The organism is Mycolicibacterium fallax (assembly GCF_010726955.1).
In the GTDB taxonomy this organism is placed as follows: domain Bacteria; phylum Actinomycetota; class Actinomycetes; order Mycobacteriales; family Mycobacteriaceae; genus Mycobacterium; species Mycobacterium fallax.
Map to the genome: position 1 here is coordinate 3474932 of NZ_AP022603.1, position 112405 is coordinate 3587336.

107 protein-coding genes, 2 tRNA genes and 7 pseudogenes (2 of these 116 cut by a window edge) are annotated in these 112405 nt (G+C 69.8%); 53 read left to right on the forward strand and 63 right to left on the reverse strand.

The genetic code is table 11. The annotated features are described in order from the left end of the window. A protein-coding gene (locus tag G6N10_RS16590; RefSeq protein ID WP_085099962.1) for a tyrosine-type recombinase/integrase crosses the window boundary here: on the forward strand, nt 1-112 show its end. Its footprint begins 1028 nt before the window's first position; 112 of the gene's 1140 nt are visible here — the last part of the coding sequence; its start codon lies off the left edge, out of view; it ends in the stop codon at nt 110-112. Nucleotides 113-141: 29 nt separating this feature from the next. Beyond that, the gene (locus G6N10_RS16595) at nt 142-1104 is read left to right on the forward strand and encodes a recombinase (protein WP_234810672.1); all 963 of its coding nucleotides are present in this window, start codon (nt 142-144) and stop codon (nt 1102-1104) included. A 36-nt stretch (nt 1105-1140) separates the two neighbouring features. Here the strand turns inward: G6N10_RS16595 and G6N10_RS16600 are convergent, their stop codons facing one another. The 3 genes from G6N10_RS16600 to G6N10_RS16610 form a co-directional block, all read right to left on the reverse strand. Further along, nucleotides 1141-1356, reverse strand: a complete 216-nt coding sequence (locus G6N10_RS16600) for a hypothetical protein (RefSeq protein ID WP_085099959.1) — start codon at nt 1354-1356, stop codon at nt 1141-1143. A gap of 50 nt (nt 1357-1406) precedes the next feature. Next, entirely contained in the window at nt 1407-1640 is a 234-nt protein-coding gene (locus G6N10_RS16605; RefSeq protein ID WP_085099954.1) for a hypothetical protein, read from the reverse strand. Nucleotides 1641-1741: 101 nt separating this feature from the next. Continuing rightward, nucleotides 1742-1827: transfer RNA gene (locus tag G6N10_RS16610), tRNA-Ser, on the reverse strand. Between the two features lie 331 nt (nt 1828-2158). Here G6N10_RS16610 and istA (G6N10_RS16615) point away from each other — a divergent pair. From istA (G6N10_RS16615) to G6N10_RS16630, 4 genes are read left to right on the forward strand one after another with little or no spacing between them, the layout of a single operon-like run. Then, the gene (gene istA / locus G6N10_RS16615; RefSeq protein WP_109750620.1) at nt 2159-3757 is read left to right on the forward strand and encodes an IS21 family transposase; all 1599 of its coding nucleotides are present in this window, start codon (nt 2159-2161) and stop codon (nt 3755-3757) included. Further along, on the forward strand, nt 3754-4542 hold the full coding sequence (istB, locus tag G6N10_RS16620; protein WP_085099947.1) for an IS21-like element helper ATPase IstB: 789 nt from the start codon (nt 3754-3756) through the stop codon (nt 4540-4542). The genes istA (G6N10_RS16615) and istB (G6N10_RS16620) overlap by 4 nt, the downstream gene beginning before the upstream one ends. 41 nt (nt 4543-4583) lie before the next feature. After that, nucleotides 4584-5162: a hypothetical protein gene (locus tag G6N10_RS16625; protein ID WP_085099944.1), complete on the forward strand. Its 579-nt coding sequence runs from the start codon at nt 4584-4586 to the stop codon at nt 5160-5162. Between the two features lie 58 nt (nt 5163-5220). Further along, a complete protein-coding gene (locus G6N10_RS16630; protein WP_234810671.1) occupies nt 5221-5505 on the forward strand; it encodes a DUF3024 domain-containing protein in 285 nt (94 codons plus the stop codon). Nucleotides 5506-6078: 573 nt separating this feature from the next. Here the strand turns inward: G6N10_RS16630 and G6N10_RS16635 are convergent. From G6N10_RS16635 to istA (G6N10_RS16645), 5 genes and pseudogenes are all read right to left on the reverse strand, one after another. Further along, on the reverse strand, nt 6079-7461 hold the full coding sequence (locus tag G6N10_RS16635; protein WP_133055185.1) for a hypothetical protein: 1383 nt from the start codon (nt 7459-7461) through the stop codon (nt 6079-6081). Nucleotides 7462-7583: 122 nt separating this feature from the next. Continuing rightward, entirely contained in the window at nt 7584-7712 is a 129-nt protein-coding gene (locus G6N10_RS20625) for a hypothetical protein (RefSeq protein WP_263993231.1), read from the reverse strand. Nucleotides 7713-7744: 32 nt separating this feature from the next. Next, nucleotides 7745-8356: an IS21-like element helper ATPase IstB gene (gene istB, locus G6N10_RS16640; protein WP_179962872.1), complete on the reverse strand. Its 612-nt coding sequence runs from the start codon at nt 8354-8356 to the stop codon at nt 7745-7747. After that, nucleotides 8350-8475 carry a hypothetical protein gene (locus G6N10_RS20630; protein ID WP_276509278.1) on the reverse strand — a complete coding sequence of 42 codons (126 nt, stop codon included), beginning with the start codon at nt 8473-8475 and terminating at the stop codon, nt 8350-8352. The genes istB (G6N10_RS16640) and G6N10_RS20630 overlap by 7 nt, the downstream gene beginning before the upstream one ends. Then, a pseudogene (gene istA / locus G6N10_RS16645) lies at nt 8472-9961 on the reverse strand (IS21 family transposase). Before istA (G6N10_RS16645) ends, G6N10_RS20630 begins: the two are co-directional and overlap by 4 nt. 211 nt (nt 9962-10172) lie before the next feature. On the opposite strand from istA (G6N10_RS16645), the gene G6N10_RS16650 reads away from it, so the two are divergent. From G6N10_RS16650 to G6N10_RS16660, 3 genes are read left to right on the forward strand one after another with little or no spacing between them, the layout of a single operon-like run. Further along, nucleotides 10173-10724 (forward strand): hypothetical protein, encoded by a 552-nt coding sequence (locus G6N10_RS16650; RefSeq protein WP_085100995.1) that lies wholly within the window; start codon nt 10173-10175, stop codon nt 10722-10724. 19 nt (nt 10725-10743) lie between these two features. After that, nucleotides 10744-12009, forward strand: a complete 1266-nt coding sequence (locus tag G6N10_RS16655) for a Wzz/FepE/Etk N-terminal domain-containing protein (protein ID WP_085100999.1) — start codon at nt 10744-10746, stop codon at nt 12007-12009. A gap of 34 nt (nt 12010-12043) precedes the next feature. Further along, nucleotides 12044-13516, forward strand: coding sequence for a glycoside hydrolase family 71 protein (locus G6N10_RS16660; protein WP_085101001.1), 1473 nt, complete (start codon nt 12044-12046; stop codon nt 13514-13516). Between the two features lie 16 nt (nt 13517-13532). Here G6N10_RS16660 and G6N10_RS16665 read toward each other — a convergent pair whose 3' ends face one another. Further along, nucleotides 13533-14393 (reverse strand): enoyl-CoA hydratase ChsH3, encoded by an 861-nt coding sequence (locus G6N10_RS16665; protein ID WP_085101004.1) that lies wholly within the window; start codon nt 14391-14393, stop codon nt 13533-13535. A gap of 5 nt (nt 14394-14398) precedes the next feature. After that, a complete protein-coding gene (kstD, locus tag G6N10_RS16670) occupies nt 14399-16081 on the reverse strand; it encodes a 3-oxosteroid 1-dehydrogenase (protein ID WP_085101146.1) in 1683 nt (560 codons plus the stop codon). A 72-nt stretch (nt 16082-16153) separates the two neighbouring features. On the opposite strand from kstD, the gene G6N10_RS16675 reads away from it, so the two are divergent. From G6N10_RS16675 to dmpG, 3 genes are read left to right on the forward strand one after another with little or no spacing between them, the layout of a single operon-like run. Then, nucleotides 16154-16939: a 2-keto-4-pentenoate hydratase gene (locus G6N10_RS16675; protein WP_085101007.1), complete on the forward strand. Its 786-nt coding sequence runs from the start codon at nt 16154-16156 to the stop codon at nt 16937-16939. A gap of 9 nt (nt 16940-16948) precedes the next feature. Further along, nucleotides 16949-17869, forward strand: coding sequence for an acetaldehyde dehydrogenase (acetylating) (locus G6N10_RS16680; protein WP_085101009.1), 921 nt, complete (start codon nt 16949-16951; stop codon nt 17867-17869). Then, complete coding sequence (gene dmpG, locus G6N10_RS16685; protein ID WP_085101012.1) at nt 17866-18927, forward strand: 4-hydroxy-2-oxovalerate aldolase; 1062 nt, start codon at nt 17866-17868, stop codon at nt 18925-18927. The genes G6N10_RS16680 and dmpG overlap by 4 nt, the downstream gene beginning before the upstream one ends. On the opposite strand, the gene G6N10_RS16690 is transcribed toward dmpG, so the two are convergent. After that, the gene (locus G6N10_RS16690) at nt 18917-19771 is read right to left on the reverse strand and encodes an alpha/beta fold hydrolase (protein ID WP_085101015.1); all 855 of its coding nucleotides are present in this window, start codon (nt 19769-19771) and stop codon (nt 18917-18919) included. The two genes, dmpG and G6N10_RS16690, sit on opposite strands and share 11 nt — an antisense overlap. A 136-nt stretch (nt 19772-19907) precedes the next feature. On the opposite strand from G6N10_RS16690, the gene G6N10_RS16695 reads away from it, so the two are divergent. Beyond that, nucleotides 19908-20417: a hemophore-related protein gene (locus G6N10_RS16695; protein WP_133055215.1), complete on the forward strand. Its 510-nt coding sequence runs from the start codon at nt 19908-19910 to the stop codon at nt 20415-20417. A gap of 6 nt (nt 20418-20423) precedes the next feature. On the opposite strand, the gene G6N10_RS16700 is transcribed toward G6N10_RS16695, so the two are convergent. Further along, a complete protein-coding gene (locus tag G6N10_RS16700) occupies nt 20424-21359 on the reverse strand; it encodes a helix-turn-helix domain-containing protein (protein WP_085101020.1) in 936 nt (311 codons plus the stop codon). 49 nt (nt 21360-21408) lie between these two features. On the opposite strand from G6N10_RS16700, the gene G6N10_RS16705 reads away from it, so the two are divergent. The 5 genes from G6N10_RS16705 (at nt 21409) to G6N10_RS16725 (ending at nt 25678) form a co-directional block, all read left to right on the forward strand. After that, on the forward strand, nt 21409-22536 hold the full coding sequence (locus tag G6N10_RS16705; RefSeq protein WP_085101023.1) for a hypothetical protein: 1128 nt from the start codon (nt 21409-21411) through the stop codon (nt 22534-22536). Nucleotides 22537-22539: 3 nt separating this feature from the next. After that, on the forward strand, nt 22540-23322 hold the full coding sequence (locus G6N10_RS16710) for an SDR family oxidoreductase (RefSeq protein ID WP_085101026.1): 783 nt from the start codon (nt 22540-22542) through the stop codon (nt 23320-23322). Continuing rightward, nucleotides 23319-24461, forward strand: coding sequence for a sulfotransferase family protein (locus G6N10_RS16715; protein ID WP_085101029.1), 1143 nt, complete (start codon nt 23319-23321; stop codon nt 24459-24461). Before G6N10_RS16710 ends, G6N10_RS16715 begins: the two co-directional genes overlap by 4 nt. Before the next feature lie 98 nt (nt 24462-24559). Next, complete coding sequence (locus tag G6N10_RS16720; RefSeq protein WP_085101032.1) at nt 24560-25147, forward strand: peroxiredoxin; 588 nt, start codon at nt 24560-24562, stop codon at nt 25145-25147. 3 nt (nt 25148-25150) lie between these two features. Beyond that, nucleotides 25151-25678: an alkylhydroperoxidase, AhpD family gene (locus tag G6N10_RS16725; protein WP_085101036.1), complete on the forward strand. Its 528-nt coding sequence runs from the start codon at nt 25151-25153 to the stop codon at nt 25676-25678. Between the two features lie 14 nt (nt 25679-25692). Here the strand turns inward: G6N10_RS16725 and G6N10_RS16730 are convergent, their stop codons facing one another. From G6N10_RS16730 to G6N10_RS16750, 5 genes are all read right to left on the reverse strand, one after another. Beyond that, complete coding sequence (locus G6N10_RS16730) at nt 25693-26154, reverse strand: hypothetical protein (RefSeq protein WP_085101041.1); 462 nt, start codon at nt 26152-26154, stop codon at nt 25693-25695. 2 nt (nt 26155-26156) lie between these two features. Next, nucleotides 26157-27296 (reverse strand): 3-ketosteroid-9-alpha-monooxygenase, oxygenase component, encoded by a 1140-nt coding sequence (locus G6N10_RS16735; protein WP_085101045.1) that lies wholly within the window; start codon nt 27294-27296, stop codon nt 26157-26159. 70 nt (nt 27297-27366) lie between these two features. After that, entirely contained in the window at nt 27367-28548 is a 1182-nt protein-coding gene (locus G6N10_RS16740; protein ID WP_085101049.1) for a thiolase family protein, read from the reverse strand. Next, nucleotides 28545-29606 carry a thiolase family protein gene (locus G6N10_RS16745; protein ID WP_085101054.1) on the reverse strand — a complete coding sequence of 354 codons (1062 nt, stop codon included), beginning with the start codon at nt 29604-29606 and terminating at the stop codon, nt 28545-28547. The genes G6N10_RS16740 and G6N10_RS16745 overlap by 4 nt, the downstream gene beginning before the upstream one ends. 13 nt (nt 29607-29619) lie before the next feature. Then, nucleotides 29620-30627, reverse strand: coding sequence for a Zn-ribbon domain-containing OB-fold protein (locus tag G6N10_RS16750; RefSeq protein WP_085101058.1), 1008 nt, complete (start codon nt 30625-30627; stop codon nt 29620-29622). A gap of 67 nt (nt 30628-30694) precedes the next feature. On the opposite strand from G6N10_RS16750, the gene G6N10_RS16755 reads away from it, so the two are divergent. From G6N10_RS16755 to G6N10_RS16765, 3 genes are read left to right on the forward strand one after another with little or no spacing between them, the layout of a single operon-like run. After that, nucleotides 30695-31726, forward strand: coding sequence for an LLM class F420-dependent oxidoreductase (locus tag G6N10_RS16755; RefSeq protein ID WP_085101062.1), 1032 nt, complete (start codon nt 30695-30697; stop codon nt 31724-31726). Nucleotides 31727-31769: 43 nt separating this feature from the next. Further along, nucleotides 31770-32480, forward strand: coding sequence for an acetoacetate decarboxylase family protein (locus G6N10_RS16760; RefSeq protein ID WP_085101067.1), 711 nt, complete (start codon nt 31770-31772; stop codon nt 32478-32480). Further along, nucleotides 32477-33685 carry a cytochrome P450 gene (locus tag G6N10_RS16765; RefSeq protein ID WP_085101070.1) on the forward strand — a complete coding sequence of 403 codons (1209 nt, stop codon included), beginning with the start codon at nt 32477-32479 and terminating at the stop codon, nt 33683-33685. The genes G6N10_RS16760 and G6N10_RS16765 overlap by 4 nt, the downstream gene beginning before the upstream one ends. Nucleotides 33686-33698: 13 nt before the next feature. On the opposite strand, the gene G6N10_RS16770 is transcribed toward G6N10_RS16765, so the two are convergent. Together G6N10_RS16770 and G6N10_RS16775 are read right to left on the reverse strand one after the other, a co-directional pair. Next, nucleotides 33699-34673: an NAD-dependent epimerase/dehydratase family protein gene (locus G6N10_RS16770; RefSeq protein ID WP_085101073.1), complete on the reverse strand. Its 975-nt coding sequence runs from the start codon at nt 34671-34673 to the stop codon at nt 33699-33701. Nucleotide 34674: 1 nt separating this feature from the next. Next, on the reverse strand, nt 34675-35472 hold the full coding sequence (locus G6N10_RS16775; RefSeq protein ID WP_085101076.1) for a crotonase/enoyl-CoA hydratase family protein: 798 nt from the start codon (nt 35470-35472) through the stop codon (nt 34675-34677). A 69-nt stretch (nt 35473-35541) separates the two neighbouring features. Between G6N10_RS16775 and G6N10_RS16780 the strand changes: the two genes are divergently transcribed. From G6N10_RS16780 to G6N10_RS16795, 4 genes are read left to right on the forward strand one after another with little or no spacing between them, the layout of a single operon-like run. Continuing rightward, nucleotides 35542-37179 (forward strand): medium/long-chain-fatty-acid--CoA/3-oxocholest-4-en-26-oate--CoA ligase, encoded by a 1638-nt coding sequence (locus G6N10_RS16780; RefSeq protein ID WP_085101079.1) that lies wholly within the window; start codon nt 35542-35544, stop codon nt 37177-37179. Further along, nucleotides 37179-38297, forward strand: a complete 1119-nt coding sequence (locus G6N10_RS16785) for an NAD(P)H-dependent flavin oxidoreductase (RefSeq protein WP_085101082.1) — start codon at nt 37179-37181, stop codon at nt 38295-38297. The genes G6N10_RS16780 and G6N10_RS16785 overlap by 1 nt, the downstream gene beginning before the upstream one ends. Before the next feature lie 43 nt (nt 38298-38340). Further along, complete coding sequence (locus G6N10_RS16790) at nt 38341-39897, forward strand: acetolactate synthase large subunit (protein ID WP_085101084.1); 1557 nt, start codon at nt 38341-38343, stop codon at nt 39895-39897. Nucleotides 39898-39936: 39 nt separating this feature from the next. Beyond that, nucleotides 39937-40860, forward strand: coding sequence for a dihydroorotate dehydrogenase-like protein (locus G6N10_RS16795; RefSeq protein ID WP_085101087.1), 924 nt, complete (start codon nt 39937-39939; stop codon nt 40858-40860). Here the strand turns inward: G6N10_RS16795 and G6N10_RS16800 are convergent. From G6N10_RS16800 to G6N10_RS16815, 4 genes are read right to left on the reverse strand one after another with little or no spacing between them, the layout of a single operon-like run. After that, nucleotides 40845-42407, reverse strand: coding sequence for an FAD-binding protein (locus tag G6N10_RS16800; protein ID WP_085101090.1), 1563 nt, complete (start codon nt 42405-42407; stop codon nt 40845-40847). The two genes, G6N10_RS16795 and G6N10_RS16800, sit on opposite strands and share 16 nt — an antisense overlap. 16 nt (nt 42408-42423) lie before the next feature. Continuing rightward, complete coding sequence (fadD17, locus tag G6N10_RS16805; protein ID WP_085101093.1) at nt 42424-43932, reverse strand: long-chain-fatty-acid--CoA ligase FadD17; 1509 nt, start codon at nt 43930-43932, stop codon at nt 42424-42426. Then, entirely contained in the window at nt 43929-44990 is a 1062-nt protein-coding gene (locus G6N10_RS16810) for an acyl-CoA dehydrogenase family protein (RefSeq protein WP_085101096.1), read from the reverse strand. The genes fadD17 and G6N10_RS16810 overlap by 4 nt, the downstream gene beginning before the upstream one ends. 21 nt (nt 44991-45011) lie before the next feature. Next, nucleotides 45012-46190 carry an acyl-CoA dehydrogenase family protein gene (locus G6N10_RS16815; protein WP_085101100.1) on the reverse strand — a complete coding sequence of 393 codons (1179 nt, stop codon included), beginning with the start codon at nt 46188-46190 and terminating at the stop codon, nt 45012-45014. A 130-nt stretch (nt 46191-46320) separates the two neighbouring features. Between G6N10_RS16815 and G6N10_RS16820 the strand changes: the two genes are divergently transcribed. The 12 genes from G6N10_RS16820 (at nt 46321) to G6N10_RS16875 (ending at nt 57986) form a co-directional block, all read left to right on the forward strand. After that, nucleotides 46321-46512 carry a ferredoxin gene (locus G6N10_RS16820; protein ID WP_085101103.1) on the forward strand — a complete coding sequence of 64 codons (192 nt, stop codon included), beginning with the start codon at nt 46321-46323 and terminating at the stop codon, nt 46510-46512. A 13-nt stretch (nt 46513-46525) separates the two neighbouring features. Beyond that, on the forward strand, nt 46526-47434 hold the full coding sequence (locus G6N10_RS16825; RefSeq protein WP_085101106.1) for a 3-oxoacyl-ACP reductase: 909 nt from the start codon (nt 46526-46528) through the stop codon (nt 47432-47434). 224 nt (nt 47435-47658) lie between these two features. Continuing rightward, on the forward strand, nt 47659-48420 hold the full coding sequence (locus G6N10_RS16830; RefSeq protein ID WP_085101109.1) for an MlaE family ABC transporter permease: 762 nt from the start codon (nt 47659-47661) through the stop codon (nt 48418-48420). After that, nucleotides 48420-49262 (forward strand): MlaE family ABC transporter permease, encoded by an 843-nt coding sequence (locus G6N10_RS16835; RefSeq protein ID WP_085101112.1) that lies wholly within the window; start codon nt 48420-48422, stop codon nt 49260-49262. Before G6N10_RS16830 ends, G6N10_RS16835 begins: the two co-directional genes overlap by 1 nt. A gap of 37 nt (nt 49263-49299) precedes the next feature. Continuing rightward, complete coding sequence (locus G6N10_RS16840; protein ID WP_234810710.1) at nt 49300-50487, forward strand: MCE family protein; 1188 nt, start codon at nt 49300-49302, stop codon at nt 50485-50487. Continuing rightward, complete coding sequence (locus tag G6N10_RS16845; RefSeq protein WP_085101118.1) at nt 50487-51527, forward strand: MCE family protein; 1041 nt, start codon at nt 50487-50489, stop codon at nt 51525-51527. Before G6N10_RS16840 ends, G6N10_RS16845 begins: the two co-directional genes overlap by 1 nt. Nucleotides 51528-51543: 16 nt before the next feature. Continuing rightward, nucleotides 51544-52575: an MCE family protein gene (locus G6N10_RS16850; protein WP_179962847.1), complete on the forward strand. Its 1032-nt coding sequence runs from the start codon at nt 51544-51546 to the stop codon at nt 52573-52575. Then, a complete protein-coding gene (locus G6N10_RS16855; RefSeq protein WP_085101122.1) occupies nt 52572-53918 on the forward strand; it encodes an MCE family protein in 1347 nt (448 codons plus the stop codon). Before G6N10_RS16850 ends, G6N10_RS16855 begins: the two co-directional genes overlap by 4 nt. Further along, the gene (locus tag G6N10_RS16860) at nt 53915-55093 is read left to right on the forward strand and encodes an MCE family protein (RefSeq protein ID WP_407663993.1); all 1179 of its coding nucleotides are present in this window, start codon (nt 53915-53917) and stop codon (nt 55091-55093) included. The genes G6N10_RS16855 and G6N10_RS16860 overlap by 4 nt, the downstream gene beginning before the upstream one ends. Next, entirely contained in the window at nt 55090-56790 is a 1701-nt protein-coding gene (locus tag G6N10_RS16865; RefSeq protein WP_085101125.1) for an MCE family protein, read from the forward strand. Before G6N10_RS16860 ends, G6N10_RS16865 begins: the two co-directional genes overlap by 4 nt. Next, the gene (locus G6N10_RS16870) at nt 56787-57491 is read left to right on the forward strand and encodes an Rv1363c family protein (RefSeq protein WP_085101128.1); all 705 of its coding nucleotides are present in this window, start codon (nt 56787-56789) and stop codon (nt 57489-57491) included. The genes G6N10_RS16865 and G6N10_RS16870 overlap by 4 nt, the downstream gene beginning before the upstream one ends. Beyond that, a complete protein-coding gene (locus G6N10_RS16875) occupies nt 57492-57986 on the forward strand; it encodes an Rv1363c family protein (RefSeq protein ID WP_085101131.1) in 495 nt (164 codons plus the stop codon). On the opposite strand, the gene G6N10_RS16880 is transcribed toward G6N10_RS16875, so the two are convergent. Together G6N10_RS16880 and G6N10_RS20070 are read right to left on the reverse strand one after the other, a co-directional pair. After that, nucleotides 57983-59422, reverse strand: a complete 1440-nt coding sequence (locus G6N10_RS16880; protein ID WP_109750659.1) for an alpha,alpha-trehalose-phosphate synthase (UDP-forming) — start codon at nt 59420-59422, stop codon at nt 57983-57985. The genes G6N10_RS16875 and G6N10_RS16880 overlap by 4 nt on opposite strands. Then, nucleotides 59423-59584, reverse strand: a complete 162-nt coding sequence (locus tag G6N10_RS20070) for a hypothetical protein (RefSeq protein WP_109750660.1) — start codon at nt 59582-59584, stop codon at nt 59423-59425. It lies immediately after the preceding gene. 78 nt (nt 59585-59662) lie between these two features. Between G6N10_RS20070 and G6N10_RS16885 the strand changes: the two genes are divergently transcribed. Further along, complete coding sequence (locus tag G6N10_RS16885) at nt 59663-60595, forward strand: enoyl-CoA hydratase (RefSeq protein WP_085101134.1); 933 nt, start codon at nt 59663-59665, stop codon at nt 60593-60595. Between the two features lie 4 nt (nt 60596-60599). Beyond that, nucleotides 60600-61085 (forward strand): hypothetical protein, encoded by a 486-nt coding sequence (locus G6N10_RS16890; protein ID WP_085101137.1) that lies wholly within the window; start codon nt 60600-60602, stop codon nt 61083-61085. Here the strand turns inward: G6N10_RS16890 and G6N10_RS16895 are convergent. The 16 genes from G6N10_RS16895 to G6N10_RS16975 all read right to left on the reverse strand — a co-directional run bounded on the left by G6N10_RS16895 (nt 61051) and on the right by G6N10_RS16975 (nt 75555). Continuing rightward, nucleotides 61051-61527 carry a hypothetical protein gene (locus tag G6N10_RS16895; protein WP_085101140.1) on the reverse strand — a complete coding sequence of 159 codons (477 nt, stop codon included), beginning with the start codon at nt 61525-61527 and terminating at the stop codon, nt 61051-61053. The two genes, G6N10_RS16890 and G6N10_RS16895, sit on opposite strands and share 35 nt — an antisense overlap. Continuing rightward, nucleotides 61514-62092 carry a hypothetical protein gene (locus G6N10_RS16900; protein ID WP_109750662.1) on the reverse strand — a complete coding sequence of 193 codons (579 nt, stop codon included), beginning with the start codon at nt 62090-62092 and terminating at the stop codon, nt 61514-61516. The genes G6N10_RS16895 and G6N10_RS16900 overlap by 14 nt, the downstream gene beginning before the upstream one ends. 36 nt (nt 62093-62128) lie before the next feature. Beyond that, nucleotides 62129-62707 carry a hypothetical protein gene (locus tag G6N10_RS16905; RefSeq protein ID WP_163742558.1) on the reverse strand — a complete coding sequence of 193 codons (579 nt, stop codon included), beginning with the start codon at nt 62705-62707 and terminating at the stop codon, nt 62129-62131. 23 nt (nt 62708-62730) lie between these two features. After that, a complete protein-coding gene (locus G6N10_RS16910) occupies nt 62731-63687 on the reverse strand; it encodes an MlaD family protein (protein ID WP_085092407.1) in 957 nt (318 codons plus the stop codon). After that, nucleotides 63684-64667, reverse strand: coding sequence for an MlaD family protein (locus G6N10_RS16915; protein ID WP_085092408.1), 984 nt, complete (start codon nt 64665-64667; stop codon nt 63684-63686). Before G6N10_RS16915 ends, G6N10_RS16910 begins: the two co-directional genes overlap by 4 nt. Further along, entirely contained in the window at nt 64664-65722 is a 1059-nt protein-coding gene (locus G6N10_RS16920) for an MlaD family protein (RefSeq protein WP_085092428.1), read from the reverse strand. The genes G6N10_RS16915 and G6N10_RS16920 overlap by 4 nt, the downstream gene beginning before the upstream one ends. 8 nt (nt 65723-65730) lie before the next feature. Next, nucleotides 65731-66699, reverse strand: coding sequence for an MlaD family protein (locus G6N10_RS16925; protein ID WP_308206059.1), 969 nt, complete (start codon nt 66697-66699; stop codon nt 65731-65733). After that, nucleotides 66687-67718, reverse strand: a complete 1032-nt coding sequence (locus G6N10_RS16930; protein ID WP_234810395.1) for an MlaD family protein — start codon at nt 67716-67718, stop codon at nt 66687-66689. Before G6N10_RS16930 ends, G6N10_RS16925 begins: the two co-directional genes overlap by 13 nt. Next, nucleotides 67715-68740: an MlaD family protein gene (locus tag G6N10_RS16935; protein WP_085092409.1), complete on the reverse strand. Its 1026-nt coding sequence runs from the start codon at nt 68738-68740 to the stop codon at nt 67715-67717. The genes G6N10_RS16930 and G6N10_RS16935 overlap by 4 nt, the downstream gene beginning before the upstream one ends. A 7-nt stretch (nt 68741-68747) precedes the next feature. Then, entirely contained in the window at nt 68748-69578 is an 831-nt protein-coding gene (locus G6N10_RS16940) for an MlaE family ABC transporter permease (RefSeq protein WP_085092429.1), read from the reverse strand. 11 nt (nt 69579-69589) lie between these two features. Further along, nucleotides 69590-70402 carry an ABC transporter permease gene (locus tag G6N10_RS16945; protein WP_085092410.1) on the reverse strand — a complete coding sequence of 271 codons (813 nt, stop codon included), beginning with the start codon at nt 70400-70402 and terminating at the stop codon, nt 69590-69592. 138 nt (nt 70403-70540) lie between these two features. Beyond that, nucleotides 70541-72109 (reverse strand): LCP family protein, encoded by a 1569-nt coding sequence (locus G6N10_RS16950; RefSeq protein ID WP_085092411.1) that lies wholly within the window; start codon nt 72107-72109, stop codon nt 70541-70543. Nucleotides 72110-72225: 116 nt separating this feature from the next. Then, complete coding sequence (locus G6N10_RS16955; RefSeq protein ID WP_109750350.1) at nt 72226-73128, reverse strand: universal stress protein; 903 nt, start codon at nt 73126-73128, stop codon at nt 72226-72228. Then, nucleotides 73125-74561 (reverse strand): amino acid permease, encoded by a 1437-nt coding sequence (locus tag G6N10_RS16960; protein ID WP_179962904.1) that lies wholly within the window; start codon nt 74559-74561, stop codon nt 73125-73127. Before G6N10_RS16960 ends, G6N10_RS16955 begins: the two co-directional genes overlap by 4 nt. A 103-nt stretch (nt 74562-74664) precedes the next feature. Continuing rightward, nucleotides 74665-74736 (reverse strand) — tRNA-Thr (locus G6N10_RS16970). Nucleotides 74737-74772: 36 nt separating this feature from the next. After that, nucleotides 74773-75555 carry a hypothetical protein gene (locus tag G6N10_RS16975; protein ID WP_085092413.1) on the reverse strand — a complete coding sequence of 261 codons (783 nt, stop codon included), beginning with the start codon at nt 75553-75555 and terminating at the stop codon, nt 74773-74775. Nucleotides 75556-75664: 109 nt separating this feature from the next. On the opposite strand from G6N10_RS16975, the gene G6N10_RS16980 reads away from it, so the two are divergent. Together G6N10_RS16980 and G6N10_RS16985 are read left to right on the forward strand one after the other, a co-directional pair. Then, nucleotides 75665-76408, forward strand: a complete 744-nt coding sequence (locus tag G6N10_RS16980; RefSeq protein WP_272937757.1) for a response regulator transcription factor — start codon at nt 75665-75667, stop codon at nt 76406-76408. 19 nt (nt 76409-76427) lie between these two features. Continuing rightward, nucleotides 76428-77894: a sensor histidine kinase gene (locus G6N10_RS16985; protein ID WP_109750353.1), complete on the forward strand. Its 1467-nt coding sequence runs from the start codon at nt 76428-76430 to the stop codon at nt 77892-77894. Here the strand turns inward: G6N10_RS16985 and G6N10_RS16990 are convergent. The 8 genes from G6N10_RS16990 to G6N10_RS17025 all read right to left on the reverse strand — a co-directional run bounded on the left by G6N10_RS16990 (nt 77858) and on the right by G6N10_RS17025 (nt 84317). After that, nucleotides 77858-78259: an HIT family protein gene (locus tag G6N10_RS16990; RefSeq protein WP_085092415.1), complete on the reverse strand. Its 402-nt coding sequence runs from the start codon at nt 78257-78259 to the stop codon at nt 77858-77860. The two genes, G6N10_RS16985 and G6N10_RS16990, sit on opposite strands and share 37 nt — an antisense overlap. Before the next feature lie 52 nt (nt 78260-78311). Further along, the gene (locus G6N10_RS16995; RefSeq protein ID WP_085092416.1) at nt 78312-79442 is read right to left on the reverse strand and encodes an NDMA-dependent alcohol dehydrogenase; all 1131 of its coding nucleotides are present in this window, start codon (nt 79440-79442) and stop codon (nt 78312-78314) included. A gap of 105 nt (nt 79443-79547) precedes the next feature. Further along, nucleotides 79548-80087: a nuclear transport factor 2-like protein gene (locus G6N10_RS17000; RefSeq protein WP_085092417.1), complete on the reverse strand. Its 540-nt coding sequence runs from the start codon at nt 80085-80087 to the stop codon at nt 79548-79550. Nucleotides 80088-80089: 2 nt separating this feature from the next. Next, nucleotides 80090-80299, reverse strand: coding sequence for a ferredoxin (locus tag G6N10_RS17005; RefSeq protein ID WP_085092418.1), 210 nt, complete (start codon nt 80297-80299; stop codon nt 80090-80092). Between the two features lie 13 nt (nt 80300-80312). Further along, nucleotides 80313-81677: a lanosterol 14-alpha demethylase gene (locus G6N10_RS17010; RefSeq protein ID WP_085092419.1), complete on the reverse strand. Its 1365-nt coding sequence runs from the start codon at nt 81675-81677 to the stop codon at nt 80313-80315. A 1-nt stretch (nt 81678) separates the two neighbouring features. Continuing rightward, entirely contained in the window at nt 81679-82494 is an 816-nt protein-coding gene (locus tag G6N10_RS17015; protein WP_085092420.1) for an SDR family oxidoreductase, read from the reverse strand. Nucleotides 82495-82509: 15 nt separating this feature from the next. Further along, a complete protein-coding gene (locus G6N10_RS17020; protein WP_085092421.1) occupies nt 82510-83721 on the reverse strand; it encodes a cytochrome P450 in 1212 nt (403 codons plus the stop codon). Continuing rightward, nucleotides 83718-84317: a TetR/AcrR family transcriptional regulator gene (locus tag G6N10_RS17025; RefSeq protein WP_085092422.1), complete on the reverse strand. Its 600-nt coding sequence runs from the start codon at nt 84315-84317 to the stop codon at nt 83718-83720. Before G6N10_RS17025 ends, G6N10_RS17020 begins: the two co-directional genes overlap by 4 nt. 200 nt (nt 84318-84517) lie before the next feature. Here G6N10_RS17025 and G6N10_RS17030 point away from each other — a divergent pair, with 200 nt between their 5' ends. From G6N10_RS17030 to G6N10_RS17045, 4 genes are read left to right on the forward strand one after another with little or no spacing between them, the layout of a single operon-like run. After that, nucleotides 84518-85987, forward strand: coding sequence for an aldehyde dehydrogenase (locus G6N10_RS17030; RefSeq protein ID WP_085092432.1), 1470 nt, complete (start codon nt 84518-84520; stop codon nt 85985-85987). 27 nt (nt 85988-86014) lie between these two features. Further along, the gene (locus tag G6N10_RS17035; RefSeq protein ID WP_085092423.1) at nt 86015-86767 is read left to right on the forward strand and encodes an SDR family oxidoreductase; all 753 of its coding nucleotides are present in this window, start codon (nt 86015-86017) and stop codon (nt 86765-86767) included. Beyond that, a complete protein-coding gene (locus G6N10_RS17040; RefSeq protein ID WP_085092424.1) occupies nt 86764-87621 on the forward strand; it encodes an NAD(P)-dependent oxidoreductase in 858 nt (285 codons plus the stop codon). The genes G6N10_RS17035 and G6N10_RS17040 overlap by 4 nt, the downstream gene beginning before the upstream one ends. A gap of 11 nt (nt 87622-87632) precedes the next feature. After that, nucleotides 87633-88076: a carboxymuconolactone decarboxylase family protein gene (locus tag G6N10_RS17045; RefSeq protein WP_085092425.1), complete on the forward strand. Its 444-nt coding sequence runs from the start codon at nt 87633-87635 to the stop codon at nt 88074-88076. 10 nt (nt 88077-88086) lie between these two features. On the opposite strand, the gene G6N10_RS17050 is transcribed toward G6N10_RS17045, so the two are convergent. Further along, complete coding sequence (locus G6N10_RS17050) at nt 88087-89829, reverse strand: HNH endonuclease signature motif containing protein (RefSeq protein ID WP_163742563.1); 1743 nt, start codon at nt 89827-89829, stop codon at nt 88087-88089. A gap of 212 nt (nt 89830-90041) precedes the next feature. Here G6N10_RS17050 and purD point away from each other — a divergent pair, with 212 nt between their 5' ends. From purD to G6N10_RS17065, 3 genes and pseudogenes are all read left to right on the forward strand, one after another. Next, a complete protein-coding gene (gene purD / locus G6N10_RS17055; RefSeq protein ID WP_085092526.1) occupies nt 90042-91310 on the forward strand; it encodes a phosphoribosylamine--glycine ligase in 1269 nt (422 codons plus the stop codon). A 66-nt stretch (nt 91311-91376) separates the two neighbouring features. Next, the gene (locus G6N10_RS17060) at nt 91377-91805 is read left to right on the forward strand and encodes a hypothetical protein (RefSeq protein WP_085092527.1); all 429 of its coding nucleotides are present in this window, start codon (nt 91377-91379) and stop codon (nt 91803-91805) included. 51 nt (nt 91806-91856) lie between these two features. After that, nucleotides 91857-93210, forward strand: a pseudogene (locus G6N10_RS17065) (HAMP domain-containing sensor histidine kinase). Here the strand turns inward: G6N10_RS17065 and G6N10_RS17070 are convergent. The 10 genes and pseudogenes from G6N10_RS17070 to G6N10_RS17115 all read right to left on the reverse strand — a co-directional run bounded on the left by G6N10_RS17070 (nt 93171) and on the right by G6N10_RS17115 (nt 103248). Then, a pseudogene (locus tag G6N10_RS17070) lies at nt 93171-93901 on the reverse strand (response regulator transcription factor). The pseudogenes G6N10_RS17065 and G6N10_RS17070 sit on opposite strands and share 40 nt — an antisense overlap. Before the next feature lie 40 nt (nt 93902-93941). After that, a pseudogene (locus G6N10_RS17075) lies at nt 93942-94428 on the reverse strand (IS3 family transposase); the annotation flags it as partial. A gap of 94 nt (nt 94429-94522) precedes the next feature. Beyond that, nucleotides 94523-95532: pseudogene (locus G6N10_RS17080) on the reverse strand (IS3 family transposase); the annotation flags it as partial. 26 nt (nt 95533-95558) lie between these two features. Further along, a complete protein-coding gene (locus tag G6N10_RS17085; protein ID WP_085100247.1) occupies nt 95559-96878 on the reverse strand; it encodes an IS256 family transposase in 1320 nt (439 codons plus the stop codon). A gap of 168 nt (nt 96879-97046) precedes the next feature. Continuing rightward, nucleotides 97047-98250 (reverse strand): IS3 family transposase gene (locus G6N10_RS17090; RefSeq protein WP_109750633.1). Its coding sequence is split into 2 segments (ribosomal slippage): nt 97047-97995 and nt 97994-98250, totalling 1206 coding nucleotides; the frame shifts between segments, so codons are not numbered across the junction. A gap of 262 nt (nt 98251-98512) precedes the next feature. Continuing rightward, nucleotides 98513-99831 (reverse strand): annotated as a pseudogene (locus G6N10_RS17095) (IS256 family transposase). 229 nt (nt 99832-100060) lie between these two features. Then, nucleotides 100061-100408: pseudogene (locus G6N10_RS17100) on the reverse strand (IS1634 family transposase); the annotation flags it as partial. Nucleotides 100409-100734: 326 nt separating this feature from the next. Next, entirely contained in the window at nt 100735-101478 is a 744-nt protein-coding gene (locus G6N10_RS17105) for an ESX secretion-associated protein EspG (RefSeq protein WP_133055179.1), read from the reverse strand. Nucleotides 101479-101536: 58 nt separating this feature from the next. Further along, entirely contained in the window at nt 101537-102046 is a 510-nt protein-coding gene (locus tag G6N10_RS17110) for a hypothetical protein (RefSeq protein WP_133055180.1), read from the reverse strand. Further along, the gene (locus tag G6N10_RS17115; RefSeq protein WP_133055181.1) at nt 102043-103248 is read right to left on the reverse strand and encodes a hypothetical protein; all 1206 of its coding nucleotides are present in this window, start codon (nt 103246-103248) and stop codon (nt 102043-102045) included. Before G6N10_RS17115 ends, G6N10_RS17110 begins: the two co-directional genes overlap by 4 nt. 549 nt (nt 103249-103797) lie before the next feature. Between G6N10_RS17115 and G6N10_RS17120 the strand changes: the two genes are divergently transcribed. Further along, nucleotides 103798-105123 (forward strand): flavin-containing monooxygenase, encoded by a 1326-nt coding sequence (locus tag G6N10_RS17120; RefSeq protein ID WP_085099878.1) that lies wholly within the window; start codon nt 103798-103800, stop codon nt 105121-105123. After that, nucleotides 105120-106007 carry an alpha/beta hydrolase gene (locus G6N10_RS17125; protein ID WP_085099545.1) on the forward strand — a complete coding sequence of 296 codons (888 nt, stop codon included), beginning with the start codon at nt 105120-105122 and terminating at the stop codon, nt 106005-106007. Before G6N10_RS17120 ends, G6N10_RS17125 begins: the two co-directional genes overlap by 4 nt. On the opposite strand, the gene G6N10_RS17130 is transcribed toward G6N10_RS17125, so the two are convergent. Genes G6N10_RS17130 through G6N10_RS17140 form a run of 3 tightly spaced genes read right to left on the reverse strand, consistent with a single transcriptional unit; the run spans nt 106004 to nt 109484 of the window. After that, the gene (locus G6N10_RS17130; RefSeq protein ID WP_085099548.1) at nt 106004-107449 is read right to left on the reverse strand and encodes a class I adenylate-forming enzyme family protein; all 1446 of its coding nucleotides are present in this window, start codon (nt 107447-107449) and stop codon (nt 106004-106006) included. The two genes, G6N10_RS17125 and G6N10_RS17130, sit on opposite strands and share 4 nt — an antisense overlap. A 4-nt stretch (nt 107450-107453) precedes the next feature. Then, nucleotides 107454-108275 carry a mycofactocin-coupled SDR family oxidoreductase gene (locus G6N10_RS17135; RefSeq protein WP_085099551.1) on the reverse strand — a complete coding sequence of 274 codons (822 nt, stop codon included), beginning with the start codon at nt 108273-108275 and terminating at the stop codon, nt 107454-107456. Nucleotides 108276-108278: 3 nt separating this feature from the next. After that, nucleotides 108279-109484 (reverse strand): acyl-CoA dehydrogenase family protein, encoded by a 1206-nt coding sequence (locus tag G6N10_RS17140; RefSeq protein WP_109750609.1) that lies wholly within the window; start codon nt 109482-109484, stop codon nt 108279-108281. 66 nt (nt 109485-109550) lie between these two features. Here G6N10_RS17140 and G6N10_RS17145 point away from each other — a divergent pair, with 66 nt between their 5' ends. The 3 genes in view from G6N10_RS17145 to G6N10_RS17155 are tightly spaced (at most 8 nt apart) and all read left to right on the forward strand, a layout consistent with a single transcriptional unit that may run on beyond the window. Further along, nucleotides 109551-110762: an acetyl-CoA C-acetyltransferase gene (locus G6N10_RS17145; RefSeq protein WP_085099881.1), complete on the forward strand. Its 1212-nt coding sequence runs from the start codon at nt 109551-109553 to the stop codon at nt 110760-110762. 8 nt (nt 110763-110770) lie between these two features. Continuing rightward, nucleotides 110771-111961, forward strand: a complete 1191-nt coding sequence (locus G6N10_RS17150) for an acyl-CoA dehydrogenase family protein (RefSeq protein WP_085099557.1) — start codon at nt 110771-110773, stop codon at nt 111959-111961. A gap of 4 nt (nt 111962-111965) precedes the next feature. After that, a protein-coding gene (locus tag G6N10_RS17155; protein WP_085099560.1) for a GntR family transcriptional regulator crosses the window boundary here: on the forward strand, nt 111966-112405 show its 5' portion. 235 nt of this gene lie beyond the right edge of the window; 440 of the gene's 675 nt are visible here — the first part of the coding sequence; the start codon lies at nt 111966-111968; its stop codon lies beyond the right edge, outside the window.

Sequence of the window (112405 nt, forward strand, 5' to 3'; positions counted from 1 at the left end):
TGCGCACGCGATCATGCGCCAAACCGCCCACCGAACCCCGGCCATGGTGGAGCGCTACGCCCGGGAAGAGGCGCCGTTGGTCGGCAACGCTGTCACGTCCCTGGGACTATGACGGCCCCCGCGGATTCACGCAGTCGCGCTGTGTGGCAGCTGTTCACCGACTGGTGCACGGCACTGGGTCACCGCGCGCTTCCAGCCGACCCGACGGTGCTGGCGCAATTCATCGCCGCCAACTACGCCGCGGAGGGAACCCAGCGGCGCCGGGTCGGCGTCGTCAACGCGGTTCACCGACGATCCGGGCATCCCGAGCCGGGACGAGCCGAGACTGTCCGACAGCTGATCGATGCCCGCCGCGGTGTGAAAGCAGAGATGCGTGGCGCTGCCGCCGCCGAGGTGATCAGCCGCCTACCTGAAATTGGTTGGCCTACCGCGCTGTTCGCCCGCCGTGACGCGATGCTTCTCGCGCTGGCGGCCGCCGCGGTTCCCCTGCAGGCCATCGCTGAACTACGTGCCGGTGATGTCCAGGCCGACATGCTCAGTGACTGCCTGGTCATCACAGCAAACGGGGTAACGTTCAGAACGCCGGCCAGTTTGGCGCAGGGGGATGTATCGCCGAGGAAGGTTCTCGCACAGTGGCTGCGGGTCCGTGGCATTCAGCACCACATCCCTAGCCCGCGCTGGCTGGCCGCCTACCTGCGGGGCGAACCGGTGCCTCCGGTCGGTGCGGTGCCCGATGAGCTGGCGATGCTGACGCCGATCGACCGCTGGGGAGCGACGCCGTGGCTGCCCACACCGCTGCGTCCGGCCTCGGTGTCGCACATCGTGAACTCACACCTCAACGGCTGGGCCAGACCGCACCCGGCGATCACCGGAACACCCGAACGTGACCCGATATCACCCGCACTGCCCGAGCCGCCAGCGGAGGCCGCACTACTTGATCCCGCCAGCTTCACACGTGGAGTGGCCGCCCGGCGCCGCGCGGCGGGGGTGCTTGGCGGTGTGACCGATGTGCTTGACGACGTCGAGAGTCGCGCTGACCGGATCCTCGGGGACCTACTACGTCTACTCGAGGACCCCGGCCTTTCGGAGCAGCGCCGAGGATGACGCCGAAGCCGGGGACGTGACACTGCGGGGCCGGCGCTAGTTGTCCTCGAGTATCCGCACGCCGTATCCGGTGTGGCTGGTGTCGGCGCAGCCGTATCCGGCCGCCGCGACGGCGCTGAGGATGTCCTGCTCCTCTTCGCCGAGCTTGCGGAGCTCGGTGATCGCGTGCTGTTCGGCGGCTTGCCGACTGGGGTGCGCCGACCGGCCGAAATACTCACCGTTGCTGATCTTCTGGAATTCACAGATGAACATGCAGCGGACGGTGACACGCACAGCGCCAGCCACCACTGCGTGGCGCGACCCTACCCGGACAGCTCCGCGCAGGTGCTGCGGTACTGCTCGCGCCAGTGTTTGCCGATCCGGTCGTCGAGCTCACCGCTATGTGGGCGCAGTCGGTTCCAGGCGGTGTTCGCGTCGTCCCACGCGACGCCATGAGACGCCAGCAGGTCTCGCGCGTCGAAGTTGGAATGTGCTGCACGGTCGGCTTCCTCACGGAAGCGGCGCAGTACGTGGTCGGAAAGCGGGTCGCGGCGCACAGATTGTCCTGTCGGGAGAGGGGCAGCGGTTTGGCTGCAACGAGAGTGCGGTCCGTCGCGTAAACCGGCTATGCGCGGCGCGCACAGTGTGTGATGCGGCGCGGAGACGGCGGGACTCGAACCCGCGGCCGACATGTGTCGACTACGCCTTAGCAAGGCGCTGCATTCGCCGCTCTGCCACGTCTCCAATGCTGTTGCGACACTGCGCAAGTAGTGCGGGGTAGGCCGCCGGGATCAGCGGTCAGCGACTTCGCGGCGGTTGCGCGCCAGCAACATCGTGGCGGCGTCGCTGACTCGCGAGGGAGTGGTGTGGCTGTGACAGCCTGATTTGGCCCCGGGTGGACGGTTGGGAATGGCTCCACCTGTGTGGTCGCGGTTGTGCCGTTGTGACGGTTTGATTTGGCCCCATCTTTACGACACTCCGCGTCGGTTATGACGACGTGAAGTGGCCCCACCTGACAGTGATCACGTGCGGTTCCGGATAGCCCGGATCGCTGGTGAGAGGTGGTGGCTGGAAAGTGAGGTCAAGGGTGGAGCAGTTCGCGGCGATCCGCCGGGATTATCGGGTTGAGGGTTTGTCGATCCGGGCGCTAGCCGATAAGTATCGGGTGCATCGACGCACGGTGCGCCAGGCGTTGGAATCGGCAGTGCCGCCGCCGCGCAAGACGGTGCAGCGGGTGGCGCCCCGGTTGGAGCCGTTCAAAGCGGCGATCGATGAGATGCTGCGTTCGGATCTGGATGCACCGAAGAAGCAACGCCACACCGCCCGAAGGGTTTTGGCGCGTCTGGTCGATGAACATGACGCGGATGGTTTGTCGTATTCGACGGTGCGCGACCACATCCGGAAACGTCGCCCGCAGGTCGCGGCGGAAGCGGGCCGGGCGCTGGAAGCAGGGTTCGTGCCTCAGACATATCGCCCAGGTGCCGAAGCCGAGGTCGACTTCCACGATCTGTGGGTGGTGCTGGCTGGGGTGAAGACCAAGACCGCGCTGTTCACGATGCGGTTATCGTTCTCGGGGCGCTCTGCGCATCGGGCGTTCGCGACCCAAGGCCAGGAGGCGTTCCTGGAAGGCCATGTCTATGGGTTCGACCGGCTCGGCGGCGTGCCGGTCGACAAGATCCGCTACGACAACCTCAACAGTGCGGTCAAGCAGGTGCTGTTCGGACGATCTCGTCAGGAAAACGAGCGTTGGATCGCCTTCCGGTCGCACTACGGTTTCGAAGCCTGGTACTGCCAGCCCGGTCACGACGGCAGCCACGAGAAAGGTGGTGTGGAGGGCGAGGGTGGCCGATTCCGGCGCAACCACTGCGTGCCGATGCCGGTGGTCGACTCCATTGACGAGCTCAACGCTGCGCTGGCCGCTGCTGATGACGCTGACGATCACCGTCGGATCGCCAACCGCGCCAACAGTGTTGGCCAGGACTGGGATCTGGAAAAGCTGGCACTGCAGCCGGTCACTGACGAGCCGTTTGATACGGCGTTGACGGTGACCCCGCGGGTGGATCGGTATGCCCAGATCATGGTGCGCTGCAATCAGTATTCGGTGCCGGCCCGGTTCATCGGGCACCGGCTGCGGGTGAAATTGTCGGCTTCCCACGTCACCGTCTATGACCGCGCTACCGTGGTGGCGCGGCATCCCCGCGCGGTCGGCAAGGGCACCAAAGTGCTGGACTTGGACCACTATCTGGAGATCCTGACCCGCAAACCCGGGGCGCTGCCCGGGGCCACCGCGTTGGCTCAGGCACGGGCAGCCAAGATGTTCACCACCGAACACGACGCCTGGTGGGCTGCCGCCCGAAAGGCCTATGGCGACGCCGCGGGCACCCGTGCTCTGGTGGAAGTGTTGCTGCTGCACCGACACTTGGATCGGGTAGATGTGTTGGCCGGCATCAGTGCAGCGCTGTCGGTGGGCTCGGCCAATGCTGATGTGGTGGCGCTGGAAGCCCGCAAGGCCGCCGAACGCCGCACCGGCGCTGACCGGCATCAGAACAGCTCCGATGTCGCGGCGCAGGCGCTCCTGCTTGCCCACCACCACCTCGGCGCCGCGATCGTCGATGAGCGTCCGCTGCCGTCGGTGGCCCCCTACGACACCTTGCTGGGCCGGCAGAGCTCATGAACGTCCCCCGTCGCACCGTCACCGACCAAGCCGCGGTCGCGGCGATCGAACAGGGTGCCCGCATGCTGCGACTGCCCACGATCCGCGACCGCTTCTCCGAGATCGCCGCCGCCGCCGAACGCGAACAACAGTCCTACCTGGGTTTCCTCTCGGAGCTGATGATCGCTGAATGCGAGGACCGCGACCGCCGTCGGGCGCAGCGCCGCATTCATGACGCCGGGTTTCCTCGGCTAAAACGGCTCGACGAGTTCACCTTTGAGGCCAACCCGGCAATCAACCCGGCGGTGATCGGAACCCTGGCCACCTGCGCCTGGGTCAAAGCCGGCGAACCATTGTGCTTGATCGGTGACTCCGGGACCGGCAAAAGCCACCTGCTGATCGGACTGGGAACCCTGGCCGCCGAGGCCGGCTACCGCGTCCGCTACACCCTGGCCAGCAAGCTGGTCAACGAGCTCGTCGAAGCCGCCGACGACGCCCAACTGAGTAAGTTGATCACCCGCTACGGCCGGGTCGATCTTCTGCTGATCGACGAGCTGGGCTACCTGCAATTAGACCGCCGCGGCGCGGAGTTGCTGTTCCAGGTCCTCACCGAACGCGAAGAACGCTCGGCGGTGGCGATCGCCTCCAACGAACCGTTCTCGGCGTGGACCAAAACCTTCACCGACCCACGGTTATGCGCGGCCATTGTCGACCGGTTGACCTTCGCCGGGCAGATCATCGAAACCGGCACCAGCTCATACCGACTGGCTCATGCCCGCAAACGACGCACCGCCAGCACAACCTGAAGCAGGCCGCCGCGCTACGTGGCCGATACAGTGACCAGGTCATGTTGGTCGCCGATCTGCAGCACTTCCTCGACCTGGGTCCCGAAGTCCCAGGCCCGGCACTCAAGCTCGCCGAGCACCTCACCAGCATCGCCGCCGCCGCTAGCGCCGGGGACGCCCACACCCCGTGGGAAACCGCCCTGCCGTGCCGGCGCCGACCCGCCAACCGCCGCTGCCCGGGCCGCATCATCGTGGTCTGCCCCGATCCTGATCAATCCATCGGCTGGCGCTGCAGTCACTGCGGTGACGACGGCACCATCAGCAACTGGGCCGGATCAATCTATGACCTGCGCCGCCAGCAGTTGACCGCGGCTCAACCACGCCACGTCATCATCATCGACGCTGACACCGCTGCGATCCTGAGAACCCTGCCCCTTCTCGACAATCACTGCCAGAGAGCAGTTTTCGCGATCCGCGGACTCAACGACGAGCTGCATCTCGCGCTGACCGACATTGAACTTGACGAACTGATCGACGCACTAGCTGCCGAATCCAACCACGAACCCAACCGGCGCCGCCAACGACAACTCGACACCGCCTACGATGTCCTGACCGCCGCCACCGACTCGCCCCGTTGGTGACCACATGGCCTTACCCCACCTCGATGTCGCACGCGTTCAACGGTGGTGTGACGCACGAGTGCCCGAGCACGCACTCCACCAGGTCCGCGTCGAATGCGAGGTCGCTGCCCGACACCTGACGATCCTCGAGCGGCGTGCGCCCTGGCGGGAAGACTACGGACCAGGCTGGACCAGCCTGCCGATCGCCCGGCTACGCTACACCGCCACCACCAACACCTGGATCCTCTACTGGCGAGACCGCAACCTCAAGTTTCATCGCTACGACCTAATCGAACCCACTCCGCACATCGAGGACTTGCTCACCGAGATCGACCGCAACCCCTCAGGCACCTTTTGGGGCTAACAGCCCGCACGCCCGGCCACTCCGACGTTCACCGAGTGGGGCCAAAACTAGCCGTCCCAGCGGGGCCACTTCAGGTTGACATTGCCAGTGGTGGCCGTTATCGCCGAAGTCTCCGTACTGATGACCTCTGATTAATGGGCCAGGGCCGCTGTCGATCTGGCTGTTGGCGTCGGCGCGTCGGAGATCGCCGTGGAGGGTTTCGCGGCACACGAGATGTATCAGCGGGTCGTCAAAGACGCGATTCGCCGGACTCAGACGCCGCACCCGATCCGCGTCACCACCTGGACTCCCAAGGGCAGCGGGCGCGGCGGCGATGCGATGGCCCGGTCGGCGGCGCTGCTTCAGGGCTTGGAGACCGGCACCACCCGCATCGCCGGGCACCTGCCCGACCTCGAACAAGCGGCGGTCACCTGGCAAGCCGGACAACACCAGCCCGACGACCTCGCAGCACTCTCGTGGCCCACGACGTGCTGGTGGGTGCACTCGACACCGAGCGGCGGATGCGCGATAGCCCGATCACGGAAATTCCCGAGTACCTGCGCCGCCGCGTTCCTGGATAGCGGGCCGGGCCTGCTATGTCTGCTGATCACTCGCCTCATGCTGGTCGGCGAAGGCCAGGACTCTCGGATCCAGCTGGGAGAACGACGGCGTGCGAAAACGTCTGGTGAAGCCTGGCCCGGTCTGAAGTGCGTAGAGTCCGCGCCGTCCGTTGAATCGCTTGATCAGAGTGCGCACTGTCGCAGCGTCTTCGGCCACCTCGGCGGCGGGGTACATGATCGCGTCGATTTCATCCTGCAGCGGACCAAACGCGGGCTGCAGGTCTTTGATCATGTCCAGCACGCTTGGGTCTTCGGTCATAGCCTCTAGCTCAGTTCGCTTGTAGGCCTTCTTCATAACCCCGGATGACTTCGACATCCAGTAGCGGCTCATGCCGAGTTCGATGGTCGCGTCGCCGTGCAGCCTGGCAGTCATCGAGACAGTGAACGCGTCCATATTCACGTGCAACATCACATGGCGAAGTTCGATGAGCCAGCGGTAGGCGAAACAGTTGGAGTAAATGTCATTGAACAGCTTCTTGACCGCGAGGTGCTCATCTGACCCGTCATCAAACTTGTGCTTGACCTGGTAGAGCGTCTGATCCTGATGGCTGTGCACGGCGCTCGTAAATGCGATCAGCGCCGACCGGATGCGCCGGATTCGCTTGTGCGGCTCCTCCATGTTCGAAAGTGAGAACGTCTGGTCTTGGATCTCGCGGAGCACGCTGCAAACCACGTCGACGAACGAGTCGCTCATGTCGGAGACGTAGCTGAATAGATCCTGGTCGAGCTGGCGCTTGAGCCGGTCGTAGGCCTCCGCGTATCGCTTGTGCTCGTCCTCGGTGAACTCGCATACCTGCGTGAAGATGATGTCCGCCTCAACTGCTGGGTCCTGGTATCCAAGGATCGCTCCGAACGGGTGGGCGATCGCGTACTCGTCGTCCGCCTCGGCTTCCGCGACGCGGTTGGCCGCAGCGTCCTGGGCTTGCTTGAACGTCGCTTTGACAGCCTCGACACGGCTGGCGATGACCTCGTCGGTCGGCGTCCCGGTGTCAAGCCATGTCTGCGCGTCATTCCGCACGCCCTCCAATGCCCCAACTAGGGATGCTTCTGCGGCTGCACGGCTGACCCGTTCATCCAGCGCCGCTGCCATCGTCACTTGTGCAAAGGTGCGCACCACCTCAAGCACTACGAGTGACGCTGCGGAGTCGGGCACGGGAGGCCGCTCGACCAGCGCGCTCTGCCATAGATCGCCTGCCGCTTCGCAGAAGTCGATGGCCTTTTCACCGGGCAGAGCCGGGAGGTCGACGATGTTGTGTTTTGTCAATAGGTTTCCGGCCGTTTGAGCGCTAATTTTCCGGCCATGTTGTTGGGATTTCCGGCCATGTGAGCGCTGCGGTTGGGCGATGGGCTGGGTCATGGTCGGATTGTGTTGCGGCACTGTGGATTTGTGGTCGGAGGGGGTGGGTCAGAAGGGTGGCTGGTGGGGGTTCGGTGTCGGTGGGGGCTGGTGGCGGGGCTCCAATCGTCGAAGTTGTCGGGCTAGGGCGCGGGGCGGCCGGTGCCGTCGTAGAAGTCGGATTCGCCGTCGCCGGTGAGCATCGCGGTGTTGAGGCGGTCTCGTTCGGTGGCGTCGGGGACGCCGAGGTGGGCGTAGGGGTGTTCGGTCATCGCTGTTGGTTTTCCTGGTCCGGTGGGTGGGGTCATTTCATGAGGGCGTGGCTGACGCGGTAGGAGTCGCCGCGGAAGCGTAGGAGCCGTCCGTGGTGCACGAGGCGGTCGATGATCGCCGCGGCCATGTTGTCGTCTCCGAACACCGTTCCCCACTTCGAGAATTCAAGGTTGGTGGTGATGATGAGGCTGCGTTTTTCGTAGGCCTCGGAGATGACCTGGAACAGCAGCCGCGCTCCTTCGGGGTCGATCGGTAGGTAGCCGAGTTCGTCGAGGACCAGCAGCGGGATTTTGGCGAGGGTGGCCAGCTCCCGGTCGAGGCGGCCGGTGTCTTTGGCGCGGCGCAGCGTCATCACCAGGCTGGAGGTGGTGAAGTAGCGGGCCGGGATGCCGCGCTGGCAGGCTTCGGCGGCCAAGGCGGTGGCCAGATGCGTTTTGCCGGTCCCGACATCGCCGAAGAGGATCAGGTCTTGGGCGTGGTCGAGGAATTCCAGGTCGGCGAGCTGCTGGCGTCCGTAGCCGTCGGGGAACCCGACGGCGGTCCAGTCGTAGCCGTCGAGGGATTTGGCTGCGGGCAGCCGGGCGGCGGTCAGCAGCCGGGCCCGCCGGGAACGGGCCCGGGAGTCGTTCTCCGCGGTCAGCATCCCGTGGAGATACTCACGCTGGCGCGGGTGGCCTTGGTCGCCCATTCCTGCAGCACCGCCACGGTCAGATACGCCTGCCGGCCCGCGGCGACGACATCGGCGACGCTGACCGCGCTCACGCCGACACCTGCCCGGCGTCAGCGGCGGCCATCGCGGTTTGGTCCAGTGCTGTGGCCTCGGCGATGGCGAGGGTGTCGTAGACGCTCAGGTCCACGGCCGAGGCCAGGGGTTCGGCGCCGGCGGCGATGCGCCGGGCCAGCATGCCGACCGCGGCTGGTTCCGCGGCGCCGGTGGCGATGACGGTCTCCGCGGCGATGATGGTGTTGCCGAAGCCCGCTGGGCCGGCCGCCGCGTGGATCGCGGCGAGCATGTCACGGCGCTCCCGGACGGCGGCGGCGTCGAGCCAGTCCCGCACCGGGTCGCTGACCAGGGCGCGGACCGGGGAGTTGCCCCAGGTGCCGGGCTTGGCCGCCAGCAGCGGCAACAGTGCCACCGGGTCGAACACCGTCTCGGTGGTGTTGGTGTAGGCCCGCGGCAATGAGATCACCGGGTGGCCGTGGGCATCGAGGAACTCGATGCGGTCAAAACACTCCGACGGTGACCGTCTGGGCGGCCATCGCCGGCCCGGCGCAGTAGGAACGGCCCTCGACGAGCAGACTGCCGGTCTTGTCGGTGCGCCGCGCCACATAGCGCACCGGGTCGAACCCGACACCGGGCAGCGCCAGCAGCGCGGCCCGGTCGGCGTCAAACAGTTCACTGATCGGGGTCTGCTTGCGGTAATGCCCCGTGGCGGCGAGCTCCTCGCAGCGGGCCAGCAGCATCGCGTTGAGCCCGGACAAGCTCTCGGCCCGGGTTCGGGGACCATCAGGTTGCGGCGCAAGAACCCCACCGCGTTCTCCACACTGCCCTTCTCATGCCCGGAATACGGGTTGCAGTACCGCGCCGCACACCGATAGTGCGCGCGGAACGCCAAACAGCGTCGATTCGACGACCTTCTCCCCGCGACGGCGCCCCGCCCCGGCGGCGTTGTCGAAAATCAGCTCCCGCGCCGCGCCGCCGATGTGCTCGAAGATCACCCGCAGGCCATGGCACACGCTCTCAGCAGTTTCCCCCGGATAGGCCTGGACATAGCGCATGTTGGAGTGCGGGAAGGTGACCACCAGCACGTGCAGCACCTGCATCACCCCGGCGATCACCGCTTGGGCCTGCCCGAAGTCGACCTGCCCGACCCCCGGCGGCCACACCAACTCGGAGAACCCTGCCGCGCGCGGCGCGCGGCCCGGTAGGCCTTCACATAGCGCTGCACCGCCGAATACGACCCCCCATACCCGTGTTCGGCGACCAGCCGGTCACAGACCCGCTGGGCAGTGTGGCGCTGCTTGCGGGCCGACCCTCATCCTCGGCCAGCCACTCATCGATCACCGACGTGAACCCGGTCAGCACCGAAGCACCCGGACGCCGATGAATCACCGGCGGCTTCGGTGAGAAATCCTGCACGGCAATGTATTTCGCGACCGAGTCGCGGGAGATCCCCAGATCCTTGGCGATCTGGCGGGCCGAAACACCGGCAGCGTCGAGCTTCCGGATCTGTTCTTGCATCGTCATAGCTATCGTCATCTGCTTTCCGGTTCTCCCCTTCCACGAGCCGCTGCACAACCGCAGCAGCACCGCGAGAGAACCTACGAAGGGACACACCACCGCAGCACCGACTGGCCGGATTCTTACCGCTGAAATGGCAGGAAACCAGCCGCGCAGCTGGCAGGAAAACCCCGCCGAAACGGACTACCTATAGACGATCACAGACACCCGGGCCGCGGTGTTGCTCGTCGCGCCCCGCGGCACCCGTGCCGTGCTCGATGCCGCCCGTCGGCTCGCGGGCGCCGGGGCGGCCGGCCCGGCCCGGCGGCCGGCGGTTGTCGTCGTTGCGGACCCGGCGGTGGCTGCCGGGGCGGCGGGTGGGCCCGGCCTGCTGGAGGTGGCTGCCGGCCGCTGCACCCTCGCCGAGGCGATGGTGCCCGACCCGGTGGGTGGATTCGATTGGCTGCCCCTTGGCGGTTCGGACGAGTCGGCCGCCCGCCCTCGGCCCCGGCGCGCTGCGCTGAGCGCGGTGCTCGAACGATTGGCGGCCACCCGGGACGTGCTCGTCGCGGCACCGGCGGTGCTCGAATCCGTCGAGGCGCTGGATCTGAGCGGCCCGGGCCGGGTATCGGTGTTGGTGGCCGAGGCGCCGGGAACCTCGAATCAAGAGGTGCGAGAGGCCGAGCGGCTGTTGAGGATGGCGGCCGGCGAGTATCTCGGCCGGATCGTCATGGCGACCAAGGGTTCGGCGATGAACGTGGCGGCACGCGGGCCGTGGTCACGACGGTGATTCGAGCATTCGGAGGACCATGGAACTTTTGAAGCGCGAGCGGATCGCACTGCGTCGGCGGTGGTGGGTTGTTGCGGCCTGCCTGCTGGTCGCGCTGGTCGGGGTGAGTGGGTACAACGCCACCGTCGACCAGAAATATCTGGCCTCGGTCGAACTCTTTCTGCGGGCACCCGATGTCAAGACCTCGGCCAGCGCCTATCAAGGCGATCTGTTCTCCCGGCAGCGGGTGCTGACCTACGCGAAGATGTTCCAGAGCGATGATCTCGCTCAGCGGGTCATCGACCGGCTGCAACTGTCGCAGACTCCGCAGCAGCTGGTCAGCCAGGTGTCGGCGTCGTCGGTCAAAGACACCGTCCTGATGATGATTTCGGTGGCCGATTCCAGTCCGGAGCGGGCGATGAACATCGCCAACGCCTACGGCGATGTGCTGGCGTCCTACGTGGCGAAGATTGAGTTCGTCGACAACAACCCCGACTTCCCGCCACTGGTCCAGGTGGTGACCCGGGCGAACCCCGCCAGCACGGTCCCGGCCGGACTGCCGTTGTGGCAGGTCGGAACGCTCGCGGCCCTGGGTGCCCTGGTCGTCGCGCTGGCGCTGATCCACCTGCTCGAGCAGTTCGACACCAGGGTCCGCTCACGCGGCGCGGTGCAGGCGATCGCCGGATCCCCAGTGGTCGCGGAGTTTGCCCGCAACAAGGCGTTGGCGCGAAACGCCGATCCGGACCGGGTTTTCGATTCCGACGAGGGGCTGCGGCAGGCGGGCCTGCGGCTGAGCGTCAACGTCGAATCGGCCCTGCGGGGCCTGGCCGACCTGAGCAAACCGCCGGTGCTGGCGGTGGTCGCACCCGGCCGTGGTGATGGTGCGAGCGTGGTTTCCCGGACCCTTGGCCGCGCGTTCGCCGAACGCGGACGATCCGTGGTCGAACTGTGGGTCGGCCCGGACGGGCAAGAGCCGACGCCGCGGCTCGCCGAAGTGGGGTCCGTCGCGGTCATGCCGGTCAGTCCGGTGGCGCTGCTCACCGCGGAATCGTTCGACTTTCGCCTCGATGCGGCCAAAGATGGGGCCGACATCGTCATCGGGGACTGCCCGGCGTTTTCCGAATGCGTCGAGGCCCAGGTGCTGATCGGGGCCGCCGACGCCGTCGTGCTCGTGGTCGCCGCCGGCGGGACCAAGCGCGCGTTGACGGAGATCGTCGCCGGGACCCGCCTCAGTGGTACGCCGGTTCTCGGAGTGGTGGTCAACTTCGTCCGAGGGTCCAGCACCGTGGACGGCCGCTATCTGTAGGGCGCCCAAGGGTAGAACCGCCGCGGTACGGGCGTTGGCGGTACGGCTGACCGCGGTCCTCGCCCTGGTGTTGGCGTCCGCGCCCGTCGGTGTCCTGGGGTCTCCCCGGCTGCGGCCGGAGCCGGTGCCGGCCGTCGAGCATCCCGTCACCGGTTACCTGCCGTTTGATCTTCCCACCGGACCGACCCCGCGCAAGGTATTCGCGCATTACATGCCGAATTTTCCCATCTCGATCGACAACCAGGACGGGGCCGCGGACTATTACCAGCGCGAGTACCTCACCCCGGAAGGGGAAGGCGGCATCCACGCCGGCTACGGCGGGCTGCTGCGGGACCGACCGGTACCGCGTCCGCGCATCGACCATTCGGGCTGGCAGTTGGCTGACATTGCCACCGAGATGGCTCAGGCGAAGTCGGTGGGCATAGATGGATTCGCCGTCGACGTCATCCTGGCGCGATCGCAGTCCGACACCGTTGACAACCTCCTGACGGCCGCCGCAGGAAGCGGCGGTTTCGACATCCTCGTCACCGCCGACATGGCCGGGCCGCTGCTCGGCCTTTCCTTCGATGAGTTCGTGGCGGACATCGCGGCCTACCTGATATCGCCGGCGGCGTATCGGCTTCCCGATGGCCGGCCGGTACTCGGTGCCTTCGCCGCGGAACGTCGCCCGCCGGACTGGTGGGCTGCCGCGCTGCGCGCCCTGAACGCGAAGCTTCGCACCAGGGTTGCCTTCGTCCCGGTCTTTGTCGACGTATCGGACAACATCGGTCAATACGATGCGATCTCCTACGGATTCTCGGCCTGGGGCGGCCGGAATCCGCTCGGCATGACCCTGTCGGATCGTGCCCGTGGGTCTCCGGGTGATCTGATCGATCAAGCGCATTCTCGCGGAAAGATCTGGATGCAGCCGATCCCCTATCAGGACAGCAGGCCCCGGAGCGGCACCTTCGAGGAGTCCTGGAACGGGACGACCAATCGAATGGCGTGGCAGCTTGCGATTGAGAAGCGGGCCGAATGGGTTCAACTGATCACCTGGAACGACTACGCCGAGTCGACGGCGATGGCGCCGTCGGTGGCGCACGGCTGGCGAATACTCGACGTCAACGCCTACGACATCGCCAGATTCAAATGGGGCCGGCCACCCCGGATCACCCGCGATGCGCTCTTCGCCTCCTACCGCAGCCAACCGGCCGCGGCCCGTCCGGTGTATCCGGAAACGCTGTTGATGCACCCGGTTCCGGACAGCACCGCGCCGCGGGATGCCATCGAGGTGGTGAGTTTCGCCACCGCCCCCGGCAGAATCGACATCGTCGGCGGTGATCAACGGGTGGTCTGCCAGGCCGGCGCCGGCCGTGGCATCTGCCTGGCACCGTTGCGCCCCGGTGTCTTTCGGGCAACCCTGACGCGCGGCGGCGTCGTGGTGGCCGCCGCGCGGTCCGAGATCCCGGTGACCGAACGGCCATTCGTTCAGGACCTGCAGTACCGGCTGGTGGGCGGGTTGCGGTAGCCGGTGCGAGTCGTGGTCAGCGGGCGCTGAACTCCACCCCGGCCAGTGCCACCGCGTTGTCCCGGGCCGGCACGGTCAGGGTGCCCAGGTAGCCGGCGTCGGTCTGCCAGGCCGCCAGGTGCAGGGTCTCGCCGGGGAACACCACCCCGGCCATCCGGGCGCTGTAGGAGCCGACCGCGGCGGCGTCGCCGTCGAGCAGCGCATCGGTGAGCGCCTTGGCGGTCATCCCGTAGGTGCACAGCCCGTGCAGGATCGGCCGGTCGAAGCCGGCCGCTGCGGCGAAGCCGGGATCGGAATGCAGCGGGTTGCGGTCACCGCACAGCCGGTAGAGCAGCGCCTGCTGCCCCAGGGTGGGGATGTCCAGCTCCAGATCCGGCGCCCGGTCCGGGGTTTCGGCGGAGGTCGACGGGCCGCGGTCGCCGCCGAAGCCGCCCTCGCCGCGGGCGAAGATGGACCGCTTCTGGGTCCACAGCAGGGCGCCGGCCGGATCGGTGACGGTGGTCTCCGACCAGATCACCGCGGCCTTGCCCTTGTCCCAGATCTCGGTGAAGCGGGTGACGGCCACCCCGGTGCCGGTGGCCGGGATCGGGCCCGGCGCGGAGATGCCCTCGCTGGCGTGCAGCACCCGGCTCAGCTCGATGTCGATGCCGGGGAACTTCACCTCCGGCGGGGTGGTCAGGTGGAAGCTCTGCGCGACGTTGCCGAAGGTGGGCAGCACCTGCGGGGTGCCGTCGAGCAGGTAGCGCAGCTCGCGCGGATCCATCGGGTCCGCGCCGGCGCCGAGGCCGAGGTGATAGAGCTGAATGTCGCTGCTGGTCCAAGAGAATTCGACCGGCTCAAGCTCGGCGCCGATGGCGATGTCGAGATCGATGGGCATAGCGGTCAGGCCTTTCCGGCGGCGTGCAGGGCCGCCAGGTATCCGAAGGTCATGGCGGGTCCGATGGTGCCGCCGGGGCCGGGATAGGTGTGGCCCATCACCGGCGAGCTGACGTTACCCGCCGCGTAGAGGCCCTCGATCACCGAATCGTCGTCGCGCAGCGCGCGGCCGTGCACATCGGTGCGCACCCCACCCTTGGTGCCCAGGTCGCCGGGCACCATCTTGGCCGCGTAGTACGGCGGCTTGCCGATCTGGCCCAGGTTCGGGTTCGGCTTGTTGGTCGGGTCGCCGTAGTAGCGGTCGTAGGCGCTCTCGCCGCGGTGGAAGTCCTCGTCGACGCCGGTCTGGGCGAAGCCGTTGAACCGCTCCACGGTGGCGTGCAGCGCGCCGGCCGGCAGCCCGGTCTTGTCGGCCAGCTCGTCGAGGGTGCCGGCGGTGACGATCACCCCGGACTCCATCCACTTGCGCGGGATCCGCTGTCCCGGCTGCAGTCCGGCGAAGATGTACCGGTCGCGGTACTGCTGGTCGAAGATCAGCCAGGCCGGGATGTGCTCGCCCGGGCCGTCGCCCTGGCCGTACTGGCCGCCATACATGTGGTGCACCGCCTCCACATAGGGCATCGACTCGTTCATGAACCGGCGGCCGGACATGTCGACGATGATCGAGCCGGGCGAGTTGCGTTCGGACAGCGCGAACCACGGCGCGCCCTCCAGCGGCACCGTCGGGCCCCACCAGGAGTCCTCCATGAGTTCCAGTGCGGCGCCGAGCTTCTCGGCGGCGACGATGCCCTCACCGGTGTTGGCGGTCGCGCCGACGGTCCACTCGGTGGTGATCGGGGCGCGCTGGTACTTGCGCCGCATCTCCGCGTTGTGCTCGAACCCGCCGCTGCACAGGATCACCGCGCGGCGGGCCCGGATCAGCTCCGGCTCGGCGCCCTCGGCGGCGTTGGTGTCGCGCACGTACACCCCGCGCACCGCGCCGTCCTCGGTGTAGAGGTCGGTCAGCGCGGTGTTCAACCGGACCGGCACACCGGAATCGCGCAGCGCCATACGCAGCGGGGCGATCAGCGCGCGGCCCATCCCGACCAGGTGCTTACCGGTCGCGTTCGCCCACACCGTGCGGGCGCCGACCTTCAGGCTGCGCAGCACGCCGCGCGGGTGGCGCTTGAGCTGGTTGAGTCGCACGTAGTCCTGCTGCAGCACCACCATGTTCATCGGCACCTTGCCGTACGGCGGCTCCAGCCCGGCCAGATCCGCGCCGAGCTTCTTGGCGTTGAACGGCTTGGGTTCCACCGACCGGCCGCCGGCCCGGCCGCCGGGGGCCTCCGGGTAGTAGTCGGAGTAGTTCGGCACCCAGCACAGCTTCAGCGGCGAGTTGGCCAGCACGAAGGACAGCATCTCCGGGCTGCGCTGCAGGTAGGTGTCGATCTTCTCGGCGGGCACCACGTCGCCGACCAGGCCGTGCAGGTACTTGGCCGCCTGCTCGGGGGTGTCGGTGACCTTGGCGCGGGCCAGCACCTCGTTGTTCGGGATCCACACCCCGCCGCCGGACCGGGCGGTGGAACCGCCGTAGTGCGCGGCCTTCTCAACCATTACTGTGGAAAGACCCTGGCGGGCGGCCGTGAGGGCGGCGACCATGCCGGCGCCACCGCTGCCGACCACCACGACGTCGTACTCCTGCATCGTCATGTAGAACACGTTATAGAATTGCCTGGGTCGGCGACAACTGTCCCGGTCAAACCAGTGAGGGGAATTAGCACAATGCTCGATGCCCAGACCCGTGCGGCGCTCGCCGCCCAGCTGGCCGAGGCCGAGCGCAGCCGGACGCCGATCGCGCCGCTGACCGACGCTCATCCCGACATCGACGTGGTCGACGCCTACGAGATCCAGCTGATCAACATCCGCGAGCGGGTGGCCGGCGGCGCGAAGGTGATCGGCCACAAGGTCGGCCTGTCCAGCGCCGCGATGCAGCAGATGATGGGCGTCGACGAGCCGGACTACGGTCACCTGCTCGACGACATGGCGGTGTTCCAGGACGTCCCGGTGCCGGCCGGCCGGTTCCTGTACCCGCGGGTGGAGGTCGAGGTGGGCTTCATCCTGGCCGACGACCTGCCCGGCGCGAACTGCACCGAGGACGACGTGCTGGCCGCCACCGCCGCGTTCGTGCCGTCGATCGAGCTGATCGACACCCGGATCACCAACTGGCAGATCAAGCTGTGCGACACCATCGCCGACAACGCCTCCTCGGCCGGCTGGGTGCTCGGCGAGCAGCGGGTGTCGCCCAAGGACATCGACATCCGGGCGATCGACGCGGTGCTGCGCCGCAACGGCGAGGTGATCGCCGAGGGCCGCAGCGACGCGGTGCTGGGCAACCCGGTCACCGCGGTGGCCTGGCTGGCCCGCAAGGTCGAGAGCTTCGGCGTGCGGCTGCGCGCCGGTGATGTGGTGCTGCCCGGATCGTGTACGCGCGCCATCGACGCGCGCCCCGGCGACGAGTTCGTCGCCGATTTCACCGGGCTGGGTTCGGTCCGGCTGTCGTTCGAATAGGGAGAAGATATGGCTGAGAAGAAGTCGGTCGCCATCGTCGGGTCGGGCAATATCAGCACCGACCTGCTGTACAAGCTGCTGCGCTCGGACTGGCTGGAGCCGCGCTGGATGGTCGGCATCGACCCGGATTCCGAAGGTCTGGCCCGGGCCCGCACGCTGGGCCTGGAGACCAGTCACAAGGGCGCCGAATGGCTGCTCGAGCTCGACGAGAAGCCGGACATCCTGTTCGAGGCGACCAGCGCCTACGTGCACCGCGATGCCGCCCCGCGCTACGAGGAGGCCGGCATCCGGGCGATCGACCTGACCCCGGCCGCCGTCGGCCCGGCGGTGATCCCGCCGGCCAACCTGCGCGAGCACCTCGATGCGCCGAACGTCAACATGATCACCTGCGGCGGGCAGGCGACCATCCCGATCGTCTACGCGGTCAGCCGGGCGGTGGCCGCCGGTGGCGGCGAGGTGCCCTACGCCGAGATCGTGGCGTCGGTGTCCTCGGCGTCGGCCGGTCCGGGCACCCGGGCCAACATCGATGAGTTCACCAAGACCACCAGCGCCGGGGTGCGGACCATCGGCGGGGCGCGTCGCGGCAAGGCGATCATCATCCTGAACCCGGCCGATCCGCCGATGATCATGCGCGACACCATCTTCTGCGCGATCCCCGAGGACGCCGACCGGGACGCCATCGTGACGTCGATCAAGGACGTCGTCGCCGAGGTGCAGAGCTATGTGCCGGGCTACCGGCTGCTCAACGAGCCGCAGTTCGACGAGCCGTCGGTGGTCAACGGCGGCAATCACGTCGTCACCACGTTCATCGAGGTCGAGGGCGCCGGCGACTATCTGCCGCCGTACGCGGGCAACCTCGACATCATGACGGCCGCCGCCACCAAGGTCGGCGAGGCAATGTCGCAGCGGATGCAGGGAGTCACAGCATGACCGAGATCTTCATGAGCGACGTCTGGGACGTCCGGATCACCGACACGTCGCTGCGCGACGGTTCGCACCACAAGCGCCACCAGTTCACCGCCGACGAGGTGGTGTCCATTGTCGGGGCGCTGGACGCCGCCGGGGTGCCGGTCATCGAGGTCACCCACGGGGACGGGCTGGGCGGCTCCAGCTTCAACTACGGGTTCTCCAAGACCCCCGAGCAGGAGCTGATCAGGCTCGCCGCCGAGACCGCCCGCGATGCCAAGATCGCCTTCCTGATGCTGCCCGGACTGGGCACCAAGGAGGACATCAAGGAGGCCCAGGGCAACGGCGGCGCGATCTGCCGGATCGCCACCCACTGCACCGAGGCCGACGTCTCCGAGCAGCACTTCGGGCTGGCCCGCGACCTGGGCCTGGAGACCGTCGGGTTCCTGATGATGAGCCACACCATCAGCCCGGAGAAGCTGGCCCAGCAGGCCCGGATCATGGCCGACGCCGGCTGCCAGTGCGTGTACGTGGTGGACTCGGCCGGCGCGCTGGTGCTCGACGGGGTGTCCGACCGGGTCGCGGCGCTGGTCGCCGAGCTCGGCGACGACGCCCAGGTCGGTTTCCACGGGCACGAGAACCTGGGGCTGGGGGTGGCCAACTCGGTGGAGGCGGTCCGCGCCGGCGCCAAGCAGATCGACGGCAGCTGCCGGCGGTTCGGCGCCGGGGCCGGCAACGCCCCGGTGGAGGCGCTGATCGGGGTGTTCGACAAGATCGGCGTCAAGACCGGCATCGACTTCTTCGACATCGCCGACGCCGCCGAAGAGGTGGTCGCCCCGGCCATGCCGGCCGAGTGCCTGCTGGACCGCAACGCGCTGATCATGGGCTACTCCGGGGTGTACTCCAGCTTCCTCAAGCACGCCATCCGGCAGTCCGAGCGGTACGGGGTGCCCGCGCACCTGCTGCTGCACCGGGCCGGGCAGCGCAAGCTGATCGGCGGGCAGGAGGATCAGCTCATCGACATCGCCCTGGAAATCCAGCGCGAACAGGCCGAGGGCCGGGTGGTGGCGCCTAACCGGTAAGGAAGGGCAGCACGGTCCGCTGGAACGCGGCCTTGGCCTCGATCATCACCCAGTGGCCGCAGTTCGGGAAGACGTGGAACTCCGCGTCGGGGATGGTGCGCATCGGGATCAGCGCCATGTCCAACGGGCTGACCCGGTCATCGCGGCCCCAGGTCAGCAGCGTTGGCACGGTGAGTTTGTGCATCACCGCCCACGGCATCGGGACGTCGGCGCGGCGCATCATGGCCATCATCGCGGCGAACGCGGCCTTGCCGTACATCCGGCGGGCCGACTCCAGCGCGGCCGGGTCGCTGGCCAGCGCCCAGCGTTCCTCGATCAGCTCCTCGGTGACCAGGGCCGGGTCGTAGACCATGGCGTGCAGCCACTCGATGAGCCGCTCGCGGGTCGGGTTTTCGGTGAACTCCTGCAGCAGCCGGATGCCCTCGCTGGGCCCGGGGCTGAAGATGTTGGTCCCGATCCCGCCGATGGTGACCAGCTTGCCGACCCGCTCGGGGTTGTTGATCGCGAAGCTGATCCCGACGCCGCCGCCCATCGAATTGCCGATGATGTCCACCCGGTCCAGGCCGAGCGTGTCGGTGAACTCCGCCACCGCGCGCTGGGCATCGAGCAGCGGATGCCCACCGAAGTCGTCGCTGACCCCGAAACCGGGGAACTCCAGCACCAGGCAGCGGAAGTGCTCGGCGAAAAACCCCAGGTTGCCGCGGTAATTGCGCCAGCCGGTCACCCCGGGCCCGGATCCGTGCAGCAACAGCAGCGGCGGTCCGTCGCCGGCCTCGTGGTAGCGGAGCACACCCGCGGGTGTGCTGACCTCTCGCAGGGTGTCCTGATGGGTGAAGGTGAGCATGGGCGCCTCTCTGTTTCGCGGATCCGGTTCGATCTCACACCGACCCCGAAAGTAACGCGGGCGCGGGGTCCCGACGACACACCTTCTGTAGGACTCCCGAGCCACGGGAGTGCGTTGCGCCAACAAAGGAGTGCATGTGACTCGTCTCGCCGTGACCCCCGCCCGTCGTGGGCTGTTCGCCGCCGTCGCCGCGATCGGCGTGGCCGCCGGTACCGTCGCGCTGATGCCGTCGGCGGCCGCCGAGCCCACCGACACCGCCCCGACGTCGGAGGCGACCCCGTCGTCGGAGGCGACCGCGACGTCGGAGTCCACCGCCGAATCGACCAGCACGGAGTCGACCAGCACGGAGTCGCCGGTGGCGGCCGCCGATGACTGCAACGCCGCCGAGCTGGCCCGCACCTCGGCCGGGGTGAACAGCAAGCTGGCCGACTACCTGGACAAGCATCCGGAGACCAACGGCGCGCTGATCGAGATCACCCGGCAGCCGGCGTTCATCGCGGTCGGCCAGCTCGACGGCTACTTCAACGAGCACCCGGTCGAGGCCAACGACATCCGGGCGATCCAGGCCCCGCTCAACGACTTCAAGAACCGCTGCAACCTGCAGGTGTCGCCCAGCGACGCGCTGAGCGCGCTGTCGGGCATCTGAGGGCCCTCAGCGGCCGGCGCCCCCGGACAACTGCGCGGTCATCCGGTCCGCCGCGGCGACCAGCGCCCCGGCCCGCGCGGTGATCTCGGCGTCGGTCAGCGGGTGGCCGATGTGCAGCGACAGCACCATGGCCTGGCGGCGGTGCTGGTCGAACACCGGTGCCGAGATCACGCTGATGTCGTGCCGGTCGCTGCCCGGGTTCTCGCCGGGCAGATAGACCCGCTCGCCGATGTCGGCGACGAGTTCGCGCAGCAGCGCCCGCAGCTCGTCGGGCAGCGTGCCGGACACCCCGGCCAGCAGGGCGTAGAGCCGCCGGCCCGCCGGGGTCTGGCGTTCCACCAGGTAGCCGGCCGACCGGCAGGCCGCGACGACCAGATCGAGCCGGGCCGAATCGGTGCGCAGCGGCACGGTGGGCGCCAGGGCCAGCCAGCCCCGCAGCGCCGCCGGGTCCCACAGCACGAACATCAGCCCGACCGGCGGGGCGAACGGGTAGGACTGGCCGATCGTGACGCCGACGTCGACCCCCGGCGGCCCGATGAGATCCAGCACGGTGATCCGGTCCTCGATCACCGCGGACACCGCCGCGGCGGTGCCGAACTCGGCGGCCAGCGCGCCCAGCTCGGCGCGGGCGGCCGGGCTGACCCGCAGGGCCTCCTGGGCCCGGTGTCCCAGCGCGATCAGCGCCGGACCCAGCCGATAGGTCTTGTCCCGGCCGGTGTCGCCGTCGTCGCGGACCAGGTAGCCGGCGCCGGTCAGCGCGGTCAGGATGCCCAGGCAGGTCGGCTTGGACAGCTCGAGGCGGCGGGCCAGCTCGGACAGCCCGAATCGATCGCCCGGATGGGCGGCGAGGAACTCCAGCACGGCGATCACCCGGTCGGTGGGTGGGGAGCCGCGCCGACCGGCCGGGCGATTGACGTCCCCGGGCACAGGTCCTACTGTCATTACAAGAATCTACCGCATCGGTAGAATATTGGAACAACATGGGAGTTCGATGTTTTCCCAGCCCCTGCTCGACGCCATCGCCGAGGCCGAGGCCCTGGTGGCCGCGGCGCCGCACATCGAGACCGAGGCGGACCTGGCCGAGGGCCTGCAGTACCTGGCCGGCTGCATCGCCGGCTGCCTGCACCTGGCCTTCGACTACGACCGCGACCACCCGCACCTGCAGTCCGGCACCGGCCCGTTCACCAAGATGGGCCTGGACAATCCGGACACCCTGTACTTCGGCACCCGGGTGGTGCCCGGCCACGAGTACGTGGTGCGCGGCCGGCGCGGGCAGACCACTGACCTGAGCTTCCAGCTGCTCGGCGGGGAGTACACCGACGCCAACGTGCCGCCGAGCCAGGCCGCGTTCGACGACCGGGACCTGCAGGTCGCCGCGGACGGCAGCTTCGAGTGGCGGATCACCCCGGATGCCCCGTCGCAGTTGCTGATTCGCGAGGTGTACAACGACTGGTCGGCGCGCCGCGGCGTGCTCACCGTCGAGCGCACCGACACCGCGGGCACCGCGCCCGACCCGGTGACCCCGGCGCTGCTGCGGCGGCGCTACGAGGTGGCCGGCCGGCAGCTGGTGCAGCGGGTCAAGACCTGGCTGGCGTTCCCGCAGTGGTTCTATCTGAACCTGCCGGTCAACACCATGGTGGCGCCGCGGCTGACCCCCGGCGGGCTGGCCACCCAGTACTCCTCGGTCGGGCACTACGACCTGGGCCCCGATCAGGCCATGATCATCACCCTGCCGGCGTCCGACGCGCCGTACCTGGGCTTCCAGCTGGGCAGCCTGTGGTACATCTCGCTGGACTACATCAACCACCAGACCTCGCTGAACGGCACCCAGGCGCAGGTCGACCCGGACGGCAAGATCCGCATCGTGGTCGCCGAACGCAACCCCGGGCTGACCAACTGGTGTGAGACCACCGGGCACCGGCGCGGCTATCTGCAGTTCCGCTGGCAGCGACTGTCCCGGGAGCTGACCGCCGCCGACGGGCCGACGGTTGCCGTGGTCGGCGCCGACGAGCTGCCCCGGGTGCTGCCGTACCACGAATCGAACCGGATTTCACCGGAGCACTGGCGCGAGCGAATTGCCTTGCGGCAGCGACAAATCGCCGAGAGGATGTTGGGCTGACCGATGAGCGGACTGTTGGAGGACAAGGTCGTCGTGATCAGCGGCGTGGGGCCCGCGCTGGGCAGCACGCTGGCCCGGCGCTGCGCGGGGGCCGGCGCGGATCTGGTGCTGGCCGCCCGCACCGTGGGACGCCTGGAACAGGTGGCCGAGGAGGTCGCCGGGCTGGGCCGGCGGGCGGTCTGCGTCGGCACCGACATCACCGACGGCGAGCAGGTGGACAACCTGGTCGCCCGGTCGCTGCAGGCCTACGGCCGGGTCGACGTGCTGATCAACAATGCGTTCCGGGTGCCGTCGATGAAACCGCTGGCCGCCACCAGCTTTGAGCACATCCGGGAGGCCATCGAGCTGACCGTGCTCGGTGCGCTGCGGCTGACCCAGGGCTTCACCCCGGCGCTGACCGACACCGACGGTTCGGTGGTCAACGTCAACTCCATGGTGATCCGGCACTCCCAGGCCAAATACGGTGCCTACAAGATGGCCAAGTCCGCGCTGCTGGCGATGTCGCAGTCGCTGGCCACCGAGCTCGGCGAGGCCGGCATCCGGGTGAATTCCGTGGTGCCCGGGTACATCTGGGGCGACACCCTCAAGGGGTACTTCGCGCATCAGGCCGGCAAGTACAACATGACCGTCGAGCAGATCTACGACGCCACCGCCGCGGCGTCGGATCTCAAGCGGCTGCCCACCGAGGACGAGGTGGCCTCGGCGGTGCTGTTCTTCGCCAGCGAGCTGTCCAGCGGCATCACCGGCCAGACCCTGGATGTCAACTGCGGGGAGTACAAGGCGTGAGTCGCACCGATGTCGGCACCGTCGAGGACCTGCACGCCTCGGCGACCAAGGTGGTCGGCCTCGACGACTTCGGCGGCGACGACGACAACTACCTGCAGGCCCTCGGCGTGCTGCTGGAGTCCTACCGCGACGAGGCCGGACTGACCGAGCTCGGCAGCAAGATGAGCCGGTTCTTCCTGCGAAATGCGTTGGTGGCCAGGCTGATGTCGGAGGCGGCCTGGAAGGCCAACCCCGGCTACGCCGCGGTGCCGATCGAGCGGCCGATCTTCGTCACCGGCCTGCCGCGCACCGGCACCACCGCGCTGCACCGGCTGCTGACCGCCGATCCGGGGCACCAGGGGCTGCAGCTGTGGCTGGCGGAGTTCCCGCAGCCGCGCCCGCCGCGGGACACCTGGGCGGCCAATCCGGTGTTCGCCCAGCTCGACGCCCAGTTCGCCAAGGCGCACAACGAGGACCCCGAATATATGGGGCTGCACTTCATGTCGGCGGCCGAGGTGGAGGAGTGCTGGCAGCTGCTGCGGCAGTCGCTGCACTCGGTGTCCTACGAGACGCTGGCGCATCTGCCCGGCTACGCGCACTGGCTGGCCAGCCAGGACTGGACGAAATCCTATGCGCGGCACCGGCGCAACCTGCAGCTGATCGGACTCAACGACATCGGCAAGCGCTGGGTGCTGAAGAACCCCAGTCACCTGTTCGCGCTGGAGGCGCTGCTGGCCACCTACCCGGACGCGCTGGTGGTGCAGTGCCACCGGCCGGCCGAGACGATCATGGCGTCGATGTGCTCGCTGTCGGCGCACACCACCGCGGGCTGGTCGAACACCTTCGTCGGCGCGCAGATCGGCGCCGACGCGATGGACACCTGGTCGCGCGGGCTGTCGCTGTTCAACACCGAGCGGGCTCGCCACGACCCGGCGCAGTTCTGTGACGTCGACTACGCCGACTTCGTCGCCGACCCGGTCGGCACGGTGGCCGGCATCTACACCCACTTCGATCTGCCGCTGACCGAGGACGCGCGGGCGGCGATGGTGGACATGCACGAGGAGAGCCGGCGCGGTCCGCGGGCCCCGCGGCACAGCTACGCGCTGGCCGACTACGGTTTGACCGCCGGCGCGGTCCGGGAGCGCTTCGCCGATCTGTGAGTTCACCCACAACGGGCGTCATAGCCTGTCCCCGGCGTCGGATTACAGGCACAATGGATACGTAAACTTGATCGAATCCAATGAAGGAGTGTCTTCTGATGCCCGTGTTGACTATCGGTGACGAGTTCCCGGCCTACACCATGACCGCCGTCGTCGGTGGCGATCTGTCCGCCGTCAACGCCGCGTCGCCCGACGACTACTTCACCACCGTGACCAGCGATGACGCCCCCGGTAAGTGGCGCGTGGTGTTCTTCTGGCCGAAGGACTTCACCTTCATCTGCCCGACCGAGATCGCCGCGTTCGGCAAGGCCAACGAGGACTTCGAGGACCGCGACACCAAGGTGATCGGCGTCTCGACCGACAACGAGTTCGTGCACTTCCAGTGGCGTGCCCAGCACGAGGACCTCAAGACGCTGCCGTTCCCGATGGCCAGCGACCTCAAGCGGGACCTGGTCGAGGCGGCCGGCGTGCTCAACGCCGACGGGGTGGCCGACCGCGCCACCTTCATCATCGACCCGGACAACGTCATCCAGTTCGTCTCGGTGACCGCGGGCTCGGTGGGCCGCAACGTCGACGAGGTGCTGCGGGTGCTCGACGCGCTGCAGTCCGACGAGCTGTGCGCCTGCAACTGGCGCAAGGGTGACCCGACCATCAACGTCGGTGAGCTGCTCAACGAGGCGGTGTAAGCCTTGAGCATCGACGCACTCAAGGAAGCCCTTCCCGAGTACGCCAAGGATCTCAAGCTCAACCTCGGCTCGATCGCGCGGTCGACCGAGCTCACTGAGCAGCAGCTGTGGGGAGCGCTGGTGGCCACCGCGGCCGCCACGCGCCACCCCGGCCTGCTCAAGGAGATCGCCGAGGACGCGCTGGACATCCTGTCCGCGGAGGCCTACCACGCCGCACTCGGCGCGGCCGCCATCATGGGGATGAACAACGTGTTCTACCGCGGCCGGGGCTACCTGGACGGCCGGTACGACGACCAGCGGGTCGGCCTGCGGATGAACATCATCGGCAATCCCGGTGTGCCCAAAGAAGATTTCGAGCTGTGGTCGATGGCCGTCTCGGCCATCAACGGCTGCGAACACTGCGTCGGCGCGCACGAGGCCGTCGTCCGTGAGGCCGGGCTGTCCAAGCCGGCGATCTTCGAGGCGATTCGGCTGGCGTCGATCATCGCCGGTGTGGGCCAGGCGCTGTCGATCGTCGACGCGCTGAACTGAAGAAAGACCGAGCACTACCCGTCGCCGGGGGATGGCGCACTGGAGAACGCTTCCAGGCATCCCTCGGCGACGGCGTGTTTGATGCTGTCCGCCAGTCGCGGGCAGGACCGCTCCCGGCCGCTGTCCCCGCCGGCCGCGCGCACCTCGGCGAAGTGCGCGCAGCGCGCCGCCGCGGCAGAATTCCACTGCACGGCGGTGTATTCCGGTCCGAGCTTCTTCACCGACACTTGGGCGTGGCAGTGCCGGCAGTCCACCGGCGCCAGTCCCGCGGTCAGATAGCGCTGCCGATCGGCCGCGGTGGCGGCCTGCGCGGCCGCCGCCCGGGCCGGATCGTCGTGATAGTCCGGGGCCTTGCCCCAGGACCGTGCGCCGGGCGCCCCGTCGCCGGGGTGCTGGGGATGGGCGTGCCCGTCGTCGTGCCCGCCGGCCAGCAGTGCCATGGACCGGGCCAGGCCGTCGACGTCCGGGCCGTCCATCTCTAGGCCTCCTGCTCCTGGCGCTTGAGGTTCTCGGCCACCTCGACGTTCCACTTCGCCACCGCCGCGGTGGTGTCCACCTCGAGCTCGTAGCGGTCGGTCATCTCCGCGGTCACGTCGGCGACGTCGACATAGAACTGCTGGTACCAGCGGCGCATCTGGTAGACCGGGCCGTCCTCCTCGACCAGCAGCGGGTTGTCGATCCGGGTCTTGTGCTTCCAGATCTCCACGTCCTGCAGGAAGCCCTTGGTCACCCCGGAGGTCATCGCCTCGGCCAGCTTCTCGGTGGTGGCCTCGTCGAGGCCCTTGGGCTTCTCCACGATGACACCCCACTGCAGCATGAAGGTGTCCTGGGTGACCGGGTAGTGGCAGTTGATCAGGATGGACTCGGCCTTGAACCCGCCGTAGGTGTTGTGCAGCCAGTTGATCATGAAGGACGGGCCGAAGTAGGACGCCTCGGACTCCAGCTTCGACTCGCCGTAGGCGGTGCCGAGGTCGGCGACGTCCGGGCGGCCCAGGTTGGTCAGGTACTGGCTGGCGATGTGGCCCTCGAAGACGTTCTTGAAGAACGTCGGCAGGCCGTAGTGGATGTAGAAGAAGTGCGCCATGTCGGTGACGTTGTCGATGATCTCCCGGCAGTTGGAGCCCTCGATCAGCATCGAGTTCCACTTCCAGTCGGTCCACTCGCCGCCGGACCACTCCGGGATCTCCGGGATCCGGACCTCCGGCTGCGGCGGGTTGCCCTCGTGGTCGTGCCAGACGAACAGCAGGCCGCCGCGCACGTCGGTGTGCCAGGCGCGGGTGCGGGCCAGCCGCGGGGTGCGCTTGGCGTACGGCACCAGCTTGCACTTGCCGTCGCCGCCCCAGCGCCAGTCGTGGAACGGGCAGGCGATGTTGTCGTCCTTGATGGTGCCCTGGGACAGGTCCCCGCCCATGTGCCGGCAGTAGGCGTCCAGGATCTTGATCTCGCCGGCGGAGTCGGCGAAGACCACCAGCTTGGTGCCGAAGGCGTGCACGCTGTGCGGCTCGCCGTCCTGGAAGGTCGTCACCGGCCCCAGGCAGTGCCAGCCGCGTGCGTAGCGGTCCGGCAGGTCCCCGGTGTCGATCTCACGAATGCTGCTGTGGGCTGTTTCGGTGGTCATCGCGCCTCCCTGATGCTCTTAACTAGAACACGTTACAGTTTTGTCCGCGTTATGTGCAACGATTGGCGGGTCAGCTGGGGGATTTCGGCTTGTCGGCCGACACCACCCACATGGAGAAGTACTGCGCGCCGCCGCCGTAGGCGTGCCCGAGGGCCTTGCGGGCGCCCGGGACCTGGTGGTCGCCGCCCTTGCCCATCACCTGGATCGCGGACTCGGCGAACCGGATCATCCCGGAGGCGCCGATCGGATTCGACGACAGCACGCCGCCGGACGGGTTGAACGGGATCTTCCCGCCGATCGCCGTCTCGCCGGCCTCGGTCAGCTTCCAGCCGTCGCCCTCGGCGGCGAACCCGAGGCTCTCCAGCCACATCGGCTCGTACCAGGAGAACGGCACGTACACCTCCGCGACGTCGATCTCCTCGATCGGGTTGGTGATGCCCGCGTCGCGCCACAGCGCCGCCGCGGCGTCCCGGCTGGCCTGCGGGTTGACCTGGTCGCGGCCGGCGTACGCCAGCGGTTCGGTGCGCAGCGCGGTGGCGTTGATCCAGGCCACCGGGTGGCCGTCGGCGATTCGGGCGTCGGCCGCGGCCTCGTCACCGATCACCATGGCCGCCGCGCCGTCGGAGGACGGGCAGGTCTCGTCGTAGCGGATCGGATCCCACAGCATCGGCGAGGCCAGCACCTTCTCCACGGTGATGTCCGGCTGGTGCAGATGCGCCAGCGGGTTGCGGGCGCCGTTGAGCCGGTCCTTGACCGCCACCATCGCGCCGATGTGAGTCGGCGCGCCGGAGCGGCGGATGTAGGCCCGCACGTGCGGGGCGAAGTAGCCGCCCGCGCCCGCGCCGACCGGCTTGGTGAACGGCACCGGGATGCTCAGCGCCCACATCGCGTTGGACTCGGACTGCTTCTCCCACGACATGGTCAGCACCCGGCGGTACTTGCCGGCCTGCACCAGGCTGGCCGCCACGATCGCCGTGGTGCCGCCCACCGAGCCGGCGGTGTGCACCCGGATCAGCGGCTTGTTCGTCGCGCCGGTGGCATCGGCCATGAACAGCTCGGGCATCATCACGCCCTCGAAGAAGTCCGGTGCCTTGCCGACCACCACCGCATCGATATCGGCCATGGTGACCCCGGCGTCGGCCAGCGCGGCGTCGATCGCCTCGCGCACCAGGCCGTTCATCGACACGTCCTTGCGCTTGGCCACGTAGCGGGTCTGCCCGGTGCCCAGCACCGCCGCGAGTTGCTTGCTCACTTGTCCCGACCTTCCATCACGGCGACCAGATTCTGTTGCAGCGCGGGCCCGCTGGTGGCGTGCGCCAGCGTCCGTTGCGCCGAGCCCGACCAGATGGCCCGGGCGGCGTAGCCGATCCGCTCCAGCCCGGCGGCGAACATCGGGTTGCCGGCCAGCGCGCCGCCGGACGGGTTGATCCGGGTGTCCGGCCCCAGCCCGATCGCCTCGCGCAGGATCAGCTGCTGATGAGTGAACGGCGCGTGCAGCTCGGCGACCTGCACCGAGCCGGCGTCGCCGCCGAGGGCCGCGGCCGCCGAGGCCGCGGTGGACGGGGACACCGTCAGGTCCCGGGCGCCCAGGATCGGGGTCTCGATGCGGTGCTCGAACCCGGTGATCCAGGCCGGGTTCTCCCGCAGCTCGCGGGCCCGGTCGCCGGCGGCCAGCACGATCGCGGCCGCGCCGTCGGTGATCGGGGCGATGTCGTGGCGGCGCAGCGGGTCGGCGAAGAACGGCCGGTCCAGCAGCTCGGCCACCGAATCGGCGGGCTCGACCGAGTCCGGCCGGGGGGCGGCGGCGAACGAATCCAGCGCCACCTGGGCCATCTGCTCGGCGGTCCAGGTCCCGGCGTCCAGCCCGGCCCGGGCCTGCAGGCCGGCCATCGACACCGAGTCCGGCCACAGCGGGGCCACCGTGTACGGGTCGGTCTGCAGCGCCAGCACCCGGCGCAGGGTCCCCGCGCTGGACTTGCCGAAGCCGTACACCAGCGCGGTCTCGACCTGGCCGGTCATGATCTTGATGTAGGCCTCGTACAGCGCCCAGGCGCCGTCCATCTCGACGTGCGACTCGTTGATCGGCGGCACCGCGCCGATCGAGTCGATCGCGGAGATGAACGAGAACGCCCGTCCGGCCAGGTAGTCCGAGGAGCCCGAGCACCAGAAGCCGATGTCGCGCTGGGTGATGCCCAGCTCCTGCTTGAGCTCGGTGAAGCACGGCATCAGCATCTCGACGCCGTTGGTGGTGCCCTCGGTGCGGCGCACGTGCGGGGCGTGGGCGAAGCCCACCACTGCAATGTCGGTCACGATCGCAATCCCCTTACAGGTGGTGCTTGTAGCTGTCGTAGTCGGCGTCGGGTTCGCCGCTGGGCCGGAAGTAGTCGATGTTGTCGATGCCCAGGCCCCACTGCTCGCGCGGCTTCCACACCGCGGCGACCCGCATGCCCATCCGCACCTGATCGGCGTCGATCTCGGTGACCAGGTGCAGGAACGGGATGTCGGCGCCGTCGAGCAGCACGTAGGCCGCCACGTACGGCGGCTTGATCCGCTGCCCGGGGAACGGGATGTTGATGATCGCGAAGGTCGTCACGGTGCCGGTGTCGGGCAGCTCGACGAACTCGGTCATGGTGGTGCCGGTGACCGGGTCGGCCTCCCGGGGCGGGAAGTAGGTCGGCCCGGGGGTGCCGTCGGCGGCCACCGAGCGCCCGCCGAGCAGCTTGCCCTGCTGCAGCGCGCGCAGGTAGGCGCTTTCCGGCTGCGAGGCCGAATGCTGGATCTCGATCGAGGACGGGCACACCAGCAGGGTCACCGGGTCCCGGTCGTCGTCGGCCTCGGCGACCGGCTCGGCGTCTTCGCCGGGCCGAAAGCAGGCGATGTCGGTGATCGCGCCGACCGGTTCGTCGACCCAGTGCGCGTGCACCCGGGCGCCGGTCAGGTCGCCGGGGTGCTCGCCGTCGGTGTCCACGGCGTGCAGCAGCGCGATGTCGGCGCCGTCGAGCCGGATCAGCGCCCAGGCGAACGGCCGATCCAGCGGCTGGCCCTCCAGCGGCTCGGGCTGCCAGGTCCACGACACCACGGTGCCCACCGCGGACACCGGGACCACCTCGGTCAGCGCCTGGTAGGTCACCGGGTCATACTCGGCCGGTGGGACGAACACCCGGCCGTCGGAACCGCGGGTGCCGACGATGCGGCGCGAGCGCAGCGCGGTGAAGAACGCGCCGAGCACCGGACCCACCGAACGGGTGTAGTCAAAGGACAGCTTCAGCGGGGCCGAAAGCGGAGGTTCACGGTCATCGATCAGCGACGGGCCGGTATGACGGGCATTCACGGCATCGAGTAGAACAGGTTCTAACTATCGCCGCAAGGACGGGTCCCCGCAACGAAAGGGCGCACGCATGAAACTGGGTCTGCAACTGGGGTACTGGGGTGCGCAGCCGCCCACCGATCACGCCGAGCTGGTCGCCGCCGCCGAGGACGCCGGCTTCGACACGGTCTTCACCGCCGAGGCGTGGGGCTCGGACGCCTACACGCCGCTGGCCTGGTGGGGTCGGCAGACCTCCCGGCTGCGGCTGGGCACCTCGGTGGTGCAGCTGTCCGCGCGCACCCCGACCGCCTGCGCGATGGCCGCGCTGACCCTGGATCACCTGTCCGGCGGCAGGCACATCCTGGGCCTCGGGGTGTCCGGGCCGCAGGTGGTGGAGGGCTGGTACGGCCAGCGCTTCCCCAAGCCGCTGGCCCGCACCCGCGAGTACGTCGACATCATCCGGCAGGTCTGGGCCCGGCAGGCGCCGGTGACCAGCGCGGGCCCGCACTACCCGCTGCCGCTGACCGGGGCGGGCAGCACCGGCCTGGGCAAGGCGCTCAAGCCGATCACCCACCCGCGCCGCGCCGACATCCCGATCATGCTGGGGGCCGAGGGCCCGAAGAACATCGCGATGACCGCCGAGATCGCCGACGGCTGGCTGCCGATCTTCTACTCGCCGCGGCTGGCCCCGATGTACAACGAGTGGCTCGACGAGGGTTTCGCCCGGCCGGGCGCGCGCCGCAGCCGGGCCGACTTCGAGATCTGCGCGACCGCGCAGGTGGTGGTCACCGATGACCGGCCCGCCGTGCTCAGCGCGATCAAGCCGTTCCTGGCGCTCTACATGGGCGGGATGGGCGCCGAGGACACCAACTTCCACGCCGACGTGTACCGCCGGATGGGCTACGCCGAGGTGGTCGACGACGTCACCCGGCTGTTCCGGGCCGGCCGCAAGGACGAGGCCGCCACCGTCATCCCCGACGAGCTCGTCGACGACGCCGCGATCGTCGGCACCGTCGACTACGTGCGCGAACAGATCGCCGCCTGGGAGGCCGCCGGGGTGACCATGATGGTGGTCGGCGCGAAATCGGAGCAGCAGATCAGGGACCTGGTCGCGCTGGTGTGACCCCGGCTGCCCGGGTGATTAGAACGCGTTCTAGATTGGCGTGATGGAGGACACACCGGCGCCGTCCAGGCACACCATCGCGGGCACCGAGCTGACCATGCCGGTGCGGGTCCGCCGGGCCCGGCAGTGGACGGCGATGTTCGCCGTCGACGCCGCGGCCGCGCAGGCGATGATCGACTACAGCGGGCTGCGGGTCGCCCGGGCGCTGCCCGGCCGGGCGGTGGTGGTGCTGATGCTGATGCAGTACCTGGATTCCGATCTGGGCCGCTACTACGAGTACGGCACCAACGTGCTGGTGAAATCGCCGGAGGGACCGACCGGGGCGTTCATCCACCACCTGCCCGTCGACCAGGCCTTCACCTGCGAGGCCGGCCGCAGCATCTGGGGCTACCCGAAGGTGCTGGCCGACTTCGACGTGCGCGAGCGCGGCCGCCGGCTGGCCTTCGACGTCCGGCACGACGGCCGGCTCATCGTCGACATGGAGTTCGCCGCCGGGCAGCCGCTGCCCGCCGTGCTCGGCGAGCGCGAGCAGGTGTACCGGACCTATTCGCACACCGACGGGATCACCCGCGAGACGCTGGGGCACTCCCGCCCGAGCGCGGTGCGGGTCCGGCCCGGCGGGGTGCGACTGCGCCTCGGGGACCACCCGTACTCCGACGAACTGCGCGCCCTCGGCCTGCCCAAGCGCGCCTTTGTGTGCCAGACCGCCGACAACGTCGACATGACCTTCGGTGACGCCCGAGAGATTGGATGACCATGACCGCCAACGTGCTTGACATCGACCTCACCGACGGCACCTTCTACGCCGACGGCGGGGCCCGCGAGGCCTACGCCTGGATGCGGGCCAACGCCCCGGTGTTCCGGGACCGCAACGGCCTGGCCGCGGCCACCACCTACCAGGCGGTCATCGACGCCGAGCGCAACCCGGAGGTGTTCTCCTCGGCCGGTGGCATCCGGCCCGAGCACCCGGCCTTCCCGTACATGATCGACATGGACGACCCGGCGCACCTGCTGCGCCGCAAGCTGGTCAACACCGGCTTCACCCGCAAGCGGGTGATGGACAAGGTGCCCTCGATCGAGCGGCTGTGCGACACCCTGATCGACGCGGTGATCACCGACGGGGCGTGCGACTACGTCCGGCAGATCGCCGCCCCGCTGCCGATGGCCGTCATCGGCGACATGCTCGGGGTGCTCCCCGAGGAGCGCGACATGCTGCTGACCTGGTCCGACGAGCTGGTCTGCGGGCTCAGCTCGCACCTGGACGAGTCGGCGATCGGAGCCCTGATGGCGACGTTCGCCGCCTACACCGAGTTCACCATGAAGGTGATCGCCGACCGCCGCGCCAACCCGTCCGACGACCTGTTCTCGGTGCTGGTCAACGCCGAGGTCGAGGGCCAGCGGATGACCGACGACGAGATCGTGATGGAGACCCTGCTGATCCTGATCGGCGGCGACGAGACCACCCGGCACACGCTGTCCGGCGGCACCGAGGCGCTGCTGCGGCACCGCGACCAGTGGGACGCGGTGGTCGCCGACCCCGAGCTGCTGCCCGGCGCGATCGAGGAGATGCTGCGCTGGACCTCCCCGGTGAAGAACATGTGCCGCACCCTGACCCAGGACATCGAGTTCCACGGCACCGAGCTCAAGGCCGGCGAGAAGATCATGCTGATGTTCGAGTCGGCCAACTTCGACGAGTCGGTGTTCGGCGATCCGGAGAACTTCCGCATCGACCGCGATCCCAACAGTCACCTGGCCTTCGGCTTCGGCACGCACTTCTGCATGGGCAACCAACTGGCCCGGCTGGAGCTCAAGCTGATGCTGTCGCGGGTGATCGCCCGGATGCCGGATCTGCGGCTGGCCGACGCCTCGGCCCGCCCGGCGCTGCGCGCGGCCAACTTCGTCTCCGGCCTGGAGGCGATGCCGGTGCTGTTCAGCCCCGGCCCGCGGGTGCTCGGCTGAGCCGCCGGTCGGGCTAGGCCCGCTCGAAGCAGTCGATGATGGCCGCGGTGGGGGAGCGCCAGGTCAGGTCCAGGTCGGCCAGCGTGCGGGAGTCGTCGGTCGGGGTGGCCGAGGTGAGCAGCCAGGCCGCCTCGTAGCTGAACTCCGCGCTCAGCGGCAGGAAGCGGCCGGCCAGGTCGGCGAGCCGGCCGGCGCCGCGGAACAGCGCCGGGTTGATCGGCAGCCGGCGGACCGGCGCGCCGATCCCGGTCTGCACCGCGTCGACCATCTCGTCGAAGGTGACCAGCGGGCCGCCGCAGACGTAGCGGTGCGGGCCGCGGCCGGGCGTCATCGCCCGGGCGTGCACCTCGGCGACGTCGCGGACGTCGATCATCGCCATCCCGCCGCGCACGCTGGGGGCCACCCGATGCCGGGCGATCAGCCCCCAGCCCTGCTCGGTCACCCCGGGCGCGGTGTGAAACGCCGGCCCGACCACGCTGGACGGGTAGGTGATCACCACCGGTGCGCCGTCGTCCTGCAGTCGCCGCGCCACCCGGTCGGCGTAGGCCTTGGTGCGGGCGTACGGGCTGCGGCCGTCCACGGTGGGCGAGTCCGGGCCGATCACCCCGTCCGGCGGCGGGAACATCGCGCTGTAGCTGCTGACCGCGATGATCGGGTCCAGTCCGGCGGTCGCCGCGCGGGTCAGGATGGCCTCGGCGGCGTGCGCGTTGACCTCCCACATCAACTGCTCGCGCCGGGCGTCGGTGCCGACCACCCCGGCCGCGTGCAGCACCGCGTCGGCGCCGTCGAGCAGCGCGGTGACGGTGTCGGCGGCCCGGATGTCACCGTCGAGGGTGTCCAGCTCGCCGAGTTCGGCGAGCTTGCCGATCACCGGTTCGTCGGCGCAGCCCGGCGCCACCAGCAGCCGGACGCTGTGCCCGGCCGACAGCAACGCGCGCACGGTGTGCGCGCCGACGTAGCCGGTGCCGCCGGTGACCGCGATGCGCATCTCAGCGCCCCTGGAAGTTCGGCGCGCGCTTCTCCAGGAAGGCCTTCGGGCCCTCCTTGGAGTCGGCGGACAGAAACACCGGGATGCCGTTGGCGGTGTCCGGCTTGAAGGCGTCGTTCTCGTGCATGCCCTCGGTCTCCCGGATCGTCTTGAGGATCGCCTGCACCGCCAGCGGGCCGTTGGCGTTGATCACCTCGGCGATCTCGCATGCGCGCTCCAGCGCGGTCCCGTCGGGCACCACGTGGCCGATCAGGCCGAACCGGGCGGCCTCCTCGGCGGTGATGTGCCGACCGGTCAGCAGCAGATCGCAGGCGATGGTGTACGGGATCTGCCGGACCAGCCGCACCGCCGAGCCGCCCATCGGGTACAGGCTCCACTTCGCCTCGGAGATACCGAATTTCGCGCTCACCCCGGCCACCCGGATGTCGGTGCCCTGCAGGATCTCGGTGCCGCCGGCGATGGCCGCGCCCTCCACGGCGGCGATCAGCGGCTTGGTCAGCCGGCGGCCCTTGAGCAGGCCGTCGATCCGGGTCGGGTCGTAGCCGGCCTTGAAGGTGTCGCCGGGGGCCTGCTTGTCGGCGCTCTTGAGGTCCATCCCCGCGCAGAACGCGCCGCCGGCGCCGGTCAGAATGCAGGACCGGATCTCCGGATCCTGGTCCACCCGGTCCCAGGCGTCGACCATGATCGAGAGCATCTCACCGGTGAGCGCGTTGCGCCGCTCGGGCCGGTTCATCGTCACGATGAGGGTGTGTCCGCGCTGTTCAACCAGGGCGTGGGGCTGGGAATCGGAGTCGCTCACGGGCGCGCGCCTTCCTGCTGGAATGCCTGAGACTTGTCTCAAAATGTAACACGTTCTAATTTAGGTGCCATGGCCCTGAACATCGCCGACCTCGCCGAACATGCCATCGATGCCGTGCCGGATCGGATTGCGCTGATCTGCGGGGCGGAGGAACTCACCTTCGCCCAGCTGGAGGAGCGCGCCAACCGGTTCGCGCACTACCTGATCGACGCGGGCGTCAAAAAGGACGACAAGGTCGGCCTGTACTGCCGCAACCGCACCGAGATCGTGGTCGCGATGCTCGGCACCATCAAGGCCGGCGCGATCCTGGTCAACGTCAACTTCCGCTACGTCGAGGGCGAACTGCGCTACCTGTTCGACAACTCCGACATGGTGGCGCTGGTGCACGAACGCCAGTACTCCGACCGGGTCGCCAACGTGATCGGCGAGCTGCCGAAGCTGCGCACCGTGCTGGTCGTCGAGGACGGCTCGGACGCCGACTACTCGGGCTACGGCGGCGTCGAGTTCGAGGCCGCGCTGGCCCAGGGCGCCCCGGACCGCGACTTCGGCCCGCGCAGCGCCGACGACATCTACCTGCTCTACACCGGCGGCACCACCGGCTTCCCCAAGGGCGTGATGTGGCGCCACGAGGACATCTACCGGGTGCTGTTCGGCGGCACCGACTTCGCCACCGGCGAGCCGCTGGCCGACGAGTACGACCTGTCCCGGCAGGCCGTGGCCAACCCGCCGATGGTGCGTTACCCGATCCCGCCGATGATCCACGGCGCCACCCAGTCGGCCACCTGGATGGCGCTGTTCGCCGGCCAGACCACCGTGCTGACCCCGGAATTCGACCCCGAGGCGGTCTGGCAGACGATCGCCGACCGCAAGGTCAACCTGCTGTTCTTCACCGGCGACGCGATGGGCCGGCCGCTGCTCGATGCGCTGCTGGCCGCCCACGACCGCGGCGCCGAGCCCGACCTGTCCTCGCTGTTCCTGCTGGCCAGCACCGCCGCGCTGTTCTCCGCCAGCATCAAGGAGAAGTTCCTTGAGCTGCTGCCGAATCGGGTCATCACCGACTCCATCGGCTCCTCGGAGACCGGCTTCGGCGGCACCAGCATCGTGGCCAAGGGCGCCTCGGCGGCCGGCGGCCCGCGGGTCACCATCGACCGCAACACCGTGGTGCTCGACGAGGACGGCAACGAGGTGGTGCCCGGCTCCGGGGTCCGCGGCATCATCGCCAAGCGCGGGCACATCCCGGTCGGCTACTACAAGGACGAGGTCAAGACCGCCGAAACCTTCCGCACCATCAACGGCGTGCGCTACGCCATCCCCGGCGACTACGCCGAGGTGGCCGCCGACGGCAGCGTCACCATGCTGGGCCGCGGCTCGGTGTCGATCAACTCCGGCGGGGAGAAGATCTACCCCGAGGAGGTCGAGGCCGCGCTCAAGGGCCACCCGGACGTGTTCGACGCCCTGGTCGTCGGGGTGCCCGATGAGCGCTACGGCCAGCACGTGGCCGCGGTGGTGGCCCCGCGTCCCGGCGCGGCGCCCACCCTGGCCGAGCTGGACGGGTTCGTCCGCTCGGAGATCGCCGGCTACAAGGTGCCGCGCAGCCTGTGGGTCGTCGACGAGGTGAAGCGGTCCCCGGCGGGCAAGCCGGACTACCGCTGGGCCAAGGACCAGACCGAGGCCCGCCCGGCCGACGAGACGAAGGCGAGCCGCTGATGCGTACCGCGCTGTGCGACCGGTTCGGGATCGACTACCCGATCTTCGTGTTCACCCCGTCGGAGAAGGTGGCCGCCGCGGTCAGCCGGGCCGGTGGCCTCGGCGTGCTGGGCTGCGTCCGGTTCAACGACGCCGCCGACCTGGACGCGGTGCTGGACTGGATGGACGCCAACACCGACGGGCGGCCCTACGGCGTCGACGTGGTCATGCCGGCCAAGATCCCCACCGAGGGCAGCGCCGTCGACATCGACAAGCTGATCCCGGCCGGCCATCGCGACTTCGTCGCCAAGACCCTGGCCGACCTCGGGGTGCCGCCGCTGCCGGCCGACGAGGACCGCAACGACGGCGTGCTGGGCTGGCTGCACTCGGTGGCCCGCAGCCACGTCGAGGTCGCGCTGCGGCACCCGATCAAGCTGATCGCCAACGCGCTGGGCTCCCCGCCGATCGACGTGATCGAGCAGGTGCACGCCGCCGGGGTCCCGGTCGCCGCGCTGGCCGGCAGCGCCAAACACGCGCTGGCGCATGTGCGCAACGGCGTGGACATCATCGTCGCCCAGGGCCACGAGGCCGGCGGGCACACCGGCGAGATCGGCTCGATGGTGCTGTGGCCGGAGATCGTCGACGCGGTCGGGGACACCCCGGTGCTGGCCGCGGGCGGGATCGGCACCGGCCGCCAGGTCGCCGCCGGGCTGGCGCTCGGCGCGCAGGGCGTCTGGATGGGCTCGGCGTTCCTGACCGCCGCCGAATACGACCTCGGGGTGCGCACCGCCGCCGGCACCACCGTGGTCCAGGAGGCCATGCTGGCCGCCACCTCCGCGGACACCGTGCGCAGGCGGATCTACACCGGAAAGCCGGCCCGGCTGCTCAAGAGCCGCTGGACCGACGCCTGGGACGCCGACAACGCGCCCGAGCCGCTGCCGATGCCGCTGCAGAACATCCTGGTCAGCGAGGCCCACCAGCGGATGAGCGAGGGCACCGACCCGACCGCGGTGGCGATGCCGGTCGGCCAGATCGTCGGCCGGATGAACGAAATCCGCCCGGTCGCCGAGATCATGGCCGAGCTGGTGGCCGGATTCGAGCAGGCCACCCGGCGGTTGGACGACATCCGCGACCGGTAACCCGGCCCGGGCGCTTAGCCGGGCCGGGCGCTTAGATGGAGCCATGAACGGCGCGCAGTCCCTGCTCGACACCCTGGTGGCCAACGACGTCGAGGTTTGTTTCGCCAACCCCGGCACCTCCGAGATGCATTTCGTCGCCGCGCTGGACCGGGTGCCGGCCATGCGCGGGGTGCTGGCGCTGTTCGAGGGGGTGGCCACCGGCGCCGCCGACGGCTACGCCCGAATGGCGGGCAAACCCGCCGGGGTGCTGCTGCACCTGGGCCCCGGCCTGGGCAACGGGCTGGCCAACCTGCACAACGCCCGGCGCGCACACACCCCGATGGTGGTCGTCGTCGGCGACCACGCGACCGGCCACAAGCGCTACGACGCGCCGCTGGAATCGGACATCGACGCCGTCGCGCGGACCGTGTCGGGCACCGTGATCCGCGGCGCCGACACCGCGGCGCTGGCCGCCGACACCGCCGCGGCGATCGGCGCCGCCCGCGCCGGGGCGGTGGCCACCCTGATCCTGCCCGCCGACGTGTCCTGGTCCGACGGCGGCGCGCCGCCGGTGACCGCCGCGCCGGCCACCGAGCCCGGCGTGGACCACGGGGCGCTGCGCCGCGCCGCGGAGATCCTGACCTCCGGGGCGCCCACCGTGCTGCTGATCGGCGGGGACGCCACCGGCGAGGACGGGCTGGCCGCGGCCGCGGCGATCGCCGCGGGCACCGGCGCGCGCCTGCTGGTGGAAACCTTCCCGGCCCGGCTGCGCCGCGGCGCCGGGGTGCCCGCGCCGGAGCGGCTGGGCTACTTCGCCGAGGCCGCGACCGCGCAGCTGGCCGGGGCCGAGCAGCTGATCCTGGCCGGCGCGGTGTCACCGGTGTCGTTCTTCGCCTACCCGGGCAAACCGAGCGACCTGGTGCCCGAGGGCACCGCCGTGCACACCCTGGCCGGCCACCGCGGCGCCGCCGCCGCGCTGGCCGCGCTGGCCGCCGAGGTCGCCCCCGGGATCGTCGGCCCGGTCGCACCGGCCGGCCGCCCCGAACTGCCCGGCGGCCCGCTGACCGCGCTGTCGGCCGCGGCGGTGCTCGGTGCGCTGCTGCCCGCCGAGGCCATCGTCGTCGACGAGGCCAACACCGCCGGGGTGACGCTGGCCGCCGCCACCGCCGGGGCACCGGCCCACGACGTGCTGACCCTGACCGGCGGCGCCATCGGCTACGGGCTGCCCGCCGCCGTCGGCGCCGCGATCGCCGCCCCGGACCGGCCGGTGCTGGCCGTGCAGGCCGACGGCTCGGCGATGTACACCATCTCCGCGCTGTGGACCCAGGCCCGCGAGCGGCTCAACGTCACCACCGTCATCCTCAACAACGGTGCCTACGACATCCTGCGCATCGAGCTGGCCCGGGTCGGCGCCGCCGACGCCGCGTTCGGCCCGAAGGCCGCCGAACTGCTCGACCTGACCTCCCCCGGCCTGGATTTCGTCCGGATCGCCGGGGGCATGGGGGTTCCGGCCCGGCGCGTCGAGACCGCCGAGTCGCTGGCCGAAGCGCTGCGCGCGGCGTTCGCCGAACCCGGCCCGCACCTGATCGACGCGGTGCTGCCGTCTCTCTTCGCGAGCTGACCCGGCTGGGCTACCGTGGGTGCCACGGGAGGAGTGCGGATGGATCTGGCGACCGAATATCTGGGGCTGCGGCTGCGTAATCCGTTGGTGGCAGGCGCCTCGCCGCTGAGCCGCACCGCCGACGGGGTGCGCCGGCTGGCCGACGCCGGGGTGGCCGCGGTGGTGCTGATGTCGCTGTTCGAGGAGCAGCTGCGCGACGGCGACGACGACGCCGCCCGGCGCTACCGGCGGCTGCTGGAACGCTCGGTGTCCACCGTCGACGTCCCGGTGATCGCCAGCCTGAACTGCGCCACGGTCGGATCCTGGACCGACTATGCCCGCACCCTGGCCGACGCCGGGGCGGCCGCGCTGGAATGCAACATCTACTACCTGCCCGCCGACATCGACGTGGACGGCCGCGACGTCGAGGACCGCTACCTCGACATCGTCGCGGCGATCCGGGCGGCGGTGGACATCCCGGTGTCGGTGAAGCTCGGCCCGTACTTCAGCTCGATGGGCCAGATGGCCCGGCGGCTGGCCGACGCGGGCGCCGACGGGCTGGTGCTGTTCAACCGGTTCCTGCAGCCCGACATCGACATCGAGGACATGACCCGGCTGCTCGGGCCGACGCTGTCCTCGGCCGCCGAGATGCGGCTGCCGATGACCTGGATTGCGTTGCTGCACGGTCGAACCCGGCTGGCGCTGGCCGCCAGCACCGGGGTCCGCGGCGGCGACGAGGTGATCAAGTACCTGCTGGCCGGCGCCGATGTGGTGGAGGTGGCCTCCGCGCTGCTGCGCAACGGTCCGGACTACGCCGCGGTGCTGCTGGACGGGCTGACCGCCTGGCTCAACCGCAAGAACCACGCCGGCGTCGCGGAGATCCGCGGCCGGCTCGCGGTCCCCGACGACGGCGTCGCGCACGAGCGGGACGGCTACGTCGGCGGCATGCGGGCGGCCGACGAAACCCCTTACGGCGCTTGGTGACCGGGGCCGGCGTCGCGTAGGTGGCAGACCGCGCGGTGCGCGAACACCATCGAGGTGCCGATCGGGTTGCCGCCGCCGGGGTAGACGGTGCCGCTGGGGGCGGCCATGGTGTTGCCCGCCGCGTACAGCCCGGGGATCACCGCGCCGGTGGTGTCCAGCACCCGGCCGTGCGCGTCGGTGCGCAACCCGCCCTTGGTGCCCAGGTCCGACACCCCGAACGCCGCCGCGTGGAACGGGGCCCGCCGGATCGGGTACAGCGGCGGCCGGCCGCCGGAGAACGCCCGGTCGTAGGGTTCCTCGCCGCGGCCGAAGTCCTCGTCGACGCCGCGGGCGGCGAAATCATTGAACCGGGCGACGGTTTCGCGCAGGTTCGCCGCGGGCACCCCGATCTCGGCGGCCAGGCCGGCCAGGGTTTCGGCGCTGCGCCACAGCCCGGCCGCCCGGTACTCCTGGGCCGCGGCCATCGACACGTTGGTGGCCTTGACCGGCGGGATGCCGCCGTCGGCGTCGTCGTAGATCATCCAGTACCGCTGGCCGACCCGGCCGGCGGCCTGCGCGGTGAGGATCTCCCGGCCCAGCCGGTCGTAGGCCGCCGATTCGTTGACGAACCGGCGCCCGTCGGCGTCGACGAAGATGCCGCCGGTGAACCACAGCGCGAACGCCGACCGGCCGTCCGGGTGGGTCAGTCCCGGCGACCACCAGGCCTGGTCCATCAGGTCGGTGTCGGCGCCGGCGGCAATCCCGGCCAGGTGCGCCAGGCCCCGATTCCCGCTCGGCCCCATGGTGTCTCGGGAGGACCCCGGCACCCGGTAGCGGGCCCGCAGCTCGTCGTTGTGCTCGAACCCGCCGGCGGCCAGCAGCACCCCGCGCCGGGTCCGGACCCGGGTCCGGACGCCGTCGCACTCCAGCACCGCGCCGCACACCCGGCCGCCCTCCAGCACCAACTCGACCAGCGCGGTGCCGAGGCGCCGCTGGGCGCGCGGGCCGACCGGGGTGGCGGCCAGCAGCCGGGCGATCAGCGCCCGGCCGCCGACGAAGTAGTCCTCGGGCACCGCGGCGCCGCGCCGGTCGACGTCCAGCGGGCCGCGGACCAGCTCGCGCAGTTCCGGGGCGGCCGACACCCGCAGTGGCTTGGCGCAGATGTGCCGCATCCCGTCGGCGCGGGCCTTGGGCGCCGTGCCGAAGTAGTCCGGCCAGGGCAGCGGGCGAAACCGCAGGCCCTCGTCGCGCTCCAGGTATTCGATCAGCGGGGCGCCGCCGCGGACGAACGCCTCCTGCAGCGGCGCCGGGGTGCGATCGCCGACCACCGCGCGGTAGTACTCCAGGGCGTCCTCGACGGTGTCGTCGGTGCCGGCCCGGGTCAGCACCGGGTTGGCCGGGAACCACATGCCGCCGCCGGCCGAGTACGCGGTGGTGCCGCCGAACCGGTCGGTGGCCTCCACCAGCAGCACCTCCAGGCCCTCCCGGGCGGCGGTGTACGCGCCGGTCGCCCCGCCCGCGCCGGACCCGGCCACCAGCACGTCGGTCTCGGTATCCCACTGGGCCATTTGGCGTCCCCTGTTGTCAGCGAGCGGTGATGGTGAAAACCGGGTCGGCGCAGTCGATGCCCTCGGCGGACAGCTGACGCTTGATCACCTTGAAGGTCTCGGTGCGCGGCAGCTCGGCGGCCACCCGGACATACGACGGCCACTGGATCGGCCCGAGATCGGTTTGCGCTTCGAGGAATTCGGTGAAGGCGGCCACGTCGAAGGCCGCCGGATCGTCGAGCACCAGCGCGGCCATCACCCGGTCACCGACCACCGGGTCGGCGACCGCGTACACCGCGGCGTCGAGCACCGCCGGATACCGGGCCAGCACCCGCTCGATCGGGGCGGTGCCCAGGTTCTCGCCGTCCACCCGCATCCAGTCGCCGAGCCGGCCGGCGAAGTGCGCGAAGCCCGCGGCGTCCCGGTAGGCCAGGTCGCCGGAGTGATAGTGGCCGTCGCGCATCCGGTCGGCGTCGGCGTCGGGATCGTTGTAGTAGCCGCGGAACTGCCCGGCGCCCGCGGTGTTCACCAGCTCGCCGACCACCCCGGGTGCGCACCGGGCGCCGGTGTCGGGGTCCAGGATGTCGATGCCGTCGGGCAGCGGGCCGAGCGCGCCGGCCGGGGTGTCCGGGGTGCGGGCGATCGCCACCCCGCCCTCGGTGGAACCGAAGCCGTCGACCACGTTCACGTCGAACCGGCGGGCGAACTCGGTGAGGTCGGCCGCCGCGCCCTCGTTGCCGTACAGCACCCGCAGCGGGTTGTCCGCGTCGTCGGGGGCCGGCGGGGCGGCCAGGATGTAGGACAGCGGCTTGCCGACGTAGTTGGCGTAGCCGGCGCCGAACCGCCGGGTGTCCGGGATGAACCGGGACGCGGAGAACCTGCGCCGCAACGCGATCGACGCACCGGCGGCCACCGCCACCGACCAGCCGGCCATGATCGCGTTGGAGTGGAACAGCGGCATCGCCAGGTAGCAGGTGTCGGCCGGGCACAGCCCGAACCGCTGCGACAGCATCACGCCCGGCCCGGCGACCTTGGCGTGTGTGCAGCGCACCGCCTTGGGATCCCCGCTGGTGCCGGAGGTGAACAGCAGCATGAACAGCTCGTCGGGGTCGGGGCCTGGGAACAGCACCGGGGCACCGGCGAATTCGGCCAGCTCGGCGGCGAACTCGGGCGACTCGACGTCGAGCACGCCGGGCAGCAGCCCGGCGCCGGTGCGATCGCCGAGCACCAGCTGGCAGTCGGCGTGCGCGACGTCGCGGGCCAGCGCCGCCCCGCGCCGGGTCGGGTTGAGCCCGACGGTCACCAGCGAGCCGAGCGCGGCGGCCACCAGCATCCGGGAGAAGAACTCGGTGTTGCCCAGCAGCACCCCGACATGCGGTGGCCGGGCCGGATCCAGCCGGGCCCGCAGCGCCGCGGCCAGCGCCGCGGCATCCCGAATGTGGTTGCGCCAGCTGACAAACGCGCCGTCGGGGGCCTCGGCATCGTAGATGCCGCGGTCCTCGACGTCGGCCAGCGCCGCCAGCAGGCCGGTGACCGTCGCGGTCACACCGGGGCGTCGGCCAGCAGAGCGCCGAGCCCGAGCAGCTGGCCGGTGGCGCCGCCCAGGTTGAACTCGATCTGCTTGGCGGCCAGGAAGTACCGGTGCACCGGATGATCCATGTCGATGCCGACGCCGCCGTGCACGTGCACCGCGGTGTGCGCCACCCGGTGCCCGGCCTCGGCCGCCCAGAACGCCGCCGAGGCGATGTCGGTGGCCGCGCCGCTGAACGCGGCCTGGGTCAGCGTCAGCCGCAGGCCCTTGACGTCGATGTAGCCGTCGGCCAGCCGCTGCGCGACGGCCTGGAAGCTGCCGATCGGCCGGTCGAACTGCTCGCGCTCGCGGGCATACAGTGCGGTCAGCTCCAGCGCGCGCTCCAGCACGCCGAGCTGAAATGCGCTGTAGCCCAGGGCCAGCCGGTCACGCAGCCAGGCCGACGCGCCGTCGCCGAGCCGGGCCGCGGCGGTCACCGAAGCCAGCGTCAGGGCCGCCACCGGGCCGCGCCCGGTGGTGTCCAGGTCGGTCCTGGTCAGCCCGGCCGCGCCGGCCTCGATGACGAAGACCGCGGGGCCGGAACCGGTTTCGGCGACCACCAGGAAGGCGTCGGCCACCGAACCGTAGGCCACCTGGGTCAGCGCCCCGGTCAGCACGTTGCCCTCGGCGCGCACCGGCGGGCCGCCCACCTCGGGGGTGGCCGCGACGGCGAGCAGCTGCTCGCCGGCCACCGCGGGGGCGGCCCAGCGGGCCCGGGCGTCGTCGTCACCGAACTCGGCGAGCGCGCCCGCGGCGGCGACCACCGACTCCAGGTAGGGCACCGCGGCCAGCTGCCGGCCCAGTGCGGTGAGGATCGCGGTCTGCTCGGCGACGCCGTAGCCGCCGCCACCGATCGACTCGGGGGCGGCCGCGCTGAGCACGTCGGCGCCGATCAGCTTGGCCCACAGCGCGCGGTCGAAGCGCTGTGGCGCGGCGTCCAGGGCGCGCTGATGATCGTTGGTGCAGATCGACTCGGTGATGGTGCGGACCAGGCCGCCGAGGTCGACGGAGGCTTCGGACTGGGTGAAATCCATGGGGGGTTCCTCGTTCTCGCGCTAGCGGTTGGCTCGGGGCAGGCCGAGCGCGACCATGCCGATGATGTCGCGCTGGATCTCGTTGGTGCCGCCGCCGAAGGTCAGGATCAGCGCGGAGCGGTGCATCCGCTCGATCCGGCCGCGCAGCAGCGCGCCGGGGGAGCCGGCGCGCAGCGTGGCCGCCGGTCCCATCACCTCCATCAGCAGCCGGTAGGCCTCGGTGGCCAGCTCGGTGCCGAACACCTTGGCCGCCGAGGCGTCCGCCGGCGACGGCGAGGAGTCGGCCGAGGCCAGCTCCCAGTTGATCAGCTTGAGCACCTCGGCCTTGGCGTGCACCCGGGCCAGGTTCAGCTGCACCCACTGCGAGTCGATCAGCGGCTTGCCGTGCACATCGGTGGTGTGCTGCGCCCACTCCCGGACGCCGTCGAGCGCCACGTAGATCGGCTGCGCGGAAACCAGCGCCACCCGCTCGTGATTGAGCTGGTTGGTGACCAGCTTCCAGCCGGCGTTCTCCTCGCCGACCAGGGCCGAGGTCGGCACCCGCACGTCGGAGTAGTAGGTGGCCGAGGTGTCCACCCCGCTCACGGTGTGCACCGGGGTCCAGGAGAACCCCTCGGCGGTGGTCGGCACGATCAGCATCGAGATGCCGCGGTGCTTCTTGGCCTCGGGGTTGGTGCGCACCGCCAGCCACACGTAGTCGGCGTAGGCGATCAGCGAGGTCCACATCTTCTGGCCGTTGATGACGTAGTCGTCGCCGTCGCGGACCGCGCTGGTGCGCAGCGCGGCCAGGTCGGTGCCGGCCTCCGGCTCGGAGTAGCCGATCGCGAAATGCAGTTCACCGGCGGCGATCTTGGGCAGGAAGAACTTCTTCTGCTCCTCGCTGCCGAACGCCATCAGGGTCGGCGCGACGCTGTTGATGGTCAGGAACGGCACCGGCACGCTGGCGATGGCGGCCTCGTCGGTGAAGATCAGCGCGTCCATCGGGCCCCGGCCCGCGCCGCCGTACTCGGTCGGCCAGTTCAGCGTCAGGTAGCCGTCCCGGCCCATCTGCGCCACGGTTTCCCGGTAGACGTTGCCGCGGCCCATCTCGCCCTCGTTGGACGCCAGCGCCTCGGCGCGCTCGGGGGTCATGAGCTTGCCGAAGTACGCGCGCAACTCGCGGCGCAGGTCCTCCTGCTCAGGGGTATAGCCGATACGCATCCGTGCGTCCTCGCTTCTAGTGGCCGTTGGACCGATCCGGCCCATCCTCTTCCCCCCGGTTGTAACACGTTCTAGTCTTGGGGTCTACAGTCGGGGGCCAAGGTGCCCGTTTGGTGGAGGGAGTGGCAGGATGCGCGTGGTAGTCGATCGTGACCGTTGCGAGGGCAATGCGATTTGCGTGGGAATCGCCCCGGACCTGTTCGAACTCGACGATGACGAGTTCGCCGTAGTGACCGTGGACGAGATCCCCGCGGACCGGGAGGCGGCGGCCGAACAGGCCATCGCCGACTGCCCCCGCGCCGCCCTGAGCCGCAAAGACTAGAGGTATTCATAAAGTGACATCCGAAACAGCAGCCACCGACCTCGCCGGACGGGTGGCGGTCGTCACCGGTGCCGCCGCCGGGCTGGGCCGCGCCGAGGCGATCGGCCTGGCCCGCTCCGGGGCGACCGTGGTGGTCAACGACATGGCCGCCGCGCTGGCCAATTCCGACGTGATCGACGCGGTTGCCGCGGCCGGTGGCAAGGCGGTCGCGGTCGCCGGTGACATCAGTGCCCGCAGCACCGCCGACGAGTTGGTCGCCACCGCCGACCGGCTCGGCGGGCTGGCCGTGGTGGTCAACAACGCCGGGATCACCCGGGACCGGATGCTGTTCAACATGTCCGACGAGGACTTCGACGCGGTGCTCGCGGTGCACCTGCGCGGCCACTTCCTGCTGACCCGCAACGCCGCCACCTACTGGCGCGACGCCGCCAAGGCGGCCGGCGGCACGGTGTACGGCCGGCTGATCAACACCTCCTCGGAGGCCGGGATGGCCGGCCCGCCCGGGCAGGCCAACTACGGCGCCGCCAAGGCCGGCATCACCGCGCTGACGCTGTCGGCCGCCCGCGGCCTGGCCCGCTACGGGGTGCGCGCCAACGCGATCGCCCCGCGGGCCCGCACCGCGATGACCGCCGACGTGTTCGGCGACGAACCGCCCGCCGGCGAGGTCGACCCGCTGTCGCCCGAGCACGTGGTGGAACTGGTGCGCTACCTGGCCTCGCCGGTCTCCGAGCAGGTCACCGGCCAGCTGTTCGTGGTCTACGGACCGGCCGTCACGCTGGTCGCGGCCCCGGTGGCCGCCGCGCACTTCCGCGCCGCCGGCCCGGCCTGGGACGCCGGCGAACTCGGCGATAACCTCGGATCGTACTTTGCTGAGCGGGAGCTTGGGGTAGGGTTCTCGGCGATGGGGCTGATGGACGAATAGCCGTGGACGGGGGGCTGCGGGTCCCCGCACGACTGCTGAACGTGTTCTAGTTTGAGGCCAAAACGCTACCTTTGACCTGGGAAAACACTTTTTTGACCGGTCGATTGTTTGCGCTTTGACTCAAAATTGCAATCCAGTTAGTATGATCCGGCTCACGGTGATATCGCCAGCCGGTGGAGAGATAGCTGTCGGGGCGACGTTCGCGCCGGGAAGGGAATGCTGAGTTGCTTTCACAACTTGCGGTCCCGGCCCGCGCCGTGGGCGGGTTCATGGACATGTCGCTGGAGACGTTCCGGGAAACCTTCCGCAGGCCCTTCCAGTTCCGCGAGTTCCTCGACCAGACCTGGATGATCGCGCGGGTCTCGCTGGTCCCCACCCTGCTGGTGGCCATCCCGTTCACCGTGCTGGTGGCCTTCACCCTCAACATCCTGCTGCGTGAGCTCGGCGCGGCCGACCTCTCCGGTGCGGGCACCGCCTTTGGCACCGTCACCCAGCTCGGCCCGGTGGTCACCGTGCTGGTGGTGGCCGGCGCCGGCGCCACCGCGATCTGCGCGGACCTCGGGGCGCGGACCATCCGCGAAGAGATCGACGCCATGCGGGTGCTGGGCATCAACCCGATCCACCGGCTGGTGGTGCCCCGGGTGCTGGCCTCGATGTTCGTCGCGCTGATGCTCAACGGCCTGGTCTGCGCCATCGGCCTGGCCGGCGGGTACGTCTTCTCGGTCTTCCTGCAGGGGGTCAACCCCGGCTCGTTCATCAACGGCCTGACCGTGCTCACCGGGCTCGGCGAGCTGGTGCTCGCCGAAATCAAGGCCCTGCTGTTCGGCGTGGTCGCCGGGCTGGTCGGCTGCTACCGCGGGCTGACCGCGGGCGGCGGCCCCAAGGGTGTCGGCAACGCGGTGAACGAGACGGTGGTGTACGCCTTCATCTGCCTGTTCGTCATCAACGTGATCATGACGGCCATCGGAGTGAGGGTGCTCGACTGATGTCCTTCGACGCCACGCTGAAATTCCGCCGGCTGTTCACCGGCCTGCCCCGCGCCTTCGACAACTTCGGTGAGCAGGCGCTGTTCTACGGCGAAACCTTCCGGTACGTGCCCAACGCGGTCACCCGGTACCGCCGCGAGACGATCCGGCTGGTCGCCGAGATGACGATGGGCACCGGCGCGCTGGCCATCATCGGCGGCACCGTCGGCGTCGCGGCGTTTCTGACGCTGGCCTCCGGCGGCGTCGTCGCCGTCCAGGGCTTCGCCTCGCTGGGCAACATCGGCATCGAGGCGCTGACCGGCTTCCTGTCGGCCTTCCTCAACGTCCGCATCATCGCCCCGGTGGTCGCCGGCATCGCGCTGGCCGCCACCATCGGCGCGGGCACCACCGCGCAGCTCGGCGCCATGCGGGTTGCCGAGGAGATCGACGCCGTCGAGGCGATGGCCGTGCACGCGGTGTCCTACCTGGTGTCCACCCGGCTGATGGCCGGGATGATCGCGATCATCCCGCTGTACTCGCTGTCGGTGCTGGCCTCGTTCTTCGCCGCCCGGTTCACCACGGTGTTCATCAACGCCCAGTCCGCCGGCCTCTACGACCACTACTTCAACACCTTCCTGATCCCCACCGACCTGTTGTGGTCCTTCCTGCAGGCCATCGTGATGAGCGTGGCGGTCATGCTGATCCACACCTACTACGGCTACAACGCCACCGGCGGCCCGGTCGGCGTCGGCATCGCCGTCGGCCAGGCGGTGCGAACCTCGCTGGTCGTCGTCGTGGTCATCACCCTGTTCATCTCGCTCGCCGTCTACGGCGGGTCCGGCAACTTCAACCTGTCGGGGTAGCGCGGCGATGTCAGAACACGCAGCAAAGGGCACCGGGATGTCCCACACCGTCGCCGTCCGGCTGGCGGGGACCATCCTGGCCGTGATCCTGCTGGCCGGGGTGACGCTCACCTATCTGGGCTACACCGCGGCGTTCACCGCCACCGACCCGGTCACCGTGGTGTCCCCGCGGGCCGGCCTGGTGATGGAGAACGACGCCAAGGTGAAGTACCGCGGCATCCAGGTCGGCAAGGTCCGCAAGATCAGCTACGACGGGCAGCAGGCCCGGCTGCAGCTGCAGATCGACCGTGCCATGCTCGGCTACATTCCGGCCAACGCCGACGTGAAGATCGCCGGCAACACCATCTTCGGTGCCAAGTCGGTGGAGTTCCTCCCCCCGCAGAACGCCATCGGCGGTCTGCAGCCCGGCGCGGTCAAGGACGTCTCCTCGGTGCAGCTCGAGGTCAACACGCTGTTCCAGACGCTCAACAACCTGCTCACCGAGATCAACCCGGTGCACCTCAACGGCACCCTGTCGGCGCTGGCCGAGGGCCTGCGCGGCAACGGCGACAACCTGGGTGCCACGCTGGCCGGGCTCAACGGCTACCTGGCCAAGATGAACCCGACGCTGCCCGCGCTGGAATCCGACATGGCCAAGGCGGCCGTGGTCGCCGACATCTACGGGGACGCCGCGCCCGGGCTGTCCACCATCTTCGACAACGTCCCGGCGATCACCGACACCGTGGTCAGCCAGGAGCGCAACCTCAACAAGACGCTGCTGGCGGCCACCGGCCTGGCCAACAACGCCTACGAGACCCTGGAGCCGGGCGCCGAGGACTACATCTCCGCCATCCAGCGGTCCCGGGCGCTGACCAAGGTCACCGGTGAGTACTCCCCGGTGATCGGCTGCGTGCTGCAGGGCACCGCCGACGCGGTGGAGCGGTTCGCCCCGATCATCGGCGGCATCCGGCCCGGCCTGTACGTGTCCTCGGGCTTCCTGCCCGGCGTGCCGGCCTACACCTTCCCGGAGAGCCTGCCCATCGTGAACGCCAGCGGCGGCCCGAACTGCCGCGGCCTGCCGAACATCCCCAGCAAGCAGTTCGGTGGCTCCTGGTGGCGCGCGCCGTTCCTGGTCACCGACAACGCCTACGTGCCGTTCCAGCCGAACACCGAGCTGCAGTTCGACGCGCCCTCGACCCTGCAGTTCCTGTTCAACGGGTCCTTCGCGGAACGGGATCGATACTGATGACGCAGCGTTCAACCCTGATCAAGGTCTCGGTCTTCACCGTCGTGATGGTGCTGGTGGCCGCCGGCCTGGTGCTGGTGTTCGGCAAGTTCAAGTTCAGCGCCTCGAACGTCTACCACGCGACCTTCGCCGACGCCTCCCGGCTCAAGTCCGGCGAGGACGTCCGGGTGGCCGGGGTGCCGGTCGGCACCGTCCGCTCGGTGAAGCTGGCCTCCGACAACAACGTCGCGGTCACCTTCGACGTCGACAAGCGCTACCAGCTGTACACCTCGACGCGGGCGGCGATCCGCTACGAGAACCTGGTCGGCGACCGCTTCCTGGAGATCAGCACCGGCCCCGGCGATCTGGTGAAGCTGCCCGCCGGCGGCGCGATCGACCTGGAGCACACCGAGCCGGCGCTGGATCTCGACGCCCTGCTCGGCGGCCTGCGCCCGGTGCTCAAGGGCCTCGACGGCGACAAGGTCAACGCGGTCAGCGGCGCGATGATCGAGATGCTGCAGGGCCAGGGCGGCGCGCTGTCGTCGGTGCTGGCCAGCACCGGGGCCTTCACCCAGGACCTGGCCGACCGGGACCAGCTGATCGGCGACGTGATCACCAACCTCAACGTGGTGCTCAAGACCGTCGACGCCAAGGGCGCCCAGTTCGACGCCACCGTCGACCAGCTGCAGCAGCTGATCAGCGGGCTGAACGAGGGCCGCGACCCGATCGCCGGCGCGATTGAGCCGCTGGCCACCGCGGAGGCCGGGCTGACCACCATGCTGGAGCAGGGCCGCCGGCCGCTGCAGGGCGTGCTGGAGAACGTCCGCCCGCTCACCGGCTACCTCTACGAGCGCCGCGAGGACGTCAACTATGTCGTCGAGCGGCTGCCGGAGAACTACCTGCGGCTCAACGGCCTCGGCGCGTACGGCTCGTTCTTCAACATCTACTACTGCTCGGTGCGGCTGAAGTTCAACGGCCCGGCCGGCAGCGACATCCTGATCCCGTTCGGGGGCCCACCCGACCCGTCTAAGGGGAGGTGCGCTCCTGCCCCCGACAACTGATTCCGAGAACAACCCGTTGCGGACCGGCATCTTCGGCATCGTCTTGGTGGCCTGCCTGGTGCTGGTGTCCTTCGGGTACACCGCCCTGCCGTTCTGGCCGCAGGGCAAGGTGTATTCGGCGTATTTCGCCGACGCAGCGGGCATTGCGCCCGGTGACGACGTCAACGTGTCCGGCATCAACGTCGGCAAGGTGAAGTCGATCGCGCTGGCCGGCACCGCGGCCAAGGTGGACTTCACCGTGGACCGCGGCGTGCGGGTCGGTGACGCCTCGCTGGTCGCGATCCGCACCGAGACGGTGCTGGGGCAGAAGTCGCTGGCCGTCACCCCGCTGGGGGCGGGCTGGACGACCGACATTCCGCTGGAGCGCACCACCACGCCGTACACCCTGGCCACCGCGCTGCAGGACCTCGGCGGCAACGTCGCCGCGCTGGACAAGCCCCAGCTGGAGACCGCGCTGAGCACCCTCACCGAGTCGATGGCGGCCGCCACGCCCGCGCTGCGCGGGACGCTGGACGGGGTGGCGAACCTGTCGCGCACCATCAACGCCCGGGACGAGGCGCTGGGCCAGTTGCTCGGCCACGCCCAGTCGGTGACCAAGTCGCTGGCCGGCCGCTCCGAGCAGGTCAACAAGCTGATCCTGGACGGCAACCAGCTGTTCGGCGCGCTGAACCAGCGGCGCCAGGCGCTGAGCACCCTGATCGCCGGGATCGACGACGTCTCGGCGCAGCTGTCCGGCTTCGTCGCCGACAACAAGCGCGAGTTCGGGCCTGCGCTGGAGAACCTGACCAAGGTGCTGGACCAGATGCTGGAGCGGCGCGACTACATCAGCGAGGCGCTCAAGCGGCTGCCGCCGTATGCCACCACGCTCGGTGAGGTCGTCGGCTCGGCGCCCGGTTTCCAGATCAACCTCTACGGCCTGCCGCCGGCCACCATGGCCGAGGTGCTGATGGACGCCTACTTCCAGCCCGGCAAGCTCCCCGACAGCCTCTCGGATTACCTGAAGGGCATGATCTCCGAACGACTCATCGTGAGGCCGAAGTCACCATGACCGAGCGCACCATCTCCGGACTCCGGCTGGGCCGCGGCGCGCGGCTGGCGGTGATCGCCGCCCTGGTGGCGATCCTGGTCGCCGCCGCGGCACTGCTGTGGCCGGGCCGCGGCGGCACCAAGGTCGTCGGGCTGTTCAGCTCGGCGGTCGGCATCTACCCCGGTGACGAGGTTCGGATGCTCGGCGTGCCGGTGGGCCGGATCACCGCCATCGAGCCCCGCGCCGAAGACGTCAAGATCACCATGATGGTGGACAAGTCGGTGCAGATCCCGGCCGACGCGCGGGCCATCGTCATCTCGCCCAACCTGGTCGCCGCCCGATTCATCCAGCTCACCCCCGCCTACGACGGCGGCCCGGAGCTGGCCGACGGCGCGGTGCTGGACCTCGACCACACCGGGGTGCCGGTGGAATGGGACCAGGTCAAGGAGGAGCTGACCAAGCTGTCGGCGCAGCTCGGCCCCGGCCCGGGCGGACTGTCCGGCCCGGCCGCGGAGTTCATCGACCAGGCGGCGAGCACCCTGGACGGCAACGGCGACTCGTTCCGCACCGCGCTGCGGGAAATGTCCCAGGTGGCCGGCCGGCTCGGGGACTCCCGGACCGACCTGTTCGGCACGGTGCGCAACCTGCAGGTGCTGGTGCACGCGCTGTCCGAGAGCAACGAGCAGCTGGTGCAGTTCTCCGGACACGTCGCCTCGGTGTCGCAGGTGCTGGCGGACAGCTCCGTCGGCCTGGACACCACCCTGGCCAGCCTGAACACCGCGCTGGCGGACGTGCGCGGGCTGCTCGGTGAGCACAACCAGTCGCTGATCACCTCGGTCAACAAGCTCACCGAGTTCTCCACGCTGCTGTCGAACCAGTCCGACGACATCGAGCAGGTGCTGCACGTCACGCCCAACGGCCTGGCCAACTTCTACAACATCTACAACCCGGCCCAGGGCACCATCGCCGGCGTGCTGTCGTTGCCGAACTTCGCCAACCCGGTGCAGTTCATCTGCGGCGGTACCTTCGACATCGGTGCCACCCCGGACAACTACAAGCGCGCCGAGATCTGCCGTCAGCGGATGGCCCCGGTGCTGCGCCGGTTGACGATGAACTTCCCGCCGGTGACCTTCCACCCGGTCAACAGCATCACCGCCTACAAGGGGCAGATCATCTACGACACCCCGGAGACCGAGGCCAAGGCCCGGACGCCGGTGCCGTACCTGCAGTGGCAGCCCGCCGACGGCGTCACCCCGCCGGTCATCCCGCCGGGCACCACCCTCGGCGACATGGTGCTGCCGCCGGCGGAGAATCCCGGCCAGATCTCACCCGGACCGCCGTTCATCATGGGAGGTGGGCGGTGATCAGGCCAACCATCAGCCGGCTGACCCGCGCGCTGGCGCTCGGCTCGGTGGCCACCGTGCTGGCCGGCTGCTCCTTCGGCGGGCTGAACTCGCTGAACATGCCGGGCACTCGTGGCCACGGACCCGGCTCGTTCACCATCTCGGTGCAGCTGCCCGACGTGGCAACGCTGCCGCAGAACTCGCCGGTGCTGGTCAACGACGTCACCGTCGGCAGCGTGTCGGGCATCGCCGCGGTGCAGGACGCCGACGGCAGCTTCCACGCCACCGTGCAGCTGTCGCTGGACGCCGAGGTGAACCTGCCCGCCAACGCGACCGCGACGGTCGCCCAGACCTCGCTGCTGGGCTCCCAGCACGTCGCGCTGTTGCCGCCCAACGGCCCCGCCGACGAGCGCAGGCTGAGCCAGGGCGACGTCATCGAACTCGGCTCCACCGGGCGCTACCCGACCACCGAAGAGGTGCTGTCCTCGCTGGGCATGGTGGTCAACAAGGGCAACATCGGTGCGCTGGAGGACATCACCGAGGAGCTCTACGCGGGGGTGGCCAACCGGTCCGGCAGCTTCGTCGACCTGATCCCGCGGCTGGCCGAGCTGACCGGTTCGCTGCAGCGCCAGACCACCGACATCCTGGCCGCCGCCGACGGGCTCAACCGGTTCTCCGGCATCCTGGCGCGCAACCGGGAGAACCTCGGCCGCGCACTGGAGACGATGCCCGACGCGCTGCGGGTGCTCAACAAGAACCGCGCGGAGTTCATCGCGGCGTTCGCCGCGCTGGGCCGGGTCGGCACGGTCGCCGCCAACATGCTGGACAAGACCAAGGAGGACTTCGGGGCGAACCTGAAGGATCTGTACCCGGTGGTCAAGGCGCTCAACGACAACGCCGAGGACTTCGTCAAGGACCTGACCTTCCTGCCGACGTTCCCGTTCCACACCAAGTACCTGCGCCAGGCGGTCCGCGGTGACTACCTCAACGTGTACGCCACCTTCGACATGACCGCGCGCCGGATGGGTGAGGCGATGTTCGGCACCTCCGGATTGGACCCGAACATGAAGCACATGAGCGAGATCCTCAACGCCCCCGACTTCGTGGTGGGCGCCTCGGCGAACCTGTCCGGGCAGGCCGCCGACCCGTTCAAGATTCCGGCGGGGACCGCGACCCAGTGGGGAGGAGACCGGTGAGGCTCGATCGGCTCGCCCGCATCCAGCTGGCGATCTTCGCGGCGGTGACGCTGCTGACGGTGACCGCCATCGCGGTGTTCTATCTGCATGTGCCGGCCAAGCTCGGCTTCGGCAGCTACCAGGTCAACGCCGAGTTCGACGCCGGCGGGGGCATCTACCGCAACGCCAACGTCACCTTCCGCGGCGTGACCGTCGGCCGGGTGGAGAACGTCGGGCTCAACGACGCCGGCGTGGTCACCGAGCTGCGGCTCAACAGCAACGTCGAGGTGCCGGACAACGTCGAGGCGACCGTCAAGAGCGTCTCGGCGATCGGCGAGCAGTACATCGACCTGGCGCCGCCGACCTCGGAGGATGGCGTCGCCACCCCGGCCGCGGGTGTGCTGGCCGACGGCGCGATGATCGGCAAGGACCGTACCTTCATCGGCCAGGACATCGCCGGCATGCTGGCCCAGGCCCAGGAGCTGGTCAGCACCGTCGACAACAGCCGGCTCAAGGAGATGCTGAGCGGGGCGTTCAAGGCGTTCAACGGGAGCGGCCCGGAACTCAACCGGTTGCTGCGCTCGGCGCGCGGCCTGGTCGATGAGGCCAACGCCAGCGCCGATCAGACCATCGCGCTGGTCGAGGAGGCCGGCCCGATGCTGGACGCCCAGATCCGCAGCGGCCAGGACATCCGCACCCTGTCGGACAGCCTGGGCCGGTTCACCACCGAGTTGCGCGGCGCCGACCCGTCGCTGCGCAGCCTGCTGGCCACCGCCCCGGCCACCGCCGACGTCGCCAACACCGCGTTCACCGGCATCCGGCCGGACTTCCCGGTGCTGGCGGCCAACCTGGCCAACCTGAGCCGGATCGGGGTGATCTACCACAAGTCCATCGAGCAGGCGCTGGTCATCTTCCCGGCGCTGATCGCGGCGCTGAACACCGTGGCCGGCGGCGTGCCCGCCGACGAGGGCGGCAAGCTGGACTTCAAGGTCGACCTCGGCGACCCGCCGACCTGCAACGTCGGCTTCCTGCCCGCCACCCAGATCCGCAGCCCCGCCGACGAGACGCTGCGCAACCTGCCGACCGACCTGTACTGCAAGGCCGCGCAGAACGATCCCACCGCGGTCCGCGGCGCGCGCAACTACCCCTGCATGGAGTTCCCCGGCAAGCGCGCCCCCACCGTGCAGCTGTGCCGTGACCCGGCCGGTTTCATCCCGATCGGCGCCAACCCGTGGCGCGGGCCGCCGATCCCGTACGGCTCGCTGCCGGTCACCGACGGGCGCAACATCACCCCGCCGAACAAGTTCCCGATGATCCCGCCGGCGGCGGACTACGACCCGGGCCCGCCGGTGGTGTCGCTGCCGCCGGGCACCCCGCCGGGCCCCGGCCCGGCGCCGCACGCGCCGTTCCCGCTGCCGCTGCCGCCGGTCGACGGGCCCGCTCCCGCGCCGTGGCCGTACTTCGCCCCCGAGGACCAGGTGCTGCCGCCGTACGCGCGTCAGCCCGCCGGACCGCCGCCGGGACCGGCCGAGCAGCCGGCCGCCGAGCAGCCGGCCGCCGAGCAGCCGCAGGCCGCCGGGCCGGTGTACGGCAGCTACGACAGCAATGGCCGGTTCGCCGACGGCGAGGGCGGCACCGCGGTGTTCACCGGCGGCGATGCCGGGCTGGCGCCCGCGGAGAACCTGGTCGACCTGATGCTGGGGCCGAGGGCACTGTGAGCGCGGACTCCGAACGCCGGCCACGCCGGCGGGCGGCCCGCGCCGCGGGCCCGACCGGCGCGGCGGGCACCGTCGTGAAGACCGCCGTCGTGCCGGCCGCGGTCGAGCCGGTGGACGTCACAGACGAGGCCGCCGGGCCGGCCCGGCCGAAGACCCCGGCGCCGCCGGTCCGCGGCCGCCGGGCCCCGAACCGGCGGCTGGTGGGCATCCTCACCCTGGTGGTGGGGCTGCTGGCGACCGCGGGGCTGGGCGGCGCGGTGGCCCTGGCGGCGATCGACCGGCACGACATCACCGCGACCGTCGACCGCCAGCAGCGCTTCGTCGACACCGCCCGGCAGTTCGTGGTGAACATGTTCAGCTACACCCAGGAAAATGTCGACGAAAGCGTGGAACGGTTCGTCGGCAGCACCAGCGGCCCGCTGCGGGACATGTTCAGCCAGAACAACAACGCCGAGACGCTCAAGGCGCTGTACCGGGACACCAACGCGAGCTCCGAGGCGGTGATCAACGGTGCCGCGCTGGAGGACATCGACGAGACCGCGGGCAACGCCTCGGTGCTGGTGGCGGTGCGGGTCACCGTCACCGACCTGGACGGGGTGAACAAGCCGTCCCAGGCGTTCCGGCTGCGGGTGGTGGTGCACGAGGACGACGACGACGTCATGACGGCCTACGACCTGAAGTACCCGGAGGGCGGCAACTAGATGTCCGACACACGAGGGCTGCTGACCCGGCTGGCGGCCGCCGTCGCGGTACCGGTGCTGATCGGCGCGGCGGGCACCGCCGGCTGGCTGTACTGGGACGCCAGCTCCACCCGGGCCGCCCAGGACACCAGCGTGCAACTGCGCAAACTGGCCACCGAAGAGGTGCCCAAGGTGTTCGGTTTCGACTACCAGACCGTGGAACGCGCCATGATGGACGTCGGCACGCTGCTCACCCCGGACTACCGGCGCGAGTTCGCCGACCGGGCCAAAAAAGACATCATCCCGGCCGCCCGGGAACGCCAGCTGGTCACCCAGGCCAACGTGACCGGCGCCGGTGTGCTCGAAGCCGGACGCAACTCGGGATCGGTGCTGGTGTTCCTGAACCGCACCGTGACCGACAAGTCCAAGCAGTCCAGCTACGACGGCAGCCGGCTGCGGGTGGACTACCAGCGGGTCGACGGCGACTGGCTGATCAGCTACATCGCGCCGATCTAGGCGCCGCGCACCGATCCGAGCGCGGCCAGAAACGCCCGCGCCCAACGGTTGACGTCGTGGGTCAGCACCTGACGGCGGAGCGCCCGCATCCGCAGCCGGCCCTGCTCCGGGGACTGGCTCAGCGCGGCGGCCATCGCGTCCTTCACGTCGTCCAGGTCGTGCGGGTTGACCAGGTAGGCCTGCCGGAGCTCGGCGGCGGCGCCGGTGAACTCACTGAGCACCAACGCGCCGCCCAGATCACCGCGGCAGGCGACATACTCCTTGGCGACCAGGTTCATCCCGTCGCGCAGCGCGGTCACCAGCATTACGTCGGCCGCGGCGTAGTAGGCGATCAGCTCGTGCTGCGGCACCGCGCGGTGCAGGTAGCTGACCACCGGGTGGGCGACCCGGCCGAACTCGCCGTTGATCCGGCCCACCTGCCGCTCGATGTCGTTGCGCAGCAGCCGGTAGGAGTCCACCCGCTCCCGGCTGGGGGTGGCCAGCTGGATCAGCACGGTGTCCGCGGGATCGACGCGGTCCTCGGCGAGCAGCTCGGCGAAGGCGCGCAGCCGCACGTCGATGCCCTTGGTGTAGTCCAGTCGGTCCACCCCGAGCAGGATCTTGCCGGGGTTGCCCAGGTCGGCGCGCAGCTCCCTGGCGCGCCGGCGGACCTCGCGGGCCCGGGCGGCCTGGTCCAGCGCCGCCGCATCGATGGAGATCGGGAAGGCGCCGACCTTCACGGTGTGCGAGGCGGTGCGCACGGTGCCGAACCGGCCGCGCACCCCGACCGTGCCGCGGGAGACCTCGGCGGCCAGCAGCTTGCGGGCCAGGATCATGAAGTTCTGCGCGCCGCCGGGCAGGTGGAAGCCGACCAGGTCCGCGCCGAGCAGGCCCTCGATCAGCTCGGTGCGCCAGGGCAGCTGCATGAACAGCTCGACCGGCGGGAACGGGATGTGCATGAAGAAGCCGATGGTGACGTCGGGCCGCAGCTCCCGCAGCATCCGCGGCACCAGCTGCAGCTGGTAGTCCTGCACCCACACCGTGGCGCCGGGCGCGGCGGTCGCCGCGGTGGCCTGCGCGAAGCGGCGGTTCACCGCGACGTAGCGGTCCCACCACGGCCGGTGGTACTCCGGGCGGACGATCGCGTCGTGGTACAGCGGCCACAGCGTGGCGTTGGAGAAGCCCTCGTAGTACTGCGCGACGTCGGTGCCGTCCAGCCGGACCGGGCGCATCTCGATGCCGTCCAGGAACACCGGTTCGTCGACGGCGGCGGTGTCGTCCTGGGCGATGCCGGGCCAGCCGATCCAGGCGCCGCGCTGCTGGCGCAGCAGCGGTTCCAGGGCGGTGACCAGGCCGCCGGGGCTGCGTTTCCAGCCGGTCTCGCCGCCGGGGCCGATGACCTGGTCGACCGGCAGCCGGTTGGCGACAACGACGAAGTCAGCCGACCCGGGGGCCACCTACGCCTCGGGTTTGGCGGGGTCGATGCCGAGCATCGACAGGAACACCCGGCACTCGTCGGCGTCGGTGGCGTAGGCCGCCACCACCCGGCTGGCCTGGATGGCGGTGTCGTCGCCCAGGGGCTGCACGTCGTCGAGGTCGGAATCAGTTTTCGCGGGCATAACCCCAGCATAGGCACTTGGCCCGCCGCAACGGACCCCGGCATTGACACAAACCGGCCAAGACGTAAAGTCTGGCCCATGGCAACGCCACCGCACCCCGAACCCGCCGCCGAGGCGGGCGCCGCCGAATTCGTCAGCTACGAGACCCTGGACTCCGGCCGGATCGCCCGGATCTGGCTCAACCGTCCGGAGGCGCACAACGCCCAGAACCGGACCCTGCTGGTCCAGCTCGACGACGCGTTCCGCCGGGCCGAGGCCGACGACGAGGTCCGGGTGGTGATCCTGGCCGCCCGCGGCAAGAACTTCTCCGCCGGCCACGACCTGGGCTCGGAGGCCGCGATCGCCGAGCGCACCCCGGGTCCGGGCCTGCACCCCAGCTACACCCGCGACGGCGCCACCCGCAAGGGCATGGTCGAGCAGCTGATGCTCCAGGAGTGGCACTACTACTTCGACAACACCTGCCGGTGGCGTGACCTGCGCAAGATCACCATCGCCCAGGTGCAGGGCAACGCGATCGCCGCGGCGCTGATGCTGATCTGGGCCTGCGACCTGATCGTGGCGGCCGACGACGCCCGGTTCTCCGACGTGGTGGCGGCGCGACTGGGCATGCCGGGCGTCGAGTACTTCGCCCACCCGTGGGAGTTCGGGCCGCGCAAGGCCAAGGAACTGCTGCTGACCGGCGACGCGATCGACGCCGAGGAGGCCTATCGGCTCGGCATGGTGTCCAAGATCTTCCCGGCCGAGGAACTGGCCGACAAGACCCTGGAGTTCGCCCGCCGGATCGCCGACCGGCCCACCGTGGCCGCGCTGCTGGTCAAGGACTCGGTCAACGCCGCCTCCGACGCGATGGGGTTCAGCGAGGCGCTGCGGCATTCCTTCCACATCCACGAACTCGGCCACGCGCACTGGGCGGCCTACAACGAGAACCGGTTCCCGGTGGCGCAGCCGCCGGATGTGCCGGACTGGCGCAAGGCCGGGCCCACCGAGTTGGCCCGCCCCGACGTACCGTGACCGGATGAGCCGCGCGCTGGGACTGGTCGTCGCGCTGACGGCCGCCCTGGCCACCGCGCCGGCGGCCGTCGCCGACCCGCAGCCGTGGCCGAACATCCGGTTCTTCGCGGCCGCCGAGCCGGCCGCGTTCACCGTGGCCGGCGCCGACGGGGTCTGGTTCCGTGCGCCCGGCGGGCAGAACTGCGGCATCTGGGGCCCGGGCAGCTTCGGCTGCGCCGGGGACATCCCCGGGGCGCCGCCGGGCACCGCCGCGCTGGGCTGGGTGGCCGGCGACCGGGCCGTGCACTACGACTGGACGGTGCCGTGGCGGATGCCGCAGACGCCGGCCCAGGCGCCGCTGCCGCCGCGGCAGCTGCTCACCCACCGGGGCAGCAGCTGCGCGGTGACCGACGACGGCCACACCTACTGCGAGCGCGGGCCGCTGCGGTTCCTGCTCTCCCCGGTCGGCAGCCGGCTCAGCCCGCCGTGGCTGGACCTGGCCCGCCGATGAGCACCGCGACCACCAGGGTCTGCCCGCCGGGGTGCTCGATCACGCTGGTGCCCAGCCGCTGGTAGCCGCAGTCCGGCAGCGTCGCATAGCCCTGCAGCAGGGCGACCTCGATGGCGTCGGCGGCGGTGTCCGCCGCGCCCTGCAGCTGGACCGCGGCGGCGGCGTCGCTGCCCAGATCGTGCAGCACCGCCAGCGGATCGTCGACCGGCACATACTCGGCGCGGTGATCCAGGTAGTCCGCGGTGGACCGGTTGGACAGTTCGGCCGCGCGCTGCGCCAGCGGGTCGGCGACCAGCGCCGGGCAGCCGGCCGCGGCGCGGGTCGCGGCGATGGCCGCGTCGAAGGCGGCGGCGCCGGGTTCGGCGCCGGCCGGGCCCGCGGTGAGCAGCGCGGCGGCCAGCAGCGCGGCGGTCACGGCGCGGCGGTGCTCACCGGCAGACATCGGACCGATTGATCCGGGAGCCCCAGTACTTGACCCGCTGCATCGACGGCCCGGTGAACCAGGCCGGCTGGCGGGCCCGCAGCCCGTTGCCGACGTTGGACAGGTGCTGCCACAGCCGATAGAAGCTCTCGCCCTGGTAGATCGGAAAGTAGCTGTCGCCGGCGAAGGTCCGCTGCTGGGTCAGCGCCCCGGCCCGCGGGCTCAGGAAGGCCACCGCGGTGTCGATGTTGGTCAGCACGGCGGCGGCGTGGGCGGGGATGTCCTCGACCGACCAGTTGCCGTTGCGGCTGATCAGCTTGATGTTGAACCGGTCGATCTGGCGAAGCAGTTCGCCGTACTGCGCGTCGTACCACTGGCACATCTCGCGTTCGGCGGTGATGTCCGCGTCGGTGACGTGCCGACGGCTGGCGTCGTAGGGGTAGGGGAACTTGGGCTGCCAGTCCGAGGCGACCGGGGTGATCATCGGCAGCCGCGGCGGCGGCGGCTCCTGGCCGACCGGGTCCGGCGGGTCGGCCCGGCCGGGGGCGGCGGTGAGCAGCAGCACCGCGGCCAGCAGGCCGGCCAGGGTCCGGCGGGTCGGCGTTGCGGTCGGCACGGCCGGCTACCGTCCGCCCAGCGCGGCGTCGATGCCGCCGACGTCGGTGATCGCCCAGCCCCGCTGCGGGTCGACGGTGATGCTGTAGGTGGCGGTGGACTGCAGGCCCTGCGGTGCCTGGGCGGTCTTGGTCAGCACGCTGACGAAGGCGTCCACCACGTACCGGTCGCCGGCCTCGGAGCGGACGATGGCGGCCACCGGCTTGGCCGTCGACTCCCAGCGCAGCGGGGTCAGGATCTGCTCCATCGAATCGGCCGCCTCGCCGAGCCGGGCGGACAGCTCCGGGGAGGCCCCGGCCACCAGCCGGATCTTCCAGTCGGACAGGTCGCGGTGGTCCATCCGGGCCGCGCCGACCGCGTAGTCGATGGCGACCTGCTGCGCGCGCTCCCGGTCGGCGTCCCGGCTGGCGGCCGCGGTCAACTCGCCGCGGGCGTCGAGGTACAGCCAGGACAGCACCCCGACCGCGAGCACCAGCGCGGCGAGGACGGTGCCCACGGCCAGGGTGCGCACCGACACCGACAGCTGCCGGGTCGGCCGGGGGGCGTTGGGCTCGGGGGTTTCGGGGGTTTCGGGGGTTTCGCCCACGGTTCTGCCTTTCTCGTGGTGGGTCAGCGCGGCGGAAGCACGTTGACGCGCAGGTCGATGGCTCCGTCGGGGGGGATCCCGCGCAGCATGTTGTCCAGCATTCGGCCGGTGTCGAAGCCGCCCAGCGCCGAGCCGATCGCGCGCACGTTGGGCAGCAGGGTCTCGGCCAGCACCTTGACGTCGGGGGAGCGGGAGTCCAGGAATCGCTGGATTCTGCTCAGGTAGTCGCGGAACCGTTCCAGCGCCTCCGGCGAGCCGGCCAGCACCAGGTTCATCGCGCCGGCGAACACGCCGGCCAGATTGGCGCCGGCCGCGTCGATGTCGGGAGCCAAACTGGCCAGCGCCGGACCGGCGAAGCCGGCGTCGCGCAGCAGCGTCTGGGCGTTGCGCAGCAGTTCCCGGCCGCGGCCGTCGGCGCCGGTCGCCTCGGCGCGCAGCAGGGTGGCGGCCCGGGCCAGGTTGGGCAGCACCGCCTCCGGATCGGGCAGCGCCACATCGGCCTCGGCGACCAGGGCGCTGAGCCGGTCGGGATCGGCCTGCCCCAACAGCCGGCCGACGCTGACCGCCAGGTCGGAGATGGTCGGGGTGACGGCGATGGCCTCGGCGGCGATCCGGTCGCCGTCGGCCAGCATCGGTCCGTCGGCCCGGACCGGGAACAGTCCGACGTAGGTTTCGCCGAGCGCCGAAAGGTTGTCCAGCCGGACCATGCTGTCGGCCGGGACCCGGTGCGCGGCGTCGATGTAGAAGTGCACGGTGGCCGCGGCGGCGGTGGGTTCGATGGCGGTCACCTTGCCGACCGGAACCCCGCGCAGCAGCACACCGGAGCCGACCACCAGCCCGTTGATGTTCGGGACGCTCATGCTGATGGTGGCCCGCTGCTCGGGCGGGCCGGTACGCACCCCCAGCGCGCCGAGTTGGGCCACGGCGAACACCACGATGGCGGCCAGACCGGCCGCCGAGAGCAGGTTGGGCAGCTTCACGGGGTGGCCCCCAGCATCCGCAGCACGGTCGCCACGTCGCCGGACAGTTCCCGGCCCGACGGGTCCCGCACCGAGGTGATGTTGATCGCCGGGTACTTGTCCACCGGCAGGAAGTAGTCGTTGAACAGGGTGCGCCAGCGCGGGATCTCCTCGCCGATCGCGCCCCGGGAGCCCTGCACCGCCCCGGCGGCGTCGCCCAGCGTGGTCAGCATCGGCACCAGCCAGAAGCCACCGCTGTAGATGCTGCCGATCGACGGGATCATCACCGACAGCCGGGAGGTGACCTGGGTGGCCCGGTCCAGGCCGAGCATCCCGGCCGGCGACAGCCAGTGTTCGATCGCCGCCCGCTTGCCGCCGAGCACCGCCGCGGTGTCGGCCAGCCCGGTCAGCGCCAGATCCACCGAGTCCAGGTTGTCGGCCAGCTCGTCGAGATTCGTCGCGACCCGGGCGGAGATCTCGCCGAGCGCGACCGGGCTGCTCTCGGCCACCGTGTTCAGCCCGATCAGGGTCTGTTGCGCGCGCTGGATGGAGCCGCTGGCCACGAAGTTCGCCAGCCCGGCGATGGTGTCCTCGACCGACGGCGGGGAGCTGGTCCGGGCCAGCGGGACGGTCCCGCCGGGCGGCAGGGCCGCCGGGTCCGGGCCGGCGTCGGCCGGGCGGTACAGCGCGACGAACACGTCGCCGAGCACGGTGGGCTGGGCCAGGGTGGCGTGGCTGTCGGCGGGGATCGGCACCCCGGCGTCGACGCGGGCGGTCACCACCACCTTGCGGTCGGCGATCGCCACGGCGGTGACGGTGCCGACGGTGACGCCGTCGAGCACCACCCGGGCCCGATCCGGCAGGTTCAGCGCGCTGTCGAACTCCAGTCGCAGGTCGTAGCCGTTGCGGTCGCCGCCGGACAGCGCTCCCGGTGCGCTGCACGACGCCAGCAGCACCGCCGCCAGGGCCGGCGCCAGGGCCAGCGCGGCGCGCCGGCTCATCGGGCGGCCTCGATCAGCGCGTACTGCAGCAGCGCCACGTCCACCGCGTAGGGGGTGCCGGCGATGTCGGCGCAACTGCCCGGCACCCGGGAGTTCATGATCCCGCACTGCAGCAGCCCGTCGGGGGTTCGGATCCGGAACATCGGCGGTCGCCACTTGAGCTGCAGCCCCTGGTCATTGAATCGGTCGGCGGCGTTGCTGATCCAGCCCGGGATCGGGTTGAGCAGGCCGGCCAGCGCGGTGGCGTGCGGGCTGGCCTTGCGCAGCGGGATCGACACGGTGTCGAGCACCCGCTGGGTCTCGTCGCCGAGTTCGCGCTCCAGGTCGGCGACCATGGTGACCATCAGCGGCAGCGTTTCGGTCATCCGGCGCACCCCGTCGGTGGCGGCCACCAGATCGCCGGTGGTCGCCTCGGCGTCCAGCAGCACCTGTTTGGCGGTGCCGCGCAGCGCGGTCAGCTCGCCGCTGAGCTGCGCCAGGTTGGCCAGCACGGCGCCGGTGTCGCTGATCGCCCGGTCCGGGCTCTGCAGCAGCGCGGACATCCGGGTGAGCAGATCGGCGGTGCGCGGGCCCTGGCCGTGCAGCCCGGTGTACAGCCCGTCGACGGTGTCGGCCAGGCCGGTCGATCCCGGCGGGCTCAGCGCGTCGGCGAAGGTGGCGATCGAGCCGACCAGTTCCGACAGGCTCTTCGGGGTGGCGGTGCGATCCGGGGGGATGCAGCGCGCCGGGTCGAGTTCGGGCCCGCCGGTGTGGTTGCCGACCAACTCCAGCGAACGGTCGGCCAGGATCGAGGTGGACCGGGTGACCGCGCGGACGTCGGCCGGGATCCGGCGGTCGGCCTCGACGGTGAAATCGACCCGCACGTGCTCGGCGGCGGGGGTGACGGCGCGGACGGTGCCGATCGGGTAGCCCAGCGCGGTGACCGGGTTGCCCGGGTACAGCCCGATGGCGTCGGCCATGATCGCGCAGCCCTCGGCGCCGGCGGCCGGGCGGCCCGGCCCGCACGAGGTGGCGGTGGCCAGCACGCACACCGCCACCGCCAGCGCGGTCCGCATCGGTCTCATCAGCAGGCCCGATCCGGCAGCGGGATGCACAGGTCGGTGGCCAGCAGCACCGGCCGGGCGTTCTGCGCGTCCAGCACCCGGTCCAGCTTGTCCCGGACCCGGCGCAGGCCGCGGACCACCAGGCCGGAGCGTTCCGCCCAGGTCGCCACGATTTCCTGCCAGTTGCGCACCTTCTCGATGAAGGACGCGGAGTTCCCGGCGTAGAACTGGCCGACCGGGTTCAGCCCGTCGAGCACGTCGCCCATGCCGGCCAGCGCGCGGCCGAAGCCCTCGGCGTACACCACCAGGGTGGCCTCGATGATCGACACCTTCTGCAGCATTGCGCGCAGCTCGGCGGTGTGGCCGCGCAGCGCGTCGAGGTACTCGTCGGACACGTGCAAGATGGTGGAGAGCTGGCCGCGCTGCCGGTCGATCGCCGCGGTCAGGGCGTTGCCGGCGTCCAGCACGGTGGCGAAGGTGTGCGCGTTGTCCCCGCGCAGGCCGTCGGCGACCCGGTCCAGGGTGTCGTGTACCGATCCGGCGGCGACCTGATCGGTGATCCGGGTGGCGTCGGTGACGGTCCGGACCAGGTTGTAGGGCAGGGTGACGCGGTCGGCCGGGATCGGTTCGGTGCCCAGCGCGGTGTCGCCGAGGGAGACGATGGCGGTGTAGTGGCCGCCGACCACGGTGCGCATCCGGACCTGGATCTGGGATCGGTCGCCGACGAAGACGTCGCGGTCCACCAGGACCCGGACCCGGACCCGGTCGTCCTGCAGGTCCAACTCGTCGATCCGGCCGACGTTGACCCCGGCGATCCGGACCGGGTCGCCGGGGCGCACCGACGCGGCGTCGGTGGTGAAAAAGACCACCGGCCGCTGCCCGGGCGGGCCGGTGTACAGCGTCACCGCGGTCACCGCGATCACGGCGGCCAGCAGCAGGGCGCCGATCCCGAGCAGCAGCGTGCTGTCGGGGCGTCTCAGGGATTGCACAGCACCACCCGCTGTCCGCCCAGCAGTACGTCCATCGTCGCGGGCAGCTGGGCCGGGCCCCGCGAACACGGCACGATGTCCCCGGCCTGCGACGGCGGCCCGATGTTCTCCCAGACCACCGGGACCATCTTGAAGCCGTCGATGGAGTCGTTGAAGTTGGTCAGCGCCCGGTCCAGGCCGTCGTCGAGGTCGGCGCCGCGGCGCAGGCCCAGGTTGCCCAGCAGCCGGGCCAGCGCCCCGGTGAACTCCGGGCCGTACAGCGCGGACTTGCGGAACTCGTCGAGCACCTGCATCGCCGCGTCGATCGGCCGGTTGGCCCAGTCGATCAGCTGGATCAGTTCCCGGGACCGCCCGCCGGTGGCCTCCGACAGTGCGCTGAGGTTGTTCATCAGGGTGGCGATCACCGATTGCCGGTCGGTGACGAACTCGGTCAGGGTCCGGATGCTGGCCAGCATCGGGCCGACCCCGTCGCCGTCGCCGGACAGCAGCGTCGCGACGTTGTCGGTGAAGGTGTTGATCTGCTCGGGGCTCAGGGTGGCCAGCACCGGCTGCATGCCGTTGAACAGCGTGGTGACGTCCAGCGACGGCAGCGTCATCGCGGTCGGCAGGTGCGTCACGATCCGCGCCGGCGGGCCGTCGCTCTCGGCGTCGACCGGATCGATGAGCTCCAGGTAGCGCAGCCCGGTCAGCGCGGCGAACCTCACCGCCACCCGGGAGTGCTCGGTCACCGCGAACCGGTGCTGCACCCGGAAGTCGACCTCGGCCAGGCTCTGGCCGCCGCGGCGCACCACCCGCACCGCGTCGACCTTGCCGACCGGCAGGCCGCGCACCCGCACCTGGGTGTCGCCCTGCACCCCGGAGGCGTCGGTGAACTCGGCGGTGTAGGCCCGGGTCGGGCCGGCCACCGGCTGGCCCAGCACGTTGACCACCGTGACGCCGGCGGTCCCGGCCAGCACCGCGGCGAGCAGCAGGCGCAGCAGCGCCTTGCCGGGGGTGAGGGTGCTGCGGCGTCGGGTCACGGTGTGGCCCCCATCGCCTGCAGCCCGGCGGCCAGACCCGGCAGCTGGTCCAGGGTGACCCGGACCCGCAGCGCCCGCTGGTCCCCGGAGCCCTCGTACATCCGCTCGAAGCGGGTCCGCAGCTCCACCAGCGACTCCGAGATCTGCTCCGTCGCGGCGATGTTGGGCACCGGCCGGGCCAGCGACTGGACCACCTCGGTGGCCGGCAGCAGGTTGCGCACGTTGCTGGACAGCAGGGTGCCGACGGTGCCGAACAGGCCGGTCGAGGCCAGCTGGATGGTTGCCAGGAACCGGTCGGTGAAGAACTGCTCGTCGAGGTCGGCCAGCCCGGCGCCGTCGAGCCGGCCGGCCACGTTGGTGACGGCGTCGACGAACGAGGGTGCGGCCACCGCGATGCCCGCGGCGTTGCGGACCAGGTCGCCGGTCGGGGCGGTCTGCACGGCGGCGACGGCCCCGGTGACCAGCAGCACGGTCTCCAGCAGCGGGGTCAGCCCGTCGACGTAGCGGGTGGCGCGGTCGATCACCGACACCAGCTCGGGGGTGATCACGCCGTCGGTCAGCGCGCCGAGCCGGGACAGGAATTCCGGCATGGTGAAGTTGCCGCGCGGGTCCAGGGTCAGCCGCGCCCCGTCGGGCAGCGCGGGCCCGCCGGCCGGGCCGGCCGACAGGTGCACCCCGGTGATGCCGAAATAGTTCGCCGGGCGGTAGTCCATCGCCAGGTCGGTGCTCAGGCCGGCGGCGGCCGCCGGGTCCAGCGTCAGGTTCAGCCGGGCGCCGCCGCCGGGCCGGCCGGTGACCGTGGCGACCTGCCCGATCCGGATCCCGTGCATCAGCACCGGGGTGCCGTCGGTGACGCCGTTGCCGACGTAGTCGGTGTCGATGCTCAGCGTGTGCTGGGCATCGGCGCCGCCGAGCGGAAGCCGCACGGCCAGCCCGGCCGCCAGCGCCAGGACCGACAGCACGGCCAGCCCGACCCGGGTCAGGATCCGGGTCTGGCGTTCCTCGGAGGTGCGCAGCAACATTCGGCGGCTACCCGGTGAAGACGAACTCGGGTCGCAGGCCCCACAGGGCCACGGTCAGGGCGAAGTTGACCACCACGATGCTCACCAGGCTGGCGCGGATCGCCCGCCCGGAGGCCTCGCCCACCCCGACCGGGCCGCCGTCGGCGAAGTAGCCGTAGTAGCAGTGGATCAGGGTGACCAGCACGCAGAACACGATGGCCTTGGACAGCGAGTAGCCGATGTCGGTGGCGGACAGGAACTGCACGAAGTAGTGCCGGTAGGTGCCCGCGGGTTGGTCGCGAATGGCGGTGATGACGGTGTGGGCGGCGCCGAAGCTGGTGATCAGCACCACCAGGTAGCCGGGGATCATGCAGGCCAGCGCCCCGAGCAGCCGGCTGCCCACCACGAACGGGATCGGGTGCAGGCCCATCGCCTCGGTGCCGTCGATCTCCTCGGAGATCCGCATCGACCCGATCTCGGCGGTCATCCGGGTGCCGGCCTGCACGGCGAAGGCGATGCCGGCCACCAGCGGGGCCATCTCCCGGACGTTGGCGACGCCGCCGACGATGCCCGACAGCGCGCCGAAGCCCATCAGGTTCAGGATGGAGAACGCCTCGATCGCCACCGAGGCGCCCATCGCGGCGCCCATGATGAGCAGCACCGACAGCACCCCGCCGTCGACGATCAGCGAGCCGCGGCCCCAGGCCAGCCCGTTCATCGCCTGCCAGGTCTGGCGGCGGTAGCGGCGCACCGTCAGCGGCAGGTACCACAGCGTCTGGCCGACGAACAGCGTCCACTGGCCGACGGCCCGCAGGAATCGGGGCCCGGCACCCAGCGCGCCGGTGACCGCGCCGGTCATCGCCGCGGTCACTAGGAGATCTCCATCGGCACGAACATGGTCAGCGCGGCGGTGATCGAGACGTTGGCGATCACGATGCACACCACGTTGAGGACCACCGCCGAGTTCACCGCGTCGGCCACCCCGCGCGGGCCGCGGCGGGCCTCGATGCCGCGCAGCGAGGAGACGATCCCGACGATGGCGGCGAACACCACCGTTTTGGCGACCGCGGCCCACAGGTCGACGGTCCGGGCGAAGGTGCCGAAGGACATCCAGAAGCTGCCCGGGGTGACGTCGTTGAGGCCCACCGCGATCAGGTAGGCCGCGGTGACCGCGGAGGCGATGATGGCGAAGCACAGCAGCGGCGCGATCAGCAGCAGCGCCAGCACCCGCGGGACGACCAGCCGGCGCACCGGGTCGATCCCCATCGCGCGCAGCGCGTCGAGTTCCTCCCGGATCTGCCGGGCGCCCAGGTCGGAGGCGATGGCCGCGGCGGCGACCCCGCCCATCAGGAATCCGGCGGCCATCGGGGCGCCCTGGCGCAGCACCCCGAAACCGCTGGCCGCCCCGACCATGGAGGTCGCGCCGAGCTGGTTGACCAGGCCGCCGACCTGAACCGACACCAGTGCGCCGATCGGGATCGCCATCAGCAGGGCCGGGGTGGCGGTCACCCGCAGCAGCGTCCAGGCCTGCACCAGCAGTTCGCCGACCGGCAGCCGCAGCGTGACGGTGTCGCCGACGCCGTACCGAACGACGGACCCGGCCAGCACTGCGCCGCGGCCGATGCTGCGCAGGCTCTGCCCCGGGATGGCGGCAGGCCGGGGCGCGGTGCCGGTCAGCGCCATGAGGTGGGGCCACCGACCGGTCCAGCGGTTTCCGCAGTCATCGCATCCCCCGTCCGTTGCCGTCGAAACCGATCCGCAATGTATGAGGTTAGCCTGGCCTTGTCCACCGGCCGGCGGCCACCCCCGGTGGCCGGCGGGTCAGTTCACGCAGGGAATGTCGTCCCCGCCCAGCGGCGGGCCGACGGCGGGGCTCGGGTCGGCCCAGCCGGCCGCGGTGGAATTGGTGTACCCGGCGGTCACCGCCGAGGACGCCGGCGGCTCGGCGTCGGTCTCGGTCTCGGTCTGGATTTCCGCCGCGACCGGTTCGGTGGCCGGCGGCGGGGTGAAGTCGGCGTCGACGACGACCCGCACCCGGCCCGGTGCCAGCGTGGCGTCGGGCGCCACCGCGGCGGTGTCGATGCCCAGCGCGGTGGCGGCGGACCGGGCGTCGGACTCGGCGCCCGCCCCGTAGCCCACCGCGGTGACGGTCGGATCATCGGCCAGCGGATCGCGGCTCTGCCCGGCGGTGAAGCCGCGGGTGGTCAGGTCCGCCAAGACCCGGGCGGCCATCCCGGCGGTCTCGCCGGCGTTGACGACGTCGACGACGGTGTCCGGGTTCGGCGGCGCGGTGGCCGGCGCGTCGGGTTCGGGGTGGCCGAACGCGGCGGCCACCTCGGCGCGGATCGCGGCCGGGTCGACGATGTTGACGTCCTGGCCGTTGACCACCTGGTAGCGCAGCACCGGCAGGGTGCGGAACTCCACGGCGCCGCCCGCCAGCGCCTCCAGCCGCTTGAACTGGGCGGGATCCCAGCCCTGGGACAGCACCACGTCCTTGTGCGCGACGTCCATCAGCGCGTCGAGCTTGCCCACGTCGGTGAAGGTGCCGGAGCTGTTGAGCTGGCGCACCACCGAAAGCAGGAACGCCTGCTGGCGCCGGGTCCGATCCAGGTCACCGTTGTCCAGGCCGTGCCGCTGCCGGACGAACGCCAGCGACTGGGCGGCGTCGAGGGTCTGCAGGCCGGCCGGGAAGTCCGCGCCGGAATACTCGTCGTACACCGCGTGGTTCAGGCACACCCGCACCCCGCCGAGGCTCTGGGCGATGCCGTAGAACCCGGCGAGATTCACCTCGGCGAACAGGTCGATCGGCACCCCGGTCAGCTCCCGGACCGCCTTGATGGTGGCCTTGCGGCCGGCCTCCCGGCCGCGGGTCTCCAGCTCCTGCTGATCGGCGACGCCCTGCTCGGCGAGTTGCTCGGCGACGTAGGCCTTGGTCAGCCCGTAGGCCTCCTTGATCTTGATGTGGTCGTAGCCGGGCACCCCGGCGAACGGGACGTAGTCGTCGCGCGGGATGGAGAACGCGACGGAATTCTCCCCGCCCGCGCCGTCCGGTTCGACATGCATCAGGATCAACGTGTTGGTGTTGTAGCCGCCGGAATCGGAGTCGCCGGCGTGCAGCTTGTCCAGGATCTCCCTGGGCAGTTCGTCGCCGTGCTGGTCCTTGCGGGAGTCCAGGCCGATCAGCAGGATGTTGGTGCCGGCCCCGGTGGACCGATCGACGGCGTCCAGGGCCTGCGACACGGTGATCCCGCCGATCACGTCGTGCACCTTGACCCAGCCGAACGCGGTGGTGCTCAGCGCGCCGACCGACACCACGACCATGGCGACACGCGCCAGGACGGGGAGGCGCCGCGGTTTCTTCCGCGGCAGCCGGTGGCGGCTGCGCGACATCGGGTCAGTATGCGGCGCTGACCTGAGAGAACCTTTCGCGTGTCGGCGGCTAAAGCCTGGTGAACAGGGTCGACGCCGCGGTGACTGTGACGCGTTTCACCCGTGTCGGTCGTTGCTCAGGCGTCCTCGGCGGTCTCTCGGGCCACCGCGCGGGGCACCACCAGCACCGGAACCGGGGAATGCCGGACGATCTTGGTCGCCCGCGAACCGAGAAAAACCCGCTCGATCGGCCCGGCCTCGCTGGAGCCGACCACCAGCAGGTCGCCGGGTTGCCAGTCGATCTCCTCGAACGCGTCGTCCCAATCCTCGCCGTGGCCGATGACGATCTCCGGCGGTCCGGCCGGCGCCTGGCCGTCGGCCGGGGTCAGCGCCCGCTCGGCGGCCGCGTAGATGTTCTCCGTCCACTCCGCCAGCACCTGGCCGCCCTCGGTGGTGAACCGGGCGGTCTCCGGCGGCGACAGATGCACCGCGAACGAGGCCAGCCGCAGCTGGCAGCCGTACCGGGCGGCCAGTTCCCGGGCGAACACCAGCAGCAGCGAGTTGTGCTTGCCGCCGGTGAACGCCAGCGTCACCCGGGTGACCGGCGCGGCGCCGCCGCGGTAGCCGCGGGGGGCGACCGCCACCGGTACCGCGGAGCTGTGCAGCAGCCGGTCGGCGACGCTGGACAGCGAGACGTAGCCGAACTGCCCGGAGTCCGAGGAGCCGACCACGATGCAGCTGGCGGCCAGCTCGGCGGCGGTCTCCATCAGGCCGGCCGGCGCGGACTTGGCCGACACCGAGGTGTAGCGCACGGTCAGGTCGGTGGGCAGGTCGGCGCGGGCCAGTGCGTGCGCCCCGCCGATCAGCTCGTCGATGTAGTCCCGGTAGCCCTGGTCCGCGCGGGACAGCCCGGGCATCCACGGCGCCGGGGCGACCGCGCACACCACCAGGTCCTCGCCGGTGGTCCGGGCCAGCATGGCGGCCAGGTTGGTCACCGCCCTGGCCCGCAGCTTCAGCGGGTAGCCGATCAGGATCGTCATGGCCGGCCGTCCAGCTCCCGCAGCGACGGCGCATGGTCGGCCAGCTTGGAGTGCCCGCGCGCGTAGAGCGCGTACCAGACCAGCGCCAGCGCCACCCAGCCGATGAACACATACAGCGTGATCGGCCGCAGCTGGCTGATGATCCACAGCGCACCGGCGATCGACAGGATCGGGGTCAGCGGGTACAGCGGCACCTTGAAGCTGCGCCTGAGCTCGGGGGCCCGGCGGCGCAGGATGATGACGCCGATCGACACCGTGACGAAGGCGGCCAGGGTGCCGACGCTGGTCATCTCCGCCAGGAAGTTGATCGGGATGAAGCCGGCCAGGATCGCGATGACCACCGCGACGATCAGGGTGTTCTGCACCGGGGCCAGGGTGCGGGGGTTCACCTTGTGGAAGACCGGCGACACCATGCCGTCGCGCGACATGGCGAACAGGATGCGGGTCTGGCCGTACATCGACACCAGGGTGACGCTGAAGATCGAGATGATCGCGCCGACGGCCAGCGCGGTGCCCGGCCAGGACGAGCCGACCACCTTCTCCAGGATGTCCGACAGGCCCGCCTTCTGGTTCTCGAAATCCCCGGTCGGCTGGGCGCCGACGGCGACCAGCGCCACCGCCACGTACATCACCGTGACCAGCAGCAGCGAGATCATCAGCGCCAGCGGCAGGTTGCGCCGCGGGTTCTTGGCCTCCTCGCCGGCGGCCGCGACGCCGTCCAGGCCGACGAAGGTGAAGAAGATGATGCTGGCCGCCAGGCCGATGCCGCCGATGCCGGTGTCCAGGAAGAACGGCTTCATGTTGTCGGCGTCGAAGCCCTGCGAACCGATCACCACGAACCCGATCAGCACCAGCAGCTTGATCCCCACCATGGCGGCGTTGACCCTCGCCGACTCGCTGACCCCGCGGATCAGCAGCAGGGTGCACATGATGATCAGCACGATGGCCGGCAGGTTGACCCAGCCGCCCTCCTCGGGGGCGTTGGACAGCTGGGCCGGCAGGGTGAAGTCGAAGGCGTTGAGCAGGAACCGGTTGACGTACTGCGACCAGCCGACCGAGGTGGCCGCCGCCGCCACGCCCCACTCCAGCAGCAGGCAGGCGCCGACGCCGACCGCGACGCCCTCGCCGAGGGTGGTGTAGGCGTAGGAGTACGACGAGCCCGACACCGGCACCGCGCCGGCCAGCTCCGCGTAGCACAGCGCGGTCAGCCCGGCCACCACCGCGGCGATCAGGAACGAGACGATGACGGCCGGACCGGCGTGCGGCACCGCCTCGGACAGGATGAAGAAGATGCCGGTGCCGATGGTGCCGCCGACGCCGATGGAGACCAGCCCGATCAGCCCGATGCTGCGACTGAGGTCCCCGCCGCCGCTGTCCAGCCCGGTCTCCGCCGCGATCGACTCGACCGGCTTGCGGCGCCGGGCGCTTTCCATGAACGACGCCACGTTGGCCTCCCCGGTTGCAGCTGCTGCGGGCAGCCTAGGACGCGGATCGGCGTCGGGGTGGTTGTTTCGGCAACCGGGCGGACCGGATCGGAGCCCCCGGTCGGGATTGAACCGACGACCTTCGCTTTACAAGAGCGGTGCTCTACCACTGAGCTACGGAGGCGGGGCGGCGCTGCGGCCGCGGGCACAGCCTAGCGGGTCACTCGTCGGCGTCGATGACGCGCGGGGACGCGACGGTGCGGGAGCCGACCCGGCGCGGCCGGACCCGGCCCAGCGGGATCCGGTCGGCGATATTGCTCAGCGGGTTGACCACCTGGCTGAGCGTGACGACGGCGTCCTGCAGGGTGTCGATCGTCGGGGTCAGCGCGGCCAGGCCCTCGGTGAGGGTGGTCAGCTGCTCCAGCGGGCCGTTCCGCGCGGTCAGCTTCTCCACCACGCCGTCCTCGGCCAGCAGCCGGTCGACCACGCCGTCGGGGGCCAGCAGCCGCTGCGCCAGCCCGTCCTCGGCGATGATCCGGTCGATCAGCCCGTCGGCGGCCAGCAGCTGTTCGACCAGACCGTTCTCGTCGAGCAGTTGGTCGACCAGCCCGCCGGGGGCCAGCGCGCGGTCCAGCCCGCCGCCCTCGGCGGTCAGCTTGTCGAGCACCCCGCCCGGCGCGGTGAGCCGGTCCAGCAGTCCGCCCGGGCGCATCAGCCGCTCCACCGGGCCGTCCGGGGCCAGCGCGCGGGCCAGCGGCGCGTCGGCGTCGAACAGGTCGTCGGCAAAGCGCACGATGCGCTGCGCGCGGGCGACGGTGTCGTCGAGCCCGAACAGGTGCACCATTGCGTTCGGGTTGCCGCCGACCACCCCGGGCACCTCGGCGGTCGCCTGCCTGGCCACGTTGACCACCTCGGAGGCGACCTCAAGGCCCAGCTGGGTGGCGGCCAGCCCGATCCGGAGCGGGGCAGTCGCCACATTGACGAGGGCGTCGCCGAGGTTCATGCCGTCAGTCTATGGCCCGCGCCGGGTGGGGCGCCGGTGATACGACGACGTGGCGCTCACAGCAATTCCACAGCGTTCGGGCAGAGGATGGTCACCGAACCGTGAGGGAATGGACACCATGACAGTCTCGAAGGCGACGGCGACCTCGAAGGCGGCGGCTGAACCGGAGGCCCGGGTTCTGGTGGTCGACGACGAAGCCAACATCGTCGAACTGCTGAGCGTGAGCCTGAAGTTCCAGGGGTTCGAGGTGCACACCGCCGGCAACGGGCCGGCCGCCCTGGACCGGGCCAGGGAAGTGCGCCCGGACGCGGTGATCCTGGACGTGATGATGCCCGGGATGGACGGCTTCGGGGTGCTGCGCCGGCTGCGCGCCGACGGCATCGACGCCCCGGCGCTGTTCCTCACCGCCCGCGACAGCCTGCAGGACAAGATCGCCGGGCTGACCCTGGGCGGGGACGACTACGTCACCAAGCCGTTCAGCCTGGAGGAGGTGGTGGCCCGGCTGCGGGTCATCCTGCGCCGCGCCGGCCGGGGAGCGGCGGCGCCGAAGAGCTGCCGGCTGACGTTCTCCGACATCGAACTCGACGAGGACACCCACGAGGTGTGGAAGGCCGGCGAGCCGGTGGCGCTGTCGCCGACCGAGTTCACCCTGCTGCGCTACTTCGTCATCAACGCGGGCACCGTGCTGAGCAAGCCGAAGATCCTCGACCACGTGTGGCGCTACGACTTCGGCGGTGACGTCAACGTCGTCGAGTCCTACGTCTCCTACCTGCGGCGCAAGGTCGACACCGGGGAGAAGCGGCTGCTGCACACGCTGCGCGGCGTCGGCTACGTGCTGCGCGAGCCACGCTGAGGCGCGCCCTGGGGCGATGATGGGGTCCATGACGGGGCGGGGTGTCGGCAACAGCGGAGTTCCACTGCGAATCAGCCTGGTCGCCGCGGCCCTGGTGCTGGTGGCCTGCGGCCTGCTGGGGTCGGGCATCGCGGTGACCAGCATCCTGCGGCACAGCCTGATCAACCGGGTGGATCAGACGCTGCTGGACGCCACCGCCACCTGGGTGCAGGCCCCCCGGCGCGACCCGGCCCGGGTGCACGACGGCCCCAACCCGGGCCGGCCGCCGTCGAAGTTCTACGTCAGCGGGGTGGACAGCGGCGGCCACAAGTGGATGGCGGTCAACGACGGCGGCGCCGAGCCGGACCTGGCCGGCGCCCTCGACGTCGGCCCGGTGCCGACCACCGTCGGCTCGGTGGGGGACACCGACGTGCGGTGGCGGGCGGTGTCGCTGCACGGCCCGGACGGCGCGCTGACCACCGTCGCGATGGACCTCTCCGAGGTCGATTCCACCGTCCGGTCACTGGTCTACGCCCAGGCCGGCATCGGCGTCGGGGTGCTGTTGGTGCTCGGGGTGGTCGGCTACGCGCTGGTGCAGCGCAGCCTGCGGCCGCTGGTGGAGGTCGAGCAGACCGCCGCCGCGATCGCCGCCGGGGAGCTCGACCGTCGCGTCCCGGAGCGTGACCCCCGCACCGAGGTGGGCCGGCTGAACCTGGCGCTCAACGGGATGCTGGCCCAGATTCAGCGCGCGGTGGCCGACTCGGAATCCTCGGCCGAGCACGCCAAGCGCTCCGAGCAGCGGATGCGCCGGTTCATCACCGACGCCAGCCACGAGCTGCGCACCCCGCTGACCACCATCCGCGGCTTCGCCGAGCTGTACCGCCAGGGCGCGGCCCGCGACCTGGAGCTGCTGATGTCGCGGATCGAGAGCGAGGCCGGCCGGATGGGGCTGCTGGTGGAGGACCTGCTGCTGCTGGCCCGCCTCGATGCCCAGCGCCCGCTGGACCGTCACCCGGTGGACCTGCTGGCGCTGGCCAGCGACGCCGTGCACGACGCGCGCTCGGTGGCTCCGGACCGGCGGATCGCCATGGCGGTGTTCGACGGCCCCGGCATCCCGCAGGTGATCGGCGACGACGCCCGGCTGCGCCAGGTGCTGTCGAACCTGGTGAGCAACGCCCTGCAGCACACCCCGGCCGACGCCGCGATCACCGTGCGGGTCGGCACCGCGGGCGACGACGCGATCCTGGAGGTCGCCGACCAGGGGCCGGGGATGACCGCCGAGGATGCCCAGCGGGTGTTTGAGCGGTTCTACCGGGCCGACGTGTCCCGGACCCGCAGCAGCGGCGGCACCGGGCTGGGCCTGTCCATCGTCGATTCGCTGGTGCGCGCGCACCACGGCAGCGTGACCGTCAGCACCGCCCCGGGCGATGGCTGCCGGTTCCGGGTGGCCATCCCGCGCAGCTGCGGCGATCAGCCGTCGGCGAGCGCCGCGATGATCTTGGCCTGAGCCTCGTCGAGGGACTCCGGGCTGGGGTTGCGGTCCACCCCGGCGAAGCCGATGTCGGTCAGCTCGCGCAGCGGGAACACGTGCACGTGCAGGTGCGGCACCTCCAGCCCGGCGACCAGCAGCCCGGCCCGCGGGGCGTCGAACGCGGTGACCACCGCGCGGCCGATCTTCTGGGCCACCGCCATCAGCCGGCCGTGCACGTCCGGCGGCAGGTCCTGCCACTGGTCGATCTCGGCCCGGGGCACCACCAGGGTGTGGCCGGGGCTCATCGGCTCGATGGTCAGGAACGCGACGAACTCGTCGTCCTCGTAGACGAACCGCCCGGGCAGTTCCCGATTGATGATCCGGGAAAAAATGGTGGCCATGGACTCAGCATAGAGAGCCCATGGCCACCGGGACGGTGTGCGGCGCGACCGGTTACCGGTCGGCGTCGGTGTAGCGGATGACGCCGCGGATGTTGCGGCCCTCCAGCATGTCCTTGTAGCCGTCGTTGATCTGCTCCAGCTTGTACTGCCGGGTGACCATGTCGTCGAGGTTGAGCCGGCCGGCCTGGTACATCGACAGCAGCGCCGGGATGTCGTGGTGCGGGTTGCCGCCGCCGAAGATGGTGCCCTGCAGCCGCTTCTGCAGCAGCGTCAGCATCGCCAGGTTCAGCTTCACATCGGTGTGCGCCATGTTGGCCACCGCGGTGACCACGCAGGTGCCGCCCTTGGCGGTGATGTTGAGGTAGTGGTCGATGTCCTCGCCGTGCAGCTCACCGGGGGTGACGATGGTCTTGGCGGCCATCCGGCCCGCGGTGACCTCGGCGACCCCGGCCATCGCGGAGAAGATGTCCGGGTAGACGTGGGTGGCGCCGAACTTGAGCGCCTGCTCGCGCTTCCACTCCACCGGGTCGACGGCGAACACGTTGCGGGCACCGGCGTTGAGCGCGCCCTGCAGCGCGCCCATGCCGACGCCGCCGACGCCGACGATGACCACGTCGTCGCCGGGGCGGACGTCACCGGAGCGCACCGCCGAGCCGTAGCCGGTGGTGACACCGCAGCCGACCAGGCAGGCCACCTCGAACGGGATGCTCGGGTCGATCTTCACCACCGAGCTCTTGTGCACCACCATGTACGGGCTGAAGGTGCCGAGCAGGGTCATCGGGATGACCGGGGTGCCGTCCATGGCGTGCACCCGGTGGGTGCCGTCGGACACCGCGGTGCCTGACAGCAGGCCCGCGCCCAGGTCGCACAGGTTGCGCAGGCCGGCCTGACACGACGGGCATTCGCCGCAGGACGGGATGAAGGACAGCACCACGTGGTCGCCGGGGGCCAGGTGCTCCACCCCGGGCCCGACCTCGGTGATGACGCCGGCGCCCTCGTGCCCGCCGAGCACCGGGAATCCGGCCATCGGAATGTCACCGGTCACCAGGTGGTGATCGGAATGGCACATTCCGGACGCTTCCATCTGGATCTTGACCTCGTCCTTGACGGGGTCGCCGATCTCGATCTCTTCGATCGACCACGGCTGGTTGAACTCCCAGATCAGGGCGCCCTTGGTCTTCATAACTCATCCTTGCTTTCCGTTGGAGCGGATTAGGCTTCGGTCAACCAGACTAGAGCCTCTAGTTAGTTGTGTCACAGGGTACCCAAGCAAACGCTTGGCAGGCTGTCAGAACAGCGGGGACGGCGCCTGCCCGAGCGGGTAGTAGCCGGGCAGCTTCTCCCCGGCCAGGCTGCGCTCGATGCGCTTCTGCATGGTCGGGGTCAGGTCCCCGGAGCCGATCAGGTTCATGAACGCCTTCTGCACGTGCCCGAAGTCGAAGAAGTCGCGCTGCCACTCGATCAGCAGGTTCTCGTCGAGCCGGAACCAGCTGCCGCCGATGCCGTAGATCTCGTCGGTGCCGCCGTCGGACTTGTGCGCGATCTGCTTCCAGAACCCGACGATCTCGTTCTGCTTCTCGTCGATGAGCACCTTGCGGTACTCGTAGACCCAGTTCTCCAGGCCCTCCATCTCCAGGCCGAGGGCCACCTCGCGGATCTGGTCCTTGCCGAGGCACATCACGTCCTCCTTGGGGCCGATGTTCCAGCCGTAGCTGGCGTCGTCGGTGTAGAACTCGGCCAGCGGCTTCCAGTCGCCGGCCTGCTCGGCCTCGCGGTTGGCCTGCAGCCAGCGGTCGGCCCAGTCCTCCAGCGCTTCGCGTGACGCCATGTTCAGTCCTCTTTCTCGGTAACGGTGAGTGCCCGGGTCGGGCACATCTCGACGGCCCGCTCGACGTCCTCGCGGAGTTCGTCGGGCGGTTCGGGTTGAAGAATCTCGACGGTGCCGCGTTTGGGCACCCGGAACACCTCCGGCGCCTCGAGCTCGCACATGGCGTGGCCCTGGCACAGGTCTTCGTCGACCTCGATGCGGTAGCAACCCATTTCGGCCGGCCCCTTAGGGCGCAACGCGCCTGCGGTAGCGGACCTTGGCCGGCCGGGCCAACTGCACGACCATCTTGGAGTGGTCGTTGCGGTAGCTCTCCGGCGGCTGGGACAACTCGAACTCGTACTCGCGCAGCAGCACCGAGAAGATCGCCTTGATCTGCATCTGCGCGAACGCCGCGCCCACGCAGCGGTGCCGGCCCGCCCCGAACGGGATCCAGGTCCAGCGGTTGAGCAGATCCTCCTGGCGCGGCTTCTCGTAGCGGTCCGGGTCGAAGGAGTCCGGGTTCGGGAAGTCCTCGGGGATCCGGTTGGAGATCGCCGGGGTGGCCGCCACCAGGTCGCCCTTGTGGATCGGGTAGCCCTCGACCTCGAACTCGTCCTGGGCCACCCGCATCAGGATGATCAGCGGCGGGTGCAGCCGCAGGGTCTCCTTGAGCACGTTCTCCAGGATCGGAATCTGGCGCAGCGCATGGAAACTCACCTCCTGGCCGTCGGCGTAGAGCTCGTCGAGCTCGGACTGGACCTGGGCGTAGATCTCCGGGTTGCGCAGCAGCTCGATCAGCGTCCACGACGAGGTGCCCGAGCTGGTGTGGTGCCCGGCGAACATCAGCGAGATGAAGATGCCGGTGATCTCGCTGGCCGAGAACCGCGGGGTGCCGTCGTCGCCGGGGATCGAGACCAGCACGTCCAGCATGTCCCGATCGGCCTTGTCCTTGGGCGGGTTGGCGATTCGGTCGTTCATCACGCCCTGGACCAGCTCCACCAGCCCGGCGCGGGCCTCGTCGCGGATCCGGAAGCTCTCGATCGGCAGGTACGGGTCGACGTAGCAGAGCGGATCGGTGCCGCGCTCCAGCAGGTGGTAGTAGTTGGCGAACCGGGAATCGAGCTGGTTGCGGAACTTGGTCCCGATCAGGCAGGCCGTCGAGGTGTAGATGGTCAGCTCGGCGAAGAACTCCAGCAGGTCGATCTCGCCCTCGTCGCCCCAGTTCTCGATCATCGTGCGGACCTCGCGCTCGATGGTGGTGGCGTGGCCCTTCATGTGCTCGCCGCGCAGCGCGGTGTTGTGCAGCATCTCCGCGCGGCGCTCCGGGCTGGCGTCGAAGACCACGCCCTCGCCGAAGATCGGCGTCATGAACGGGTAGGCCTCGGCCTGGTCGAGCTCGGAATCCGGTGCGCGGAAGAAGAATTCGTTGGGCACCGCGCCGGAGACCAGGATGACCTTCTTGCCGGCCAGCTGGAACCAGCCGACGTCGCCGCATTCATCGCGGACCCGCTGCATCAACCCGATCGGATCGGTGCGGAACTCCTCGAGGTGGCCGTGTTCGTCGTCCTCGCCCCCGGAGACCCGGGGTACCTCTTTGGTGGTGGCGGTCATGTCAGTTCCCCTCCTCGACGGCGAGCTTCTGCCGATCGGTGGTCTCGGCCAGCGGGGCCTCGGGCTGCAGCTCCATGTTGGCGATGAATCCGCCGCGCGGGGTCTGCGCGACGAAGGTGATGGCCCGGGCCAGGTCCGCCGGGCGCAGGAAATAGTTGTGCCGGGCCTGGCCCCACTTGGCCCAGTCCTCCAGGGCCGGGCCGATCTTCTCCACCGGCAGGTTCCAGCCCATCGCGGTCATGGTCGGTCCGGGATGCACGATCGAGGCCCGCACCCCGGTGCCCTCCAGCTCCATCTGCAGGTTGGTCACCATGGCGACCAGGGCGGCCTTGGCCGCGCCGTAGGCGCCCATGTGCGGGCGTTGGCGCAGCGCGACGTCGGAGCCGACGAAGATCAGGTCGCCGCGGCGGCGCTCGATCATCCCGTCGACCACCGCGGTCATCAGCCGGTTCGCGCCGATCAGGTGGATCTGCAACTGGGCATCGAAATCGTCGGTCGGCATCTCGGCGAGCCTGCCGAAGTTGGTGTCGCCGGCGCCGGCGACCAGCACCTCGATCTCGCCGAGTTCGGCGGTGGCGGCCTTGACGGCCTCGGTCACCGAGCCGGGGTCGGTGACGTCCAGGGCGACGGCGACGGCCTCGCCGCCGTCGGCGCGGATCTTGTCGACCAGCTCCTGGCATTTCTCCACCCGGCGGGCGGCCAGTGCGACCGGGAAGCCGTTGGCGGCGAGTTCGACCGCGGTGGCGGCGCCGATCCCGGAGGAGGCGCCGGCCACGAATGCCGGGCGACGGTCGGGCAGGGGATCAAAGCGTGGCATTGGTGGGGGAACCTTTCAGCGAAGTTCGACGGTGATGGGCAGCTCGGCGAAGCCGCGGACATTGCTGGAGTGGACGCGGACGGCGTTGTCCTCGTCGACGGCGAAGCCGCGGATCCGTTTGAACAGTTCGGTCAGCGCCACCCGGCCCTCCATCCGGGCCAGGTGCGCGCCAAGGCAGAAGTGCGCGCCGCTGCCGAAACTCAGCAGCCGGGCGCCGATGTCGCGGCCGATGACGAAGTCGTCGGGATTCTCGAACACCCGCTCGTCGCGGTGCGCCGATCCGGGCAGCAGCAGCACGATCTCGCCGTCCCCGATGGTGGTGTCGTAGAGGCTGAACTCGCCCTCGACGGTGCGGGCCAGGATCTGGCTGGAGGTGTCGTAGCGCAGCGTCTCCTCGACCCACAGCGGGATCCGGTCCAGGTCGTCGTAGAGCCCGGCGAGCTGATCGGGGTTGCGGTGGCCCCAGAACGCCGCATTGGCAAGCAGTTTGGTGGTGGTCTCGTTGCCGGCGATCACCATCAGGAACAGAAAGCCCAGCACCTCCTCGTCGGTGAGCCGGTCCCCGTCGATCTCGGCCTCCAGCAGTGCCGAGGTCAGGTCGTCGCTGGGCTGGCTGCGCCGCTGCGCGATCATCCCGTGGTAGTAGCCGAACAGGTTGATCGAGGCCTTGATCGCCTCCGGCGGCACGTCGGTGACGCCGTCCTCGCGGTGCATCACCGCATCGGCCCAGGCCCGGATCTCCTGGCGGTCCGGCTCGGGCACCCCCATCAGCTCGGAGATGACGTCCATCGGCAGCTTGCCGGCGAATTCGGTGACGTAGTCGACGGTTTCGCCGCCGGCCGCCCGGGCCAGCATGGTGTCCAGGTGCTGGTTGGCGATCTCGGTGACCCGCGGCTCCAGCTCGCGGATCCGCCGCGGGGTGAAGCCCTTGGACACCAGGGTGCGCAGCCGCAGGTGCGCCGGATCGTCCATCGCCAGAAACGACATGGTCAGCGCGGCGTGCGGGCCGCGGGACGCCGGATCCAGCGAGACGCCGAACTTGTTGGACAGCGCGGTGCTGTTGCGGAACCCGGCCAGCACGTCGGCGTGCCGGGACAGCGCCCAGAACCCGAGCTCCTCGTTGTGATAGACCGGGGCCCGCTCGCGCAGCGCGCGGTAGTACGGGTACGGGTCCTCGTGGAAGTCATAGCTGTACGGGTCGAGCACCGGGCTGGTGGCGGTTGTCATTGCGCTCCCTCGCGGAGGATCAGGTTGACGACGTAGGTCAGGCGGTCGGCGATTTCGTGGTAGCTGATGACGCCGCTGCCGGCCTGCACCAGCGCGCCGAAGAAGGTCATCTCCAGGGCGGCGACGGTCCGCGGGTCGGCCGTCGGCCCGATCGCGGAGGTGATCCGGCGGTGGATCTCGAAGCCGATCCGGTCGCGGACCGCCCGGACGATGTCGTCGTCGCCGGCCAGCAGCGCGGTGGTGCACGCGGCCGCGACCTCCGGCTCGTCGGCGACCACCAGGGCCAGGTTGCGCAGCGCATTGTCGACCCGGGTCACGGTCGGCTCGTTGACGTCGGTGAAGAACGGCACCGCCCGGATCAGGTCCAGGTACACCTCGGCGATCAGGTGGTTCTTGGAGGAGAAGTAGGTGTAGGCGGTGGCCGGCGCGACCTGGGCGCGCTTGGCGACCGCGCGCACCGTCAGGTCGGCGTAGGACGATTCCCGCAGCATCTCGACGCCGGCGGCGAGAACCTTGCGGAAGGTTTCCTCCTGGCGGCGGTTGCGGCGCGACTCCCGGGGAGCCTCGTCGGTCGCTTCCACGCTTTGGCTGGACACATGTCCAAGTTATCCGACGCGGTGCGCGGTAGGCAAGTGTTGCGCGAATATCGGTGCGTCACCTGCTGATTCGATGGGTATTCGAGGCTCGTCCGGTCGGCATGCTTGCGGCCCAGCGGGAAATCCGGCTATCTTCCATTCAGCACACATCGGACACATGTCCAGATTTCTTCAGAAGACCCGAGGGAGTGGATCCGCAGATGGCGTTACTGGCCGACCGGGAAAGCCGGCTGCTCATCGACGGCGAGCTTCGCGCCGGTGAAAACGGGGCGTTCGGCACCGTCAACCCCGCCACCGAGGAGGTCCTCGGCACCGCCGCGGACGCCTCGGCCGCCGACATGGGCGCGGCGATCGAGGCCGCCCGGCGGGCCTTCGACGACACCGAATGGTCGCGCAACACCGCGCTGCGGGTGCGCTGCATCCGGCAGCTGCGCGAGGCGATGCAGGCGAACATCGAGGAGCTGCGCGAGCTGACCATCGCCGAGGTCGGCGCCCCGCGGATGCTGACCTCCGGCGGGCAGCTGGAGGGCCCGGTCGACGACCTGTCGTTCTGCGCGGACACCGCCGAAAACTTCTCCTGGAACACCGATCTGGGCTTCGCCCGGCCACAGGGCATGCCCAGCAACCGGACCATCGCCCGGGAGGCGGTCGGGGTGGTCGGGGCCATCACGCCGTGGAACTTCCCGCACCAGATCAACCTGGCCAAGATCGGTCCGGCGCTGGCCGCCGGCAACACCCTGGTGCTCAAGCCCGCCCCGGACACCCCGTGGGCCGCGGCGGTGCTCGGCGAAATCATCACCGAGCACACCGATTTCCCGCCCGGGGTGATCAACATCGTCACCTCCAGCGACCACGGCGTCGGTGCGCTGCTGTCCACCGACCCGCGGGTGGACATGGTGTCGTTCACCGGCTCCACCGCCACCGGCCGCGCGGTGATGACCGACGCCGCGGCCACCATCAAGAAGGTGTTCCTGGAGCTCGGCGGCAAGTCGGCGTTCATCGTGCTCGACGACGCCGACCTGGCCGCGGCCGCCGCGATGGCGGCGTTCACCACCTCGATGCACGCCGGGCAGGGCTGCGCGATCACCACCCGGCTGGTGGTGCCGCGGGCGTCCTACGACGACGCGGTGGCCGCCGCCGCGGCCACCATGGCCGGGCTGCGGCCCGGCGACCCGAACGCCAAGGGCACCGTCTGCGGCCCGCTGATCTCGGCGCGCCAGCGCGACCGGGTGCAGTCCTACCTGGACCTGGCCATCGCCGAGGGCGGCAGCTTCGCCTGCGGCGGCGGCCGGCCCGCCGACCGGCCGACCGGCTTCTTCATCGAGCCGACGCTGATCACCGGGCTGACCAACGACGCCCGGGTGGCCCGCGAGGAGATCTTCGGGCCGGTGCTGACCGTCATCGCCCACGGCGGCGACGACGACGCGGTGCGGATCGCCAACGACTCCCCGTACGGGCTGTCGGGCACCGTGTTCGGCGGTGACCCGCAGCGTTGCGCGAACGTCGCGGCCCGGCTGCGGGTCGGCACCGTCAACATCAACGGCGGGGTCTGGTACGCCGCCGACGCGCCGTTCGGCGGGTACAAGCAGTCCGGCGTGGGCCGCGAGATGGGCCTGGCCGGGTTCGAGGAATACACCGAGATCAAGGTCATTGCCACGCTGGCGCCCTAGCCGCCGGTCAACCGAAATAGGAGAAGCATGAGTCGTTTTGAGAACAAGGTCGCGATCGTCACCGGGGCCGGTGGCGGGATCGGGCAGGCCTACGCCGAGGCGCTGGCCCGCGAGGGCGCGGCCGTCGCCGTCGCCGACATCAACATGGACGGTGCCCGCGCGGTGGCCGACGGGATCACCGCCGCCGGCGGCACCGCCATCGCAGTGTCGGTCGACGTCTCGGACCCGGACTCGACGGTGGCGATGGCCGAGGCGACGGTCGCCGAGCTCGGCGGGATCGACTACCTGGTCAACAACGCCGCCATCTTCGGCGGCATGAAGCTCGACGGCCTGCTGACCGTGCCGTGGGACTACTACCAGAGGTTCATGAGCGTCAACCTCGACGGCGCGCTGCTGTGCAGCCGGGCGGTGGTGGGCCACATGGAGAAGCGCGGCGGCGGCGTCATCGTCAACCAGTCCTCGACCGCGGCGTGGGTGTACTCGAACTTCTACGGACTGGCCAAGGTCGGCATCAACGGCCTGACCCAGCAGCTGTCCCGCGAGCTGGGCTGGCGCAATATTCGGATCAACGCGATCGCCCCGGGGCCGATCGACACCGAGGCCAACCGCACCACCACCCCGCAGGCCATCGTCAAGCAGATCGTGCAGACCCTGCCGCTGGCCCGCCTCGGCACCCCGGAAGACCTGGTCGGGATGTGCCTGTTCCTGCTGTCGGACGAGGCGTCCTGGGTCACCGGGCAGATCTTCAACGTCGACGGCGGACAGATCATCCGCTCATGAGTGACCTCACGTTGGGTTATATCGGCCTGGGCAACCAGGGCGCGCCGATGGCGCAGCGGTTGGTGGACTGGCCCGGCGGGCTGGTGGTGTTCGACGTGCGCGCCGAGGCCACGGCGCCGTTCGCCGAGGCGGGCGCGACCGCGGCCGGCAGCGTGGCCGAGGTCGCCGCGGCCGCCGACGTCATCAGCGTGACGGTGCTCAACGACGAGCAGGTCCGCGACGTCGTCGGCCAACTCGCCGAGCACGCCAAGGCGGGCACGGTGATCGCCATTCACTCCACCATCGAACCGGACACCGCGCCGGAGCTGGCCGAGGCGCTGCGTCCCCGGGGGATTCACATCGTCGACGCGCCGGTCAGCGGCGGTGCCGGGGCGGCCGCGAAGGGGGAGCTGGCCGTTATGGTCGGCGCCGACGATGCGGCCTACGACACCGTCAAGCCGGTGTTCAAGCGGTGGGCGTCGGTGGTGGTCCGCGCCGGTGAACCCGGTGCGGGGACCCGGATGAAGCTGGCCCGCAACATGCTCACCTTCATCGGTTTCGCCGCGGCGTGCGAGGCGCAGCGACTGGCCGAGGCCGCCGGGATCGATCTGCAGAAGCTCGGCCGGGTGGTGCGGCACAGCGATGCCCAGAGCGGCGGCCCCGGGGCGATCATGGCCCGCGATGACACCGCGCCGCTGGCACCGGATCACTTCCTGTACAACATGTTCGTGCATACCCGCGGGCTGGCCGAGAAGGATCTGCGGCTGGCCCTGGGGCTGGGCGACACGGTGGGCGTGGAACTGCCGCTGGCGCAGATCGCGTTGCGCGACCTGGCCGCCGGTCTCGGCGTGCCGCACGGACTGGACAACGGGTAGGAGAGGACAACATGGACGAATTGCGCGCCAAGGGCCTGGCCAAGATGAACGAGGTCTACGGCTGGGAGATGCCCAATATCGAGGGCGACCCGTACTTCGACCTCACCGTCGACCACCTCTTCGGTGACATCTGGAACCGGCCCGGGCTGTCGATGCGGGAGAAGCGGATCATGACGCTGGCCGCGGTCACCGCGGTCGGCCGCCAGGACCTGGCCGAGATCCAGGTCAACGCCGCCCTGCTCAACGAGGAGCTCACCGGCGAGGAACTCAAGCAGATGGCGGTGTTCCTCACCCAGTACCTCGGCTTCCCGCTGGGATCGGGCCTCAACGGCAGCGTCGACAAGATCGTCGCGCGCCGCCGCAAGGCCGCCGAGGCCGGCCGGGCCGAGGACAAGGTCGCCAACGTCAATGCGGCGGTGAAGATGAGCAGCGGCCGCACCCTCGACGAGCGCTGACCGGCCGGGGCTAGCCCGTGTCCGTGTCGTCGCCGGGCTGGATTTTCTGCCAGGTGCTGGGGTCGTTCCAGTCCTGGGGGTAGGGGGTGTTGTCGAGGATGAGTTGGTGGGTGAGTTCGGCGTCGGTGGGGTCGGTGTCGTAGCGGCGGTGGGCGTCGATGGCTTGGTCGAGCCAGTGCGGTTCGTCTTGGGGTGGGAGGTCCTGCTCGGGGTGGGTTTGGCGCAGGTTGCGGTAGCGGGCCAGGAGCTCTTCGGGGAAGTTGATGGTGTTGGTGCGGGGTTGGCCGCGGTCCAGGGCCGGTGGGGGGATCCATTCGACGCGGCCGTCGGTGTTGCGGATGGTGGTCCAGTCGAATTTGTCGGCCATGTTGTTGTCGGCGCGGCAGGCCAGGGCGAGGTCGTCGATATTGGTGTTCCCGCCGGCCGCATCCTCGGGGTCGGGGTCGCCGCGGCTGCCGGGTTGGCCGGGTTTGGGGGTCCAGGGGTCGAGGTGGTGGGCTTGGGTTCGGTAGAAGGGTTCGGGGCAGCCGGGCCTGGTGCAGCCGCGTTCTCGGCTGAACAGGACCAGGCGTTGGTCGGCGGTGGCCAGGCGTTTGGAGCGGCCGAGCCATAGGGCGCGGCCGTGGCCGTCGAACAGGCTCAGGTAGTGATACGCGTGGCTGGCCATGCGCAGGAGATCGCGCATGGGGACGCGGGTGCCGCCGGCGGTGATGGCCCACCCATTGTCGGGGTTCAGGGCCGGTGGCGCACTGCTGCCGTTGCTGCTGTTGTCTTCGGCGCTGTTGCCGTTGGTGGTGGTCCAGTTGGGGGTGGCGTCGGGGTGGGTGGCGGCGGCGGTTTGGAGTTCGGCGAGGGTGGTGGTGATGACCACGGTGACCGGTAGGCCGTTGAGTTTTCCGAGGTCTCCGGCGGCCAGGACGGCGCGGCTCAGGGCGATCAGGGCGTCGTGGCCGCGTTGGGCGGCGCTGCGCTGATCGGCGCTGATCTGCTCCTGACTCGGGGTCCCACTGACACACGGGTGTTCGTCGTTGGGGTTGCACATGCCGGGGGCGGCGAGTTTGGCCAGGATCGGCTCCAGGGTGGCGCGGGCTTCGGGGGTCAGGGTGCCGCGCAGCGCGCTCATGCCGTCGCGGCGTTGCGGGCCCAGGGTCAGGCCGCGCTGGGCGCGGCGGGCGCGTTCCTGGTAGTCGCCGTCGGGGTCCAGGATGGTCAACAGGTGGGTGGCCAGGGTGCGGTATTGCTCGGGGGCGAATTGGGTGGCCAGGCCGGCCAGGTCTGCTTCGGCGGCCTGGCGGTAGTCGGGGTCCAGGTTCGCCGGCAGTTGCCGGTAGATGTCGCGGGCGATGTCCACGTGTTCGGGCCCGATCGCCCCGGCGGCCACCGCCGCAGCCAGGGTGGGCAGTCGGGGTTCTAGGGGTTGGCCGTCGAGGCTGGTGCGGGGGCCCAGGTCGGCGGCCTCGGCCAGCCGCCGGGCGGCGGCGCGGCGGGAGATGCGGAGCCGTTCGGCCAGCACGAGTTTGAGGCTGGCTGCCCCGAGCACGCCGGGGTCGGCGGTGGCGGCCAGGTGAGCGGTCAGGGTGTGATCGAAGGCCGGGGCGGCCCAGGCCAGGGCTTGGCGGCGGGCCAGCACGTCGAGGAGTTCTTCGGGGGTGAACCCGTCGAGGCGGCAACCGGCCAGCGCGGCGGCCGCGGACTCGGCGGCGGCCAGTGCTGCCAGGACGGTGTCCCGGTCGGCGTATGCACTGTTCCCCATGTATAGAACGTTAGTTCGAGCCACCGACAGAAACCGGGCCCGCAGCCCACAAATCAGGACCCCAATCGTGAGGAAACTCTAAGAAAATCTGCGGGGGTGAGCCCGTGCGTGAGCGGTCCCGCGGCGCCGACCGCACGCCCCGGACCGTCGTCTGCCGCCCCCGGCGAGCGGGGCAAAACCGCCCGGCGGGCCGGGCGCTAGGGTGTGCTGTTGTGCGCGTCCTCGTAATCGGATCCGGTGCCCGTGAACATGCCCTGCTGCTGGCGCTTGCCCGCGACCCGGCGGTGACCGCGCTGGCCATCGCCCCCGGCAACGCCGGCACGGCCACGCTGGCCGAGCAGCACGACGTCGACATCACCGACGGTGCCGCCGTCGTCGCGCTGGCCCGCCGGTGCGAGGCCGACCTGGTGGTGATCGGCCCGGAGGTACCGCTGGTGCTCGGGGTGGCCGACGCGCTGCGCGCCGCCGGCATCGCCTGCTTCGGGCCGAGCCGCGACGCCGCCCGGATCGAGGGCTCCAAGGCATTCGCCAAGGACGTGATGACCGCCGCTGGGGTGCGCACCGCGACCAGCGAGATCGTCGACAACCCGGCCCGACTGGACGCCGCTCTGAACCGGTTCGGCCCGCCGGCCGGCCAGGCCGCCTGGGTGGTCAAGGACGACGGGCTGGCGGCCGGCAAGGGCGTGGTGGTCACCGCCGACCGCGACGCGGCCCGCGCGCACGGCGCCGAGCTGCTCGACTCCGGGCACCCGGTGCTGCTGGAGTCCTTCCTCGACGGCCCCGAGGTGTCGCTGTTCTGCGTCGTCGACGGCGAGACGGTGGTGCCGCTGCTGCCCGCCCAGGACTTCAAACGGGTGGGCAACGGGGACACCGGCCCGAACACCGGCGGCATGGGCGCCTACACCCCGCTGCCCTGGCTGCCCGCCGAATCGGTGTCCGCCATCGTCGAGGACGTCGTCAAACCCGTTGCGGCCGAGCTGGTTCGGCGCGGCTGCGGATTCACCGGGCTGCTGTACGCGGGGCTGGCGATGACCTCGGCCGGCCCGGCGGTGGTGGAGTTCAACTGCCGCTTCGGCGACCCGGAGACCCAGGCCGTGCTGGCGCTGCTGGATTCCCCGCTGGCCCAGCTGCTGGGTGCCGCCGCCACCGGAACCCTGGCCGAGTTCGGCGAGCTGAGCTGGCGCCCGGGCGCCGCGGTCACCGTGGTGATCGCCGCGGAGAACTACCCCGGCCGGCCCCGGGTCGGCGACGTCATCACCGGTGCCGGCGCCGAGGGCGTGCTGCACGCCGGGACCGCCCGCCGCGACGACGGCGCGACCGTCTCGACCGGCGGCCGGGTGCTGGCCGTCGTCGGCACCGGCCCGGATCTGGCTGCCGCCCGCGCGGACGCCTATCGGCGGGTCGCCGGGGTCAAGCTGGCCGGCAGCCATCACCGCAGCGACATCGGACTGGCGGCCGAGCGGGGCGAGATCACCGTCTGAGCCGCCCCTCGGGCCTGTGTGCCCGTTCTCAACGAAGTCTTAGCAAACGTCACGCACCATGTGGGCATGAGCAACGAGAACGAGAACGACCCGGCCGACGCGTCCACCGACCCGCAGGGTGATGAGGCAGCCGAAGCGGCGCCGGAGACCGTCGGTGCAGCAGACGGCCCATCCGCCGACCACGAAAAATCCGACGTCACGCGGCGCCGGTGGGTGATCGCCGGTGCTGCGGCCGCCGCGATCGCCATACTGGGACTGACGTTCGGGGCCGGGTTCTGGGCGGGAACGGAGCGCAGTGACGAGTACCGCCACAGTCATTCACACGACCACGGCCACGACAAGGGCCACAAGCAGGACAAGAGCCACAAGCATGAGGACGACTGCGACGACGACGAGTCCGATGACGCCGTCGAGTCGGCCCAACCGAGCAAATCGCAGCCCAGCGCCGGCGTGCAGTCCCCGTCGCCGTCGCCGAGCGTCCCGCAACGCCCCTAGTCGGTTGCGCCTACCCTCCCCGAACCGCCCTAACGCCAACACCCGAGCGGCATGGCGCCGGGTAGCCGGCTGCGGCGGTGGCTGGGCGGGATCGCCGTCCGGTCGGCGCTCATCTCGGGGCGGCGGTGCTGGCCGGATTGGCGATCGTCGGCGCACTGTCGGTGGCGGTGCTGTTCGAGTTGATGATCAGCGACGTCGACCACGCCTCCGAGACCCGGGCACGGGCGGTGGCCGAGCGGCTGCGTGAGGAACCGCCCGATGAACTCGAATCGGTGCTGCTGGCGACCGATCAGCGGATTGTGGCGGTGCAGGTACTCGACGAGGACGGCGACGTGGTGCGCCGGTCCGAGTCCGCCCCGAAGAAATCGCTGATACCGGTGCGGGACAACGACTCCCGGGTGGGCACGGTCGCCCCGTACGACGATGACGTGCGGGTGAGCGCGGTGACGGTGAAGGGCAAGAAGCACCGGTACACGGTGCTGGTCGGCGGCGGGATCGAGCCGGCGGAGACGGTGGTCGAAACGGTGGCCGGGATGCTGGCGATCACGGCGCCGATCGTGGCCGCGGTGGCGGCCGGGGCCACCTACCTGCTGGTGCGTCGCTCACTGCGGTCGGTGGACGCGATCCGGTCCCGGGTGTCGGCCATCAGCGCCACCGGCTTGGGTGAGCGGGTGCCGGTGCCGCCCCGGTCCGATGAGATCACGGCACTGGCGTCACAATGAACGACATGCTGGTCCGGATCGAATCCGGTCACATCGCTGTGCGCCGGTTCGTCGGCGACGCCTCCCACGAACTCAGAAGCCCACTGTCGACGGTGATCTCCGGTCTGGAGATCGGTGCCGCGCATCCCGAGCTGGTCGACGCGCAGATGGTGCAGAGCACGCTGTTGCCCGAGGCGTACCGCATGCAGTACCTGGTCGAGGACCTGCTGCTGCTCGCCCGGGCCGACGAGCGCGGACTGCCGATGCGCCGCACCGAGGTCGACCTCGACGACCTGGCCGCTGCCGAGGTGCAGCGCCTCCGCGGGCAAACCGGCCTCACGGTCTCGGGCCGGCGGGACCCGGTTCGGGTGGTCGGCGACGAGCAGGGCCCGGCGCGGGTGCTGCGGAATCTGGTGGACAACGCGGCCCGCTATGCCCGCGGCGACGACGCGCACGCCTATCTGGAGGTGCACGACGACGGCCCCGGGATACCCGCCGAGGATCGCGGGCGGGTGTTCGAGCGCTTCGTGCGACTGGACGCCGACCGGTCCCGGCTCGGCGGCGGCAGCGGGCTGGGACTGGCCATCGTCGGGGAAATCGTCGCCGCGCACGAGGGAAGCGTCGCCATCGGCGACCGCATCGGAGGCGGCGCCGTCGTCACTGTTCAGTTGCCGGTGACGACGTCCCCGGAATCCAGCCGATAGCCCACGCCCCGGACGTCGCGATCACGTCCGCCCCGATCTTGCGGCGCAGATAGCCGACGTAGACCTCGACGACGTTGTCCGGGCCGCTGTAGTGGGCGTCCCAAACATTCTGCAAGATATCGGTTTTGGTGACCGCGGTGTCCTTGTTGCGGAGGAAGTAGGTGAGCAGGCCGAATTCCCGCGGGGTCAGGGAGACCGGAGAACCGACACGCTCGACCACCCGGCGGGCCGGGTCAAGGCGAATGTCGCCGGCGGTCAGCGCCACCGGCCGCTCCGGCGCACCCCGGCGGATCAGCGCACGCAACCGGACCACCAGAATCCGGAAGGAGAACGGCTTGCTGAGGTAGTCGTCCGCGCCGTAGCCGTAGCCGTAGCCGTAGCCGTAGCCGTAGCCGTAGTCGTAGTCGTAGTCGTAGTCGAAGGCGTCGGTCTGGTCGTAGTCGCCGTCCTAGGCGGCCAGCATCAGCACCGGCGTCCAGACCTGGGCGGCTCGCAATTGGCGCAGCACCTCGTACCCATTGAGGCCGGGCAGCATGATGTCGAGCACGACGACGTCGAACGTTTCATTGCAGGCGAGCCACAGCCCGTCGGTTCCGTTCCCGGTGGTGACAACGACGAACCCTTCGGCGCGCAACCCCACCGCGACGGTCTCGGCCAGCATTTCTTCGTCTTCGACCAGCAGGACTTTCACCGGCGACCGGGTCTGCTGCACGATCAGGTGACAGTTTGGGTCACGCGGCCTGACTGGCCGGTGTGATCATGATTGCTTCGAATTCGATGGGGGTCAACCGGCCCAGGCCGACCTGCCGGCGGCGCCGGTGATAGGTCCGCTCGATCCAGGTGACGATGGCGATGCGCAACTGCTCGCGGGTATCCCAGCGGCGGCGGTCCAGGACGGTACTTCTGCAGCAGGGAGAAGAAGCTCTCCATGGCGGCGTTGTCGCCGGCCGCCCCGACCCGTCCCATGGAGCCGACCATGTCGTGGTACCCCAGGGCACGGACGAATTTCCGGCTTCGAAATTGACTGCCGCGGTCGCTGTGGACCACGCAGCCGGCGACCTCGCCGCGGCGGGCCACCGCATTGGCCAACGCCGTGGTGGCCAGTCGTGACTTCATCCTCGAGTCGATGCTGTAGCCGACGATCCGGTTGGAGAACACGTCCTTGATCGCACACAGATAGAGCTTGCCTTCACCCGTGTGGTGTTCGGTCATATCGGTAGGGTCTGCCCCCGGTCTGGTTGACACTCGGGGTGTGCAGGGTTCAGGCCGCGTCTGCGGCCGTGTAGATCATCTCAAACTCGACCGGGGTGAGTTAGCCGAGGGCGCGCTGACGGCGGCGCCGGTTGTACTTGGTCTCGATCCAGGTGACGATCGCCAGGGGCAGTTCCTCGCGGGTATCCCAGCGGCGGGTGTCGAGAACGTTCTTTTGCAGCAGGGCGAAGAACGACTCCATGGCGGCGTTGTCACCGGCAGCCCCGACACGCCCCATCGACCCGACCAGGCCGTTGTTCTTCACAAGGCGCATAACCCGTTTGGATCGAAATTGACTGCCCCGATCCGAATGACAGACCGTGCCGACCGGACAGCGCAGAGCGATCGCGTTACGCAGGGCCGAGGCCACCAGGGTGGAGCGCATGTGGCCGGCGATCGAGTAGCCACCAATCCGGTTGGAGAAGCAGTCCTTGACCGCACACAGGTACAGCTTGCCCTCACCGGTGCGATGCTCGGTGATGTCGGTGAGCCACAGCTGATTCGGGGCGGTGGCCGTGAACTCGTGGCGCACCCGGCCCTTGTCGTCAACGGCGGCCAGTAGGTCGTCGTGTACCGGTGGGCCGGGCTTGCCGGCCTTGCCCTTCTTCTTGTGGTGCGACGCGCTGATTCCGGCGACCTGGCACAACCGTGCGACCCGGATCTCCCCAGCGGCGATCCCGGCATCGGCGAGTTCATCGGTCAGGAATCGGTATCCGAGGGTGGGCTCGTCGACGTGCAGGCCATACAGGGCGTTGATCGCGTGCGCGTCGTCCCAGTCCCGCTGACACACGGGGTCTTTGAGCCACTTGTAGTACCCCTGGGTCGATAGGCCCAGGACCCGGCACGCCACCGCGGCCATCTCACGGACGAGCGGGAACACTATTTTCCCGGCAGATTCGCCTGCGACAGGTAAGCGGCCGCGCGACGCAGCACTTCGTTCTCCTGCTCAAGCAGCCGGTTGCGTTTCTTGAGTTCGCGCAGCTCGGCCTTCTCGGCACCGGTGGCACCGGCGCGCAGGCCGCCTTCGACGTCGGCGCTTTTGAGCCAGTTGTGCAAACTGGGGGGAGAAATTGTCAAGACCTGTGGATCGGGGTGTTTCAGGCGACCTCCGTTCCGGTGTGCTGATCGCCGCCTGAGGGCGGTTGTGGCGGGGTGATGTCGGTGGGTCGTTCGAGCAGTTTGCCTTTGTGGAAGACCGCGCCGGCACGGACCAGGGCGACCAGGTGCGGTGCGTTGACGGCCCGCCAACGCCCCTGGGCAGCGTCGATCAGCTTGTAGGCCATGGCAATCCCGGCCGCACGCGATCCCGGCCCTTTGGTGACTTTGGTCCGAAGTCGTACGGTGGCGAAGGTGGATTCGATCGGATTCGTGGTGCGCAGGTGGATCCAGTGCTCGGCGGGGTACTTGTAGAACTCCAGCAGAACATCGAGGTCGTCGACGATCTTGGCGACCGCCTTGGGGTACTTGGCCCCGAAGTCGACCTCGAATGCCTTGACCGCGACCTGGGCCTTGTCGATATCCTCGGCGTTATAGATGTCCTTGAGCGCCGCCAACGCCGACGGGTGCGCCGATTTCGGCAGTGCGGCAAGCACATTGGCTTGCTTGTGGAACCAGCAACGCTGCTCGCGCGTGGCGGGGAACACCTCACGGACCGCCTTCCAGAACCCCAGGGCGCCGTCGCCGACAGCCAGCACCGGGGCGGTCATCCCGCGCCGGCGGCAGTCGCGCAGCAGATCGGCCCACGACTCGGTCGACTCCCGATACCCGTCGGTGAGCGCGACAAGCTCCTTGCGGCCGTCAGCACGCACGCCGATCATCACCAGCAGGCACAGCTTGGTCTGCTCCAAACGGACCTTGAGGTGAATCCCGTCGACCCACAGGTAGACGTAGTCGGTGCCCGACAGATCCCGGCGCCCGAACGCGGCAGCTTCGTCCTGCCACTGCGCGGTCAACCGGGTGATCGTCGACGCCGACAACCCCGCACCCGAGCCGAGGAACTGCTCCAACGCCGGACCGAAATCGCCACTGGACAAGCCGTGCAGGTACAGCAGCGGCAGCACCTCGCTCATCTGCGGGGACTTGCGTGCCCAGGCGGGCAGGATCGCCGAGGAGAACCGCTGCCGCGCACCGGTATCGGGGTCCACGCGCCGGTCATTGACCCGCGGGGCTTTGACCTCCACCGCGCCGGCCGCGGTCAACACCTCACGCGGCTGGTGGTAGCCGTTGCGGACCACCAGCCGGTGGCCGTCCTCGTCGAGCTGGTCGGCGAACTGGGCCACGTAGGCGGCGACCTCGGCTTGGAGTGCCGCAGCCAGCATCTGCCGGGCGCCGTCACGGACGATCTCATCGAGCAACGACCGACGATCACCGCCGGTACTTTCGTTGGCCTCCCGGGCATCGTGAACTACGGTGAGCATGGGCGTACCTTCCCGAACCAGCGCGCCAACGCCGGCTCTTGATCAGACCTTGGGTATTCAGATCATCCTCGGGAAGGTGCGCCCACATTTCACGCCCCCTCACCGAGGCTCATCCACAGGTTCTGATCATTGCTCAAACTGGGGTTGCCCCCGTTCGGTAGACACCGGTTAAGCGGCTTCGTCCGCTTGATTAATCATCCGTGTCTCGAATTCCACTGGGCTGAGATAGCCGAGTGAACTATGGGACCGTCGCCAATTGTACACGTTCTCAATCCAATTCGCGACCGCGGTAATGGCTTCGGTGTGCGTGGTGAAGTGCCACCGGTGATAGAACTCTGTTTTCAGCGTCGACCAGAAACTCTCCTGCTGGGCATTGTCCCAACACACACCGGTTCGCCCCACCGACTGGCGCACATTCAATTCCTCGGCCACGTTGAACATCTGCGTGGAGGTGTACTGACAGCCGCGATCTGCATGGAACACCAGCCCTTTCAGCGGCCCGGTCACGGGGTCCCGGAACAGGTGCGCCCGGCGCAGCGCGGCCTCCACCACATCGGTGTGCAGGGTATCGGCGAACGCATACCCCAGCACCCGCCGCGAGCAACCGTCACGAACCGCGCACAGGTACAGCCAGCCCTCGTCAGTGCTCAGGTAAGTGATGTCAGACGTCCACACCTTGTTCAGTGCGCCTTGGTCGAATCGCCGGCCCACCAGGTCCGGCAACGTGTGCGCGCGGTCATCGACGATCGTGGTCGGCGGATGCCAGGTGCGCGGGCTGATGCCCTCGATCCCGTTGTCCGCCATTATCTTCGCCACCGTCTTGCGGGACACGACCTCTCCCTGCCGGCGCAGCGCCGCATGGATCCGCGGAGCGCCGTCGACCCCGTCGGATTCCTCGTGAGCGGCTTTGATCACCTCGGTCAGCTCGGCGCGCCGCCGCGCACGCGGGCCGAGCTCCTGCTCGCGAGACTTGACCCACTTGTAGTAGCCGGAGCGAGAGACCCCCAGCAGCCGGGCGCACCGGCTGACGGTGAACGTGGCCTTCTCCGCGTCGATCAGTGCGAACGCCTCGGCGGGTTCGGACCGGTCTCCTTCGCGAAGAAGGCAGCGGCTTTTTTAGGAATTCCCGATCCATCCGCAGTTCGGTGACTTCCACCCGTAGCCGTTCCAATTCCGCCCGCTCATCAATATCCAGAGCTTCCGGCGCGGAATCACGCTGCGAACGCTGAATTCCGACCCACCGGCCCAGCAACTGCTCACCGACCCCGAGTTCACGCGCCACCTCGGCAATCGACCGCCCGGTGTCAATCACCAGATTCGCGGCCTCACGCCGATATGCCGGCGTATACGACGCCCTCTTCTTCGCACCCACAACAACATCCTTTCCCGGCCGGCAGCACACTGCCAAACCAATCGGGATGTCTACCGAACGGGGGCAACCTCAAACCGGGACTCGACGCGCTCAGGATCAACCTCTACCGTGACCATCAGTGCCTCCGCGCACTACGCACGGCGTCACCGAGAACTCCGCCAAGAAATTCAGCGGTGACGCCGTGCACCCATCAGTTCCTCGACACACTGACGGTGCCGACCACCAAGATGAGGAATTGTCAATACCTGTGGATCGGCGTGTTTCAGGCGACCTCCGTTCCGGCTTGCTGATCGCCGTCTGAGGGCGGTGTCGGTGGGGTGATTTCGGTGGGGCGTTCGAGCAGTTTGCCCTTGTGGAAGACCGCGCCGGCGCGGACCAGGGCGACCAGGTGTGGTGCGTTGACGGCACGCCAGCGGGCCGCGGCGGCGTCGATGAGCTTGTAGGCCATGGCCAGACCAGCCGCACGTGATCCCGGCCCCTTGGTGACCTTGGTTCTCAAACGTACTGTGGCAAAGGCGCTTTCGATCGGATTTGTCGTGCGTAGGTGGATCCAGTGCTCGGCGGGATAGTGGTAGAACTCCAGTAGGGTGTCCAGATCGTCGGTGATCTTGGCGACCGCCTTGGGGTACTTGGCCCCGAAGTCGACCGTGAAGGCCTTGACCGCGACCTGGGCCTTGTCGATATCCTCGGCGTTGTAGATCTCCTTGAGCGCCGACAACGCCGACGCGTGCGCTGATTTTGGCAGGGCGGCAAGCACATTGGCTTGCTTATGAAACCAGCACCGCTGTTCTTTGGTGGCCGGGAACACCTCGCGTACCGCTTTCCAGAAGCCGAGTGCGCCATCGCCGACGGCGAGCACGGGTGCGGTCATGCCGCGTCGTTTACAGTCGCGCAGCAGATCAGCCCACGACTCGGTCGATTCCCGGTAGCCGTCGGTGATCGCCACGAGCTCTTTGCGGCCGTCCGCGCGCACGCCGAGCATCACCAGCAGACACAGCTTTTCCTGGTCCAGGCGGACCTTGAGGTGGATGCCGTCGACCCACAGGTAGACGTAGTCGGTGCCGACAGGTCCCGGGCGGCAAACGCGCGGGCCTCGTCCTGCCACTGGCTGGTCAGCCGGGTGATCGTGGTGGCCGAGAGCCCGGCACCCGAGCCCAGGAACTGCTCCAGAGCGGGGGTGAAGTCGCTGGTGGACAGCCCGTGCAGGTACAGCAGCGGCAGCACTTCGCTCATCTGCGGTGACTTGCGTGCCCAGGCCGGCAGGATCGCCGAGGAGAACCGTTTCCGGTCACCGGTGTCGGGGTCGACGCGTTTGTCGTTGACTCGCGGTGCTTTCACCTCAACTGCCCCGGCTGCCGTCAGCACCTCGCGGGCCTGGTGATAGCCGTTGCGGACCACCAGCCGATGCCCCTTCTCATCGAGCTGATCGGCGAACTGGGCCACGTAGGCGGCGACCTCAGCCTTCAACGCGGCGGCCAGCATCTGACGGGCGCCGTCGCGGACGATCTCGTCCAACAACGACCGACCAGCACCGCCAGTGCTTTCGTTGGCCTCGATGGCATCGTGAACTACGGTGAGCATGGGCGTACCTTCCCGAACCAGCGCGCCAACGCCGGCTCATGATCGGACCTTCGGATATTCAGATCATCCTCGGGAAGGTGCGCCCACTTTCACGCCCCCTCACCGAGGCTCATCCACAGGTTCTGATCATTGCTCCACCAAGATCAACCCCACCCCGACACCAACCACCACATCGGCAAGATCAATGACGCCACAACACCCCATGGCCGTCATCCCCAGTGACGGTCAACACCCAGTCGTAAATCGCGCCAATCACGTCGTAGAGCAGCCGCGAGTTTGTCGACGTGGTCCGCCCCGACGCCACCGGGGCACCTTTGGGAACACCGGCCGGCAACCGCAACGTGCCGGTCCGCCAATCGGCAACATCATCGACGCGGGCAGCGCGAACCGACACCTCGAAATCCAGGACATCTTGATCACCGGTGGCAATCCGGCGAGCACGTTCAAGCAGAACGCCCAGCTCGGCGGCGGTATGGGCAGAACCGACATGCTCGACCAACTCGTCACGGCGGCCGGACTTGCGCATCACCTGCACTGCCACCGCACCCGAGGCGGTGCGGACCTTGCGCACAAACACCCACCGGACCCTACCCCGTTAGTAAGCCAAAACCAGGCCACCCCTGAGCGAATACGCAGGTCAACGGGCTAGCCGCCCCATCACTCTGGCAAGCGACAGAGGTGTCCTAACTCAGGTCAAACCTGGGTACTAAGCAAAATGTCCAAACTCAGGCCTAAGTCAGGAGAATCTGCTGGGGTGTCCAAACTCAGGCCGAAATGCAGCGGAGGTGTCCTAACTCAGGCCGGGGTCCAGTTTGGCCGACTGTCACCACCACTCCGACCCGATGTTGCGCTTGCGCCAGAGCGGAACGAAATCATCGTCCGACCATGAGTTTGGGGTGGCAGCTACCAGTTGCTTTCCCGACGCCGCCGCAGCTCTGCGATGTCTTCCGCGATCAGACGATCGATCCGCTTACCTAGGATCTCCACCGTCCCGGGTACTGCGTGAGAGAAATCCGGCGCGTAGATGTAGTCGCCGTCCCCAGCGACATGCACCCAACCCACTGCGTCCTGGGCTGGGTCCAAGCCCCAACTACGAGCAGGATCGCAGCGCGACTGGGCTACCGCCATTGAGATCACATCGGCCCTTGCCACGGTCGTGCGTGCCGGTCGTTTTGAGACCACGGGTACGGTCTTGAACCCGCCGTCGTCGATCTCGGAAGTTCGGGTGGTCCCGCGCGGCCCGAGATCGACGAAAAATGGTGGGGCGACAATAAGGCTGTGAGTTCCTGGTGCCGTCAGGCCGACTGACGTCGCGACGGCGGACCCCAATTGGAGCGGGGGAACACTGTAGAGGTTGACGGTATTCTCATCGACACGCTGCGACGCAAGAAACCCAATTTGGTCTGCGCGGCATGCCGCGACACGAACAGTCCCGGACCTCGGGGGCAAGTAGTGGACCTGGCATTCAAGCCAGATATCGGCGTTGATGTATGCGGTGATCCAATTCTGAACGAATTTGAGATCACCACAGTGTAGCTGGTCCCAATAGGCGTCGCGTTCGCGTCCCTCATTCTGTCCCGGCGGCGTCCGGCCGAACAACGGATATGGAAGATTCTCGAGCCCCCTTAATTCGTAGATCACAGCCAAGTCGTCCAAGCTGACGCAGCCCAATAGGTCCAGTATTTCTGGTGCAGATGACACCGTTCTAGCCCTTGGACGGGGCGAGTGCCGCTGGCAGCCCCGGGCACATTTGGGCGAGACTGCCAGTTGCCTGATCGAGCAAGATCACGTTCTCCTGTGTGTGCGACTGTACTTCGCTAATTGGGGTGTCGGGATGTTTCGAAAGGTAGCGCTGAAGTTGGGCTGACTTCTCAGCAACACTTGCCCAAGAGAGCAATGCCTGCTTGATCTCCGGTTTGGAGACGGTGTCAGCTGTCGCGCGCAGCTTCGTGCCCATCGCCGTCTGGCTGCCGACCGAGTCTGAATCGTTCTCTGAACCCGCTGTGTCGAGGGCGCGGTCGTTGGCGGCCTCGACTAAGGCGACCATGGCGGACCACTGGACGCCGAGATTCTCCACAGTGGTGCAGTCATTCGCCGGGCGGTTCGAGTCGATATAGATCGACCAAATCGCCAATGACACCACCGCTGCGACTGCGGTGAGAGTGGCAGCCAACAGCCATGGGCGTCTGGCGTTGGATCTGGGCATCTCTTTCATGGTGAGGGAATTGATGGTAGAGGTGATCCGGTGGTCATCTGCGGTATTGTGGGGCCCTCGACAGCGGGCATGCCGGGGCCGACCATATGACTCTGGCCACCCATATCCGGGATATACAAGTTCAAGCCGGGATTTCTAGACATGATGGCAAAAATGCCGGAATTATCAATTTTTTGCCAGTCGTTTAGGCCCCAGAATGGCTGCGGTAATCCTGCAAGCTTACCGGTTGCTGCGACTTGTTTGACATGTTCGACTTCAATGTCGTGGTCTATCCATTGCGCCATATAGTATTTTCCGCCGTCTTGTATCCATTGAACGTGTCCAGGATTTGGCGTGAAGGTTTCTCCGGTAATGCGGAACTTATAGGACTCTTTACCGATGAGGGCCGGCTCGCCCCCCCGGACGCTTCCTGGCTGCGGTGATCCGATAGTTCGCATCCCAGTGCTCGCGCCGACGATCGGCTTGTCTAGCTGTCTGTGTTCGGCGGACGGAATTTGTGGTCCGTTGGGCGCTGTGGGGAAGTCGGGGAGTGTGTCGTAGGACCGTGAGCGATCGATTCTCCAGTGGCCGGTCAGCCTGCCGGAATCTTCGGGCGGTTGTAGGTCATTCTCGTCGGTGACGGGGTTCGGAATATCTTGGGGGAACGGGCCGCCAGCTGGACTCAGTGGTACGCGGTTGTCGACAAGCTGAACGCCACCCTGGCTAGGGTGACCGGTCAGCGGTTGCGCCCCGGCGCGTATCTCGCTGGCCGCGAACTGCTCGGCAGCGCTCCATTTTTGGGTGGCTTGCCGAATGGCCATTTCCTTTGTGGTGGCAACTGACTGATACTCGAGGTCGGTTGCAGTGACCCTCAGGTTGTCGCTGACGGCGAGCTTATTCGATGATCGAGTGTCGTCAATCAACTCAAGTACTGCCGATCGGGCTCTGATAACGTTGTCCATGGCTGTGGTTGCCCGGCGCTGCAAAACGCCGGTGGTATCAGCATCATCGGCGATAGTAGCGTTATGGCGGACCGCTGTCGTGACGATGGTTCCCGCGGTGTTGCCAGACCATTCGGGTGCCCGGACGGCACCAACGTAGGCGTCGCCATGTTCGGCAAGTCGTTGCACTGACTGAGGCCAGGCATTGATCAGGTTGAGTACTCGCTGTGGATCAGCCGCTCGAATATCGCTTTCGGTCCACTCGATCTGTGCATCAGACAATCTGCACTCCTGACTCATCGAGTGCGGTCACGCTTCGGTGATGAACGTTGGTTGCGTCGCCGGCTGCATAGATGCGACTTGCGCTTGCCTGGTTCAGTTGCGGAAGGACCTCGTTGGTGACCCACAAGGCAGCTACGAGCGACGGGCTCAGTCTGTGCCCGTCTGCGGCAAGTTCTTCAGCTGCGAGTGAATCGCCGACGTCGACGAGCACTCCTGGTATTCGGCCGACGTCTTCGCTAACTACCAAGTCCGTCACGATCAGTACCCCCAGTGCGTTCGTGTGCTCGGAAGTCGTCGCGAGACACTCCAACCAGTCCGACCGTAGCAGCTCAGTTGGGTTGCGCGTTTCGTTTGTTCGAACGCCCGCGCCATGGAAATGCTGTAAGACGTACCGTTGGAGTATCCGCAGAGACTGGAGTGAGGGTGAGTCGTCACCGGCGCGGGTTCGGGGATCGGCGTTGCGCTGCGCCGCGCGCCCTGGTGGCCCGCGGTGCCGAGGTGCTGCGCACCGACATCGGCGGTGACGCCGCCGCGCGCCGGGGGAACCGTATGAGGGCACTCGCCAATCCGAAAACGGCGATTATCGGCGCCGGTATTAGCGGGCTGACGTCGGCAAAGATGCTCAAGGACTACGGGGTGCCGCACACCGTGTTCGAGACGTCCGACCGGATCGGCGGCAACTGGGCGTTCGGCAACCCGAACGGCCGCAGCAGCGCCTACCGCTCGCTGCACATCGACACCTCCAAACATCGGTTGGCGTTCAAGGACTTTCCGATATCGGAGGATTTCCCGGACTTTCCGCACCACTCTCAGGTCAAGAGCTACCTGGACGACTACGCCGCGGCCTTCGGGCTGCTGGACGCCATCGAGTTCAACAACGGCGTGGTGCACGCCGCCCGGGACGGCGACGGCTGGGCGATCACCGACCAGGCCGGGGACACCCGGCGGTTCGACCTGCTGGTGGTCGGCAACGGGCACCACTGGGATCCCCGGCTGCCGGACTTCCCCGGCGAGTTCACCGGCGCGAGCATCCATTCGCACCACTACATCGACCCGAACACCCCGCTGCCGCTGACCGGCAAGCGGATCCTGGTGGTCGGCATCGGCAACAGCGCCGCCGACATCACCGTCGAATTGTCCTCGCGCGCCTTGGAGAACACCGTGACGCTGTCGACGCGGTCCAGCGCCTGGATCGTGCCGAAGTATCTCGGCGGCCAACCCGGCGACAAACTGTTCCGCACCACGCCGTACCTGCCGCTGTCCTGGCAGCGCAGGGCCGCCCAATGGTTCGCCCCGCTGGTCGGCGCCGACCCCACCACCTACGGGCTGCCGCCGGCCAACCACAAGCTGTTCGAGGCCCACCCCACCCAGTCGGTGGAGTTACCGCTGCGGCTCGGCTCCGGGGATGTGATCCCCAAACCCAACGTGACCCGGCTCGACGGCGACGTCGTGCATTTCGACGACGGCAGCTCCGATGTCTTCGACGTCATCATCTACGCCACCGGGTACAACATCACCTTCCCGTTCTTCGCCCCGGAGTTCCTCAGCGCCCCGGACAACCAGATCCGGCTCTACAAAAGGATGTTCGCCCCCGGCATCGACAACCTGGTGTTCGTCGGCTTCGCCCAGGCGATCCCGACGCTGTTCCCGTTCGTGGAATGCCAGAGCCGGCTGCTGGCGGCCTACGCCGTCGGCCGCTACGCGCTGCCGCCGGCCGCCGAGATGGAGCGGATCATCGACGCCGACCAGCGACTGCACGTCGGGCACTGCACCGACCGGCCGCGGCACACCCAGCAGGTCGACTACTTCTACTACGAGCACGACCTGCGCACCCGGGAGTTGCCCGCCGGTGCGCGCCGGGCGGGTGTCGGGTGACCGGCCGCGAGGTGCACTTCGACTCCGGTGGAGTGCGCTGCGCCGGCTGGCATTTCGCCGGATCCGGCGGCGCGCCGCGGCCCGCGGTGGTGATGGCGCACGGCTTCGCCGGCACCGCGGACTCCGGACTGCAACCGTTCGCCGAGCGGTTGCGCGGCGCCGGGCTGGACGTGCTGGCGTTTGACTACCGCGGCTTCGGCCGCTCCGAGGGCATTCCGCGGCAACGGATCTCTATCGATGACCAGCTCGCCGACTACCGGGCCGCGCTGGCGACCGCCGCCGCGCTGCCCGGCGTCGACGCGTCCCGGCTGGTGCTCTGGGGCGCCTCACTGTCCGGCGGACACGTGATCCGGCTGGCCGCCGGCCGCACCGACATCGCCGCGGTGATCGCGATGACGCCGATGACCAACCCGCTGGCCACCGGGGCGAAGGTGATCCGGCAATCCGGGGTGGCGGGCGCGCTGCGGGCCACCGGCCTGGGCGTGGGCAGCCGGATCGCGGCCGCCGCGGGCCGGCCCGGCCTGCTGATGCCGGTGGTCAGCGAGCCCGGCGGCGGGGGAGCGCTGGCGCTGGATGGCTGCCTGACCAGCTATCTGGGGATCGCCGGGCCCAGTTGGCGCAACGAGATCGACGCGAGTATCGGCATCGAGCTGTCCCGGATCAGCACCGCCCGGTACGCGCGGGCGCTGCGCACCCCGCTGCTGGTGCAGATCGCCGACTTCGACCGACTGGTGCCCGCGCACGCCGCGGCCCGCACCGCCGAGCTGGGCCGCGCGATCGTGCACCGCTACCCGTGCGACCACTTCGACGTCTGGCCGGGCAACGATTGGTTCGAGCACGCGGTGGCCGACCAGCTGCGGTTCCTGCGGCGGGTTCTCAGCTAACCGCGGTAGAGCTCCCGGACGGCGTCGAGCCGCACCTTCAGCACCGCGTTGCGCGGCAACTCCGCCACCCGCGCCACCGCGACCGGGACGTTCGGGGCCGGAAGTGCCTCGCGGACCAGGTCTTTGAGCACCTGCTCGCCCGGATCAGCCGCGCCGGAAAGCAATTCGACGGCGGCGAACGGTAGCTCGCCCAGCCGGGCATCGGGCACCCCGACGACGGCGGCGTCGGCGACCGCGGGGTGGGCCAGCAGCACCGCGCGAACCCGTTCGGGCAGCACCTTGAACCCGCCCCGGTTGATCGCGCCGTCGCCGCGGCCGTGCACGGTGAGGAACCCGTCGTCGTCGATGCAGGCGATGTCGGTGGTGTCGATCCACTCCGGGCCGATCGCCGCCACCCGGGCCGACAGCCGGCCGCGGGTCCCGGCGGGCAGTTCGGCGCCGTCGTCGCCGAGGATGCGGACCGCCACCCCGGGCAGCGGGCGGCCCACCGTGCCCACCTTGGTGTCGCCGAACTGGGCGCGCAGCTCCGGGGTCCAGCTGCACACCGTCCCGGCGAATTCGGTTGCGCCGTAGGCCCAGATCAGCGGAATGCGGTAGCGCGCCTCGAACGCGCGCTGCAGGGCTGGCTCCAGCGGCCCGGACCCGCCCGGCAGATACTCCAGGGAGGCCAGGTCCTCGGGCGGCACGTCGGCGTCCAGCAGCATCCGGATCACCGTCGGCGCCACCCCGCTCCAGCGGATCCGGTGCCGGCGCACCGCGTCCACCCACGGCGCGACCGCGAACCGCTCCAGCAGCACGATCCGCTGCCCGGAGTGCGCGGCGGCCAGCAGCTGGCAGACCCCGACGCTGCCGAACGGCCAGAACACCAGCGCGGGCGGATCGCCGGGATCGATGCGGCGGCCCAGCGTCATCCCGGCCACATTGTGTTCGAGCACCCGCTCCGGCAGCGCCACCCGCTTGGGTGGCCCGGTGGTACCGCTGGTCAGCAGCCGCAGGCCCGGATCCGGCGGCGCCGCCGGGCACTGGCTGGACCGGGACGTCAGCACCCGCGCCGGTGGCCCGATCGCGATCGCCGCGGACCCGGCCTCCCGCGCGGCTCGCCGGGCCGCGGGGCCCCAGTCCTGCTCGGCCGCAACGACGGCCGGCAGGCCCAGCGACCGGATGTCGGCGGCGATGCCCGCGTCGGACTGATGGGAGTAGATCATCGACACCCCGCGCCCGGCGGCAATGCCGCCGAGGATCACCGCGGCGTGCGGCACCCGGTTGCGCACCACCAACCCGATCGGTTCAGCGCCGCCGACCCCGGCCTCGCGCAGCGCCGATTCCAGCTCGGCGCCGATGCGCACCAGCTCATCGCCGCTGTGCCAAACACCGTCGAACTCGATGCAGTCCCGCGGTCCGTACCCGGCGATCCGCTGCGCCAGCGTCGAGGCGAATCCCATCGGATCAGTAGTGCGTCGAGCCCTGGTCGACCGAGATCGCGCTGGCGGTGATCAATTTCGACTCATCGCCGGCCAGCCAGCTCACCGTGTCGGCGATGTCTTCGGGCTCGGCCATCCAGGTGGTCAGGAACGGCGTCATCATGTGGGCGAGTTGCGGGTTGGATTCCATCGTCCGGGCGATCGACTCGATCATGGTGCCCGAGCCCATCGCCGAGTTCACCGGTCCGGGATGCACGCTGTTGACCCGGATGTCGTGCTTGCCGAGTTCGGCGGCGAACGCCCGGGCCATCCCGGTGACCGCGTGCTTGCTGGCGGTGTAGTGGATCATGAAGGGCTGCAGCTTGACCCCGGCCGCCGAGCTGATCAGGATCACCGAGCCACCGCGGCCGCCGTCGATGATGTGCTGCGCGCCGGCCATCACCGAGTTCCAGGTGCCGGTCACGTTGATGTCCAGCACATCCCGGAAATCGGTGGGGGTGATCTCGTTCCAGATCTGCGGTGCCGCCACGCCGGCGTTGGCGACGATGATGTCGAGCCGGCCGAGCTCGGCGACCCCGGCATCAACCGCTGCGCGCAGCGCCGCCAGGTCGCGGGTGTCGGCGACGGTGGTCAGGATCTGCTGGCCGGTCTTCTCCACCAACCGCGCGGTCTCCTCCAGATCCTCGGGGGTGGCCGGGTCATAGGGCACGCACGGGGGCAGCGGCGCGGCGATGTCGACGGCGATGATGTCGGCACCCTGTTCGGCCATCCGGATCGCGTGCGCGCGGCCCTGCCCGCGGGCGGCACCGGTGATGAACGCGACGCGTCCCTGCAGTCGTTTGGTCATGGCTCAACCTCCGTGGTTTGGCTTGGTGGCGTTCTTCTTGGCGGCGCGAACCAGGCCGCCGCCGATGATCAGTCGCTGGATTTCGCTGGTGCCCTCGTAGAGCCGCAGCAACCGGACGTCCCGGTAGATCCGCTCCACCGGGACCTCGCGCATGTAGCCGCTGCCGCCGTGTACCTGCACGGCGAGATCGGCGACGTTGCCGACCATTTCGGTGCAGAACAGCTTGGCCACCGACGGGGCCAGCCGGCGGTCCTGGCCGGACACCCACTTGGCGGCGGCGTCGCGGACCAGGGCCCGGCCGGCCGACACCCCGGTCTGCTGGTCGGCCAGCATGGCCTGCACCAGCTGAAATTCGCCGATCGCGGTGCCGCCCTGGGTGGCGGTCGCGGCGTAGGCCACCGATTCGTCGAGGGCGCGCTGGGCGGTGCCGACGGCGAGCGCGGCGATGTGCACCCGGCCGCGGGCCAGCGAGGTCATCGCGGCCCGGTAGCCGACGTCCTCGCTGCCGCCGACCAGCGCGGCGGCCGGCACCCGGACGTCGGTGAAGCCGACCTCGGAGGTCCAGGCGCCCTCCTGGCCCATCTTCTTGTCCTTCGGGCCGACCTGCACGCCGGGGGTGTCGGCGGGCACCAGGAACACCGCGATGCCCGGGCCGTCGGCGTCGGCGGGCCGGGTGCGGGCGAAGGTGACGAACAACCCGGCCAGCGGGGCGTTGGTGATGAAGCACTTGCGCCCGTTGATGATCCAGTCGCCGTCGGCGGTTTGTTCGGCGCGGGTGCGCAGCCCGGCCGGGTTGGAGCCGGCGCCCGGCTCGGTCAGCGCGAAGGAGGCGGTGGTCTCGCCGGAGGCGATCGAGGCCAGCCAGCGGGACTTCTGCTCGTCGGTGCCGAAGTTGACCAGCACCTGCCCGGCGATGCCGTTGTTGGTGCCGAACATCGACCGCAGCGCCAGGCTGGTGTAGCCCAATTCCATTGCCAGCTCGACGTCTTGGGCCAGGTTCAGCCCGAGTCCACCCCAGGCCTGCGGGATCGCGTAGCCGAACAGGCCCATCTCGGCGGCCTGGGTTCGAATGTCGTCGGGCACCAGGTCGCCCTCGGCGATCTCGTTTTCCCGGGGCACCACGACGGTGCGGACGAACTGGCGGGTCTGCTGGAGTATCGCGGCGAAGTCCTCGTCGTCGACCTCGGCGGCGGGGGTACCGGATGCCATCACATCAGATATCATATATGAAATATGATTGTTGGTGGTCGGCGGCGAGAGGAACACGTGAACGGCATGCGGGAAGCGGTGATCTGCGAACCGGTACGCACCCCGATCGGCCGCTACGGCGGGATGTTTGCCGGGCTGACCGCCGTCGACCTCGGCGTCGCGGCGCTGACCGGCCTGCTGGAGCGCACCGGCATCGCACCGGCCGACGTGCAGGACGTGATCCTCGGGCACTGCTACCCGAGCATGGAGGCCCCGGCGATCGGCCGGGTCGTCGCGCTGGACGCCGGGCTGCCGGTCACGGTGCCCGGCATGCAGATCGACCGGCGCTGCGGCTCCGGGCTGCAGGCGGTCATCCAGGCCTGCCTGCAGGTCGGCGCCGGCGCGCAGGACCTGGTGGTCGCCGGCGGCGCCGAGTCGATGAGCAATGTGGTGTTCCACTCCACCGACATGCGCTGGGGCGGCGCGCGCACCGGGATCAAGGTGCACGACGCGCTGGCCCGCGGCCGGACCACCGCCGGCGGCAAGCACCACCCGGTGGCCGGCGGCATGCTGGAGACCGCGGAAAACCTGCGCCGCCAGTACGGCATCGGCCGGGTAGAGCAGGACGAGCTGGCCGTCGCCTCGCACCGGCGGGCCGTCGCCGCCCAGCGCGCCGGCATCCTCGCCGAGGAGATCGTGCCGGTCTCGGTGCCGGCCCGCAACGCCGACCCGGTGCTCGCCGACACCGATGAGCATCCCCGCGCCGACACCACCGCTGAATCGCTGGCCCGGCTCAAACCCGTGCTGGGCAAACAGGATCCCGACGCCACCGTCACCGCGGGCAACTCCAGCGGGCAGAACGACGCCGCCGCGATGTGCGTGGTGACCACCCCCGAGCGGGCCGCCGAGCTGGGCCTGCGGCCGCTGGTGCGGCTGGTGTCCTGGGGGGTGGCCGGGGTGGAGCCCAAGCTGATGGGCATCGGCCCGGTCCCGGCCACCGCGCTCGCCCTGGCCGGCGCCGGCCTCACGCTGGCCGACATCGACGTCATCGAACTCAACGAGGCGTTCGCCGCCCAGGCGCTGGCGGTGCTGCGGGAATGGCGGTTCGCCCCGGCCGATCTGGAGCGCGTCAACGTGCACGGCTCCGGGATCTCGCTCGGGCATCCGGTCGGCGCGACGGGTGGGCGGATGCTGGCCACCCTGGCCCGGGAACTGCACCGCCGGCAGGCCCGCTACGGCCTGGAAACCATGTGCATCGGCGGCGGTCAGGGGCTGGCCGCCATCTTCGAACGCGTTTAGGAGCCACCGTGACCAAGCTCGCCCAGACCCTGGGTCTCACCGAGTTTCAGACCGAAATCGTCGCCGCGGTGCGGCAATTCGTTGATCGGGAGGTCATCCCGGCCGCCCAGGAGCTGGAGCACTCCGACACCTACCCGCAGGCCATCGTCGACGCGATGAAACAGATGGGCCTGTTCGGGCTGATGATCCCGCAGCAGTACGGCGGGCTCGGCGAATCGCTGCTCACCTACGCGCTGTGCGTGGAGGAACTCGCCCGGGGCTGGATGAGCGTCTCCGGGGTGATCAACACCCACTTCATCGTCGCCTACATGATCCGCCAGCACGGCACCCCAGCTCAGCAGCAGCACTACCTGCCGCTGCTGGCCACCGGCGAGCACCGCGGCGCCTTCTCGATGTCCGAGCCGGAACTGGGCTCCGACGTGGCGGCCATCCGCACCCGGGCCCGCCGCGACGGCGACGGCTACGTCATCGACGGGCAGAAGATGTGGCTGACCAACGGCGGCAGCTCCACCCTGGTCGCGGTGCTGGTCCGCACCGACGAGGGCGCGGAAAAGCCGCACCGCAACCTGACCGCCTTCCTGGTCGAAAAACCCACCGGCTTCGGCGAAGTCGTGCCCGGGCTGACCATCCCGGGCAAGCTCGACAAGCTCGGCTACAAGGGCATCGACACCACCGAGCTGATCTTCGACGGCTACCGCGCCGGCGCCGACCAGGTGCTCGGGGAGAAACCGGGGCAGGGCTTCTTCCAGATGATGGACGGCGTCGAGGTCGGCCGGGTCAACGTCTCGGCCCGGGCCTGCGGCGTCGGGCAGCGGGCCTTCGAGCTCGCGGTGCGCTACGCCCAGCAGCGCAACACCTTCGGCAAGCCGATCGCCGAGCATCAGGCCATCGCCTTCCAGCTCGCCGAGATGGCCACCAAGGTGGAGGCCGCGCACCTGATGATGGTCAACGCGGCCCGGCTCAAGGACTCCGGGGAACGCAACGACGTCGCCGCCGGGATGGCCAAGTACCTGGCCTCGGAGCTGTGCGCCGAGGTCACCCAGCAGAGCTTCCGGATCCACGGCGGCTACGGCTACTCCAAGGAGTACGAGATCGAGCGGCTGATGCGCGACGCCCCGTTCCTGCTGATCGGCGAGGGCACCAGCGAGATCCAGAAGCAGATCATCAGCCGCCGGCTGCTCGACGAGTACCGGATCTGAGCCGATGAGCGCCCCGCAGTTCGGCCCCCGGCCGCAGCTGGCCGCCGACGTGGCCCGGTTGATCCGGGCCCGGATCTTCGACGGCGGCTACCGCTCCGGCGGCTACATCCGGCTCGACCAGCTGGCCGCCGAACTCGGCATCAGCGTCACCCCGGTCCGCGAGGCGCTGTTTCGGCTGTGCGCGGAGGGCCTGCTGACCCAGCGCCCGCACCGCGGCTTCATGGTCGCCCCGGTCACCGCCCGCGACATCGCCGACGTCGCCGACGTGCAGGCCTACATCGGCGGCGAATTGGCCGGCCGGGCCGCCGAACTCATCGACGAGACCGAACTGGACCGGCTGGCGCAGGTGCAGGACCGGCTGGAGGACGCCTACCTCGCCGACGACCCGGAGCTGGCGGTGACGCTCAACCACGACTTCCACCGCGGCATCAACCGGGCCGCGCA

What these genes read in the sequence shown, in the direction of transcription:
- G6N10_RS16600 (WP_085099959.1), bottom strand. Translation starts at nt 1,356, where the DNA reads ATGTTCATCTGTGAATTCCAGAAGATCAGCAACGGTGAGTATTTCGGC.
- istB (WP_085099947.1), top strand. Translation starts at nt 3,754, where the DNA reads ATGAACGTCCCCCGTCGCACCGTCACCGACCAAGCCGCGGTCGCGGCG.
- G6N10_RS16625 (WP_085099944.1), top strand. Translation starts at nt 4,584, where the DNA reads ATGTTGGTCGCCGATCTGCAGCACTTCCTCGACCTGGGTCCCGAAGTC.
- G6N10_RS16635 (WP_133055185.1), bottom strand. Translation starts at nt 7,461, where the DNA reads ATGACCCAGCCCATCGCCCAACCGCAGCGCTCACATGGCCGGAAATCC.
- G6N10_RS20625 (WP_263993231.1), bottom strand. Translation starts at nt 7,712, where the DNA reads ATGACCGAACACCCCTACGCCCACCTCGGCGTCCCCGACGCCACCGAA.
- istB (WP_179962872.1), bottom strand. Translation starts at nt 8,356, where the DNA reads ATGCTGACCGCGGAGAACGACTCCCGGGCCCGTTCCCGGCGGGCCCGG.
- G6N10_RS16655 (WP_085100999.1), top strand. Translation starts at nt 10,744, where the DNA reads ATGGAACTTTTGAAGCGCGAGCGGATCGCACTGCGTCGGCGGTGGTGG.
- G6N10_RS16665 (WP_085101004.1), bottom strand. Translation starts at nt 14,393, where the DNA reads ATGCCCATCGATCTCGACATCGCCATCGGCGCCGAGCTTGAGCCGGTC.
- kstD (WP_085101146.1), bottom strand. Translation starts at nt 16,081, where the DNA reads ATGACGATGCAGGAGTACGACGTCGTGGTGGTCGGCAGCGGTGGCGCC.
- G6N10_RS16675 (WP_085101007.1), top strand. Translation starts at nt 16,154, where the DNA reads ATGCTCGATGCCCAGACCCGTGCGGCGCTCGCCGCCCAGCTGGCCGAG.
- G6N10_RS16680 (WP_085101009.1), top strand. Translation starts at nt 16,949, where the DNA reads ATGGCTGAGAAGAAGTCGGTCGCCATCGTCGGGTCGGGCAATATCAGC.
- dmpG (WP_085101012.1), top strand. Translation starts at nt 17,866, where the DNA reads ATGACCGAGATCTTCATGAGCGACGTCTGGGACGTCCGGATCACCGAC.
- G6N10_RS16690 (WP_085101015.1), bottom strand. Translation starts at nt 19,771, where the DNA reads ATGCTCACCTTCACCCATCAGGACACCCTGCGAGAGGTCAGCACACCC.
- G6N10_RS16700 (WP_085101020.1), bottom strand. Translation starts at nt 21,359, where the DNA reads ATGACAGTAGGACCTGTGCCCGGGGACGTCAATCGCCCGGCCGGTCGG.
- G6N10_RS16705 (WP_085101023.1), top strand. Translation starts at nt 21,409, where the DNA reads ATGTTTTCCCAGCCCCTGCTCGACGCCATCGCCGAGGCCGAGGCCCTG.
- G6N10_RS16710 (WP_085101026.1), top strand. Translation starts at nt 22,540, where the DNA reads ATGAGCGGACTGTTGGAGGACAAGGTCGTCGTGATCAGCGGCGTGGGG.
- G6N10_RS16720 (WP_085101032.1), top strand. Translation starts at nt 24,560, where the DNA reads ATGCCCGTGTTGACTATCGGTGACGAGTTCCCGGCCTACACCATGACC.
- G6N10_RS16730 (WP_085101041.1), bottom strand. Translation starts at nt 26,154, where the DNA reads ATGGACGGCCCGGACGTCGACGGCCTGGCCCGGTCCATGGCACTGCTG.
- G6N10_RS16735 (WP_085101045.1), bottom strand. Translation starts at nt 27,296, where the DNA reads ATGACCACCGAAACAGCCCACAGCAGCATTCGTGAGATCGACACCGGG.
- G6N10_RS16755 (WP_085101062.1), top strand. Translation starts at nt 30,695, where the DNA reads ATGAAACTGGGTCTGCAACTGGGGTACTGGGGTGCGCAGCCGCCCACC.
- G6N10_RS16760 (WP_085101067.1), top strand. Translation starts at nt 31,770, where the DNA reads ATGGAGGACACACCGGCGCCGTCCAGGCACACCATCGCGGGCACCGAG.
- G6N10_RS16765 (WP_085101070.1), top strand. Translation starts at nt 32,477, where the DNA reads ATGACCATGACCGCCAACGTGCTTGACATCGACCTCACCGACGGCACC.
- G6N10_RS16770 (WP_085101073.1), bottom strand. Translation starts at nt 34,673, where the DNA reads ATGCGCATCGCGGTCACCGGCGGCACCGGCTACGTCGGCGCGCACACC.
- G6N10_RS16780 (WP_085101079.1), top strand. Translation starts at nt 35,542, where the DNA reads ATGGCCCTGAACATCGCCGACCTCGCCGAACATGCCATCGATGCCGTG.
- G6N10_RS16785 (WP_085101082.1), top strand. Translation starts at nt 37,179, where the DNA reads ATGCGTACCGCGCTGTGCGACCGGTTCGGGATCGACTACCCGATCTTC.
- G6N10_RS16790 (WP_085101084.1), top strand. Translation starts at nt 38,341, where the DNA reads ATGAACGGCGCGCAGTCCCTGCTCGACACCCTGGTGGCCAACGACGTC.
- G6N10_RS16795 (WP_085101087.1), top strand. Translation starts at nt 39,937, where the DNA reads ATGGATCTGGCGACCGAATATCTGGGGCTGCGGCTGCGTAATCCGTTG.
- G6N10_RS16800 (WP_085101090.1), bottom strand. Translation starts at nt 42,407, where the DNA reads ATGGCCCAGTGGGATACCGAGACCGACGTGCTGGTGGCCGGGTCCGGC.
- G6N10_RS16810 (WP_085101096.1), bottom strand. Translation starts at nt 44,990, where the DNA reads ATGGATTTCACCCAGTCCGAAGCCTCCGTCGACCTCGGCGGCCTGGTC.
- G6N10_RS16815 (WP_085101100.1), bottom strand. Translation starts at nt 46,190, where the DNA reads ATGCGTATCGGCTATACCCCTGAGCAGGAGGACCTGCGCCGCGAGTTG.
- G6N10_RS16820 (WP_085101103.1), top strand. Translation starts at nt 46,321, where the DNA reads ATGCGCGTGGTAGTCGATCGTGACCGTTGCGAGGGCAATGCGATTTGC.
- G6N10_RS16835 (WP_085101112.1), top strand. Translation starts at nt 48,420, where the DNA reads ATGTCCTTCGACGCCACGCTGAAATTCCGCCGGCTGTTCACCGGCCTG.
- G6N10_RS16840 (WP_234810710.1), top strand. Translation starts at nt 49,300, where the DNA reads ATGTCCCACACCGTCGCCGTCCGGCTGGCGGGGACCATCCTGGCCGTG.
- G6N10_RS16845 (WP_085101118.1), top strand. Translation starts at nt 50,487, where the DNA reads ATGACGCAGCGTTCAACCCTGATCAAGGTCTCGGTCTTCACCGTCGTG.
- G6N10_RS16855 (WP_085101122.1), top strand. Translation starts at nt 52,572, where the DNA reads ATGACCGAGCGCACCATCTCCGGACTCCGGCTGGGCCGCGGCGCGCGG.
- G6N10_RS16875 (WP_085101131.1), top strand. Translation starts at nt 57,492, where the DNA reads ATGTCCGACACACGAGGGCTGCTGACCCGGCTGGCGGCCGCCGTCGCG.
- G6N10_RS20070 (WP_109750660.1), bottom strand. Translation starts at nt 59,584, where the DNA reads ATGCCCGCGAAAACTGATTCCGACCTCGACGACGTGCAGCCCCTGGGC.
- G6N10_RS16885 (WP_085101134.1), top strand. Translation starts at nt 59,663, where the DNA reads ATGGCAACGCCACCGCACCCCGAACCCGCCGCCGAGGCGGGCGCCGCC.
- G6N10_RS16890 (WP_085101137.1), top strand. Translation starts at nt 60,600, where the DNA reads ATGAGCCGCGCGCTGGGACTGGTCGTCGCGCTGACGGCCGCCCTGGCC.
- G6N10_RS16895 (WP_085101140.1), bottom strand. Translation starts at nt 61,527, where the DNA reads ATGTCTGCCGGTGAGCACCGCCGCGCCGTGACCGCCGCGCTGCTGGCC.
- G6N10_RS16915 (WP_085092408.1), bottom strand. Translation starts at nt 64,667, where the DNA reads ATGAGCCGGCGCGCCGCGCTGGCCCTGGCGCCGGCCCTGGCGGCGGTG.
- G6N10_RS16920 (WP_085092428.1), bottom strand. Translation starts at nt 65,722, where the DNA reads ATGCGGACCGCGCTGGCGGTGGCGGTGTGCGTGCTGGCCACCGCCACC.
- G6N10_RS16935 (WP_085092409.1), bottom strand. Translation starts at nt 68,740, where the DNA reads ATGTTGCTGCGCACCTCCGAGGAACGCCAGACCCGGATCCTGACCCGG.
- G6N10_RS16940 (WP_085092429.1), bottom strand. Translation starts at nt 69,578, where the DNA reads ATGACCGGCGCGGTCACCGGCGCGCTGGGTGCCGGGCCCCGATTCCTG.
- G6N10_RS16945 (WP_085092410.1), bottom strand. Translation starts at nt 70,402, where the DNA reads ATGGCGCTGACCGGCACCGCGCCCCGGCCTGCCGCCATCCCGGGGCAG.
- G6N10_RS16950 (WP_085092411.1), bottom strand. Translation starts at nt 72,109, where the DNA reads ATGTCGCGCAGCCGCCACCGGCTGCCGCGGAAGAAACCGCGGCGCCTC.
- G6N10_RS16955 (WP_109750350.1), bottom strand. Translation starts at nt 73,128, where the DNA reads ATGACGATCCTGATCGGCTACCCGCTGAAGCTGCGGGCCAGGGCGGTG.
- G6N10_RS16960 (WP_179962904.1), bottom strand. Translation starts at nt 74,561, where the DNA reads ATGGAAAGCGCCCGGCGCCGCAAGCCGGTCGAGTCGATCGCGGCGGAG.
- G6N10_RS16975 (WP_085092413.1), bottom strand. Translation starts at nt 75,555, where the DNA reads ATGAACCTCGGCGACGCCCTCGTCAATGTGGCGACTGCCCCGCTCCGG.
- G6N10_RS16980 (WP_272937757.1), top strand. Translation starts at nt 75,665, where the DNA reads ATGGACACCATGACAGTCTCGAAGGCGACGGCGACCTCGAAGGCGGCG.
- G6N10_RS16985 (WP_109750353.1), top strand. Translation starts at nt 76,428, where the DNA reads ATGGGGTCCATGACGGGGCGGGGTGTCGGCAACAGCGGAGTTCCACTG.
- G6N10_RS16990 (WP_085092415.1), bottom strand. Translation starts at nt 78,259, where the DNA reads ATGGCCACCATTTTTTCCCGGATCATCAATCGGGAACTGCCCGGGCGG.
- G6N10_RS16995 (WP_085092416.1), bottom strand. Translation starts at nt 79,442, where the DNA reads ATGAAGACCAAGGGCGCCCTGATCTGGGAGTTCAACCAGCCGTGGTCG.
- G6N10_RS17000 (WP_085092417.1), bottom strand. Translation starts at nt 80,087, where the DNA reads ATGGCGTCACGCGAAGCGCTGGAGGACTGGGCCGACCGCTGGCTGCAG.
- G6N10_RS17005 (WP_085092418.1), bottom strand. Translation starts at nt 80,299, where the DNA reads ATGGGTTGCTACCGCATCGAGGTCGACGAAGACCTGTGCCAGGGCCAC.
- G6N10_RS17010 (WP_085092419.1), bottom strand. Translation starts at nt 81,677, where the DNA reads ATGACCGCCACCACCAAAGAGGTACCCCGGGTCTCCGGGGGCGAGGAC.
- G6N10_RS17015 (WP_085092420.1), bottom strand. Translation starts at nt 82,494, where the DNA reads ATGCCACGCTTTGATCCCCTGCCCGACCGTCGCCCGGCATTCGTGGCC.
- G6N10_RS17020 (WP_085092421.1), bottom strand. Translation starts at nt 83,721, where the DNA reads ATGACAACCGCCACCAGCCCGGTGCTCGACCCGTACAGCTATGACTTC.
- G6N10_RS17030 (WP_085092432.1), top strand. Translation starts at nt 84,518, where the DNA reads ATGGCGTTACTGGCCGACCGGGAAAGCCGGCTGCTCATCGACGGCGAG.
- G6N10_RS17035 (WP_085092423.1), top strand. Translation starts at nt 86,015, where the DNA reads ATGAGTCGTTTTGAGAACAAGGTCGCGATCGTCACCGGGGCCGGTGGC.
- G6N10_RS17040 (WP_085092424.1), top strand. Translation starts at nt 86,764, where the DNA reads ATGAGTGACCTCACGTTGGGTTATATCGGCCTGGGCAACCAGGGCGCG.
- G6N10_RS17045 (WP_085092425.1), top strand. Translation starts at nt 87,633, where the DNA reads ATGGACGAATTGCGCGCCAAGGGCCTGGCCAAGATGAACGAGGTCTAC.
- G6N10_RS17050 (WP_163742563.1), bottom strand. Translation starts at nt 89,829, where the DNA reads ATGGGGAACAGTGCATACGCCGACCGGGACACCGTCCTGGCAGCACTG.
- G6N10_RS17060 (WP_085092527.1), top strand. Translation starts at nt 91,377, where the DNA reads ATGAGCAACGAGAACGAGAACGACCCGGCCGACGCGTCCACCGACCCG.
- G6N10_RS17085 (WP_085100247.1), bottom strand. Translation starts at nt 96,878, where the DNA reads ATGCTCACCGTAGTTCACGATGCCCGGGAGGCCAACGAAAGTACCGGC.
- G6N10_RS17110 (WP_133055180.1), bottom strand. Translation starts at nt 102,046, where the DNA reads ATGAAAGAGATGCCCAGATCCAACGCCAGACGCCCATGGCTGTTGGCT.
- G6N10_RS17120 (WP_085099878.1), top strand. Translation starts at nt 103,798, where the DNA reads ATGAGGGCACTCGCCAATCCGAAAACGGCGATTATCGGCGCCGGTATT.
- G6N10_RS17130 (WP_085099548.1), bottom strand. Translation starts at nt 107,449, where the DNA reads ATGGGATTCGCCTCGACGCTGGCGCAGCGGATCGCCGGGTACGGACCG.
- G6N10_RS17135 (WP_085099551.1), bottom strand. Translation starts at nt 108,275, where the DNA reads ATGACCAAACGACTGCAGGGACGCGTCGCGTTCATCACCGGTGCCGCC.
- G6N10_RS17140 (WP_109750609.1), bottom strand. Translation starts at nt 109,484, where the DNA reads ATGGCATCCGGTACCCCCGCCGCCGAGGTCGACGACGAGGACTTCGCC.
- G6N10_RS17145 (WP_085099881.1), top strand. Translation starts at nt 109,551, where the DNA reads ATGCGGGAAGCGGTGATCTGCGAACCGGTACGCACCCCGATCGGCCGC.